Annotated in this window: 112 protein-coding genes, 2 tRNA genes and 1 pseudogene (2 of these 115 running past the window's edge); 43 read left to right on the top strand and 72 right to left on the bottom strand. The window is 71.6% G+C overall.

The features are described 5' to 3' along the window. The 4 genes in view from Csp2054_RS03695 to Csp2054_RS03680 are tightly spaced (at most 59 nt apart) and all read left to right on the top strand, a layout consistent with a single transcriptional unit that may run on beyond the window. Positions 1 to 308 carry the final stretch of an ABC transporter ATP-binding protein gene (locus Csp2054_RS03695; RefSeq protein ID WP_096897935.1) on the top strand. It extends 922 nt beyond the left edge of the window, so the window shows 308 of its 1,230 coding nt (coding positions 923-1,230); the start codon falls outside the window, past its left edge; it ends in the stop codon at positions 306 to 308. A gap of 47 nt (positions 309 to 355) precedes the next feature. Further along, on the top strand, positions 356 to 1,360 hold the full coding sequence (locus Csp2054_RS03690) for a glycosyltransferase family 2 protein (RefSeq protein ID WP_176491539.1): 1,005 nt from the start codon (positions 356 to 358) through the stop codon (positions 1,358 to 1,360). A 59-nt stretch (positions 1,361 to 1,419) separates the two neighbouring features. Beyond that, complete coding sequence (locus Csp2054_RS03685; RefSeq protein ID WP_217990859.1) at positions 1,420 to 2,577, top strand: glycosyltransferase family 4 protein; 1,158 nt, start codon at positions 1,420 to 1,422, stop codon at positions 2,575 to 2,577. Then, a complete protein-coding gene (locus tag Csp2054_RS03680; protein ID WP_096897932.1) occupies positions 2,574 to 3,434 on the top strand; it encodes a glycosyltransferase family 2 protein in 861 nt (286 codons plus the stop codon). The genes Csp2054_RS03685 and Csp2054_RS03680 overlap by 4 nt, the downstream gene beginning before the upstream one ends. 111 nt (positions 3,435 to 3,545) lie before the next feature. Here Csp2054_RS03680 and Csp2054_RS03675 read toward each other — a convergent pair whose 3' ends face one another. The 3 genes from Csp2054_RS03675 to Csp2054_RS03665 all read right to left on the bottom strand — a co-directional run bounded on the left by Csp2054_RS03675 (position 3,546) and on the right by Csp2054_RS03665 (position 6,848). Then, complete coding sequence (locus Csp2054_RS03675) at positions 3,546 to 5,246, bottom strand: glycosyltransferase (RefSeq protein WP_096897931.1); 1,701 nt, start codon at positions 5,244 to 5,246, stop codon at positions 3,546 to 3,548. Positions 5,247 to 5,355: 109 nt separating this feature from the next. Continuing rightward, on the bottom strand, positions 5,356 to 6,219 hold the full coding sequence (gene rfbA, locus Csp2054_RS03670; RefSeq protein ID WP_096897930.1) for a glucose-1-phosphate thymidylyltransferase RfbA: 864 nt from the start codon (positions 6,217 to 6,219) through the stop codon (positions 5,356 to 5,358). A gap of 20 nt (positions 6,220 to 6,239) precedes the next feature. Then, a complete protein-coding gene (locus tag Csp2054_RS03665) occupies positions 6,240 to 6,848 on the bottom strand; it encodes a dTDP-4-dehydrorhamnose 3,5-epimerase family protein (RefSeq protein WP_096898027.1) in 609 nt (202 codons plus the stop codon). A 118-nt stretch (positions 6,849 to 6,966) separates the two neighbouring features. Between Csp2054_RS03665 and Csp2054_RS03660 the strand changes: the two genes are divergently transcribed. From Csp2054_RS03660 to Csp2054_RS03640, 5 genes are read left to right on the top strand one after another with little or no spacing between them, the layout of a single operon-like run. Further along, a complete protein-coding gene (locus Csp2054_RS03660) occupies positions 6,967 to 7,908 on the top strand; it encodes a glycosyltransferase family 2 protein (RefSeq protein ID WP_096897929.1) in 942 nt (313 codons plus the stop codon). Next, entirely contained in the window at positions 7,898 to 9,523 is a 1,626-nt protein-coding gene (locus Csp2054_RS03655; RefSeq protein WP_096897928.1) for a DUF2142 domain-containing protein, read from the top strand. Before Csp2054_RS03660 ends, Csp2054_RS03655 begins: the two co-directional genes overlap by 11 nt. Then, positions 9,520 to 10,503 carry a dTDP-glucose 4,6-dehydratase gene (gene rfbB / locus Csp2054_RS03650; protein WP_096897927.1) on the top strand — a complete coding sequence of 328 codons (984 nt, stop codon included), beginning with the start codon at positions 9,520 to 9,522 and terminating at the stop codon, positions 10,501 to 10,503. The genes Csp2054_RS03655 and rfbB overlap by 4 nt, the downstream gene beginning before the upstream one ends. Beyond that, positions 10,500 to 11,351, top strand: coding sequence for a dTDP-4-dehydrorhamnose reductase (rfbD, locus tag Csp2054_RS03645; RefSeq protein ID WP_096897926.1), 852 nt, complete (start codon positions 10,500 to 10,502; stop codon positions 11,349 to 11,351). Before rfbB ends, rfbD begins: the two co-directional genes overlap by 4 nt. Next, the gene (locus Csp2054_RS03640) at positions 11,348 to 12,367 is read left to right on the top strand and encodes an NAD-dependent epimerase/dehydratase family protein (RefSeq protein ID WP_176491538.1); all 1,020 of its coding nucleotides are present in this window, start codon (positions 11,348 to 11,350) and stop codon (positions 12,365 to 12,367) included. Before rfbD ends, Csp2054_RS03640 begins: the two co-directional genes overlap by 4 nt. Before the next feature lie 151 nt (positions 12,368 to 12,518). Here the strand turns inward: Csp2054_RS03640 and Csp2054_RS03635 are convergent, their stop codons facing one another. Beyond that, the gene (locus tag Csp2054_RS03635) at positions 12,519 to 13,697 is read right to left on the bottom strand and encodes a glycosyltransferase family 4 protein (RefSeq protein WP_096897924.1); all 1,179 of its coding nucleotides are present in this window, start codon (positions 13,695 to 13,697) and stop codon (positions 12,519 to 12,521) included. Between the two features lie 29 nt (positions 13,698 to 13,726). Here Csp2054_RS03635 and Csp2054_RS03630 point away from each other — a divergent pair, with 29 nt between their 5' ends. Both Csp2054_RS03630 and Csp2054_RS03625 read left to right on the top strand, forming a co-directional pair. Continuing rightward, positions 13,727 to 14,782: a YbhN family protein gene (locus Csp2054_RS03630; RefSeq protein ID WP_096897923.1), complete on the top strand. Its 1,056-nt coding sequence runs from the start codon at positions 13,727 to 13,729 to the stop codon at positions 14,780 to 14,782. Positions 14,783 to 14,827: 45 nt separating this feature from the next. Beyond that, the gene (locus Csp2054_RS03625; RefSeq protein WP_096897922.1) at positions 14,828 to 15,970 is read left to right on the top strand and encodes a glycosyltransferase family 4 protein; all 1,143 of its coding nucleotides are present in this window, start codon (positions 14,828 to 14,830) and stop codon (positions 15,968 to 15,970) included. Between the two features lie 110 nt (positions 15,971 to 16,080). Here Csp2054_RS03625 and purE read toward each other — a convergent pair whose 3' ends face one another. The 4 genes from purE to Csp2054_RS03605 all read right to left on the bottom strand — a co-directional run bounded on the left by purE (position 16,081) and on the right by Csp2054_RS03605 (position 21,273). After that, positions 16,081 to 16,548 carry a 5-(carboxyamino)imidazole ribonucleotide mutase gene (gene purE / locus Csp2054_RS03620; RefSeq protein ID WP_096898026.1) on the bottom strand — a complete coding sequence of 156 codons (468 nt, stop codon included), beginning with the start codon at positions 16,546 to 16,548 and terminating at the stop codon, positions 16,081 to 16,083. Between the two features lie 54 nt (positions 16,549 to 16,602). After that, positions 16,603 to 17,730, bottom strand: coding sequence for a glycosyltransferase (locus Csp2054_RS03615; protein ID WP_096897921.1), 1,128 nt, complete (start codon positions 17,728 to 17,730; stop codon positions 16,603 to 16,605). A 79-nt stretch (positions 17,731 to 17,809) separates the two neighbouring features. After that, positions 17,810 to 19,780 carry a glycoside hydrolase family 6 protein gene (locus Csp2054_RS03610; RefSeq protein ID WP_096897920.1) on the bottom strand — a complete coding sequence of 657 codons (1,971 nt, stop codon included), beginning with the start codon at positions 19,778 to 19,780 and terminating at the stop codon, positions 17,810 to 17,812. A gap of 356 nt (positions 19,781 to 20,136) precedes the next feature. Beyond that, entirely contained in the window at positions 20,137 to 21,273 is a 1,137-nt protein-coding gene (locus tag Csp2054_RS03605; protein ID WP_096897919.1) for a 5-(carboxyamino)imidazole ribonucleotide synthase, read from the bottom strand. 116 nt (positions 21,274 to 21,389) lie between these two features. Here Csp2054_RS03605 and Csp2054_RS03600 point away from each other — a divergent pair, with 116 nt between their 5' ends. After that, entirely contained in the window at positions 21,390 to 21,887 is a 498-nt protein-coding gene (locus Csp2054_RS03600) for a GtrA family protein (protein WP_096897918.1), read from the top strand. A 31-nt stretch (positions 21,888 to 21,918) separates the two neighbouring features. Then, a complete protein-coding gene (locus Csp2054_RS03595) occupies positions 21,919 to 23,508 on the top strand; it encodes a DUF2142 domain-containing protein (protein WP_096897917.1) in 1,590 nt (529 codons plus the stop codon). 74 nt (positions 23,509 to 23,582) lie between these two features. On the opposite strand, the gene Csp2054_RS03590 is transcribed toward Csp2054_RS03595, so the two are convergent. Genes Csp2054_RS03590 through Csp2054_RS03575 form a run of 4 tightly spaced genes read right to left on the bottom strand, consistent with a single transcriptional unit; the run spans position 23,583 to position 28,252 of the window. Further along, the gene (locus Csp2054_RS03590) at positions 23,583 to 25,469 is read right to left on the bottom strand and encodes a hypothetical protein (protein ID WP_096897916.1); all 1,887 of its coding nucleotides are present in this window, start codon (positions 25,467 to 25,469) and stop codon (positions 23,583 to 23,585) included. A 37-nt stretch (positions 25,470 to 25,506) separates the two neighbouring features. Beyond that, positions 25,507 to 26,814: a UDP-glucose dehydrogenase family protein gene (locus Csp2054_RS03585; protein ID WP_096897915.1), complete on the bottom strand. Its 1,308-nt coding sequence runs from the start codon at positions 26,812 to 26,814 to the stop codon at positions 25,507 to 25,509. A 60-nt stretch (positions 26,815 to 26,874) separates the two neighbouring features. Then, on the bottom strand, positions 26,875 to 27,426 hold the full coding sequence (locus Csp2054_RS03580) for a PH domain-containing protein (RefSeq protein WP_176491537.1): 552 nt from the start codon (positions 27,424 to 27,426) through the stop codon (positions 26,875 to 26,877). Positions 27,427 to 27,430: 4 nt separating this feature from the next. After that, positions 27,431 to 28,252 (bottom strand): biotin--[acetyl-CoA-carboxylase] ligase, encoded by an 822-nt coding sequence (locus Csp2054_RS03575; RefSeq protein WP_096897913.1) that lies wholly within the window; start codon positions 28,250 to 28,252, stop codon positions 27,431 to 27,433. A gap of 74 nt (positions 28,253 to 28,326) precedes the next feature. On the opposite strand from Csp2054_RS03575, the gene Csp2054_RS03570 reads away from it, so the two are divergent. After that, complete coding sequence (locus tag Csp2054_RS03570) at positions 28,327 to 29,922, top strand: acyl-CoA carboxylase subunit beta (RefSeq protein ID WP_096897912.1); 1,596 nt, start codon at positions 28,327 to 28,329, stop codon at positions 29,920 to 29,922. Next, positions 29,919 to 30,287 (top strand): acyl-CoA carboxylase subunit epsilon, encoded by a 369-nt coding sequence (locus Csp2054_RS18465; protein WP_096897911.1) that lies wholly within the window; start codon positions 29,919 to 29,921, stop codon positions 30,285 to 30,287. The genes Csp2054_RS03570 and Csp2054_RS18465 overlap by 4 nt, the downstream gene beginning before the upstream one ends. 841 nt (positions 30,288 to 31,128) lie before the next feature. On the opposite strand, the gene Csp2054_RS03560 is transcribed toward Csp2054_RS18465, so the two are convergent. From Csp2054_RS03560 to Csp2054_RS03545, 4 genes are all read right to left on the bottom strand, one after another. Further along, on the bottom strand, positions 31,129 to 32,178 hold the full coding sequence (locus tag Csp2054_RS03560; RefSeq protein ID WP_096897910.1) for a hypothetical protein: 1,050 nt from the start codon (positions 32,176 to 32,178) through the stop codon (positions 31,129 to 31,131). Then, positions 32,175 to 33,422, bottom strand: coding sequence for a sensor histidine kinase (locus Csp2054_RS03555; RefSeq protein ID WP_096897909.1), 1,248 nt, complete (start codon positions 33,420 to 33,422; stop codon positions 32,175 to 32,177). Before Csp2054_RS03555 ends, Csp2054_RS03560 begins: the two co-directional genes overlap by 4 nt. 5 nt (positions 33,423 to 33,427) lie before the next feature. After that, positions 33,428 to 34,144 carry a response regulator transcription factor gene (locus tag Csp2054_RS03550; RefSeq protein ID WP_096897908.1) on the bottom strand — a complete coding sequence of 239 codons (717 nt, stop codon included), beginning with the start codon at positions 34,142 to 34,144 and terminating at the stop codon, positions 33,428 to 33,430. 242 nt (positions 34,145 to 34,386) lie between these two features. After that, on the bottom strand, positions 34,387 to 35,646 hold the full coding sequence (locus tag Csp2054_RS03545; RefSeq protein WP_096897907.1) for a class I SAM-dependent RNA methyltransferase: 1,260 nt from the start codon (positions 35,644 to 35,646) through the stop codon (positions 34,387 to 34,389). 14 nt (positions 35,647 to 35,660) lie between these two features. Here Csp2054_RS03545 and Csp2054_RS03540 point away from each other — a divergent pair, with 14 nt between their 5' ends. Together Csp2054_RS03540 and Csp2054_RS03535 are read left to right on the top strand one after the other, a co-directional pair. Continuing rightward, positions 35,661 to 36,452: a Maf family protein gene (locus Csp2054_RS03540; RefSeq protein ID WP_096897906.1), complete on the top strand. Its 792-nt coding sequence runs from the start codon at positions 35,661 to 35,663 to the stop codon at positions 36,450 to 36,452. Between the two features lie 79 nt (positions 36,453 to 36,531). After that, the gene (locus Csp2054_RS03535) at positions 36,532 to 38,310 is read left to right on the top strand and encodes an acetyl/propionyl/methylcrotonyl-CoA carboxylase subunit alpha (protein ID WP_096897905.1); all 1,779 of its coding nucleotides are present in this window, start codon (positions 36,532 to 36,534) and stop codon (positions 38,308 to 38,310) included. A gap of 92 nt (positions 38,311 to 38,402) precedes the next feature. Here the strand turns inward: Csp2054_RS03535 and Csp2054_RS03530 are convergent, their stop codons facing one another. The 13 genes from Csp2054_RS03530 to Csp2054_RS03470 form a co-directional block, all read right to left on the bottom strand. Beyond that, on the bottom strand, positions 38,403 to 39,077 hold the full coding sequence (locus Csp2054_RS03530; protein ID WP_141399105.1) for a hypothetical protein: 675 nt from the start codon (positions 39,075 to 39,077) through the stop codon (positions 38,403 to 38,405). Between the two features lie 451 nt (positions 39,078 to 39,528). Beyond that, the gene (locus tag Csp2054_RS03525) at positions 39,529 to 41,187 is read right to left on the bottom strand and encodes a phospho-sugar mutase (protein WP_096897903.1); all 1,659 of its coding nucleotides are present in this window, start codon (positions 41,185 to 41,187) and stop codon (positions 39,529 to 39,531) included. Next, positions 41,184 to 42,047 (bottom strand): purine-nucleoside phosphorylase, encoded by an 864-nt coding sequence (locus tag Csp2054_RS03520; RefSeq protein WP_096897902.1) that lies wholly within the window; start codon positions 42,045 to 42,047, stop codon positions 41,184 to 41,186. Before Csp2054_RS03520 ends, Csp2054_RS03525 begins: the two co-directional genes overlap by 4 nt. Before the next feature lie 119 nt (positions 42,048 to 42,166). After that, entirely contained in the window at positions 42,167 to 42,445 is a 279-nt protein-coding gene (locus tag Csp2054_RS03515) for a PTS sugar transporter subunit IIB (RefSeq protein ID WP_096897901.1), read from the bottom strand. Next, positions 42,442 to 42,951 carry a PTS sugar transporter subunit IIA gene (locus Csp2054_RS03510; protein WP_096897900.1) on the bottom strand — a complete coding sequence of 170 codons (510 nt, stop codon included), beginning with the start codon at positions 42,949 to 42,951 and terminating at the stop codon, positions 42,442 to 42,444. Before Csp2054_RS03510 ends, Csp2054_RS03515 begins: the two co-directional genes overlap by 4 nt. Positions 42,952 to 42,954: 3 nt before the next feature. Continuing rightward, positions 42,955 to 44,067 (bottom strand): adenosine deaminase, encoded by a 1,113-nt coding sequence (locus Csp2054_RS03505; protein WP_096898025.1) that lies wholly within the window; start codon positions 44,065 to 44,067, stop codon positions 42,955 to 42,957. A 122-nt stretch (positions 44,068 to 44,189) separates the two neighbouring features. Next, entirely contained in the window at positions 44,190 to 45,479 is a 1,290-nt protein-coding gene (locus tag Csp2054_RS03500; protein WP_096897899.1) for a thymidine phosphorylase, read from the bottom strand. Positions 45,480 to 45,483: 4 nt separating this feature from the next. Beyond that, on the bottom strand, positions 45,484 to 45,867 hold the full coding sequence (locus Csp2054_RS03495; RefSeq protein ID WP_058726734.1) for a cytidine deaminase: 384 nt from the start codon (positions 45,865 to 45,867) through the stop codon (positions 45,484 to 45,486). 211 nt (positions 45,868 to 46,078) lie between these two features. Next, the gene (locus tag Csp2054_RS03490; RefSeq protein WP_096898023.1) at positions 46,079 to 47,362 is read right to left on the bottom strand and encodes an ABC transporter permease; all 1,284 of its coding nucleotides are present in this window, start codon (positions 47,360 to 47,362) and stop codon (positions 46,079 to 46,081) included. Between the two features lie 5 nt (positions 47,363 to 47,367). Then, on the bottom strand, positions 47,368 to 48,699 hold the full coding sequence (locus Csp2054_RS03485) for an ABC transporter permease (RefSeq protein ID WP_176491535.1): 1,332 nt from the start codon (positions 48,697 to 48,699) through the stop codon (positions 47,368 to 47,370). Then, the gene (locus Csp2054_RS03480; RefSeq protein ID WP_096897898.1) at positions 48,696 to 50,216 is read right to left on the bottom strand and encodes an ABC transporter ATP-binding protein; all 1,521 of its coding nucleotides are present in this window, start codon (positions 50,214 to 50,216) and stop codon (positions 48,696 to 48,698) included. The genes Csp2054_RS03485 and Csp2054_RS03480 overlap by 4 nt, the downstream gene beginning before the upstream one ends. Before the next feature lie 73 nt (positions 50,217 to 50,289). Next, positions 50,290 to 51,363 carry a BMP family protein gene (locus Csp2054_RS03475; RefSeq protein WP_096897897.1) on the bottom strand — a complete coding sequence of 358 codons (1,074 nt, stop codon included), beginning with the start codon at positions 51,361 to 51,363 and terminating at the stop codon, positions 50,290 to 50,292. Between the two features lie 197 nt (positions 51,364 to 51,560). Beyond that, positions 51,561 to 52,676, bottom strand: a complete 1,116-nt coding sequence (locus Csp2054_RS03470) for a mannose-1-phosphate guanylyltransferase (RefSeq protein WP_096897896.1) — start codon at positions 52,674 to 52,676, stop codon at positions 51,561 to 51,563. A 163-nt stretch (positions 52,677 to 52,839) separates the two neighbouring features. Between Csp2054_RS03470 and Csp2054_RS03465 the strand changes: the two genes are divergently transcribed. From Csp2054_RS03465 to Csp2054_RS03440, 6 genes are all read left to right on the top strand, one after another. After that, the gene (locus Csp2054_RS03465; RefSeq protein ID WP_255252596.1) at positions 52,840 to 54,078 is read left to right on the top strand and encodes a glycosyltransferase family 4 protein; all 1,239 of its coding nucleotides are present in this window, start codon (positions 52,840 to 52,842) and stop codon (positions 54,076 to 54,078) included. Between the two features lie 75 nt (positions 54,079 to 54,153). Beyond that, positions 54,154 to 54,603 (top strand): succinate dehydrogenase, cytochrome b556 subunit, encoded by a 450-nt coding sequence (sdhC, locus tag Csp2054_RS03460; protein WP_096897894.1) that lies wholly within the window; start codon positions 54,154 to 54,156, stop codon positions 54,601 to 54,603. Positions 54,604 to 54,622: 19 nt separating this feature from the next. Further along, a complete protein-coding gene (gene sdhD, locus Csp2054_RS03455) occupies positions 54,623 to 55,069 on the top strand; it encodes a succinate dehydrogenase, hydrophobic membrane anchor protein (RefSeq protein WP_096897893.1) in 447 nt (148 codons plus the stop codon). A gap of 41 nt (positions 55,070 to 55,110) precedes the next feature. Next, positions 55,111 to 56,919 (top strand): succinate dehydrogenase flavoprotein subunit, encoded by a 1,809-nt coding sequence (sdhA, locus tag Csp2054_RS03450; protein ID WP_096897892.1) that lies wholly within the window; start codon positions 55,111 to 55,113, stop codon positions 56,917 to 56,919. Beyond that, positions 56,919 to 57,692 (top strand): succinate dehydrogenase iron-sulfur subunit, encoded by a 774-nt coding sequence (locus Csp2054_RS03445; protein ID WP_096897891.1) that lies wholly within the window; start codon positions 56,919 to 56,921, stop codon positions 57,690 to 57,692. Before sdhA ends, Csp2054_RS03445 begins: the two co-directional genes overlap by 1 nt. 22 nt (positions 57,693 to 57,714) lie before the next feature. After that, complete coding sequence (locus Csp2054_RS03440; RefSeq protein ID WP_096897890.1) at positions 57,715 to 58,356, top strand: TNT domain-containing protein; 642 nt, start codon at positions 57,715 to 57,717, stop codon at positions 58,354 to 58,356. Between the two features lie 93 nt (positions 58,357 to 58,449). Here Csp2054_RS03440 and Csp2054_RS03435 read toward each other — a convergent pair whose 3' ends face one another. From Csp2054_RS03435 to Csp2054_RS03415, 5 genes are all read right to left on the bottom strand, one after another. Then, a complete protein-coding gene (locus Csp2054_RS03435) occupies positions 58,450 to 59,049 on the bottom strand; it encodes a DUF805 domain-containing protein (RefSeq protein ID WP_096897889.1) in 600 nt (199 codons plus the stop codon). A 137-nt stretch (positions 59,050 to 59,186) separates the two neighbouring features. Then, positions 59,187 to 60,119: an NADP-dependent oxidoreductase gene (locus Csp2054_RS03430; protein WP_096898022.1), complete on the bottom strand. Its 933-nt coding sequence runs from the start codon at positions 60,117 to 60,119 to the stop codon at positions 59,187 to 59,189. Positions 60,120 to 60,487: 368 nt separating this feature from the next. Then, positions 60,488 to 61,114, bottom strand: a complete 627-nt coding sequence (locus Csp2054_RS18645) for a DUF805 domain-containing protein (RefSeq protein WP_176491534.1) — start codon at positions 61,112 to 61,114, stop codon at positions 60,488 to 60,490. A gap of 625 nt (positions 61,115 to 61,739) precedes the next feature. Next, the gene (locus Csp2054_RS03420; RefSeq protein WP_141399104.1) at positions 61,740 to 62,258 is read right to left on the bottom strand and encodes a hypothetical protein; all 519 of its coding nucleotides are present in this window, start codon (positions 62,256 to 62,258) and stop codon (positions 61,740 to 61,742) included. Between the two features lie 183 nt (positions 62,259 to 62,441). Beyond that, a complete protein-coding gene (locus Csp2054_RS03415; RefSeq protein ID WP_096897886.1) occupies positions 62,442 to 62,717 on the bottom strand; it encodes a hypothetical protein in 276 nt (91 codons plus the stop codon). A 53-nt stretch (positions 62,718 to 62,770) separates the two neighbouring features. On the opposite strand from Csp2054_RS03415, the gene Csp2054_RS18450 reads away from it, so the two are divergent. Then, a complete protein-coding gene (locus Csp2054_RS18450; protein ID WP_255252595.1) occupies positions 62,771 to 62,905 on the top strand; it encodes a hypothetical protein in 135 nt (44 codons plus the stop codon). A 63-nt stretch (positions 62,906 to 62,968) separates the two neighbouring features. Next, entirely contained in the window at positions 62,969 to 63,427 is a 459-nt protein-coding gene (locus Csp2054_RS03410; RefSeq protein ID WP_096897885.1) for a TNT domain-containing protein, read from the top strand. Between the two features lie 34 nt (positions 63,428 to 63,461). On the opposite strand, the gene Csp2054_RS03405 is transcribed toward Csp2054_RS03410, so the two are convergent. The 7 genes from Csp2054_RS03405 to Csp2054_RS03375 all read right to left on the bottom strand — a co-directional run bounded on the left by Csp2054_RS03405 (position 63,462) and on the right by Csp2054_RS03375 (position 66,440). Then, complete coding sequence (locus Csp2054_RS03405; protein WP_141399103.1) at positions 63,462 to 63,929, bottom strand: hypothetical protein; 468 nt, start codon at positions 63,927 to 63,929, stop codon at positions 63,462 to 63,464. Then, positions 63,926 to 64,303 (bottom strand): hypothetical protein, encoded by a 378-nt coding sequence (locus tag Csp2054_RS03400; protein ID WP_096897883.1) that lies wholly within the window; start codon positions 64,301 to 64,303, stop codon positions 63,926 to 63,928. The genes Csp2054_RS03405 and Csp2054_RS03400 overlap by 4 nt, the downstream gene beginning before the upstream one ends. 94 nt (positions 64,304 to 64,397) lie before the next feature. After that, positions 64,398 to 64,628 (bottom strand): hypothetical protein, encoded by a 231-nt coding sequence (locus Csp2054_RS03395; protein WP_096897882.1) that lies wholly within the window; start codon positions 64,626 to 64,628, stop codon positions 64,398 to 64,400. Positions 64,629 to 64,712: 84 nt separating this feature from the next. Further along, complete coding sequence (locus Csp2054_RS03390) at positions 64,713 to 65,009, bottom strand: hypothetical protein (RefSeq protein ID WP_096897881.1); 297 nt, start codon at positions 65,007 to 65,009, stop codon at positions 64,713 to 64,715. A gap of 11 nt (positions 65,010 to 65,020) precedes the next feature. Next, positions 65,021 to 65,650, bottom strand: a complete 630-nt coding sequence (locus Csp2054_RS03385; RefSeq protein ID WP_141399102.1) for a hypothetical protein — start codon at positions 65,648 to 65,650, stop codon at positions 65,021 to 65,023. Between the two features lie 5 nt (positions 65,651 to 65,655). Then, positions 65,656 to 66,072 (bottom strand): hypothetical protein, encoded by a 417-nt coding sequence (locus tag Csp2054_RS03380; RefSeq protein WP_096897879.1) that lies wholly within the window; start codon positions 66,070 to 66,072, stop codon positions 65,656 to 65,658. A 158-nt stretch (positions 66,073 to 66,230) separates the two neighbouring features. Continuing rightward, on the bottom strand, positions 66,231 to 66,440 hold the full coding sequence (locus tag Csp2054_RS03375) for a hypothetical protein (RefSeq protein WP_096897878.1): 210 nt from the start codon (positions 66,438 to 66,440) through the stop codon (positions 66,231 to 66,233). A gap of 329 nt (positions 66,441 to 66,769) precedes the next feature. Between Csp2054_RS03375 and Csp2054_RS03370 the strand changes: the two genes are divergently transcribed. Continuing rightward, entirely contained in the window at positions 66,770 to 67,411 is a 642-nt protein-coding gene (locus Csp2054_RS03370) for a TNT domain-containing protein (protein ID WP_176491533.1), read from the top strand. Positions 67,412 to 67,438: 27 nt separating this feature from the next. On the opposite strand, the gene Csp2054_RS03365 is transcribed toward Csp2054_RS03370, so the two are convergent. The 5 genes from Csp2054_RS03365 to Csp2054_RS03350 all read right to left on the bottom strand — a co-directional run bounded on the left by Csp2054_RS03365 (position 67,439) and on the right by Csp2054_RS03350 (position 71,203). Further along, on the bottom strand, positions 67,439 to 67,897 hold the full coding sequence (locus tag Csp2054_RS03365) for a hypothetical protein (RefSeq protein ID WP_141399101.1): 459 nt from the start codon (positions 67,895 to 67,897) through the stop codon (positions 67,439 to 67,441). A 71-nt stretch (positions 67,898 to 67,968) separates the two neighbouring features. Further along, a complete protein-coding gene (locus Csp2054_RS18445) occupies positions 67,969 to 68,364 on the bottom strand; it encodes a TNT domain-containing protein (RefSeq protein ID WP_255252602.1) in 396 nt (131 codons plus the stop codon). Beyond that, a complete protein-coding gene (locus Csp2054_RS17975; protein ID WP_176491531.1) occupies positions 68,256 to 68,525 on the bottom strand; it encodes a hypothetical protein in 270 nt (89 codons plus the stop codon). The genes Csp2054_RS18445 and Csp2054_RS17975 overlap by 109 nt, the downstream gene beginning before the upstream one ends. A 16-nt stretch (positions 68,526 to 68,541) precedes the next feature. Continuing rightward, complete coding sequence (locus Csp2054_RS03355) at positions 68,542 to 70,806, bottom strand: TNT domain-containing protein (protein WP_176491530.1); 2,265 nt, start codon at positions 70,804 to 70,806, stop codon at positions 68,542 to 68,544. A 19-nt stretch (positions 70,807 to 70,825) separates the two neighbouring features. Further along, positions 70,826 to 71,203, bottom strand: a complete 378-nt coding sequence (locus tag Csp2054_RS03350; RefSeq protein WP_176491529.1) for a DUF6507 family protein — start codon at positions 71,201 to 71,203, stop codon at positions 70,826 to 70,828. 11 nt (positions 71,204 to 71,214) lie between these two features. On the opposite strand from Csp2054_RS03350, the gene Csp2054_RS03345 reads away from it, so the two are divergent. From Csp2054_RS03345 to Csp2054_RS03335, 3 genes are read left to right on the top strand one after another with little or no spacing between them, the layout of a single operon-like run. Next, positions 71,215 to 71,412 carry a hypothetical protein gene (locus tag Csp2054_RS03345; protein ID WP_096897872.1) on the top strand — a complete coding sequence of 66 codons (198 nt, stop codon included), beginning with the start codon at positions 71,215 to 71,217 and terminating at the stop codon, positions 71,410 to 71,412. Continuing rightward, a complete protein-coding gene (locus Csp2054_RS03340; RefSeq protein ID WP_096897871.1) occupies positions 71,402 to 71,749 on the top strand; it encodes a hypothetical protein in 348 nt (115 codons plus the stop codon). Before Csp2054_RS03345 ends, Csp2054_RS03340 begins: the two co-directional genes overlap by 11 nt. Next, entirely contained in the window at positions 71,746 to 72,354 is a 609-nt protein-coding gene (locus tag Csp2054_RS03335; protein ID WP_096897870.1) for a hypothetical protein, read from the top strand. The genes Csp2054_RS03340 and Csp2054_RS03335 overlap by 4 nt, the downstream gene beginning before the upstream one ends. Before the next feature lie 82 nt (positions 72,355 to 72,436). Here Csp2054_RS03335 and Csp2054_RS03330 read toward each other — a convergent pair whose 3' ends face one another. The 4 genes from Csp2054_RS03330 to ptsP form a co-directional block, all read right to left on the bottom strand. Next, positions 72,437 to 73,594 carry a mannitol-1-phosphate 5-dehydrogenase gene (locus tag Csp2054_RS03330; protein ID WP_096897869.1) on the bottom strand — a complete coding sequence of 386 codons (1,158 nt, stop codon included), beginning with the start codon at positions 73,592 to 73,594 and terminating at the stop codon, positions 72,437 to 72,439. Continuing rightward, positions 73,591 to 74,028, bottom strand: a complete 438-nt coding sequence (locus Csp2054_RS03325; protein ID WP_096897868.1) for a PTS sugar transporter subunit IIA — start codon at positions 74,026 to 74,028, stop codon at positions 73,591 to 73,593. The genes Csp2054_RS03330 and Csp2054_RS03325 overlap by 4 nt, the downstream gene beginning before the upstream one ends. An 85-nt stretch (positions 74,029 to 74,113) precedes the next feature. Continuing rightward, a complete protein-coding gene (locus Csp2054_RS03320; protein ID WP_096897867.1) occupies positions 74,114 to 75,670 on the bottom strand; it encodes a PTS mannitol transporter subunit IICB in 1,557 nt (518 codons plus the stop codon). Positions 75,671 to 75,732: 62 nt separating this feature from the next. Beyond that, positions 75,733 to 77,388 carry a phosphoenolpyruvate--protein phosphotransferase gene (gene ptsP / locus Csp2054_RS03315; RefSeq protein WP_096897866.1) on the bottom strand — a complete coding sequence of 552 codons (1,656 nt, stop codon included), beginning with the start codon at positions 77,386 to 77,388 and terminating at the stop codon, positions 75,733 to 75,735. A 313-nt stretch (positions 77,389 to 77,701) separates the two neighbouring features. Here ptsP and Csp2054_RS03310 point away from each other — a divergent pair, with 313 nt between their 5' ends. Both Csp2054_RS03310 and Csp2054_RS03305 read left to right on the top strand, forming a co-directional pair. After that, entirely contained in the window at positions 77,702 to 78,472 is a 771-nt protein-coding gene (locus Csp2054_RS03310) for a DeoR/GlpR family DNA-binding transcription regulator (RefSeq protein WP_096897865.1), read from the top strand. Positions 78,473 to 78,543: 71 nt separating this feature from the next. Then, positions 78,544 to 78,816 (top strand): HPr family phosphocarrier protein, encoded by a 273-nt coding sequence (locus Csp2054_RS03305; protein ID WP_022904964.1) that lies wholly within the window; start codon positions 78,544 to 78,546, stop codon positions 78,814 to 78,816. A 287-nt stretch (positions 78,817 to 79,103) separates the two neighbouring features. On the opposite strand, the gene Csp2054_RS03300 is transcribed toward Csp2054_RS03305, so the two are convergent. Then, a complete protein-coding gene (locus Csp2054_RS03300) occupies positions 79,104 to 79,460 on the bottom strand; it encodes a hypothetical protein (protein WP_096897864.1) in 357 nt (118 codons plus the stop codon). A 53-nt stretch (positions 79,461 to 79,513) separates the two neighbouring features. On the opposite strand from Csp2054_RS03300, the gene Csp2054_RS03295 reads away from it, so the two are divergent. From Csp2054_RS03295 to Csp2054_RS03260, 8 genes and pseudogenes are all read left to right on the top strand, one after another. Further along, positions 79,514 to 80,356 carry an exodeoxyribonuclease III gene (locus tag Csp2054_RS03295; protein WP_096897863.1) on the top strand — a complete coding sequence of 281 codons (843 nt, stop codon included), beginning with the start codon at positions 79,514 to 79,516 and terminating at the stop codon, positions 80,354 to 80,356. 34 nt (positions 80,357 to 80,390) lie between these two features. Next, positions 80,391 to 81,401, top strand: a complete 1,011-nt coding sequence (trpS, locus tag Csp2054_RS03290) for a tryptophan--tRNA ligase (RefSeq protein ID WP_096897862.1) — start codon at positions 80,391 to 80,393, stop codon at positions 81,399 to 81,401. A gap of 7 nt (positions 81,402 to 81,408) precedes the next feature. Then, a complete protein-coding gene (locus tag Csp2054_RS03285) occupies positions 81,409 to 81,984 on the top strand; it encodes a GNAT family N-acetyltransferase (protein ID WP_176491528.1) in 576 nt (191 codons plus the stop codon). Positions 81,985 to 82,065: 81 nt separating this feature from the next. Beyond that, on the top strand, positions 82,066 to 83,100 hold the full coding sequence (gene ribD / locus Csp2054_RS03280; protein WP_096898021.1) for a bifunctional diaminohydroxyphosphoribosylaminopyrimidine deaminase/5-amino-6-(5-phosphoribosylamino)uracil reductase RibD: 1,035 nt from the start codon (positions 82,066 to 82,068) through the stop codon (positions 83,098 to 83,100). A gap of 23 nt (positions 83,101 to 83,123) precedes the next feature. Further along, positions 83,124 to 83,753, top strand: a pseudogene (gene ribA / locus Csp2054_RS03275) (GTP cyclohydrolase II); the annotation flags it as partial. A 300-nt stretch (positions 83,754 to 84,053) separates the two neighbouring features. After that, the gene (locus tag Csp2054_RS03270; protein ID WP_096897859.1) at positions 84,054 to 85,508 is read left to right on the top strand and encodes an MFS transporter; all 1,455 of its coding nucleotides are present in this window, start codon (positions 84,054 to 84,056) and stop codon (positions 85,506 to 85,508) included. Between the two features lie 283 nt (positions 85,509 to 85,791). Next, a complete protein-coding gene (locus tag Csp2054_RS03265) occupies positions 85,792 to 86,007 on the top strand; it encodes a hypothetical protein (RefSeq protein ID WP_096897858.1) in 216 nt (71 codons plus the stop codon). 7 nt (positions 86,008 to 86,014) lie between these two features. Further along, positions 86,015 to 87,853, top strand: coding sequence for an ABC transporter ATP-binding protein (locus Csp2054_RS03260; RefSeq protein WP_096897857.1), 1,839 nt, complete (start codon positions 86,015 to 86,017; stop codon positions 87,851 to 87,853). Between the two features lie 42 nt (positions 87,854 to 87,895). Here Csp2054_RS03260 and Csp2054_RS03255 read toward each other — a convergent pair whose 3' ends face one another. The 13 genes from Csp2054_RS03255 to Csp2054_RS03195 form a co-directional block, all read right to left on the bottom strand. After that, positions 87,896 to 89,383, bottom strand: a complete 1,488-nt coding sequence (locus Csp2054_RS03255; protein WP_096897856.1) for an NAD-dependent succinate-semialdehyde dehydrogenase — start codon at positions 89,381 to 89,383, stop codon at positions 87,896 to 87,898. Further along, the gene (locus Csp2054_RS03250; protein ID WP_096897855.1) at positions 89,380 to 90,000 is read right to left on the bottom strand and encodes an isochorismatase family protein; all 621 of its coding nucleotides are present in this window, start codon (positions 89,998 to 90,000) and stop codon (positions 89,380 to 89,382) included. Before Csp2054_RS03250 ends, Csp2054_RS03255 begins: the two co-directional genes overlap by 4 nt. A gap of 23 nt (positions 90,001 to 90,023) precedes the next feature. Beyond that, positions 90,024 to 91,517 (bottom strand): D-alanyl-D-alanine carboxypeptidase/D-alanyl-D-alanine-endopeptidase, encoded by a 1,494-nt coding sequence (gene dacB, locus Csp2054_RS03245; RefSeq protein WP_096897854.1) that lies wholly within the window; start codon positions 91,515 to 91,517, stop codon positions 90,024 to 90,026. Between the two features lie 72 nt (positions 91,518 to 91,589). Beyond that, positions 91,590 to 92,585 (bottom strand): Gfo/Idh/MocA family protein, encoded by a 996-nt coding sequence (locus Csp2054_RS03240; protein WP_096897853.1) that lies wholly within the window; start codon positions 92,583 to 92,585, stop codon positions 91,590 to 91,592. Between the two features lie 111 nt (positions 92,586 to 92,696). Next, positions 92,697 to 92,769, bottom strand: a tRNA-Thr gene (locus Csp2054_RS03235). Positions 92,770 to 92,834: 65 nt separating this feature from the next. After that, a complete protein-coding gene (locus tag Csp2054_RS03230) occupies positions 92,835 to 93,458 on the bottom strand; it encodes a TetR family transcriptional regulator (RefSeq protein ID WP_096897852.1) in 624 nt (207 codons plus the stop codon). 154 nt (positions 93,459 to 93,612) lie between these two features. Further along, positions 93,613 to 94,755 (bottom strand): DNA polymerase III subunit delta', encoded by a 1,143-nt coding sequence (locus Csp2054_RS03225; RefSeq protein ID WP_096897851.1) that lies wholly within the window; start codon positions 94,753 to 94,755, stop codon positions 93,613 to 93,615. A gap of 25 nt (positions 94,756 to 94,780) precedes the next feature. Beyond that, positions 94,781 to 95,416 (bottom strand): dTMP kinase, encoded by a 636-nt coding sequence (gene tmk, locus Csp2054_RS03220; protein ID WP_096897850.1) that lies wholly within the window; start codon positions 95,414 to 95,416, stop codon positions 94,781 to 94,783. Beyond that, positions 95,413 to 98,211 (bottom strand): type I DNA topoisomerase, encoded by a 2,799-nt coding sequence (gene topA / locus Csp2054_RS03215; RefSeq protein ID WP_096898020.1) that lies wholly within the window; start codon positions 98,209 to 98,211, stop codon positions 95,413 to 95,415. The genes tmk and topA overlap by 4 nt, the downstream gene beginning before the upstream one ends. Before the next feature lie 497 nt (positions 98,212 to 98,708). After that, entirely contained in the window at positions 98,709 to 99,008 is a 300-nt protein-coding gene (locus tag Csp2054_RS03210; protein ID WP_096897849.1) for a hypothetical protein, read from the bottom strand. Between the two features lie 16 nt (positions 99,009 to 99,024). Next, positions 99,025 to 99,315, bottom strand: coding sequence for a DUF4244 domain-containing protein (locus Csp2054_RS18665; protein WP_317951513.1), 291 nt, complete (start codon positions 99,313 to 99,315; stop codon positions 99,025 to 99,027). 106 nt (positions 99,316 to 99,421) lie between these two features. After that, positions 99,422 to 100,429 carry a type II secretion system F family protein gene (locus tag Csp2054_RS03200; RefSeq protein WP_141399099.1) on the bottom strand — a complete coding sequence of 336 codons (1,008 nt, stop codon included), beginning with the start codon at positions 100,427 to 100,429 and terminating at the stop codon, positions 99,422 to 99,424. Next, entirely contained in the window at positions 100,426 to 101,493 is a 1,068-nt protein-coding gene (locus Csp2054_RS03195; protein WP_096897847.1) for a CpaF family protein, read from the bottom strand. The genes Csp2054_RS03200 and Csp2054_RS03195 overlap by 4 nt, the downstream gene beginning before the upstream one ends. A gap of 545 nt (positions 101,494 to 102,038) precedes the next feature. On the opposite strand from Csp2054_RS03195, the gene acs reads away from it, so the two are divergent. Further along, a complete protein-coding gene (acs, locus tag Csp2054_RS03190) occupies positions 102,039 to 104,009 on the top strand; it encodes an acetate--CoA ligase (protein ID WP_096897846.1) in 1,971 nt (656 codons plus the stop codon). A gap of 78 nt (positions 104,010 to 104,087) precedes the next feature. Here the strand turns inward: acs and Csp2054_RS03185 are convergent, their stop codons facing one another. Together Csp2054_RS03185 and Csp2054_RS17970 are read right to left on the bottom strand one after the other, a co-directional pair. Beyond that, positions 104,088 to 104,549 carry a RidA family protein gene (locus Csp2054_RS03185; RefSeq protein WP_096897845.1) on the bottom strand — a complete coding sequence of 154 codons (462 nt, stop codon included), beginning with the start codon at positions 104,547 to 104,549 and terminating at the stop codon, positions 104,088 to 104,090. After that, complete coding sequence (locus Csp2054_RS17970) at positions 104,546 to 104,704, bottom strand: hypothetical protein (RefSeq protein WP_022907077.1); 159 nt, start codon at positions 104,702 to 104,704, stop codon at positions 104,546 to 104,548. Before Csp2054_RS17970 ends, Csp2054_RS03185 begins: the two co-directional genes overlap by 4 nt. Before the next feature lie 50 nt (positions 104,705 to 104,754). On the opposite strand from Csp2054_RS17970, the gene Csp2054_RS03180 reads away from it, so the two are divergent. The 3 genes from Csp2054_RS03180 to Csp2054_RS03170 all read left to right on the top strand — a co-directional run bounded on the left by Csp2054_RS03180 (position 104,755) and on the right by Csp2054_RS03170 (position 108,448). Then, positions 104,755 to 107,316 carry a transglycosylase domain-containing protein gene (locus tag Csp2054_RS03180; RefSeq protein ID WP_096897844.1) on the top strand — a complete coding sequence of 854 codons (2,562 nt, stop codon included), beginning with the start codon at positions 104,755 to 104,757 and terminating at the stop codon, positions 107,314 to 107,316. Beyond that, entirely contained in the window at positions 107,313 to 108,272 is a 960-nt protein-coding gene (locus Csp2054_RS03175; protein ID WP_096897843.1) for a metallophosphoesterase, read from the top strand. Before Csp2054_RS03180 ends, Csp2054_RS03175 begins: the two co-directional genes overlap by 4 nt. A 102-nt stretch (positions 108,273 to 108,374) precedes the next feature. Continuing rightward, positions 108,375 to 108,448 (top strand) — tRNA-Pro (locus Csp2054_RS03170). Between the two features lie 474 nt (positions 108,449 to 108,922). Here the strand turns inward: Csp2054_RS03170 and Csp2054_RS03165 are convergent. From Csp2054_RS03165 to Csp2054_RS03140, 6 genes are all read right to left on the bottom strand, one after another. Next, positions 108,923 to 109,963, bottom strand: coding sequence for an LLM class flavin-dependent oxidoreductase (locus Csp2054_RS03165; protein ID WP_096897842.1), 1,041 nt, complete (start codon positions 109,961 to 109,963; stop codon positions 108,923 to 108,925). Positions 109,964 to 110,014: 51 nt separating this feature from the next. Beyond that, a complete protein-coding gene (locus Csp2054_RS03160; protein WP_096897841.1) occupies positions 110,015 to 110,641 on the bottom strand; it encodes a thymidine kinase in 627 nt (208 codons plus the stop codon). After that, positions 110,641 to 111,342: a response regulator gene (locus tag Csp2054_RS03155; RefSeq protein WP_255252593.1), complete on the bottom strand. Its 702-nt coding sequence runs from the start codon at positions 111,340 to 111,342 to the stop codon at positions 110,641 to 110,643. The genes Csp2054_RS03160 and Csp2054_RS03155 overlap by 1 nt, the downstream gene beginning before the upstream one ends. Then, the gene (locus Csp2054_RS03150; RefSeq protein WP_096897839.1) at positions 111,329 to 112,540 is read right to left on the bottom strand and encodes a hypothetical protein; all 1,212 of its coding nucleotides are present in this window, start codon (positions 112,538 to 112,540) and stop codon (positions 111,329 to 111,331) included. Before Csp2054_RS03150 ends, Csp2054_RS03155 begins: the two co-directional genes overlap by 14 nt. Further along, entirely contained in the window at positions 112,537 to 113,778 is a 1,242-nt protein-coding gene (locus tag Csp2054_RS03145; protein WP_096897838.1) for a sensor histidine kinase, read from the bottom strand. Before Csp2054_RS03145 ends, Csp2054_RS03150 begins: the two co-directional genes overlap by 4 nt. 128 nt (positions 113,779 to 113,906) lie before the next feature. Then, positions 113,907 to 114,028, bottom strand: partial view of an Rv2578c family radical SAM protein gene (locus Csp2054_RS03140; RefSeq protein ID WP_096897837.1) — the 3' end only. The gene runs 961 nt beyond the window's last position; only the last 122 of its 1,083 coding nucleotides appear in the window; its start codon lies off the right edge, out of view; it ends in the stop codon at positions 113,907 to 113,909.

Below are 114,028 nucleotides of genomic sequence, written 5' to 3'. Positions count from 1 at the left end.
ACCTCGACGGCGTCGCCGACTGGGAGGCCGCGGTCCAGATCAACAACACCGCCGGACAGGTCGTCTACGGCACCACGACCGGCATCATGGGCGTCCACCTCGAACCCCTGCACGGCCGGCGGAAGCTCCGCCTCCGGATCACCGACACGAACTTCGGCACCGGCAAGTACTTCATCAACGTGTCGATGATGGACTCCGCGGGACGGCACCTCCACGACCTGCCGGAGTGCGACTCGTTCGAGGTGCCCTCGTTCGGCGACGCGGTGGGCACCGTCTACGCGAAGCCCTCGATCGAGGAGCTCGACTGAGCACGTCCCGACCGGGTGCAGCGGGCGAGGCCGGTCGCACCGCGGTCGTGATCGTCAACTGGGAGCGCGCGGACCTCACCGTCCGCGCCGCCCGGGCCGTGCTCGACGACCCGAGCGCGGGCGCCGAGGTGGTCGTCGTCGACAACGGGTCCGGCGACGACTCGGTCGTCGTCCTGCGCGCCGCACTGCCGGACGCCACCGTGCTCACCCGGGAGCGCAACGGCGGCTTCGCGGCCGGCGCCAACACGGGCATCCGGCACACGGACGCCGAGGTCGTCGTGCTCCTCAACAACGACGCCGAACCCGCCCCGGGGTTCGTCGGCGCCCTCCGCGACCACCTGGCGCGGGCGGCACCGGAGACGGCGGCCGTGACGGGCCGCATCGTGCTCGCCGGACGCTGGACGCGCCTCCCGGCCGGCACCGGGCCGACCGCCGGCCAGCGCGTGCTGCGCGACCACGACGGACGCTGGTGGACGCCGTCGGACGACGGCGACGTCCGTCTGAACTCGACGGGCGTGCGGGTCGACCGCGACGGCAACGGCATGGACCGCGACTGGTTCGCGCCGGGCGACCAGGCGGCCGAGGTCGACGTGTTCGGCTTCTCCGGGGGCGCCTGCGCGCTCCGGCGCGCCGCGCTCGACGACGTCGGCCTCCTCGACGAGTCGCTCTTCATGTACTACGAGGACACCGAGCTCGCGTGGCGCATGCGCCGTCGCGGGTGGCGGGTCGAGCACGCGGTGGACGCCGCGGTCGAGCACGACCACTCGGCGTCCTCCGGCGTGCGCAGCGACCTCTTCGTGTTCCGGAACGCCCGCAACCGCCTGGTCGTGGCCCTCTGGCACGCGCCGTGGTCGACGGTCGCGCGCGCCGCGGCGCGGACCCTGGTGCGCGGCCTGCGCGGGCTCGCCTCCGGCCGCGACCGCCGGGAGGCACGGCTCGTCCTGGCAGCGCTGGCCGACGTCGCAGCGCACCTCCCCCGGCACCTGGCGCGGCGGTTCGCGGAGGACCGGCGCGCGAGCGTGCCGCGCCGCGCGGTGGACCCGGGCGCATGAGCGACGAGCGCTATCCTGGTCGCTCCCCCGTCGACGGCTCCGGCCGGAAGGATCCTCGCGTGCCGCACACCACCGTCCTGATCGACGGGACGGCCGTACCGCGGAACCTCGGCGGCGTCGGACGCTACGTCGAGGGCGTCGTCTCGCACCTCGTGGACCACCAGCGGTCGGGCCCGCAGCTCGACGTGCACCTCGTCGTCCGCCCCGCGCACGTCGCGCACTTCCGCTCGATCGCCCCCGACGTCACCGTCCACGCCGCCCCCGGCTGGACCGACTCCGTGCCGCTGCGCTTCGTCTGGGAGCAGACCGGACTGCCGGCGCTCGCGCGACGCCTGCACGCCGACGTCCTGCACTCGCCGCACTACACCTACCCGTTCGCCTGGCGGGGCGGTTCTGTGGTGACGTTGCACGACGCGACCTTCTTCTCGAACCCGGAGTGGCACTCGCGCACGAAGCGGACGTTCTTCACCTGGTGGAGCCGTCGTTCCCTGCGCTCGCGTCCGGTCGTGCTCGTCCCGAGCGCGGCGACGGCGACCGAGGCCGCACGGGTCGTCCGGCAGATCCGCGCCGACGTCCGGGTCGCGCCGCTCGGGGTCGACCGTGCGGTCTTCCACGAGCCCTCGACGGCCGAGGTCGAGGACGCCCGGATCGCTGCGACCCTCCCGGAGGATGCCCCGTGGATCGCCTTCCTCGGCACGATCGAGCCGCGGAAGAACGTCACCGTGCTCCTCGACGCCTACGCCGCCGTGCGCGCCGCCCGCGACGCCACCGGGTCCGTCACGCCGTGGCTGGTGCTCTCCGGTGCCCGGGGGTGGGACACCGCGGCGATCGAGCGCCTCGACGCCCTGCGGGACACCGACCACGTGGTCGAGGCGGGCTACCTGCCGCTCGAGGACCTCTCCGGCTTCCTCGGCGGGGCGGACTTCGTCGTGTACCCGTCGCTCGGCGAGGGCTTCGGGCTCCCGGTCGTCGAGGCGATGGCCGCGGGGGCCTGCGTCGTCACCACCCGGCGGCTGTCCCTCCCGGAGGTCGGCGGGGACGCAGCCGTGTACGCCGAGCCGACGGTCGACGACCTCGCGGCAGTGATGGCGCGTCTGCTCGACGACCCCGACCTGGTGGCACGCCACCGCACGGCGTCGCTGGAGCGGGCGGACGACTTCACGTGGGAGGCCACGGCGGCCGTCCACGCCGACGCCTACCGGCAGGTGGCCCGGTGAGCGCGCCGAGGGTCGCCGTCCTCACCGTGACCTACAACACCGGCGAGACGATCCGGCCGTTCCTCGCGAGCATCGCCGGGGCCTCGTCCGGACCGGTCGCCGTGGTCGTGGCGGACAACGGCTCGACGGAACTCGACGCCCTCCGTGCGATCGGCGAGTCCTACGGCGCCACCGTCGTGTCGTCGGGCGGCAACCGGGGGTACGGCGGTGGGATCGACGCGGCGCTGGCGGCGCTCGACGACGTCCTGCCCGACGTCGACCCGGAGTTCCTGCTCGTCACGAACCCCGACGTCGTGCTCGCCCCCGGGTCGATCGACGAGCTCGTCCGCGCCGCCGACCGGCTGCCGTCCGCCGGTGCGTTCGGGCCGAGGATCCTCGACGAGCAGGGCGAGACCTACCCGTCCGCGCGTCGACTGCCCTCGCTCCGGACCGGTCTCGGTCACGCGGCGTTCTCGCGGCTGTGGCCCGGGAACCCCTGGAGCCAGCGGTACTGGTCGACGACGCAGGTCGTCGAGCGCGAGGCCGGCTGGCTCTCCGGCGCGTGCTTCCTCATCCGGACGTCGCTGTTCCGGGAGCTCGGCGGGTTCGACGAGTCCTACTTCATGTACTTCGAGGACGTCGACCTCGGGCAGCGCGTCGGCCAGTCGGGCTCCGCGAACGTGTACGTGCCGTCCGCCGTCGTGACGCACACCGGTGCCCACTCGACCTCGTCGAACCGTCGCCGCATGGAGATCGAGCACCACCGGAGCGCCTACCGCTACCTGTCGCGGAAGTACCGGGCGTGGTGGTTGTGGCCCCTCCGCGTCGTGCTGCGCGCCGGGCTGTCGATCCGCGCCCGCTGGGTGACGCGCAAGTAGCGCGCCCCCCTGTCCGCGGAACCAGGTTCCGGACACAGCACCGGAGAAGAGCGCGGTTCCGTGTCCGGAGCGTGGTGCCCCGGAGCGCGTCAGCGCCGCGTCAGCGCCGCGTCAGCGCCGCAGCCGCGCGCGCTCCGCCCGCGCGGCGTCGAGCAGCACGCGCGCGCGAGCATCGAACGAGTGCTCGGCGGCGACGCGCGCAGCCACCTCGGCGCGCACGGCCGCCGACGGCCACGGGTACGCCGGGTCGAGGAGGACCGCGAGCTCCTCCCGCGAGTGCGCCACCGCGAGCGTCGGGACGTCGAGGAGATCCGCGAGCCCGGCGACCGGGTCGGTCACGACGACACCTCCGGACGCGAGGACGTCGAACACCCGGTTCGACACGAACCCGCCGGCCGCCATGTCCGGCCAGTGGTCGTTCAGCACGACCCTCGCGCCCGCGTACGCGCCGGCGACCTCGGATCGGTCGAGGGACGCGGCGCCGCGCATCGACGAGGGCACGACGTCCTCCCATCCGGGGCCGTGCACGCGCAGGTCGGCCCCGAGCGCGACGGCGTCCGCGACCACCGGACGGGCAGCGCCACGTGTCGAGCCGACGAACACGGCTCGGCCCACGTCCGGACCGGCTGCGGCGCCGGGGTGGAACACGGTCGGGTCCGTCGCCTGCAGCAGCGGGTCGACTCGCACCCCCGCCCGGGCCGAGGCGTCGGCAGCCCACGCCGGACCGGCAGCGAACGCCCGGTCGAACGCGCGGAGCTCGGTGTCGGCGACGTCGTCGGGGTGGCTGATCACCCAGAGCAGGTTCACGGACGCCGGGTTCGGGGGCACCCGGTCCAGCCCACGGACCGCCAGGGTGACGTCGTCGTCGCCGTCGTCGTCACGGACGTGGGCGTCACGGCGGTCGATGCGGACCCGCTGCCCGAGTCGCTCCAACGCCCCGGCGAGCTCCGCGGCGAAGTGCACGTCACCCCAGCCGTCGCCCTCGGGTCCGGCGGGCGCGGCGATCTTGACCGCCCAGGTCAGGTGCTCGTCGTCGGAGCGGATCCGCTCCGTCGGGGTCACCGGTCGGAGTCCCCACGGCGGCAGCGGCGGACCGGCGACCACGGCGCCGTCCCTGTCCGGCGTCCGGTCGCGCCACGACGCGACGACGTCGGCGACCGACGCATCGACGGTGCGCCCCGGCTCGACCGTGCGGCGCACGGCACCGACGTCACGCGTGCGCACGGCGGTCGAGGTGGTCGCCGCCGCCAGGGCCGTCCAGGCCGTCACCGTGGTGCGCTCGTCCGGGAGGCACGGCGCGGCCACCAGCGCGGCCTGCGGCATCGAGACGACCGGCTGGTCCGCCCCGAACACGATGTCGTCGTTCGGCGCGGACCGGTCGTCCGACCACGGCAGCGCGCCCGGCCGGAGCAGCCGGGCCCCGTTCCGCCAGACGCCGTCGGCCGTGCGGACCCGAGCCTGCGTCGGTCGTCCGACGTCGTGGCCGAGCGCCACCAACGCGCTTGCGTCGAGCTCGACCGACGTGTCGACGACGACCAGCGTCCGACCGACCCCGGCCAGGACCCCGGCGTTGATCGCCGAACCGATGCCGTCCAGCGGGTCGCGGCGCACCCACGGCAGGTCGGGGGCGAACGGATCGCGCGGCGAGGCGTCCGCGACGTAGGACACCGCGCGGACGTCGACCTCGGCGCCGAACGCGTGGCGCGCCACCGCGATGAGCCGCGGGACCTCCGCGTGCCGGTCGGACCGGGTCGTGAGGACCACCGTCACCGGCACGTCGAGCAGTGGTGGCGGGGTGTCCCACCCGGCCACCCGCTCGACGTCGGTTCCTGCTGCGGGGGTGGGTCGAGCCTCCTGGCCGGCGCCGGGACCTGCCGTGTCTGCGCGGCGACGTGCCCGGCGGAAGAGACCCACGGGTGGATCAGGCGTCGAGCAGACGCTGCAGGTACACGCCGTACCCGCCCTTGACGAGCGGCGCGGCGAGCTCGGCGAGCTGCGCGTCGTCGATCCAACCGTTGCGCCAGGCGATCTCCTCGATGCAGCCGATCTTGAAGCCCTGCCGGTCCTCGATGACCTTGACGTACTCGGAGGCCTGCATCATCGACTCGAACGTGCCGGTGTCGAGCCAGGCGGTGCCGCGGTCGAGGACCTGGACACCGAGCTCGCCGGCCTCGAGGTAGCGCTCGTTGACGGTCGAGATCTCGAGCTCGCCGCGCGCGCTCGGCTCGATGGTCTTCGCGATCTCGATGACCTTGTTGTCGTAGAAGTACAGGCCGGGCACCGCGTAGTTCGACTTCGGCTGCGTCGGCTTCTCCTCGATGGAGACCGCGGTGAAGTCGTCGTCGAACTCGACCACGCCGTAGGCCGTCGGGTCGGCGACGTGGTACGCGAAGATCGTCGCCCCCTGCACGTCGGTGTTCTTCCGGAGGTTCGTGCCGAGGCCGGTGCCGTGGAAGATGTTGTCGCCGAGGACGAGCGCGACGCTGTCGTCGCCGATGAACTCCTCGCCGATGACGAACGCCTGCGCGAGGCCGTCCGGGCTCGGCTGCACGGCGTACTGGATGTCCATGCCGAGCGCCGAGCCGTCGCCGAGCAGGGCCTTGAACTGGTCGTTGTACTCCGGCGTCGTGATGACGAGGACCTCGCGGATGCCGGCCATCATGAGCGTCGACAGCGGGTAGTACACCATCGGCTTGTCGTAGATCGGCATGAGCTGCTTGCTGATGCCCTTGGTGATCGGCCAGAGGCGCGTGCCGGAACCCCCGGCGAGGATGATGCCCTTCATCGGGGACGTCCTTTGCTTCGTTACTTGCTCGTGCGGAGGGACTCGGTGAACGCCACGCACTCCTCGTACGTCGGCAGGAGTCCCTGTTCGGCGGCCTGCTCGAGCGTGGGCGCGGTGGTGTCCTTCTCGGAGAGCACCGGCTCGCCGAGCCCCTCGGGCAGCTCGAGCCCGACCGTCGGGTCGAGGATCGTGATGCCCTTCTCGCGCTGCGGGTCGTAGTGCGCGCTGACCAGGTAGTTGACGGTCGACCGGTCCTCGAGCGCGACGATCGCGTGCCCCAGACCCTCGGACAGGTAGACGGCACGGCGGTCGACGTCGTCGATCCGGACGGAGTCCCACTGCCCGAACGTCGGCGAGCCGACCCGGATGTCGACGATGTAGTCGATGAACGCCCCGCGGACGGCGGTGACGTACTTCGCCTGGCTCGGCGGCACGAGGGCGTAGTGGATGCCGCGGGCGACGCCGGCCGCGGACACCGACATGTTCACCTGGCGGAGGTCGAGGGCGTGCCCGACGGTCTCCTCGAGCACGTCCGCCCGGTACGCCTCGAGGAAGGCCCCTCGCGCATCGCCGTGCTGCACGGGCGTGAACTCCCACGCGCCGGGGATCTTGAGTTCTCGGATCTGCACCACGGCAGCCTAGCAAGGCGCCTGGTACACCACGTTCCGCGACGCGGCCACCGGTTCCCGTTAGGCTGTGCTCGCCTCGCGCAACCGCCTTGATCACGAAACGAGACCCAGCAGCCCCGTGAAGCTATTCGTCCAGATCCCCTGCCTCAACGAGGAGCACACCCTCGCCAGCGTCATCGACTCGATCCCCAGGGAGATCGACGGGATCGACGAGATCGAGATCCTGGTCATCGACGACGGCAGCACCGACCGCACCGTCGAGGTGGCCAAGGAGCACGGCGTCAAGCACTTCGTGCACCACACGACGAACATGGGCCTCGCCCGCTCCTTCCGCGACGGCGTCGACTACGCCCTGCTGCACGGCGCCGACATCGTGGTGAACACCGACGGCGACAACCAGTACCCGCAGGCACAGATCGCCGAGCTCGTGCAGCCGATCCTCCGGAAGGAGGCGGAGATCGTCATCGGCGACCGCCAGACCCGGACGATCGAGCACTTCTCCGGCTTCAAGAAGCTCATGCAGCGCTTCGGCTCCTGGGTCGCCTCGCGCGCCGCGGGGCTCGACCTGCCCGACGCCGCGTCCGGCTTCCGCGCGTACTCGAAGTACTCGCTCATCCGGCTGAACATCGTCACGCGGTTCAGCTACTGCATGGAGACGATCGTGCAGGCCGGCTACAAGCGGCTCGCGATCGCCTCGGTCCCGATCACGACCAACCCGAAGACGCGGGAGTCGCGGCTGTTCAGCAACATCTGGCAGCACATGTTCCAGTCCGGCTCGGCGATCGCCCGCGTGTACCTCATGTACCGCCCGATGGCGCTGTTCGCCTGGGTGGCGGCCATCATCGGCGTGCTCGGTGCCTGGCCGCTCGTGCGCTACCTCGTGCTGCTGGCGATGCACACCGGCGGCAACCACCTGCAGTCGATCATCCTCGGGGTGGTCCTGCTCATCACCGCGGTCCTCGCGATGGTGATCGGTGTGGTGGCCGACCTCACACGGCTCAACCGCACCCTCGCCGAGGAGCAGCTCGACCTGCAGAAGCTCCAGCGGTATGGGGACTGACGGCCACGGCGACCACCCCGTGACGGGCGGGTCGGTCGCCGCACCCGTCGCGGCACCCGTCGTCTCGCGGGGCGAGCGGCGCACCGTCCTGGCGCTGACCGCGGCGTTCGCGCTGCTGCTCACGCTCTGGGCCGTCCTCACACCGATGTTCGCCGCCCCGGACGAGGCCGCGCACTTCGACGCCGCTGAGCAGATCGCGCTCGGCAACGGCTGGCCGGCTCCGGGGAAGATGGACCTGCTCGCCGTCACCTACGCCGAGCAGCAGCAGACGACCTCGGTCGCGGCCCCGAACCGGCAGACGGTCGCCGAACTCGTCGCGGAGAACCCCGGGAACCACGACTTCGTCAACCAGATGACGCAGCACCCGCCGACCTACTACGCGATCGGTGCCGCGGTGCTCAAGGGCATCCGGTTCTTCCACCTGCGCTGGGACGTCGGCGTCACGGCGCTCCGGCTGCTCGACGTCCTGATGCTCGTGCCGCTGCCGTTCCTGGTGTGGAGCACGCTCCGCCGGGTGACACGCTCGCCCCGGACGGCCGTGGTCGGCGTGCTCGCCCTGTTCGCGGTGCCGCAGCTCGCCCAGATCGGCTCGTCGGTGACCAACGACGCGCCCGTGATCGTGCTCGGCGCCGTCATCGCCTGGTTGTCGGCGCGCGCCCTCACCGGCGACGACCGCTGGCGCACCGTCGTCTGGCTCGCTGTCGCGGTGGCGGCGGTCTGCTCCGTGAAGGGCACCGGCCTGCCGACGGTCCCGTTCGTCGCCGTCGTGCTGCTCGTCGCCGGACGCGGACGGCTCTCGTGGGGGCGTCGGATCGCCCGCACGGCGGTCGCCGGGGCCGTGGTGGCCGCACTCGGGTCGTGGTGGTGGATCCGGAACCTCGTGCTCTTCCACACGCTCCAGCCGGACGGCGTGGGCGGCATCCGGCGCGACCGGCCCTGGGGGGACCAGACGAGCGCGAACGTCGGCGAGTTCCTCAACGTCGAGTGGGACCGTCTGACCTCGTCGTTCTGGGGCCAGTTCGGGGCGCTGCAGTTCCCGATGACGCCGATCCTCACCGACACCATGACGGTGCTCGCGCTCGCGGTCGTCGTCGGCTGGGCCTACCGCCGCTCCCCCGTCCGGGACGTCGCGGTCGTGATGACGATCGTCCCGGCGATCACCGTGCTCAGCCAGCTGCAGAACAACTTCGCGTCCTACGACGACACGCAGCTCATCGCGGGTGCACAGGGCCGGTACCTCTTCATCGCGCTCGTCCCGCTCCTGGTCGTCAGCGCCATCGCCTGGCGCAACCTGCTGCGCGATGCGGCCGACCGCGCCCGGTTCGGTCGGATCGCGCTCTGGGCGTTCCCGGTGATCGGCCTCTACGGCTTCACCGTCGCCTACCGCGGGTTCTACGAGCACTTCCACCTGCAGGCGACGATCGCCGGACTCGGCCGGCTCGCGAACCTGACGCCGGTCGGTCGGACCGGCTTCGCGCTGCTCCTCGTCCTGACCGCCGCAGCGGCCGTCTGGGCGCTCGTCGAGGCACGGCGGAGGCTGACCCGCGACGACCTGCCGGTAGTATCGCCAATCGATCCAACGCCAACGACTCCGCAAAGGAACCAGACCACGTGAAGATCCTCGTCACCGGCGGAGCCGGCTTCATCGGCTCGAACTTCGTCCGTCGCACCCTGCAGGACGCCTACCCGGGCCTCGAGGGCGCCGAGGTGGTCGTCTACGACGCCCTGACGTACTCGGGCAACCTCGAGAACCTCGCGCCGGTCGCGGACTCCCCCCGCTACACCTTCATGCAGGGCGACATCCGCGACGCCGAGAAGCTCGACGAGGTCATCCCCGGCATCGACGCGATCGTCCACTTCGCCGCGGAGTCCCACGTCGACCGCTCTGTCCGCGACTCGGGCATCTTCGTCGAGACGAACGTCGTCGGCACCCAGCGCCTCCTCGACGCGGCGCTCCGGCACGGCACCGAGCGGTTCGTGCACGTCTCGACCGACGAGGTCTACGGCTCGATCAGCGAGGGCTCGTGGGCCGAGGACCGCCCGCTCGAGCCGAACTCCCCGTACTCGGCGTCGAAGGCCGGCAGCGACCTGCTCGCCCGCAGCTACCACCGCACGCACGGGCTGAACCTCTCGATCACGCGCTGCTCGAACAACTACGGGCCGTACCACTTCCCCGAGAAGGTCATCCCGCTCTTCGTCACGAACCTCATCGACGACCGGCACGTGCCGCTCTACGGCGAGGGCAACAACGTCCGCGACTGGCTGCACGTCGACGACCACACGCGCGGCATCGCCCTGGTGCTCACCAAGGGCCGCGCGGGCGAGATCTACAACATCGGCGGTGGCACCGAGCTCACGAACAAGGAGCTCACCCAGCTGCTCCTCGACGCCACGGGCAAGGACTGGTCCTACGTCGACCGCGTCGCCGACCGCCTCGGCCACGACCTCCGCTACTCGGTCGACATCTCGAAGATCCAGGCGGAGCTCGGCTACGAGCCGCAGGTGCCGTTCGAGCAGGGCCTCGCCGACGTCGTCCAGTGGTACCGCGACAACCGGTCGTGGTGGGAGCCGCTGAAGGACCGCGCAGCGCTGTGACCCGGTTCCTCGTCACCGGCGCCGCCGGCATGCTCGGACAGGACCTGCAGCGGGCCCTGTCCGGGCGTGACGTCACCGCGCTCGGCCGTGCCGACCTCGACATCACCGACCCGGACGCGGTCGACGCCGCCGTCGCCGGGCACGACGTCGTCGTCAACTCCGCCGCCTACACCAAGGTCGACGACGCGGAGACCCACGAGGACGACGCCTACGCCGTGAACGCGACCGGTCCGCGCCTCCTCGCCGAGGCCGCGGTCCGGCACGGCGCGAAGCTCGTCACGATCTCGACCGACTACGTCTTCGACGGCCACGGCACCGCGCCCTACGCCGAGGACGCCCCGACGGACCCGATCAACGCGTACGGCCGCACGAAGGCCGCGGGCGAGGCGTTCGTGCGGCGGACCGCGCCGGACTCCTCGTACGTGCTCCGCACGGCCTGGATCTACGGCGCGCACGGCCCGAACTTCGCCGCCACGATGCTCCGGCTCGCGGCGACCCACGACACCGTGTCGGTCGTGACCGACCAGGTGGGGCAGCCGACCTGGACGGGTGACCTCGCCGCGCGGATCGTCGAGCTCGTCGACGCCGACGCCCCCGCCGGCACCTACCACGCCACGAACGCCGGCCAGGGTTCCTGGTTCGACTTCACCCGGGCGATCTTCGCCGAGAACGGCCTCGACCCCGAGCGCGTGCTGGCGACCGACAGCACCGCGTTCGTGCGTCCCGCCGCGCGCCCCGCGTACAGCGTGCTCGGGCACGACGGCTGGTCGCGTGCCGGTCTCGCGCCGATGCGCGACTGGCGCGAGGCGCTCCACGCGGCGACCGCGGCCGGGATCTTCACGGCGTGACCCCGGATCCCCACGGCGCGCGCCCCGATCCCCACGGAGCGCGTGACGAACTGCACCGCGAGGGCCGGGCCGACACGAGCGGACCGGTCCCGCCCCGCACCCTCGTCGTCGGCGCCGGGGGCTTCCTCGGCGGGGCGGTGCACCGGGCCGTCGAGGCGTCCGGTGGCGACGTCCGTGCCGCGACCGTTCCGTGGTCGGACCCGTCGGCCGCGGAGCAGGTCCTCGTCGACGCCGTGCGCGGCATCCGCGACTCCGCGGACGGGCAGCCGTGGCGCATCGTCTGGTGCGCGGGGACCGGTGTCGTCGCGACCGGCGAGGACGTCTTCGCCGCGGAGCAGACGCTGCTCGGCCGGGTGCTGGACGCCACGGCGGACGACGCCGCAGCGGGCGAGGGCACGCTCTTCTTCGCGTCGTCGGCCGGTGCCGTGTACGCGGGCTGTGCGGACGCTCCGTTCGACGAGTCGACCCCACCCGCACCGCTCGCACCGTACGGTCGGGCGAAGCTCGCGGTCGAGGCCCGCTTCCGGCAGTGGGCTGAGTCGACGGGCGCCCGGCTGCTGGTCGGTCGCATCTCGAACCTGTACGGCCCCGGTGCGAACCTCGGCAAGGCCCAGGGACTGGTGTCGCAGCTCGCCCTCGCGCACCTCGAGGGCCGCCACTCGTCGATCTACGTCCCCATGACCACCACGCGCGACTACCTCTACATCGAGGACGCTGCCGCGATGGTGCTCGACGCCCTCGACGCCGTCGATGGGCTCGCCACCGGCAGCACCGTGACGAAGATCCTCGCCTCCGGGCAGCCCGCCACGATCACCGAGGTGGTCGACGCCGTGCAGGACGCCTTCGGCGAGCCGCTCGACGTCCGGGACGGCGCCGACCCCTCCGCGACCTTCCAGGGCCTCGACCTGCGCTTCCGCTCGACGGTGCTGCCGCAGGTGGACGACCGTGCGTTCCTGCCGTTCCGCGAGGGCGTCGCCCGCACCGTGGAGGCGCTGCGCGCCGCGCACGGCGCCTGACCGCGACCCACGACCGCCACCACGGCCACGGCCACGGCCGCGGCCACGCCGACCGCGGACGCGCGCCGACCGCCGGTCGCGCCCCGTGCCTCCCGTCCGGTCCGCCCCGTCCGTTCTGGAGGCACGGCCCCCGTCGACAGGTCGGCCTGCGTCAGCGACGCGCGTCGGCGAGCAGGACGCGGTAGCGGTCGCCGACCGCGGCGACCGTGTGCGCGGCCGCGGTCTCGGCTGCCGCGGCACCGAGCCGCTCGGCCAGCGCCGGGTCGGCGAGCAGCCGGTCGACCGCGGCGGCGAGCGCGTCCGGGTCGCCGGGCTCGACGAGCAGCCCGTTCACACCGTCCTCGACGACGTCCACGATGCCGGGCACCGCCGAAGCGACGACGGCACACCCGGCGGACATGGCCTCCAGCAGTGCCACCGGCAGGCCGTCACGGTCGCCGTTCGCCGCCGGCACCGACGGGTAGAGCGCGATCGATGCCTTGGCGTACTCGGCGGCCAGCGCCTCCTTGCCGCGGGCGCCGAGGAAGACGACGTCCGAGCCGGCACGGGCCTCGAGCTGCCCCCGGAGCGGCCCGTCGCCGACGACGACGACCTCGGCGGGCCGTCCCGTCATCCGGTCGAGCGCGTCGAGGAGGACGACCGCACCCTTCTTCTCGACGAGCCGGCCGACGAACAGCACCCGCCCGGGCACCCGGGTCTCGCGCTCGACCGCCCGGGTGATCGGGTCGAGGTCGACGCCCATCGGCACGACGTGCACCTGGTCCGCGCGCGCGCCGAGCTTGCCGAGTTCCCGCGCCATGTCCGTGCTCATGCAGGTCACGGCGGCGGCGCTCGCGATCACGGAGCGCTTGACGTTCTGGAGGACCGGGTGGCGGAGCGCGTACAGGTCGCCGCCCAGCGTGGTCACCACGCGCGGCAGGTCGCCGAGCACGAGCCCGCCGACGGCACCCTGCGGGATGATCCAGTGCAGCAGCGCGACGTCCGGGCGGGAGCGGCGGCGTTCGCGGCGGAGCGCGGCGGCCATCGCGACGAAGAAGAACGGGACCTGCAGCCACCGGGACCGCTTCGCACGGAGGTTGTCGACGATCGCGCCGTCGGCGAGGTCGCGCCAGCGCGCCGGGAAGTAGCGGTAGCGCCGGACCTCGACGTCGCCGATGCGCTGGTGGGCACGAGCGCCCTTGGTCATCGGCGCGACCACGACGACGCGGTACTCGTCCGACAGCGCGGTGGCGAGGTCGAGCACGAACCCGGGGGTGCCGTCACCGGCCTCGGCCGGGAAGGTCGACGCGGCGACGAGGAGGGTCGGACGGGCGTCGGCATCGGGTCGCATCCAGCGCGCTCCCTTAGAGTTGTCGGTCGATGGACGCTCACCAGCCTACGGGGTCGCCGACGCCGGACCCGGACCGGATCGAGGCCCCGACGGGCTCGGTCGACGCCGTCGTGCCGAAGCGCGGACGCCGCGCCACCGTGCTCACGGTGGTGAAGTGGCTGGCGGCCGTCGTCGCGGTCGTCTTCCTCGTCCGCAGCGTCGCCCGGCAGTGGCCGGACATCGTCCGCGACTTCGCGAGCCTCGATGCCCTGACCGTCACGGTCGGGGTCGCGGCGACGGTGGCCGCACTGGTCGCGAACATGCTGTCGTGGCGGGCGATGATGGCGGCGAGCGGCTTCCGCCTGCGGCTCGGCGCCGCCTCGTCGATCTTCTTCGTGGGGCAGCTCGGCAAGTACATCCCCGGCGGGGTGTGGTCGATCGCCGCCCAGGCCGAGCTCGGTCGTGCGCACGGCCTGCAGCGGACGAGCAGCGCGGTCGCGGCCCTCGCCTCGATGCTGGTCAGCATGGTGACGGCGGCCCTCGTCGGCATCGTCGCGGTCCTGCTCGGCACGCCCGACGGCCTCGCGACGTTCTGGTGGCTGATCCCGTTCGTGCTGCTCGGGCTCGTGTCGCTGACGCCGCCGGTGCTCGGTCGGCTCATCCGGATCGCGTTCCGGGTGCTGCGGCGTCCGGCGCAGGACACGAGCCTCTCCTGGCCCGGCACGGTCATGTCGCTGGTGTGGTCGCTCGCCATGTGGGTGGCGTACGGCGTCCAGGCGACGGTCGTCCTCCGCGCGTTCGGGGCGGACTCCCCCGTGCTCTTCCCGGTGGCCGTCGGAGCGTACGCGGTGGCGTGGCTCGTCGGCTTCCTCGTGGTCATCGCGCCCGCCGGGATCGGTCCGCGCGAGGCCGTGCTCGTGCTGCTCCTCGGGGCGGTCGCCGGCGGGTCCGCACCCCTCGCCCTTGCCGTGATCAGCCGCGCGTTCATGACCCTCGGCGACGTCGTCCTCGCGGGGGTCGGGGCGGTCCTCGCGGCCCGTCACCGCCGGGTGTCGGCCCGGTCGGGCGGCGCCGCCGGGGTCACGGGGACTCCCCGTGCGGGCTGATATGGTCGGCATCCGAGCCCGCGGCACCACGAGGAGCACCACCCGATGACCACCCTGCACGTCCTCGTCGACCAGGTCGTCGCACCGGTCCCGGGCGGCATCGGACGGTACGCCGAGGAGCTGACGCGGCACCTCATCGCGACCGCGCCGGAGGGGTGCGACGTCGCCGCGGTGGTCTCGGCCGTCGGGTCGGAGGACCTGCGCCGCCTCGAGACCCTGTTCCCGGGTCTGTCCGAGCTCCAGCGTCTCCCCCTGCCCCGCCGCGAGCTGTCGTTCGCCTGGCAGGGCGGCATCGTCGGCTCCGTCGCCAAGGAGATGGTGCACGCGCCGAGCGTCCTCGCGCCGCTCGTCAAGCACGACCGCTCCCGCGACCCGGGGCGACAGACCGTGGTGACGGTGCACGACACGGTCCCCTGGACGCACCCGGAGACGCTCACGCCGCGTGGGGTGCACTTCCACCGGGCGATGGTGAAGCGTGCGTGGAAGCACGCCGACGCCGTCGTCGTCCCGACGCACGCCGTCGCCGCGGCGCTCAACGAGATCCACCGCTTCGACGACCGGCTCCGGGTGATCGGCGGCGCGCCGAGCGGGCGGCTCCGCATCCCCGTCGACGCCGACCTCCGCGCCGAGCGGCTCGGCCTGCCGGAGCGCTACGTGCTGGCCGTCGGCACGCTCGAGCCGCGGAAGGGCCTCGTGCACCTGATCGAGGCGATGGCGCACCCGGACGCACCGTCCGACGTCCCGCTCGTGATCGCCGGGCCGGACGGGTGGGGCGACGTGGACGTCTACGGCTGCGCCGAACGCGCGGGGCTCGCCCGCGACCGCGTCAAGGTGCTGGGTCGTGTGGACGACGCCGACCTCGCGGTGGCCTACGACCGTGCCACGGTGTTCGTGTTCCCGAGCCTCGCCGAGGGGTTCGGGCTGCCGGTGATCGAGGCGATGAGCTTCGGCACGCCCGTGATCCACTCCGACGACGCCGCGGTCAGCGAGGTCGCGTCGGACGCCGGGGTCACGGTGGCGAGGAACCCGCTCGAGTCCTACCCCGAGCGGCTCGCGCAGGCCGTGTTCCAGGTCGTCAACGACCCGCTGCTCGCCGGGCAGCTCGCGGTCGCCGGGCCGGACCGTGCGCGCATGTTCGACTGGAACGACTCGGCCATGGAGACCTGGCAGCTGCACGCCGACCTCTGATCGGTTCGGCTCTGACCGGTTCGGCTCCGACCGGTTCGGCTCTGACCGGTTCGGCGGGGCGCGTCGTGTCGCCCCGTTGCACGACCGACCAGTGATCGGGGCAGCCCCGCTCAGAGCGTGTCGCGTAGGCGCGCGGCCTTCTCCTCGACCAGCTGCTCGAGCCCCGCGGCGTACTCGGTGAGGCGCGCGGCGACCGCGGCGTCCGTCGCGCCGATGATCCGCGCCGCGAAGAGCCCCGCGTTGGCGGCGCCGTTGATCGCCATCGTCGCCACCGGGATGCCCGCAGGCATCTGCACGATCGACAGGAGCGAGTCGAGGCCGTCGAGGCGAGCGAGCTGCACCGGCACGCCGATCACGGGGAGGGTCGTCATCGAGGCGACCATCCCCGGCAGGTGCGCGGCCCCACCGGCGCCCGCGATGACGACACGGACCCCACGGTCGGCGGCACCACGCGCGAACCGCGTCATCTTGTCCGGGGTGCGGTGCGCCGAGACGACGTCGGCCTCGAACGACACGCCGAGCTCGGTGAGGATGTCCGCCGCACCGCGCATCGTGGGCCAGTCGGAGTCGGATCCCATGATGATCGAGACGAGCGGCTGGTCCGGGGCTGCGGTGTCGGTCACGTGACGAGCCTAGCCGAGGAGCACCCGTCGCCAGGCGTCGCCGTCACGGCCGATCGTCCGCTCCTCGGCGACCCAGCGGACCGCCTCGGCGTCGGGCGATCCGGCGGCGATCACGGCACGGAGGGCCCGTCGCCACGCCTCGGCGTCGTCCGGGACCGCGACCGCGCCGTGTGCCCGGGCGACGGCGTACGAGGGTCGGTCCGAGACCACCGACGGCAGGCCGAGGGCCGTGTACTCGAGGAACTTCAGGTCGCTCTTGGCGCGGTTGAACTCCTCGTCGCGCAGCGGTGCGACGCCGGCGTCCCACCGGGAGCGGTGCTCCACGAGCCAGCGCACGAACCCCGGGTAGTGGCCGTCCGGCACCTCGACGCGTCGGTACCAGTCGGCGCCCGTGTCCTCGGTGACGCCGATCACCTCGAGGCGGACGGGCAGGCCGTCGTCGGCGACGAGGTCCGTCACCGCGTCGCGGAGCAGTTCGAGGTCGGCGGCGTGGGTCAGGGTCCCCATGTAGAGCACGCGGTGCTCGTCGCGGTCCGGTGCCGGTTCGCCCGCGGACGGTTCGTCGGCCCCCGATCCGCCCGTCGTGCGCCACAGCACCGGGTCGAGCGCGTTCGGCACGACGACGACCCGGCGGGCGACGGGCCGCACGACCTCGGCGAGCTCAGGCGTGCTCACGACGGTGACGTCGGCACCCCGGACGAGGGCGTCGATCGACGCGAGCCGGTCGGGGTCGTACTCGGCGCGGGCGAGTCGGGCACGGCCGGACGCGGTGAAGAAGTCGTCGTCGACCTCCGCGACGACCCGGACGCCTCGTGCGGCGGCGGCTCCGAGGAGCGGCGCCACCAGGTCGACCGGCAGGATGTCGCGCTGGACGAGGAGCACCGCGGGGTCCGGCCCGTCCGTGCCCTCGACGAAGGCCGTGGGCTCGACCTGGCGGACCTCGGCGACGCCGGACGCCGCGAGGTGCTCGGTGCGCCGGACGACCCGGACGTGCGCGGACGCCGGGTGGGCGCCGTTGCCGCCGGCGACGACGTACCCGACCAACGGCAGCGGCGCGGGGGCGTCCGGCTCGACGATCGATCGTGTGGTCAGGCGGCGGAGCCGGCCGACGATCCGGCGGGCCAGGTCAGGTGCCATGCGCCCATCCTCCCGCACCGGACGGCAACGGACCCCACCGGACCGCACCGGACGCCCTCGGACCGCCGCGGACGGCCGTTCAGCGCACCGACACGGCCGTGCACCCGAGCGCGGTGTCCCCGCCCCGGCCGACACCCACCGCGGTCAGGCAGACCCGGTGCTGCCCCCGACGGGCCGACACGCTGCCGGTGAACCCGTGCCGGGGCCCGGCGGCGTGCACCCGGTCGACGTCGGCACGCGAGGCGTTCGCGGTGAGGGTCCCCGCGGTCCGACCGTCGACCGACACCCGGACGGGGAGCGCCCGACCCACGTCGTCGCGGTCGAACGCCCAGCCGCGGACCGACACGGTCCCGGCGGAGGAGGACGCGACGCGGTCACGGTGGCCGACGGGCGCGGCGACCGGCACGGTCACCGCGCGGCACGGCGTCGATCGGACGTCGCTCCCCGCACCGGTGTTCCGTGCGACGGCGCAGACGGTGTGCTTCCCCGGACTGCTCGGCACGACGCCGGCGAAACCGTGCCGAGCGCCGGCACCCCAGGTGCGGTCGACGTCCGGACGGGCCTGGTCCGCCGTGAAGGACCGGACCGTCCTGCCGTCGACCGTGATCGCCGTGGTGACGGCGTCCGAGACCGCGTCGCCGTCGAACGCCCACCCCGTGACGGCGATCCCCGCCGGCGCCACCGTGGCACGCTCCAGCGCCACGGCGGGGTCGTGGGAGTAGGCGCGGACCGACACGCACCCCAGGGAGGTGTCCGAACCGGCACCGACGTTCACTGCCGTGACACAGACACGACGGACCCCGGCCGCGGTCGGCACGGTCCCGGCGAACCCGTGCGCCGCCCCTGCGCCGGTCGAGCGGTCGACGTCCGGTCGGTCGTCCGAGGCCGCGACGGTCGCCGCGACGGTGCCGTCGACCGTGACCCGGACCGTCACCGGCTGCGACGGGTCGTCCTCGTCGACGGCCCAGCCGCGGAGCGCCACACCGCCGCCCGTGCCCGTCGCGGACTCGAGGGCACCACGCGGTGCCGTGGCGGGGACGGGGACGCCGAGCTGGGCCTTCGCCACCAGGGTCTGCGCGAACGACGAGTACCACCTGCCCGCGGCGGGCCCGCCGTTGCAGGTCCCGTCGCTCGCGCCGGGCGTCTTCACCCAGAGCAGGGCATCGAGCGCCGAGCCGTCGCTGACGACGCGCGGGGTCGTCCCGAGCCCGGCCCCGGGTCCGTTGCACCACGTGCCGCGCCAGCCCTGACCGTTCCGCGAGGTGTCGATGACGTAGTGCGAGCCACCGGTCGCGGCAGACACCTTCTGGGCGTAGGCCTGCTCCTGCGAGGTCGGGTAGTAGTTCGCGACGTTCGTGGAGAACCCGCGGGCGTTCCGCACCCCGGCCTGCTCGAGTCGAGCCGCCATCACCGTCGGCGGCACCCAGTTCGAGTTCCCGCCGTCGAGGTACGACGGCACGCCCGCCGCCGTGAAGCCGGCGACGGTGCGCGAGAGGATCCGGTAGCGCTGCGCGTCGAGGGTCTCGTCGCACGCGGCGTTGCTGAGCATCGCGAGCGAGTCCGGCTCCACGACGACCGCGGCCCGGTGCCCCGACAGCCGTGCCGCGATCCGGTCGATCCAGGCGTCGTAGGTGGTCTCGTCGAACCCACCGGCCGAGTACCCGCCGCAGTCGCGGTCCGGGATCGCGTAGGTCACGAAGACCGGCGTCGTGCCGCTCTGCTCGGCTCCGGCGACGGCCTGGTCGAGCGTGCGGTCGAGCGTCGTCCCCTGCGTCCATTCGCCGAGCCAGGTCGCGACCGGGTACCGCGCGATCGTGTCGGCGGCGGCGGCTCCGGCACGGTCGTTCGTCGCGAGCGCGGTCGCGGCCTTCGCGGCCTCACTGGTGGGCGACCGGTACGGCCCGGCGCCGAAGAGCGACGAGGACGTGGCCGAACGGACGGTGGCGGCGCTCGTGGCCGCGGTCGCCGGCGCCGTGACCGCGGCGGCCGCGAGGACGCTGCAGACGGTGGCGACGGCGAGCAGGACGAGGCGGCGCTTCTGGCGGCGCATGGTTGGCTGACTCCCTGGACGTGGACCCCTGACCGCACCATGGGACCACAGGGAGCGGCTCCGCCACAGGTGCCAGAACGGGTGCCACCCGCGGGGGTGTCGGCACTTCTGCGGACCGCCGGCACGACGGACGGGGGCCCACCAGCCGGTTCCGGCGCACCGCGCCAGCGGTGTGCCGGCCGACACGGGAGGTGGGCCCCACCAGCCGGTACCGGCGCACCGCGCCAGCGGGGTGCCGGCCGTGACTGGAGGGACGGTGCGGGCCCGCACCGCGCCTCCCGTCCGCTCCGGCGTCAGCCCGACGGACCGGCAACGTGCGCCGTCGTCGCCTCCGTTCGTCCGCGCGTCGGGGCGGGTCAGTCGTCGAAGTGCGCGGCCGCTGCGCGGGCGCGGTAGACGACGTCGTCGACGTCGTCACCGACGACGGTGACGTGTCCGATCTTCCGACCCGGCCGCGGTGCCTTGCCGTAGAAGTGGAACTTCGCCTCCGGGAACGCGGCGAGTGCACCCGGGTAGCGCGCGGCCAGGTCCCCGTCGGCCGGGCCGCCGAGGACGTTGATCATCACGGCGGACGGCGCGTGCATGCCGGTGGTGCCGAGCGGCAGGTCGAGGACGGCACGCAGGTGCTGTTCGAACTGGCTCGTCGTCGAGCCGTCGATCGACCAGTGGCCGGTGTTGTGCGGGCGCATCGCGAGCTCGTTGATCAGGATGCGGTCGTCGGCGGTCTGGAAGAGCTCGACGGCGAGCACGCCCGTCACACCGAGCTCCTCCGCGATGCGCACCGCGATCGACTCGGTCATGTCGGCGATGCGGCCCGCGGTGTCCGCGGCCGGCGCGAAGACCTCCGCGCACACGCCGTCCTGCTGCACGGTCTCGACCAGCGGCCAGGCGACGACCTCGCCCGAGGGTCGACGGGCGACGGACTGTGCGAGCTCCCGGGTGAACGGGACGAGTTCCTCGACGAGGAGCGCCTGCCCGCCGCCGGTCTCGGCGACGGCGATGAACCAGTCCTCGACCTCGGCCGGGTCGGACACGACGCGCACGCCCTTGCCGTCGTAGCCCCCGCGCGGGGTCTTGACGACGGCGCGACCGCCGTGGTCGTCGAGGAAGGCGCGGAGTTCGTCGGGGTCGTGCACGGCGGCCCAGTCCGGCACGGGGAGCCCGAGTTCGCTGAGCCGCCGGCGCATGGTGATCTTGTCCTGGGCGACGGCGAGCGGCTCCGGGCCCGGACGGACCGCGACCCCGGCGTCGACGAGGGCGCGGAGGACGTCCTGCGGGACGTGCTCGTGGTCGAACGTCACCACGTCGACCTCGCGGGCGAACGCGAGCACCGTCTCGGCGTCGTGGTAGTCGCCCTCGGCCGTCGCCGCGATGGCCGCGGACATGCCGGGACCCTCCGCGAGCACCCGGATGTCGATGCCCAGCTCGACCGCGGCCGGCACCATCATCCGTGCCAGCTGTCCTCCACCGATGACCCCGACGCGCAACGCCATGCTGTGTGTTCCTTCCGTCGTTCACACCGGACGGTGGGAACGCGCTGTCTAGAATCGCTGTTCTGGTCCCGCGGAGCGCGAGGGCCCGGGACAACTCTACGGATCCAGGAGACACCGTGCGCCGACTGATCGCCCAACTGGCCCGCTTCGGTGTGGTCGGTGCCGTCGGCTTCGTCGTCGACACGGCGGTGTTCAACCTGCTGCGCGGGACCGTCCTGAACCCGGACGAGATCCACTCCGGCCCGTTCTGGGCGAAGGTCGTCTCGACGATCGTCGCGATCTTCGTCAACTGGATGGGCAACCGGTACTGGACGTTCCGCGACCAGCGCCGGGCCGTCGCCGCGCGCGAGGGCGTCGAGTTCGTCGTGGTCTCGCTGGGCGGCATGGTGATCGCGCTCGCGGTCCTCGGTGTCTCGCACTACGCGATGGGGCTGACCTCGGTGGTCGCCGACAACGTGGCGAACATCGTCGGGCTCGGCCTCGGCACCGTCTTCCGGTTCTGGCTCTACAAGGTGTGGGTGTACCACCCGGAGCGGGCCCAGCGCACCGCCGAGCCGGTCGTCGAGCGTCCGGCCGACCAGGTCGTCGCCGGACCGGAGGTCGCCGGTCGGTAGGCCCGCTGCCGCCGGTCAGTAGGATCGCCGGGTGACCTCCGCGAGCGCGCCGACCCACCGTGCCGCGCCGGACCCCCATCGCACCGTGTCGACCCGTGCGGAGCGCTGGACCATCGCCGTCCTGACCGTCGCGTTCGGTCTGTGGCTCGCGCTGTGGGCCGTGCTCGTGCCGGCGTTCCAGGCCCCCGACGAGGTCGCCCACCTCGACGCAGCGATCCAGCTCGCCACCGGTGCGGGCTGGCCGGCGCCGGGGTCGATGCACGTGACGAACGCCGTGCTCGCGGCCGTGCAGGAGCAGGCGACCCGACCGGCGTCCGGGTGGTCGACCGTGACCGCCCTGCTGTCGGCGCACCCGGGGGTGTCGACGACGGTCAACCAGATGTCGCAGCACCCGCCCACGGCGTACCTCGTCGACGCCGGGCTGCTCCGGGTCCTGCACTTCGGCTCGCTCCGCTGGGACCACGCCCTGGTCGCGCTCCGGCTCGCGGACGCGCTCGCGGTCACCCCGCTGGCGCTCCTGGCCTGGGCGTCGGTCCGGCGGGTCACCCGGTCGCCGCGAGCCGGGCTGCTCGGTGCGGTCGCCCTGTTCGCGGTCCCGCAGCTCGCGTCGATCGCGGCGTCGGTGACGAACGACGCGCCGGTGCTGCTGCTCGGCGGGGTCGTGGTGTGGCTCACGGTACGGCTGCTCACGGGCGACATGCGACGACGGGTCCTGGCCGGGCTGGCTGTCGCCCTCGGGCTGCTCGTCAGTGTCAAGGGCACCGGCCTGCCCGCGGTGCCGTTCGTCGGTCTGGCGGTCCTCGTGGCCGGTGCGGACCGCTCCCGGCTCGGCGTGCGGGCACTGCGCACGGTAGCGGTGCTCGCAGTGGCGGCGGTCATCGGTGGGTGGTGGTGGGTGCGGAACGTCGTGCGCTACGGCACGGTGCAACCCGACGGGTACGCCGGGATCCGTCCCGACCAGCCGTTCCCGGACGGGTCCGGGCCGTCCCTCGCCCACTTCGTCGACGTGTCGTGGGGCACCCTCGCGCGCACGTTCTGGGGCAGCTTCGGCGGCCGGGCACAGGTGAGCATCGGGGACACGGCGACGGCGCTGTTGACGGTCCTCGCGCTGGTCGTCGTCGTCGGCTGGGCCTTCCGGCGTCGCACGGCGCGCGGTCCGGGCGTGCACCGGTCCGCGCTCGACCGCAGCGGGCTCGTCGTCCTCGCGGTGTTCCCGGCGCTCCTCGTGGCGCTGCAGACGGCGAGCAGTTGGCGCGCCTACCTCCACACGACGCAGGTGGCCGGCACCCAGGGACGGTACTTCTTCCCGGCGTTCGTCGCCCTAGTCGTGCTCGGTGCCGTGGCGTGGCGGCGCCTCGCCGGGTCCGACGGCGGCCGGCGGGTGGTGGGGACGGTCCTCGGTGTGGGCGGTCCGGTCGTCGGGCTCGTCGGGCTCGGCATCGCGGCGAGCTGGTTCTGGAACGGTGCACGGGGACCGCTGACGGCGGCAGGTGTCGAGCGCTACCAGGCGTCCGGGTCGGCGCCGTTCGAGATCGTCGTCGTGCTCGGGGTCGCCGTCGCCGTGACGCTCACGGTCGGCGTGCTCCGGGCAGCCCGGACCCCGTCCGACCCGCTCGACTGACGACGGCCGGGCCCGGCACGCGCGCGCCGTGCCCCGGCGCGGCACCACCCCGGTGCAGCCCCGGGCCCGCCGTGTCAGCTGGGCTCGACCTCCACGACGTCCACCGTGCAGGGCTGGACCGGGGCCGACTTGATGTCCTGGCAGGTCTGGTCGACGGTGAACGACCCGACGACCCGTCCGATGGCGGAGTAGTCGCGGTCGCGCGGGATGAGGGCGTTCGTGTAGTTCAGGAAGTACTGCACGCCGGACTCCCGCAGCAGGCCGACGAACGCGGGGTCCTCGTAGTCGTACTGCTGCCCGGTCTCGCCGTAGGCGTGCAGGCCGAGCCGGAAGGCCACCCGCACGGTGTCACGCGCGTTCGTCCCGAGGATGCGGCTGTCCTCCGGGATGGTCCGGGCGGCGTCCAATGCGTCGACCAACGGCTCGTTCGGCGTGATCACCCCGCCGAGCACCTGGCCCTTCGGGAACCCGGACGGGCTCGTCGACAGGACCGAGAACGGTGCACGGACCCCGTTGACGTTCTGGCTGTACGCGGCGACGACCACCGCCAGGCACGCCACGACCGCCAGACCCCGACGGACCCAGGTGCCTCGGCGTGCGGCACGCCAGATCGTCGGGAGCAGGGCGCCGGCGACGAGGACCGAACCGGTGAACAGCGGCAGGTAGTACCGCGAGTTGCCACCGAGCGTGTCGACGGTGGCGATCCCGGCGTAGCCGAGCAGGTACACCCCCGACGCGAGCGCGACGATGCTCGCGAACACGAACCGGCGGTAGTGGACGACCCCGGCCGCGAGGGCCGCCACGAACGCTGCGCCGATCGGGAGCGCGAAGGCGGCGAACGACCCGATGCGGGTGAAGTAGAAGGGCAGGGCCTCGAGGCGCTGCTGCACGTAGTAGCCCAGCTTGCCGGCGAGCGTCGTGGTGTGGCTGGACGTCGGTGCGGCGGACTCGCCCGGCACCGGGTCGGCGGGGACCGTGCGGTCCGCGGTGCGCACGCCTGCGTCGTAGAGCGACGGCGTGCGGTCCTCGTTCGGCGACACCGCCAGCGCGTTCGGCGGGGACGCGATCCGGTACTGCTGCGCGTCGGTTCCACTCGTGTCGGAGAACTTGCCCGACACGTTCACGGTCAGGGACGACCCCAGCTCGACACCGCCGAACTTGACGGACAGGGCGATCACCCACGGCGCCGAGAAGACCACGACGGCCGCGAGCGCCACCGCCGGCAGCAGCAGCGATCGGCGCTCCCGCTGCCCGCGCCGGTCCTGGTACCAGCGGATGAGCGCCCACAGCGGCACGACCACGAGGAAGACCGGGACGAGGAACGCCTTCGTGCAGTACCCGATCGCGCACACGAGCCCGAGCAGGACCCCGATCCGGACGATCCGCCGGACCGACCCGTGCCAAGCGCGGTCCGCCGCGAGCAGGGCCCACACGAACACCAGGCTCCACAGGAGCACGAGCACGTCGGGCGTCTGCAGGCTGACGTCCGCGATGAGGAGCGGGGTCACTGCGACCGTGTACCAGGCCGCCGTCCAGCCGTTGCCGGTGGTGCGGAGCAGCAGCCACGCCCCGACGCCGGCGATCGCGACGCACGCGAGCAGGTTGACGATCCCGAACGAGGTCGTCGGGCCGAGGCCGATCCCGATGAGCGGCGCCATGAGCCACGACACCATCGGCGACCAGTACCCGTTCACGGCGTCGGCCCAGTGCCAGGACGCGTACTGCTCGGCGATCGACATGTACGAGACGCCGTCGATGTTCGTGACGAGGATGCGCGTCCGGTAGGTGACGACCGCGAGGAGCACGGCGACGGCGAGCACGAGCACCGCGTTGAGCACCACCGAACGGGTCGACGGGTGCCGTCCCTCGTGGAACCGGCCCGGCAGGCGTCGTCGGGCACCGTCAGCGCGCACGCGCGGTCCGATCGGTCGGTCGGTGACGGTCGTGCTCGCGATCGTCATGCGTCTCCCGTCGTGCGTCGTGCTGGCGGGACCGGGGTCAGCGGCCCATGCCCCGGTAGGTGAAGCCGGCGGCGGTCCACGCGTCGCGGTCGAGGCAGTTGCGGCCGTCGATCACGGACGGCGTGGCCACGAGCGCGGCGACCTCGGTCGGGTCGAGCTCTCGGAACTCGGTCCACTCGGTGAGTACGAGGACCAGGTCGGCGCCCGTCACCGCCGCGGTGACGCCGTCGACGTAGTCGAGCTCGGGGTGCACCCGGCCGGCGGTCCCGACGGCCTCGGGGTCGTACGCGGCGACGTGCGCGCCGAGCTCGTGCAGCCGACCGGCGATGTCGAGCGACGGGGAGTCGCGCACGTCGTCCGAGTTCGGCTTGAACGCCAGCCCGAGCACGGCGACGCGCTTGCCGGCGACGTCGCCGCCGAGCGCCTCCTGCGCCATGGTGACGACCCGCTCGCGACGACGGAGGTTGATCGCGTCGACGTCGGCCAGGAACGCCAGCGACTCGGGCACGCCGAGCTCGTCGGCGCGCGCCTGGAACGCACGGATGTCCTTCGGCAGGCAGCCGCCGCCGAACCCGAGCCCGGCGTTGAGGAACTTCCGGCCGATGCGGGCGTCGTGGCCGATGGCGTCCGCCAGGGCGGTCACGTCCGCCCCGACGACCTCGGCGATCTCGGCCATGGCGTTGATGAAGGAGATCTTCGTCGCCAGGAACGCGTTCGCGCTGACCTTGACCAGCTCGGCCGTGGGCAGGTCGACCACGAGCCGTGGCGTGCCCTCGGCGAGCGCCGACGCGTACACCTCGTCGAGGGCCGCTGTGGCCGCCTCGCCCCGCTCCCCCGCCGGCACGCCGTAGACCAGCCGGTCCGGCGAGATGGTGTCCTGCACCGCGAAGCCCTCGCGCAGGAACTCCGGGTTCCAGACGAGCGTCGCGCCCGGCACCGCCTGCTCGACCTCGCCCGCCAGCCGCGCGGCCGTGCCGACGGGGACGGTGGACTTGCCGACGACGAACTCGCCCGCCGACAGGTGCGGGGTCAGCGCGGCGACGGCGGCGTCGACGTAGGTCAGGTCGGCGGCGCCGGTCGGTCCCTGCGGGGTGCCGACCGCGAGGAAGTGCACGTCCGCGCCGGCGACCTCGGCCATGTCGGTCGTGAAGCGGATGCGGCCCGAGGCGAGCGCCTCGGCCAGGATCTCGGGCAGGCCGGGCTCGAAGAACGGCGCCTCGCCCGCGGCGAGCCGGTCGATCTTGACGGGGTCGACGTCCACCGCGACGACGTCGTGTCCGAGCTTTGCCATGGAGGCGGCGTGCACGGCACCGAGGTAGCCGCAGCCGATCACAGAGATACGCACGCAACGACGGTACAGGGTCCGGGACGATCTTCCACCGAGTGCGAGCACCACGGCAGGGCGTCAGCCGCGGACGTCGCCCCACGGCGGCCGGTCCTGACCCCCGCCGACGATCTCGTCCCAGTCGGGCTCCCGGTGCCGTCGCCGTGCCTCGTACGACTCCACGAGGTCGTGGAGGACCGCGACCACGAGGTCCGCGTGCGGCACGTCGGCGAGCACGAGCGCCGGGTCGTCACCCGGGAACACGAGGACGTCCCCGGACCGGAACACCCCCTGCAGGCCTCGGCGCCGCACCGTCACGTCGTACCCCCGGGAGTGCAGCAGCTCCCGCCGGGTCCGGGTACCGAGCCCCTGGACCACCACCAGCCGCCGTGTGGTGACCACGTACCGCTGCGACATCCAGCGCACGAGCGGGACGACCCCGCCCACCACGAGCAGCACCAGCACGAGTCCGGCGACGACCGCGTTGAGCCACACGAGCTGCGCCCGGAAGACGCCGAAGCCGAACCCGCCCGCGACCGTCACGAGCACGACCGTCACCGCGGGACGGACGAGTCGTCGCGCGTGCGGCCGGAGCCGGGCGACGACCCGTTCCGGCGGCGGCTCGGCGGTCATGCCCTCATGCATACCGCAGGTGCGTGACGTCGCCGACCGCGACGGGCCTGGTCGCGCCGTCCTGGTCCCGGATCGTGATGCAGCCCTCGTCGTCGACGCCGACGGCGTCGGCCTCGAGCACGCTGCCGTCGGGCAGCTCCAGGCGGATGCGGCGACCGATCGTGCCGCACGCGGCGCGGACGTCGGACCGGACCGCGTCGGCTGCGGCACCGCCCGCGGCCAGGGCGACCACGGCCTCCAGGAGGTGGGTCCGGAAGTCCGCCAGCACCGCGTCGGCGAGGTCCGCCGCCTCTCCCGGCACGCCCGCGACGGCCAACGAGGTCGACGTGGGCGTGGGCAGTGCGTCGGCCGGGACGGTCAGGTTGACGCCGGCGCCGACGACGACGCTGCCGTCGGCGGCGACCTGGCAGAGGATGCCGCACAGCTTGCGGCCGTCGACGAGCACGTCGTTCGGCCACTTCACCTCGACCGTCGGCCGGGAGGCGCGGGTCGCCTCCGCCGCGTCGCCCCAGCGGGCAACGGCCGCGTCGCGCATCGCGCGTCCGGCGACGAGCGGCAGCCAGCCGCGGCTGCGGTCGTCGAGGGGGGCGCGCACGAGCACGCTCGCGGCGAGCGTCTGCCCGGTGGGGGCGCTCCACCGCCGGTCCAGGCGTCCGCGGCCCGCGGTCTGGTCGAGGGTCGCGACGACGCTGCCGTGCGGGTGCTCGGCCGCCGCGGCGAGCAGGTCCGCGTTCGTCGAACCGGTGGTCGTCGGCGTGACGAGGTCGGCGCCGTCCGCCTCGACGAGGGCGCGGGTGGTCGGGAACGACGGCGCGGGTGTGGACATGCACGCAATCTACGGGCAGGAACCCGTGGACGACCTCCAACCGTGGTCGTCGGGGCCGCCGGTATGGTGAGCGGGTGACTCAAGGTGACACCCCCGATCTCTCGACGACCGCCGGTCGGCTCGCCGACCTCCGCGACCGGTACCACGAGGCCGTGACCGCCGCGGGCGAGGCCGCCATCGCGAAGCAGCACGCGAAGGGCAAGGGCACGGCGCGCGAGCGGATCGAGCAGCTCCTCGACGACAACTCGTTCGTCGAGTTCGACGAGTTCGTCCGCCACCGCACGACCGCGTTCGGCATGGACGCCAAGCGCCCCTACGGCGACGCCGTCGTCACCGGCGTGGGCACGATCCACGGCCGGACGGTGGCGATCTACGCGCAGGACTTCACGGTCTTCGGCGGCTCCCTCGGCGAGGTCGCGGGCGAGAAGATCATCAAGGTGATGGAGCACGCGCTGAAGACGGGCGTCCCGATCATCGGGATCCTCGACTCCGGCGGCGCGCGCATCCAGGAGGGCGTGGTCGCGCTCGGCAAGTACGGCGAGATCTTCCGCCTGAACACCGCGGCGTCGGGCGTCATCCCGCAGATCTCGATCGTGATGGGTCCGGCGGCCGGCGGGGCCGTGTACTCCCCCGCGCTCACCGACTTCGTGATCATGGTCGACAAGACCAGCCACATGTTCGTCACCGGGCCCGACGTGATCAAGACCGTCACCGGCGAGGACGTCGGCTTCGAGGAGCTCGGCGGCGCGCACACGCACAACGCGGTGTCCGGTGTCGCGCACTACCTCGCCGAGGACGAGACCGACGCGCTCGACTACGCCCGGTCGCTCATCGGCTTCCTGCCGGACAACAACCTGTCCGACGCACCCGCCTACGACGTCGCCCCCGAGCTCGAGACCACCGACGCCGACCACGAGCTCGACACCGTGATCCCGGACTCGACGAACCAGCCGTACGACGTCACCACGATCATCGAGCACGTCGTCGACGACGGCGAGTTCCTCGAGGTGCAGCCGCTCTTCGCACCGAACATCCTCGTCGGCTTCGGCCGCGTCGAGGGGCGCACGGTCGGCATCATCGCGAACCAGCCGCAGGCGATGGCCGGCACGCTGAACATCGACGCCGGCGAGAAGGCCGCGCGGTTCGTGCGGTTCTGCGACGCGTTCGGCATCCCGATCCTGACGCTCGTCGACGTCCCCGGCTACCTGCCCGGCACCGACCAGGAGTGGACCGGCGTCATCCGCCGCGGCGCGAAGCTCCTGTACGCCTACGCCGAGGCCACCGTGCCGCTCGTCACCGTCATCACCCGCAAGGCCTACGGCGGCGCCTACATCGTCATGGGGTCGAAGCAGCTCGGCGCCGACATCAACCTGGCGTGGCCGACGGCCGAGATCGCCGTGATGGGCGGGCAGGGCGCCGTGAACATCCTGTACCGCGCGGAGATCAAGCGAGCGGAGGAGGCGGGCGAGGACGTCGCCGCCGTCCGGACGAAGCTCGCGAACGAGTACACCTACAACGTCGCGTCGCCGTACCTGGCGGCCGAGCGCGGTGAGCTCGACGGGATCATCCAGCCGCACGCGACCCGTGTCGCGGTCGTCAAGGCGCTCCGGGCGCTCCGGGGCAAGCGGGCCTCGCTGCCGCCGAAGAAGCACGGGAACATCCCGCTGTGACGGACGCGGTCGACCCGTCGGGCACGGGATCATCACACTCGCGTCGGGTGACCGGCGTCGCGGTCGAGGGGACGACGGGGGCGGACGCCGTGCCGCCCCGTCGCTCCGGCGCGGGCAAGCACGTCGCCGTCGTGCCGACCGAGGCGCCCGCCCCCGTCGCCGACGTCCAGGTGGTGTCCGGTGACCCGACGCCCGAGGAGCTCGCGGCCGTCATCGCCGTCCTCCAGCGGCAGGCCGACGAGGTCGCGGCGGCGGGCCGTGCGGAGGTCACGGTGTCCCCTCGGGCCGGCTGGGACGCATCGGCGCGGGGGCTGCGGCAGCCGATCGAGCACGGTCGGGGCGCGTGGAGTCGGTCGCTGCGCTGAGGCTTGTGCGGACGAGGGGCAACGCGCGACCATGTACCCCTGGGTGTCCTTCGTCCCCCGTTGCTGCCGGGCACACTTCCCGGTCCGTCTCCCCTCGTGTGGGGGACAGGGTTGCTGCACGGGGACGGAAAACGCGCAATTTGTCCCCCATAATGACGACTGACACGGGCTTCCGCAGTCGGCATCATTACTTGTGTTCGGTGTCCTTCTACGAAGAACATCGCAGGTCGGTGGCCGACTAGGGTACGAAGCCACCGCCCGCTGCGAGTCAGGGCGATATTCGGGTTGTCGCTCAGACTCGGGTCGTGAACGGGCCGGTCGGATTCCGACCGGCCCGTTCCCCGTTTCCGGCGTGCCGCCAGTGCCGGCGTGCCGAGTCGTGTGCCGTCGTGCCCCGCCGCGTCGTGCGCCGCCGTGCGGTTCCGTGTTGTGCGCCGCGTGCCGCCGTGCTGCGCCGTGCGGGCCCGTGTTGTGCGCCGCCGTGCCGAATCGCTCGTAGGTGACCGTTCCGCTCATGCTCGACGGAACCGCTCGTAGGAAGTCATCCGGAACGACCTCCTACGAGCGGAACGGCAACCCATCGCGAACGTGATGGGCTGGAACGCGCACGCGCCACGACTGCTCGAGCACAGGCCTCCCCGCAACTTCCCGGTGTGTGCCAAATCGCTCGTAGGTGACCGTTCCGCTCATGCTCGACGGAGCCGCTCGTAGGAAGACATCCGGAACGACCTCCTACGAGCGGAACGGCAACCCATAGCGCACAGGATGGGCTGGAACGCGCACCGCCGCTCCGAGCTCACGCACCGCGGACCCGGTACGCCGCCACGGGTGTGCGCACGCGTCAGACGCCCACGTGCCGCGGGATCTCCAACCAGAGGGCGACCGAGTCGTCCTCGTCCCCGTCCTCGTCGTCATGTCCGGCTCCGAGGGCGGCCGACTCGCTCGCGGCCGTGTCGAGCCGCAGCCCCACCACGGTCACCGCGGTGTCCGCCCCCTCCCCCACGGTCCGGACGATGACGTTGTCGGCTCCCCGTGCGCGCCGGAGCGCATCCGCCACCTGGGCGTGGATGCGTCGGATGTCGTCGGCCTCGAGGTCGTCGAGCCCGCCGTCGTCGTGGAGCTGCACGGTGGCCCCCGACCGGCGGAGGCGCATGACCTCGCTCCGGACGTCGTCGGACAGGAGCGACCGCCCGCGGATCTCGTCGCGGATGGCCTGCTCGAGGTGCAGGCACTCGGCGCGCTCGTCGTCGGTCAGGTCCCCGCCGGCGTCGATGATCCGCTGGAGCATCGGGAGGGCCATCCGGGTGGTCTGGCTCAGCCGGAACTGCCGCTCGAACACGTGCGCGTCCTGCGCGGCCTGCCAGTCGACGGTCTCCTGCTCGGCGCGGACGAAGTCTCGGGTGACCCGGGTCGCCCGGTTCATCGCCACCGCGAACACCGTCGCGATCGCCACCCACGCCACACTCCCGAGCACGCCGAGCGACCCGAGCGCCCCCGGTCCGGCCCACAGCACGGTCTGCACGGCGAGGAAGACGACACCGAACCACGCGAACGGCCCGCGACCCCGGACGACGAGGATCACCATGAGCGTGCCGACGGCCGCGATCCACCAGGTGTCGTAGCCGGGTCCGGTGCGGAGCTCCACGGCGGGTGCGGCGACGAGCGGCATGACGACGGCGGTGGCCAGGGAGAAGCACGCTGCCCACACCGGCAGTGTGCGTCCGGGCACGAAGAGCGCTGCCCCGGTCGCTGCGGCGTACAGGACCATGCACGCGATGATCGGGCCGATGTCGTGGACCTTCGGCAGGGTCGTCGCGGCGAGCACGAGGTGGTAGACGGAGAAGAGCGCCGCGAGCCCGATCGCCACGCCGGCCGGGATGGACACCTTCACGACGCCGCTCCCGGTGCCCAGTCGAGTCGGATGCGCGTCCCCGCCCCCGGTGCCGTCTCGATGTCCGCCCGGCCGTCGACCGCGACGACCCGCTCGATGATCGACCGCCGCACTCCGAGGCGCTCGGCCGGGATGCCGCGCACGTCGAAGCCGGCTCCGTCGTCGCCCACCTCCACGTGGACGCCGCCGTCGCGCTGCTCGACGACCACCCAGCGGTCCACCTCGGCGCCACCGGCGTGCTGCACCGAGTTGACCGCCGCCTGCAGCGCCGCGGACGCGACGGCGTCGGCGACCACCGCCGGCACGCGCACGTCACCGAGCCGCGACTCGACGACCCGGACCGGCGCGGCGAGGGCGCACACGGCGCTCGCGATCCGTGTCCGGAGTGCCGTGAGGGAGACCGGCGCGGCCGAGCCCGGCGTGTCTGCGGCAGCAGCCTCGAGGTGGTCGATCGCGTTGCGGGCCATGCGGGCAGCGAGTGCCTCGGCCTCGGGCGTGTCCGCCCGCGCCGCGGACAGCAGGGTCGTCAGGACGCTGTCGTGCACGATGGCGTCGACCTGCACGCGCTCGACCTCGGTGGCGTGCTCGCGGATGGCTGCGGAGTAGCGGCGCACGGCGGTCGCCTGGGCTGCGTCGACTGCGGTGGCGGCCCGGCGGAGCACGACGGCGATCACCAGGACGGCGCCGCTGAGGATCGCCGTGTACACCCCGTCGAGCAGGGCACGGGTGACCCCGGCGTGGCCGCCGATCGGCAGGAGCCGGATGACGACGTACACCGCCGGGGCGAGCGCCGTGTAGAGCGTCGCGCGCCACGGGGCGAACCCCATGGCCGCCGCCGTCGACCCGACCGTGATGAACCACCACGGCCACGGCACCTGCGTCGCCGGGATCGGCTCACGGACCGTGAACGGCCACGAGACCAGCGCAGCGAGGAACAGCACGGCGCAGATGATCTGCGCGGGCTGTGCCAGACGCGGCACGAAGGCCGCGATCCCGACCAACACGAACGAGAGACCCAGCGCGACGGCGAGCACCGGCCCGCAGACGGGGTCGAGGTAGCGCAGCTGCCCCACCACGTTCGGGACGTTCACCGCACCGAGGCCGACCGCGGCCATGGCGAGGAGGATCGTGAAGGCCCGTTCGACGGAGGCCTGCGTGATCGCCGCCCGGACGCTCCGGGACGGGTCGGCGCCGAAGGGCGCGAGACCGCTCGGCGACGGTGCCGGTCCGGCCGCGGACGTCATCGTGCTCAGCGACCGTCGCCGTCGGGGTCGATCCCCGAGTCCAGCCCGGGGAGGATGCCGTCCTCGACCGCTCGCCGGAGCAGGTCGACCTTCGTCGGCGCCGGACGGCCGACCTCGACGTACTTCACCCGGATCCGGTCGAGGTACTCACGAGCGGTGGAGTACCCGATGCCGAGCTGCTGGGCGGCGAGCTTGAGCGGCAGCCCGGACGCGTACAGGTGCAGGATCTCGCGCTCACGGCGTCCGAGCTGGGCCTTCGCGAAGTCCCGGTCCGCGTCGATGGCGCTCGCCCACTCGAGGTTGTTGAGCACGTCGCCGCGGGCGACGGTCGCGACGGCCGCCATGACGGTCTTGGTCGCCGAGGACTTCGGGATGACGCCGGCCGCCCCCGCGGCGAGCGCCTCGCGCACGTTCGCGACGCGGTCGGCGATCGAGTGCACGAGCACGGCGGCTCCGGTCCCCTGGACGCCCTTGACGTTCTCCGTGACCGTCGACCCGTCACCGAGGGACAGGTCGAGCACGACCACGTCCACCTCGCGTCCGCCGAGCTGCGCGATGTACTCCGGCACGCTGGCCGCGGTCAGCACGACCTCGAAGCCCTCGTTCTGGCACGCGGCCTGGATGCCGAGCCGCACGGACTCGTGGTCGTCGACGACGGCGACGCGGACCGGCTTGGTCTGCACGCCGGTCGTCCCGGTGGTGGTGGTCGTCTCTGCTGCCACGGTGGCCTCTCGTTCCGATGCCCGACCCGGCCCCTGATCGCCGAGTTGCCATCAGCGTCCCAGGATACCCAGGTCCGACCCAGGTTCGCGGCCGGACGCCCGGGACGCGCCGGTCCGGCGGCCGTTCCGTGACGGTCCGTGACGGAATGCCGGTCCGCCGGACGGACGCCACGGGCCCGGCGACCACGGGCCCGGCGACCACCGGCCGAGCCGCCGACACCCAGGCGACCACCCGCCCGACGTCAGGCGACCGGCACCAGGCGCGCCACGGCCTCCAGGTGGTGGGTGTGCGGGAACAGGTCGAACGCGCGCAGTGCCTCCAGGCGGTAGCCGAGGTCCGCGAACGTCGAGACGTCACGCGCCAACGCGACCGGGTCGCACGCGACGTAGACGACCTGCGCGGGCTGCAGCGCCGCGACCTGCACGGCGACCTCCCGTCCCGCACCCGACCGCGGCGGGTCGAGGACGACCGTGCCGGCCCGCAGCCGGGCGCGCTCCGGCTGCGACGCCATCGCCGCCGTGCGCGCGAGCCACCGGTCGACGCGTCCGGTCTCGGCACGGGCACCGACCCACTCGGCGAGGTTCTCCTGGGCGTGCTCGGTGGCACGCTCGGACCCCTCCACGCTCGTGACCTTCGCGCGCGGGCCGACGAGGTCGCCCAGTGCCGCCGCGAGCAGCCCGACGCCGCCGTAGAGGTCGAGGTGCTGCCCGTCCGGGTCGAGCCGGTCGCGGTCGACGAGGTCCTGCACGGCCGCGGTCAGGACGGCGGGCGCCTGTCGGTGCACCTGCCAGAAGCCGGTGTCGTCCACCGCGAAGGTGCGCTCCCCCACGGTCTCGGTGACGACGGTCGGCGACTGCGCGTCGATGACGAGCCGGGCACCCTCGGACCCCGACGGGGCGAGGACGTCCACGACGGACGCACCCGGCATCGCGCCACGGCCGAGCGGCGCACCGTCCTGCACGCGTGCGCTGGCGAGCGGGAGCGACGACACCGGTACGACGCTGTGCGAGCGGGCGGCGAAGGGTCCGGCGGTGCCGTCCTGGTCGACGTGCAACCGGACGCGGGTGCGCCAGCCGGTGCCGTTCACCTCGTCGTCGCCGGGCACGGCCTCCACCACGACGTCGTGGCCGAGCGTCGCGGCGAGGTCGGTGCGGGCGAACCGGGAGAAGGCGTCCACGAGGACGTCGCGCTTGAGCTCGCGCTGGTGGGCGAGGGCCATGTGGCCGAACTCGGCACCGCCGGCACGGACCGCCGGGTCGCGGTCGAGGGCGGCCTCCGGCCAGACGTGCTCCACGCGGTGCTCGCTCGGCTGCACGACGGACACGGTGTCGGCACGCCAGAACGACTTCTTGCGGTCCTCGGTCACCCGGGCGACGACGCGCTCGCCCGGGATCGCGTCCGAGACGAACACCACACGTCCGTCGTGCCGTGCCACCGAGATACCGCCGTGGGCGATCCCGGTGACGTCGAGTTCGAGCAGCGTTCCGACGGATTCACCCATGGTTCGATGTTCCCATGCGTCTGTACCTCGCGAGTACCTCCCCCGCCCGCCGCGCCCTGCTCGCCCAGACCGGCATCGAGCCCGTGCTGGTGGCACCGGGGGTCGACGAGGACGCCGCCGTCGCCCGGCGCGAGGCCGAGCTGGGGCGGTCCCTGACCGGCCCGGAGCTCGTGTCGCTGCTCGCCGTCGCGAAGGCGTCCGCCGTCGCCGACGCCGAGGTCGCCGGGCGAACGGTCGACGGCTTCGTGTTCGGCGGCGACTCCGCCTTCGAGGTCGACGGACGCCTGTACGGCAAGCCGCACGACCCGGAGGTCGCGCGGCAGCGCTGGCGCGAGATGCTCGCGGTCGGCGGCGGGACGCTGTGGAGCGGGCACTGCGTGCTCGACCGGCGCGCGGACCGGTCGGGCGCCGTGGCGGCGACCCCGTCGCAGCCGGGAGGCGCGGTGCGGGCCGACACCGTGCCTCCCGTCCGTCCGCTGCCTGCGTCCACGGCGGGCGACGGGGTGATCGCGGACGTCACGCCCGGCGGTTCCGCGATGGTCGCCGACGGCGACCGCGTCGTCGCCGTCGACAGCGCGGTCCTGACCTTCGCGGCCGACGTGTCGGCGGACGAGATCGACGCCTACGTCGCGAGCGGCGAGCCGCTCGAGGTCGCCGGGGCGTTCACCATCGACGGGCGCGCAGCGGCGTACATCACGCGGATCGACGGCGCTCCCTCGGCCGTCGTCGGCCTGTCGTTGCCGATGCTGCGCTCGATGCTGCTGCGTGGTTTCGGCGCGACGTGGCACGAACTCTGGGCACTGTAGACATCCACACTGGTTCGCCCTGGTTCTTTGTGGGTGCCAGTCAATTCGCGCCGCCGCCGCACGAATACGCTGACGTACCATGCCCCGTATCAGCAAGGTCCTCATCGCGAACCGCGGCGAGATCGCCGTCCGCATCATCCGCGCGGCCCGCGACGCAGGCAAGGCATCGGTCGCGGTCTACGCCGACCAGGACCGTGACGCCCTCCACGCCCGCCTCGCCGACGAGGCCTACGCGCTGAACGGCACCACGAGCGCCGAGACCTACCTCGTCATCGACAAGATCATCTCCGTCGCCCGCCGCTCCGGCGCGGACGCGGTGCACCCGGGGTACGGCTTCCTCGCCGAGAACGCCGATTTCGCCCGCGCCGTCATCGACGCCGGGCTGACCTGGATCGGCCCGTCGCCGGAGTCGATCGAGCGCCTCGGCGACAAGGTCTCCGCGCGTCACGTCGCCGAGAAGGTCGGCGCGCCGCTCGCGCCCGGGACCATCGAGCCCGTCGCGGACGCCTCCGAGGTCATCGCGTTCGCGGACGAGGTGGGCCTGCCGGTCGCCATCAAGGCGGCGTTCGGCGGCGGCGGCCGCGGTCTGAAGGTCGCCCGCACGCGGGAAGAGGTGGCCGCGCAGTTCGAGTCGGCGACGCGCGAGGCGATCGCCGCGTTCGGTCGCGGTGAGTGCTTCGTCGAGAAGTACCTCGACAAGCCGCGGCACGTCGAGACCCAGTGCCTCGCGGACGAGCACGGCAACGTCGTCATCGTCTCGACGCGTGACTGCTCGCTGCAGCGCCGCCACCAGAAGCTGGTGGAGGAGGCTCCGGCGCCGTACCTGACCGATGCCCAGCAGGAGCGTCTGTACGAGTCGTCGAAGGCCATCCTGCGCGAGGTCGGCTACGTCGGTGCGGGTACGTGCGAGTTCCTCATCGGTGCCGACGGCACGGTGTCGTTCCTCGAGGTGAACACGCGTCTGCAGGTGGAGCACTGCGTGTCGGAGGAGGTCACCGGCATCGACCTCGTGCGCGAGCAGTTCCGCATCGCCGAGGGTGGCGTGCTCGACTACGACGACCCGGCGCCGAAGGGCCACTCGTTCGAGTTCCGCATCAACGGTGAGGACGCCGGCCGCAACTTCTTCCCCGCGCCCGGCCCCGTGCACGCGTTCAACGCGCCGTCCGGCCCGGGCGTCCGGGTGGACTCGGGCGTCGTGTCCGGCGACGTCGTGTCCGGCTCGTTCGACTCGATGCTCGCGAAGCTCATCGTCACGGGGGCCACGCGGGAGGAGGCGCTCGAGCGGTCGCGCCGTGCCCTCGCCGAGTTCGAGGTGACGGGGCTGCCGACCGTGCTGCCGTTCCACCGCGCCGTCGTGTCGGACCCGGCGTTCGCGACCGACGACGAGACCCCGTTCTCCGTCTACACGCAGTGGATCGAGACCGACTTCGTCAACGAGATCCCGGCCTGGAGCGGTGCGACCGAGGAGCTCCCCGCCCCGGCGTCGCGAGACACCGTCGTGGTCGAGGTGCAGGGCAAGCGCATCGAGGTCACCATGCCGTCGATCGTCGGCGGTGGTGCTGCCGGGGCCGCCGGTCGTCGTCCTGCGGGTCCGTCCGCTCCCCCGAAGCGTCGTTCCTCCGGCGTCCGCGGTGGGCTGGCGTCGTCCGGCTCGGTGACGTCGCCGATGCAGGCCACCGTGGTGAAGGTCGCCGTCGCCGAGGGTGACACCGTCGTGAAGGGCGACCTGCTCGTCGTGCTCGAGGCCATGAAGATGGAACAGCCGGTGCAGGCGAGCCGCGACGGTGTCGTGAAGGCGCTGAACGCCCCCGTCGGCCAGACGATCTCGTCCGGCCACGTGCTGCTCGAGCTCGCGTAGCGCGCGGCGGCCCGGGCGCGCCTTACCCCCGGAACCAGGTTCCGGACACAGCACCGCGGTCTTCCGCGGTGCTGTGTCCGTTCGGCGGTGCATCACCACGGAGGGGTCCGTCGGACGGCGTGCGACACGGGCAATCCGGCCCGCCGCAACTCGGTCGGTGCGCTCCCGCCGGGCAACACATCGCGCCAGGTGACCCGAGCGACTCCCTCCACGCCAGGGATCGCCCGCACGGCGTCTTCGCGGAGCTTCTCGTCAACGACGACGTCCTCAGCCGAGCGACCGCCACGCATCGAGCGGTCACGGTACTTGAAGAGTCCGTCGAACTCGACGACGACGCCTTGGTCGGGGAACCAGAAGTCGACCCGGGCGACGACGCCGCCATGAGCGCGGAACTCCTGTTGCAGGATCGGCGCCGGGAGGCCGAGGTCGTGGAAGAGCAAGTTCGTCAGGCTCTCCCCCGGCGACTCGGTCCGTGCGTCTGCGATGCCGATGAGCCGAGCCGCACGAGCAGCTCCGCGCCGGGTTGGGCGTCTCTCCAGTTCGGCGATCAGGTCCTCTCGCCGTGCTCCGCGACGCAACACAGCGTCCAAGACGACGATCGCGTGACCCCGATCGCTGCGCAGAGCGATGTCGACGGCGGTCGTGACGAGATCCGTCGTCGCGATCCCGTCGATCTCGACGGTCGGGACAGAACGACCCCGGGCTGGCACCTTGTCGGCGAACCGCAAGCGCTGCGAGCGCTCGCGGGTCGGGTCGGTGAGGACCACCCGATCGGGGAGCGGACCGAACCACGGCAGGTCGTGCATCACGACGGCTGACTCGTGCGACACGATGAGCCCGGCACGCGACCTGCTGAGGACCGCGTCCACCTTTGCACGGTGCCTGGACGCCTCGGACGCCTCCTCGAAGTCGACCGCGGTGGTCACGACCCCGTACCCGAGGCGCACGAGCTCCCCGCTCGCGCGTCGACGTCGGAACTCACGAGCCTCGCTTGCGTCTGTGGGAACACGGAACAGCGGGAGTCGATCCATCGTCACAGCGTGGAGCAACTTCGCCGGACCGAGCGGCGTCGCAGGCCCAAGTGGAGAACGGCGAGTCCGCTCCGCGCTGTGCAGGAGTGGCGACGAGCGGCTCATCGCACCTCCGAACGGACACAGCACCGTGAAAAACCACGGTGCTGTGTCCGGAACCTGGTTCCGGCGCGCCCCGCGCCGCGTGCTACGACACGAGGGGACGCACGGCGTCGGCGAGGGCGTCGACGAGCGCCTGGGCATCGGCCGGGGTCGCCGCGACGGTGTCGATGTACACCTTGACCTTCGGCTCGGTGCCGCTCGGACGGACGATCACGCGGGCGTCACCCTCGAGGTCGTACCGCAGGATGTCCGACGGCGGGAACCCGGCGACGCCCTCGGCGTAGTCGGTCACCGAGCGGACGGCGACCGGCCCGAGCGACGTCGGCTGGTCGGACCGGAGCGCCGCCATGATCTCCCCGATGCGGGACAGGTCGTCGACGCGGGTGGCCACCTGCCCGGACGCGAACGCACCGAACTCCGCGGCGAAGGCTTCGAGGCGGTCGGCGATCGTCTGTCCGGACGCGGCGAGCGTCGTGGCGAGGTCGAGCAGGGCGAGGGCGGCCGAGATGCCGTCCTTGTCCCGCACGACGGCGGGGTCGACGAGGTAGCCGAGGGCCTCCTCGTACCCGAACACCAGGTCCGGCACGCGCGACACCCACTTGAAGCCGGTGAGCGTGTCCCGGTAGGCCAGACCGTGGCGCTCCGCGACGCGGGCGAGCGCGGGCGACGAGACGATCGACGCCGCGAGGGTGCCGCCCCGTCCGTCCGAGACGGAACGTGCCGCTGCCTGCCAACCGAGCAGCCAGCCGACCTCGTTGCCGGAGAGACGCCGGAAGGACCCGGAGCCGTCCGGGATCGCGAGCGCCAGCCGGTCGGCATCCGGATCGTTCGCGATCACCAGGTCCGCCCCCGCCGCGACACCCCTGGCGACGGCGAGGTCCATCGCGCCCGGCTCCTCGGGGTTCGGGAACGCGACCGTCGGGAACGCCCCGTCGGGCTCGATCTGCTCCGGCACGGTCGTCGGGACGGCGTACCCGGCGCGTTCGAACACCGCACGGGCGGTCTCCCACCCGACGCCGTGCATGGCCGTGTAGACCACGGTCGGCTGCTCCTCGGCCGGGAGCGCGGGCACCGGCACGGTCGCCGCCGTCGCTTCGACGTACGCGTCGAGCAGCGAGCCGTCGGCGACGATGTAGTCCGTGGCCCGCTCGAGTTCGATGATGGACCCGGCGGCCACGTCGTCGATCGCGGCGGCGATGGTCGCGTCGACCGGCGGGACGATCTGCGATCCTTCGTCACCCTCGCCGAGGTACACCTTGTAGCCGTTGTCGCGGGGCGGGTTGTGGCTCGCCGTGACCATGACGCCGGCACCCACCGCGAGGTGCCGGACGGCGAACGCCAGGACCGGTGTGGGCAGAGCCGAGGGCAGGAGCGTGACCTCGAGCCCGAGGCCGCGCAAGACCTCGGCCGAGTCACGGGCGAAGACGTCCGAGTTGACGCGGCCGTCGTAACCGATGACGACGCTGCGCGAACGGCCGGAGTCGATGAGGAACTTCGCCAGCCCGGCGGCCGCCTGGGTCACCACGACGCGGTTCATCCGAAGGGGCCCGTAGCCGAGCTCGGCACGGAGCCCGGCGGTGCCGAACGCCAGGCGGCCCGCGAACCGGTCGGCGAGTTCCTGGACCGCGTGCTCGTCACCGCCCGCTGCGGCCTCGACGACCGCGTCGAGCTCGGCGCGGGTCTGCTCGTCCGGGTCCTGCGCGGACCACGCGCGTGCGGCGGCGACCACGCCGTCGACCGTCACTGCGCGGACCCGTCGGTGGCTGCGGGCGACGAACCGATGGCGGCGACCACGCGGGCGAGCAGGTCGGCGATGCGCGGTTCGGCCTCCCGTCCGGCCTCGAGCACCTCGGCGTGCGACAGCGGGGTCGTCTGGATGCCGGCAGCGAGGTTGGTGATGAGCGAGAAGCCGAGGACCTCCATGCCCGCCTGGCGCGCCGCGATGGCTTCGAGCGCCGTCGACATGCCGACGATGTGGCCGCCGATCGTCTTGGCCATCTGCACCTCGGCCGGGGTCTCGTAGTGGGGCCCGCGGAACTGCGTGTAGACGCCCTCGTCCAGCGACGGGTCCACGCTGCGGGCGACGGCACGCAGCCGCGCCGAGTACAGGTCGGTGAGGTCGACGAACGTCGCACCCTCGAGCGGGCTGTCCGCCGTCAGGTTGATGTGGTCGCTGATCAGGACGGGGGTGCCGGGCGTCCAGTGCTCCTTGATCCCGCCGGCGCCGTTCGTGAGGATCATCACCGACGCGCCGGTCGCCGCTGCGGTGCGGACGCTGTGCACGACGCGGCGGACCCCGTGGCCCTCGTAGTAGTGGGTCCGGGCGCCGATGACCAGGGCGTGCCGGCCGTCCGGCAGCGCGATCGAGCGCACCGTGCCGGAGTGCCCGGGCACGGCCGACGCGCTGAAGCCGGGGACCTCCGACGCCGGGATCTCGGAGACCGTCTCACCGATGATGTCGGCAGCCTTGCCCCATCCGGATCCGAGGGTCAGGGCGATGTCGTGCCGTGCGATCCCCGACTTCGACGCGATGACGTCTGCGGCGGCGCGTGCGACCTCGAACGGGTCGGCGGCGGGGTCGGTCAGCGGGTTGTCCGTGCTCATGCACCGATCCTAGGGCGCGCCACCGGCCGACCCGCCGCGCACACGCGCCCGCGCCACAGCCCGCCCCCGTCCGCGCCACAGCCCGCCCCCGTCCGCGCCGCAGCGCGTCTCGCCCCGGGTCAGTGCTCCCCGAGCGCCCGGTCCACCGCCGCGGTGATCTCGTCCTGGTCGAAGTGGTTGCGGATGACGATGACCTCCGCGTAGGTGTCGCCGATCGCCTCGACGAACTCCTGGCTCGTGAGGATCACGTTCGCGTCGTCCGCCACCCGCCGCACCGAGGCGACATCCGCCGCGACGACCGAGGCGGTCAGCCCGAGCGACTCGAGCGCCTTCTCCGCGTTCACCTTGAGGATCCCGCTCGACCCGATGCCGGCGCCGCAGATCGTCACGATCTTCACGACGCACCGCCCGCGTCGCGCTCAGCCGGTTTCCCGGCCACGGCGCCGCCCGCACCACGCGCGGCCGACACGCCCAGGACGGCCCGGACCTCGTCCGCCGTGGTGGCGTCCGCCAACCGTGCGGTCACGCCGGGGTCGTTGAAGACGTTCGCGATCTCGCCGATCGACTCGAGGTGCGTGCCGATCTCGGCCACGGCGAGCCCGAGCACCACCCGCACGGGGTCGTTGTGCGGGTGCCCGAACACGACCGGCGACGCGAGCGTGACGATCGCGAGGCCGTCCCGGAGCACGGACGAACCCGGCCGGGCGTGGGCGAACGCGAGCCCCGGCGAGATGACGATGTACGGACCGTGCTCCTCCACCATGTCGATCATGGCGTCGGTGTACGGGTCCGTCGCGGCCCCGGAGGCGACGAGCGCCCCGCCCGCGATCCGGAGCGCCTCGCGCCACGACGACGCGGACGCCCCGAGCACGACGGCTTCGTCCGGCAGCGGTGGGAGCGACACGGTCTAGGCCTCCTGGTACCCGGCGGTGATGGTGGCGATGATCTCCTCGCGGTCCTCGAGCGGCAGGAAGGACCCGAGCGCCGCGTTGATCTGGAACGCGGCGAGGTCGTCGAGGTCGTAGCCGAACGTGCCGGCGAGCAGCGCGAGCTCCCGAGACAGCGACGTGCCGCTCATCAGGCGGTTGTCGGTGTTGACGGTGACGCGGAAGCCGAGCTGGTACAGCACGTCGAACGGGTGGTCCGCGAGGTCGTCGCCCCAGGCCGCGACCGCGCCCGTCTGCAGGTTCGACGACGGCGAGACCTCGAGCGGGATCTCCCGGTCGCGCACCCACGAGGCGACCTCGCCCAGGGTGGCGAGGGTCGACCCGTCCCCGGCGTCGGACAGCGTGACGTCCTCGAAGATCCGGACGCCGTGGCCGAGCCGGAGCGCGCGGCCGTCGACCAACGCGGACCGGATCGAGGCGAGACCGTCTGCCTCGCCCGCGTGGACGGTCACCGGGAAGAGCTGGGCGGCGAGGTACTCGAACGCCGCACGGTGCCCCGAGGGCGGGAACCCGGCCTCGGCCCCGGCGATGTCGAAGCCGACGACGCCGTGGTCGCGGTGCCGGACGGCGAGCTCGGCGATCTCGAGCGAGCGGTCGGCGTGCCGCATGGCCGTGACGAGCTGCCCCACCCGGATCGACCCGCCGGCCGCGTCGACGGCTTCCTCGATGCCCGCCTGGACGGCCTCGACCGTCTGGTCGAGCGTGAGCCCGCCGCCCAGGTGCTGCTCGGGCGCCCACCGCACCTCGCCGTAGACGACGCCGTCGGCGACGAGGTCCTCCACGAACTCCCGCGCGACGCGCTGCAGCTGCGGAGCGGTCTGCATCACCGAGGTGGTGACGTCGAACGTCTTGAGGTACTCCACGAGCGAGCCGGAGTCCGACTGGTCGGCGAACCACTGCCCGAGCGCGTCGGGGTCGGTGGTGGGCAGCGCGACGCCCGCGTCCTCTGCCAGCTCGACGATCGTCGCCGGCCGGAGGCCGCCGTCGAGGTGGTCGTGCAGCGACACCTTCGGCAGGTCGTCGATGACCGCTCCGGCGTCGGGCAGGCGGTAGGTCGTGGCGTCGGCGCTCATGCCCACCAGGCTATCGGTGGTCACCGACCTCGCGCAGGCACCTGTGCACAACAGACGCGCGGACCGACTGGAGGCTCCCCACACCACGGGTGGGGAGCCTCCTGTCGGTCAGGTGGTCGCGATCAGCCCGCGATGCGCTCGCGCACGATCGGCCCGCGCTCCGGAGCCGACGACCCGATCGCCCACGCGCCGTCGAGCGACTCGAGCGCCCGCTCGAAGCGCTCCGGCTCGTCGGTGTGGAGGGTCCACAACGGCTGCCCGGCGGTCACGGTGTCGCCCGGCTTGACGTGCAGCTCGATGCCGGCCCCGGCCTGCACCGGGTCCTGCGCCCGGGCACGTCCGGCACCGAGGCGCCAGGCCGACACCCCGAACGTCAGCGCGTCCTGCTGGACGAGCACGCCCGAGGACGGTGCGTTGACGACGTGCTGCTCACGGGCGATGGGCAAGGCCGCGGCGGGGTCGCCGCCCTGCGCCCCGATCATCCGCCGCCACGTGTCCATCGCGCGGCCGTCGGCGAGTGCGGCAGCCGGGTCCGCGTCGGGCAGCCCGGCGAGCGTGAGCATCTCGGTCGCCAGTGCGACGGTCAGTTCCACCACGTCGGCCGGCCCGCCGCCCGCGAGCACCTCGACCGACTCGCGGACCTCGAGCGCGTTGCCGATCGTGAGTCCGAGCGGCACCTCCATGTCGGTCAGGAGCGCCGAGGTCGCGACCCCGGCGTCGTTCCCGAGGTCGACCATCGTCCGCGCGAGCTCGCGCGACGCCTCGTACGACGGCATGAACGCGCCGGACCCGAACTTCACGTCGAGCACGAGCGCACCCGTGCCCTCGGCGATCTTCTTCGACATGATGCTCGACGCGATGAGCGGGATGCACTCGACGGTCCCGGTGATGTCGCGGAGCGCGTAGAGCTTCTTGTCGGCGGGCGCCAGGCCGGAGCCCGCGGCGCAGATGACGGCGCCGACGTCCGAGAGGATCTCCATCATGCGGTCGTTCGACAGCGACGCCTGCCACCCCGGGACCGACTCGAGCTTGTCGAGCGTCCCGCCGGTGTGACCGAGCCCGCGCCCGGACAGCTGCGGCACCGCGACGCCGAACGACGCGACGAGCGGAGCGAGCGGCAGCGTGATCTTGTCGCCGACCCCGCCCGTCGAGTGCTTGTCGACGGTCGTCTTGCCGAGCGCGTCGAACGACATCCGCTCCCCCGACGCGATCATCGCGAGCGTGAGGTCCTTGATCTCACGCCGCTCCATCCCGTTGAGGAAGATCGCCATCGCGAGCGCCGCCATCTGCGGGTCCTCGACGTACCCACGGGTGTAGGCGTCGACGAGCCAGTCGATCTCGGCGGTGCCGAGGGCGTCGCCGGAGCGCTTGGTGCGGATGAGGTCGACGGTGTCGAAGGGTTCCACGGCCATGCGGTCAGTGCTCCTGCTGGTAGGTGACGAGGGTGCGGGGCCCGAAGGCGTCCGGCAGGACCTCGTCGATGGTGCGGATGCCCGAGACGGTCTCGAGCAGCATGCCCTCCGCCGAGTGTTCGAACAGCAGCTGCCGGCACCGGCCGCACGGCATCAGGGTCGCCCCGTCGCCGTCGACGCACGTGAACGCGACGAGCTTGCCGCCGCCGGTCATGTGCAGCTGCGAGACGAGGGAGCACTCGGCGCAGAGGGTCACGCCGTAGGACGCGTTCTCGACGTTGCAGCCCGACACGACGCGCCCGTCGTCGGTCAGCGCCGCGGCACCCACCGGGAACGACGAGTACGGCGCGTACGCGTGGCGCATCGCGGCCGTGGCCGCGTCCCGCAGGACGCTCCAGTCGACGTCGGCGGACGCCGGGTCGGCCGGGAGGCTCGTGGTGGCGTCCGCCCCGTCGGCCGCGGCGCCGCCGTCGGTCGCGCGGAGGGCCGCGGCCGGGTCCGCCCAGCCGGCCGCGGCCGCGTCGGCGGCCGCGTGTGCGGGACGCGACCCCGAGCCGGGCGTGGGTTCCGTGTCGGTCATGTGCCGTGCCTCCAGTCCGTCAGCTCTTGATGTAGGGCTTGCCCGCCGCGGCGGGACCGCGGACCTGCCCGACCAGGCCGGCGACCGCGAGGATCGTGACCACGTACGGCAGCATGAGCAGGAACTCACTCGGGACGGGCGAGCCCTGCACGACGCTCAGCGCGTTCTGCAGGTTCGACGCGAAGCCGAACAGCAGCGCGGCGAGGGTGGCGCGGATCGGGTCCCAGCGACCGAAGATGACGGCGGCGAGGGCGATGTAGCCGGCACCCGCGGTCATGTCCTTCGTGAACCCGCCGACGGCGTCGAGCGTGAAGTACGCGCCGCCGAGACCGGCGATGGCACCGGCGAGCGACACGTTCCAGAAGCGGGTGCGCGCGACGTTGATGCCGACCGTGTCCGCCGCCTGCGGGTGCTCGCCGACCGAACGGAGCCGCAGGCCCCAGCGGGTCTTGAACAGGCAGAACGTGACGACCGCCACCGCGATGTACGCCAGGTACACGACGATGCTCTGCTCGAAGAAGATCGGGCCGATGACCGGGATCTGGTGGAGCAGCGGGATGTCGATCTTCGCGAAGCGCAGGCCGGAGTTGAGCGTCGACTCGTTCGGCGAGAGCACCTGCGAGTACAGGAAGCCGGTGAGGCCCGAGATGAACGCGTTGATGACGACGCCGACGATCACCTGGTCGACGAGGTACTTGATGCTGAACGCGGCGAGGATGAAGGACACCAGGGTGCCCGCGACGACCGCACCGACCAGACCGGCCCACGGGGTGCCGGTGATCGACGCGACGAGTGCCGAGGTGAACGCGCCCGCGAGGAACTGGCCCTCGATGGCGATGTTCACCACGCCGACCCGCTCGGAGATGACGCCGCCGAGCGCGCCGAACACGAGCGGGACGCTCAGGCCGAGGGCGCCGACGAGCATGCCGGGGATGGTGATCGAGTCGCCCGCGACGGCCCAGGCCAGGAAGCCCACGACGAAGACGATCGCGAACAGCGCGGTCACCCACAGGCGGACGCGCCGGTTCGCTCGCGTCTCGACGACCGCGTACACGGTGGCGAGGGCGAGCAGGACGATGACGACCACGCCCGTCGCGGTGGCGGGCAGCGGCAGGTTGGGCAGGGCGAAGAAGTCGCCCTTCGAGGCGAGCCGGAACGTCGCGGTGCCCGGTCGGTGCGCGACGCCGAACAGCAGGATCGCGATGACCGTGAACACGCCGTAGCCGATCGCGGTCTTCCAGCTGCGCGTGGTCTCGACACCGGCGGTGGCGAGGGGCGCCGCTGCCGGCGCGGTGGGGGCCATGGTGCTCACGCGGCGACCGCCTTCTTGCTCTGCTTGGTGCGGGTGCGACGACGGGCGCCCGGCTGCGGGATCCGGAAGATCGCGCGGACGAGCGGCGGTGCCGCGATGAACAGGACGATGAGTGCCTGGATGACGCCGACGATGTCGATCGGGATGCCGTTCGCGGCCTGCATGGCGTAGCCGCCGTTCTTCAGCACGCCGAACAGGATCGCCGCCCAGAACACGCCCCACGGCTTCGAGCGGCCGAGGAGCGCGACCGTGATGGCGTCGAAGCCGATGCCGGCGTCGATGTTCGCGGTGAAGCCGCTCGTGACCGCGCCCTGCACCTGGTACGCCCCGGCGATGCCGACGAGGGCGCCCGAGATGAGCATCACCCAGATGGTGAGGGAGGGCACGCTCATGCCGGCCACGCGCGCGGCACGGGGGTTCTCGCCGATGGTGCGGAACCGGAAGCCGAGCGACGACTTGTTGAGCAGCCACCAAACCACGACGACCGCGATGAGCGCCACGACGAACCCGAGGTCGATGCCGTAGCGCGGGCCGAACAGCTGCGGGAGCACCGCGCTGTCGTCCATGGCGGGCGAGATCGGGTTCGGGCTGCCCTTGGCCTGCAGCAGCCCCGGGGTGCGGAGCATGTAGCTGAGGAGGTAGAGCCCGACGTAGTTGAGCATGATCGTCAGCACGACCTCGTTGGCTCCGGTGCGGGCCTTGAGGACGCCGACGATGCCGCCCCAGACCGCACCGCCGACGATGCCGGCGAGGATCGTGAGGGGGATGTGCACGACCGCGGGCAGGTCGAACGAGAACCCGACCCAGCCGGCCGCCGCGGCGCCCATGAGGATCTGGCCCTGGCCGCCGATGTTGAACAGGCCGGCGCGGAACGAGACCGCGATGCCGAGGCCCGCGGCGATGAGCGGCACGGCGTAGTCGACCGAGCGCGTGATCGGCACGATCGCCTGCGCGAACGAGCTCGCGCCGAAGTTGACCACCGACCCCTGGAACAGCGAGGCGTACGCCCCGCCGACCGCGGTCCCGATCGCCTGGAACGTGTCCGACGGACGGGCGAAGAAGTAGCCCGCCGCCGTGCGGACGTTCTCGTCGGTGACGGCGATGAGGATGCCGCACGCCACGAGCGCGAGCACGACGGCGAGCACCGTGACGAGCACGGAGCCGTTGACGATGCTCTGCAGGGCGGTGCTCCAGCGGTCGCCGCCGCCGGCCCGCCGCTCGGAGTCGACGGCGGTGTCCGTGGTGAGGCCGGCGGTCGTGCCGTCCTCCTGCACGCGGTCGTCGGTGACCGGTGCGGGGGTCGCGTTCTGGGGGTCCTGCGCGTTCACGCGGCCAGCTCCGTTCCTTCGGGGAGCTCCCCGGCCATCATGAGGCCGAGGACGTCTCGGGGGGTGTCCGCGGGGACGATGCCGACGATGGCGCCGCGGTACATCACGGCGATCCGGTCGGCGAGGGCGACGACCTCGTCGAGCTCCGTGGAGACGACGATGACCGGTACGCCGGTGTCGCGGGTGGCGACGATGCGCTTGTGCACGAACTCGATCGAGCCGACGTCGATGCCGCGCGTGGGCTGGGCGGCGACGAACAGCCGGAGGTCGCGGCTGAGCTCCCGGGCGAGCACGATCTTCTGCTGGTTGCCGCCTGACAGCCGACCGGCCGCGGTGGCCCGGGACGGCGTGCGGATGTCGAACTCGGCGATCTTCTCGTCGGCGAAGGCGTCCCGCTCGGCACCGCGGATCGTGCCGGCACGGACGAACTCGGCGTGGTCGGCACGGTCGAGCATGAGGTTCTCGGCGATGGTGAACTCGCCGACCAGGCCGTCCTCCTTGCGGTCCTCGGGCACGAACCCGACCCCTGCGTCGAGGATCTGCTTGACGCTGCGCCCGGTGAGCTCGGCACCGTCGAGCGTGACGCGGCCGGACCGCACCGGCTCGAGGCCGAGGAGCGCCTCGGTGAGCTCGGTCTGGCCGTTGCCCTGCACGCCGGCGATCGCGAGGACCTCGCCGCGGCGCACCGTGAACGAGACGTCGTCGACCGTGACGACGCCGTTCGGGTCGGTGACCGTGAGGTGATCGACGACGAGCGCGTCCTCGCCCCCGGTCGCCGGGGTCTTGTCGACCACGAGCGAGACGGCGCGGCCGACCATCAGTGCCGCGAGCTCGTTGTTGGTCGCGGTCGGCGACGCCTCGCCGACGACCTTGCCGAGCCGGATCACGGTGATGCGGTCGGCGACCTCCCGGACCTCGCGGAGCTTGTGCGTGATGAAGACGATCGCGGTGCCGGCCTCGCGGAGCTGCCGCATGATCGCCATCAGCTCGTCGGTCTCCTGCGGCGTGAGCACGGCGGTCGGCTCGTCGAAGACGAGGACCTTCGCGTCGCGCGAGAGCGCCTTGATGATCTCGACGCGCTGCTGGACGCCGACGGGCAGGTCCTCGACGCGGGCGTCGGGATCGACGTCGAACCCGAACCGGTCGGAGATCTCCCGGACCCGCGCGCGGGCGCCGGCGAGGTCGAGTCGTCCGCCGAAGGTGGTCTGCTCCTGACCGAGCATGACGTTCTCGGCGACGGTGAACACGGGCACGAGCATGAAGTGCTGGTGCACCATGCCGATGCCGGCGCGCATCGCGTCGCCGGGTCCGTCGAAGTCCTGGACGACGTCGTCCAGGAGGATCTCGCCCTCCTCCGCCTGGTACAGGCCGTAGAGGACGTTCATCAGGGTGGACTTGCCCGCGCCGTTCTCACCGAGGAGGCAGTGGACCTCTCCCGGCTCGACGGTGAGTGAGATGTGGTCGTTGGCGACCAGCGAACCGAACCGCTTGGTGATGCCGCGGAGTTCGAGCTTCATGTGCTGCGCTGTTCCTCGTGTCGGGGCACGGGAATGCGGGCGGAGGACTGCTCCCCCGCCCGCATCCGTGGTGTTACTTGACGGTCGCTTCGGTCTTGACCGTGATCGAGCCGTCGATGATGCCGGACTTGATCGTGTCGAGCTCGCTCTGCAGGTCCTTGTCGACCTTCGAGGCGTAGTCGTGGAACGGCGCGATGCCGACGCCGTCGTTCTTCAGCGTGCCGACGTACGGCGTGTTCGAGTAGTCGTCCTTCGCGGCCTCGAGCACGACGGCCTTGGTCGCCGGGCGCATGCCCTTCTCGACGGACGTGAACGCGATGTCCTTGTAGCGGGGGTCGGCCTCGTAGAGGTCGCTGTCCGCGCCGATGAGGACGGAGCCGTTGTCGGCGTCCTTGATCGCCTCGGCGGCCGACTGGTAGATCGGGCCACCGACGGGGAGGATGACGTCGGCCTTCTGGTCGAGGAGCGTCTGTGCGACGGCCTTGGCCTGCGTGCCGGCCTCGAAGCCGCCCGTGAAGGAGCCCTTCTGGGTCGACTCGTCCCAGCCGACGACCTTGACGTCCTTGCCCTTCTTCTCGTTGTAGTACTTCACGCCGTCCGCGAAGCCGTCCATGAAGATGGTGACGGTCGGGATCTGCATGCCGCCGAAGGTGCCGACGACGCCGGACTTCGAGTACGACGCGGCCGCGTAGCCGGCGAGGAACGCCGCCTGCGAGGTGTCGAACGTGATCGGCTTGACGTTGTCCGCCTTGATCGAGTTGTCGTCGATGATGGCGAAGTCGGTGTCGGGGTTCGCGGCGGCCTGCTTCTTGGTGGCGTCGGCGAGGTTGAAGCCGACCGTGACGATCAGCTTGCAGTTCTGGTTGATGAGCTGCTCGATGTTCGAGTCGTAGACCGTGGAGTCCTTCGACTCGGCCGACTTGTACGTGGCGCCGATCTCCTTGGCGGCGTCCTGCAGCCCCTCGAAGCCGAGCTGGTTGAAGGACTTGTCGTCGAAGCCGCCGGAGTCGGAGACCATGCAGGGACGGAAGTCGGTCTTCTTGGCCGTGGCGGTGTCGGACGGGGCGGCGGAGCAGCCGGCGAGGACGGCGACGGTGCCGACGAGTGCGAGGCCGCTGAGCGCGATCTTTCGGGTGCGGGATGACACTTGGGTGATTCCTCCGGGGGCGTTGGCCCGGAGCTGTGGTTCCGGGCGATCGTGGTGACAGTACACGACAGTCCGACCGGTACAGAACCCCCTGCTGACGGCTCCGCGATCGGTTACCGGATCGCGACCAGGAGGAAACGTGCCCGTAACGCGCGCCCAGTGTTCCCGGGCCGTCAAGCGCTTTTCGTGGTGGAGCGCTACAGCACGTCCCCACGACCGCTGATCTTCAGTGCGTCCACCACACCCTTGACCCGCTGGGCGTTCGCGCTGGTGGTCACGAGGAGGGCGTCCGGGGTGTCCACCACGACGATGTCCTCGACCCCGATGAGCGAGATCAGCCGCTGGCTGTGCGACACGACGATGCCGCTCGACGAGTCGGCGAGGATGCGGGCTCCGTCGCCGAGCACGGCGAGGTTGTTCGCCCGGCCACCCGACTGCAGCTTCGCGAGCGACGCGAAGTCGCCCACGTCGTCCCAGTCGAAGTCGCCGGGCACGACGGCCATGCGTCCGGCTGCCGCGGCGGGCTCCGCGACGGTGTAGTCGATCGCGATCTTCTCGAGCCCCGGCCAGACGGCGTCGACGACCGCCCCGCGCGACGAGGTGTCCCACGCGTCGGCCAGTTCCTCGAGCCCGGCGAGCAGCTCGGGCTTCGTCCGCCCGATCTCGGCGAGCAGCACGTCGGCGCGCGCGATGAACATGCCCGCGTTCCAGAGGTAGGTGCCCTGCTCCAGGTACGAGCGGGCGGTGTCGAGGTCGGGCTTCTCGACGAAGGACCGGACGGCGTGCGCGGTCGGGGCGCCCGCGATCCCCATGGTGTCGCCGTGCGCGTGGATGTACCCGAAGCCGATCGCCGGCTCCGTGGGCGTGATGCCGATGGTGGTGACGTAGCCGGCCCGGGCGGCCGCGACGGCCTCGCGCACCGAGCGTCGGAAGCCGCGGGCATCACCGATGACGTGGTCGGCGGCGAACGACCCGATCACGACGTCCGGCTCGCGGCGGCGGAGGATCGCGGCGGCCAGGCCGATCGCGGCCGTGGAGTCCTTCGGCTCGCTCTCGAGCACGACGTTGTGGTCCGCGACGCCCGGCAGCTGCGCCTCGACCGCGGCTCGGTGCGCCCGCCCGGTCACGACCATGATCCGTTGGTCGCCGGCGAGCGGCGCCAGTCGGTCCCACGTCTGTCGCAGCAGCGACGTCCCCGACCCGGTCAGGTCGTGCAGGAACTTCGGTGCGTCGGCTCGGGACAGCGGCCACAGCCGTGAGCCGATGCCACCGGCGGGGATGATCGCGTAGAAGTCTCGGAGCTCGTCTGCCACCCGCTCACCGTACCGGTCACGGCGGGTGCGACCTGGGCGCCGCCCGCAGGTTTCCCGCATGCGGGCTCCCGCAACCGCGCACGACCTGTTCACCCCGTCCGTGCCCGCCGTTCACGCGGCCTCCCCTGCCCGGTCACGCCGCCCGCGGAGCATGGGACGCACCATGAGCGCACGCAGCGTGGAGCGCGGCACGTCCCAGCGGACCGTGGCCGTCGTCACCGAGAGCTTCCTGCCCACCCTCAACGGCGTGACCACGAGCGTCATCGCGGTCCTGGACCACCTGCGACTCCGCGGCCACCGCGCCGTCGTGATCGCGCCGGACACCCCGGGCATCGCCCAGCTCCGGCCGAAGGACCACGTCGAGCGCTTCAACGGCTACGACGTCCACCGCGTCCCCGCGGTCGCCTACCGGCAGTTCCCGGTCGCGCTCCCCCACCCGGTCCTGGACACGATCCTCGCCGCCTCCGGCGCCGACGTGCTGCACGCCGCGAGTCCGTTCCTGCTCGGCGGTCGCGCGATCGCGGCGGCCGGGAGGCTCGGCATCCCCTCCGTCGCCGTCTTCCAGACCGACGTGGCCGGGTTCGCCCGCCGCAACGGCCTGACCGCGACCGTCCCGCTGGTGCGCCGGATCCTGGGGCGCATCCACGCCGGGGCATCGCTGACGCTCGCCCCGTCGAGCGCGACCGCGGCGATGCTCGCCGAGGACGGCGTCCCGCGCGTCGCGCGGTGGGGACGCGGGGTCGACACGGCGCTGTTCCGCCCGGAGCGCCGCGACGCGGCGCACGTCCGCGCGCTCCGCCGCCGGCTCGCGCCGGACGGCGAGACCATCGTCGGCTACGTCGGTCGGCTCGCACCGGAGAAGGAGGTCGAACGGCTCGCCGAGCTGGGCGGCATCCCCGGGATCCGGGTCGTGGTCGCAGGAGGGGGTCCCTCCCGGCCGCTGCTGGAGCGTCGGCTCCGCCACCTGGACGTGCACTTCACCGGCCCGCTGCGCGGCGACGCGCTCGCCGACGCGTACGCGGCGCTCGACGTGTTCGTGCACACCGGACCCGCCGAGACCTTCGGCCAGACCCTGCAGGAGGCGCACGCGAGCGGCCTGCCGGTCGTGGCACCCGCCTCCGGCGGCCCCGTCGACCTCGTCGCGCCGGGGCTCGACGGCGACCTCTACGACCCCGACGCGCCGCAGGCGCTCCGCCAGGCCGTGCTGCGGCTGCACCACGACCGCGCGCTCGCGGCGCGGATGGGCTCGGCCGGGCGGCTCCGGGTGGAGGGCACCACGTGGGAAGCCGTGGGCGACCAGCTGCTCGCCCACCACGACACCGCCAGGACCATCGGTGCGCCGCCGAGCGCCACGCGAGCGGTGCGTGCACGTTGGCACGAGAGTGTCAGCGCGCGAGCATAGGATGGACGTGTTCCACAGAACACGAACGGCAAGGGCTCGCCGATCGGCGAGCCCGTCCTATGGGAGGACTCGCTCATGGCCGAGCAGACCGCAGGGGGTACGGCGACCGCCGGACCCCAGGTGACGATCGAGGCGCCACGCGCTTCTCGGACGCCGCAGGGGACCCTGTACCGGGGTTCGACCGGCATGTGGTCCTGGGTCCTGCACCGCATCACCGGTGTCGCGATCTACTTCTTCCTGCTCGTGCACATCCTCGACACGGCGCTCGTGCGGGTCTCGCCCGAGGCCTACAACGCGGTGATCGGCACGTACAAGACGCCGATCATGAACCTCGGCGAGATCGCGCTCGTCATGGCCATCGTGTTCCACGCGCTCAACGGCCTCCGCATCATCCTGGTCGACTTCTGGTCGAAGGGCCCGAAGTACCAGCGCGCGATGTTCTGGATCGTGCTGGTCGTCTGGGCGATCCTCATCGCAGGCTTCCTGCCGCGCCAGCTCATGAACCTCGTCGCGGACTTCAACTGAGGCCGGAAGGAGCCACACGATGACCACGCAGACCATCGAACCGCCCCGCTCGGCCGGCGCAGCCCGCCGCACCACCAACTGGGAGAAGTGGGGCTGGATCTACATGCGCGCGTCGGGCGTCCTGCTCGTCGTGCTGATCTTCGGCCACCTGTTCGTCAACATGGTGGCGGGCGAGGGCGTCAAGCAGATCGACTTCGCGTTCGTCGCCGGCAAGTGGGCGAACCCGTTCTGGCAGGTGTGGGACTCGCTCATGCTGGTGCTGGCGCTCGTCCACGGTTCGAACGGCATGCGGACGATCGTCAACGACTACGTGGCGAAGCCGGGGATCCGGAAGACGCTGCTCGTCGCGATCCTCATCGCCTGCGTCGTCCTGATCGTGCTCGGCCTGCTCGTCTGCTGGACCTTCGACCCGTGCCCCGCCGGCGCCTCCGCCGCGGACCTGCCGTCGTTCTGCCCGGCACGCTGACCGCCCCGCACGCCCGCCCGACCCCCTAGCGAAAGACCCCAGTGGCACTGAACACCCCGACCGACACCACGGTCCACCACCACCAGTTCGACGTCGTCATCATCGGCGCGGGCGGCGCGGGCATGCGCGCGGCCATCGAGGCCGGGCCGAAGGCCAAGACCGCCGTCATCTCGAAGCTCTACCCGACGCGGTCCCACACGGGCGCGGCGCAGGGCGGCATGGCCGCGGCGCTCGCGAACGTCGAAGAGGACTCGTGGGAGTGGCACACCTTCGACACGATCAAGGGCGGCGACTACCTGGTCGACCAGGACGCGGCCGAGATCCTCGCGAAGGAGGCGATCGACGCCGTCATCGACCTCGAGAACATGGGTCTGCCGTTCAACCGCACGCCCGAGGGCAAGATCGACCAGCGACGCTTCGGCGGCCACACGCGCGACCACGGCAAGTCCCCGGTTCGCCGGGCCTGCTACGCGGCTGACCGCACGGGTCACATGATCCTGCAGACGCTCTTCCAGAACTGCGTCAAGCTCGGCGTGAACTTCTTCAACGAGTTCTACGCGCTCGACCTCATCATGGTCGACGTCACCGGCGACGACGGCGTCACGCGCAAGCAGCCCGCCGGTGTCGTGGCGTACGAGCTCGCGACCGGTGAACTGCACGTCTTCCACGCCAAGGCGATGATCTTCGCCACGGGCGGCTTCGGCAAGATGTTCAAGACCACCTCGAACGCGCACACCCTGACCGGCGACGGCGTCGGCATCGTGTGGCGGACCGGCCTGCCGCTCGAGGACATGGAGTTCTTCCAGTTCCACCCGACCGGGCTCGCCGGGCTCGGCATCCTCCTGACCGAGGGTGCCCGCGGCGAGGGCGCGATCCTCCGCAACGCGTCCGGTGAGCGGTTCATGGAGCGCTACGCCCCGACCATCAAGGACCTCGCCCCCCGCGACATCGTCGCCCGGTGCATGGTGCAGGAGGTCGCCGAAGGGCGCGGTGCCGGACCGAACAAGGACTACGTGCTGCTCGACTGCACGCACCTCGGCGCCGAGGTCCTCGAGACGAAGCTGCCGGACATCACCGAGTTCGCCCGCACCTACCTCGGGGTCGACCCGGTCGTGGAGCCGGTCCCGGTGATGCCGACCGCCCACTACGCCATGGGCGGCATCCCCACCAACGTCAAGGCCGAGGTGCTGTACGACAACACCACGGTCGTGCCCGGCCTCTACGCCGCCGGCGAGTGCGCCTGCGTGTCCGTGCACGGGTCGAACCGACTCGGCACGAACTCGCTCCTCGACATCAACGTGTTCGGCAAGCGCTCCGGCAACAACGCCGCCGAGTGGGTCCAGACCGCCGAGTTCCTCCCCCTGCCGGAACACCCGGAGCAGGGCGTCAAGGACATGCTCGACCAGCTCCGGGCCTCCACCGGGACCGAGCGGGTCGCCGCCCTCCGCAAGGAGCTCCAGGAGGAGATGGACCGGAACGCCCAGGTGTTCCGGACCGACGAGTCCCTGGCGAAGGTCACCGAGACGATCCACGAGCTCCGGAACCGGTTCCTGCAGGTGTCCGTGCAGGACAAGGGCAAGCGGTTCAACACCGACCTGCTCGAGGCGGTCGAGCTGGGCTTCCTGCTCGACCTCGCCGAGGTCGTCGTCTACTCCGCGCGCAACCGCAAGGAGAGCCGCGGTGGCCACATGCGCGACGACTACCCGAAGCGCGACGACGAGAACTACATGCAGCACACCATGGCGTACCTGACGGGCGACCCGCACTCGTCACTCGCCGACGACCACATCACGCTCGACTGGAAGCCCGTCGTGGTGACGCGCTACGAGCCGATGGAGAGGAAGTACTGATGACCGACACCCTGGTCTCCGACGCCCCCCGCACCAAGACCGTGCAGGACGCCCCTCCCGGCTCGTTCCCCGTCACGATCATCGTCCGCCGCTTCGACCCGGACGTCGACGACGAGCCGCGCTGGCAGGACTTCGACGTCATGATGCTGCCGACCGACCGCATCCTCGACGCCCTGCACCAGATCAAGTGGGAGCAGGACGGCTCGCTCACGTTCCGCCGCTCCTGCGCGCACGGGGTGTGCGGGTCCGACGCGATGCGCATCAACGGGCGCAACCGGCTGGCGTGCAAGACGCTCATCAAGGACCTCGACGTCTCGAAGCCGATCTACGTCGAGGCGATCAAGGGCCTGCCGCTCGAGAAGGACCTGGTCGTCGACATGGAGCCGTTCTTCGCCTCCTACCGCGAGGTCCAGCCGTTCCTCCAGGCCTCGACGGCTCCGGAGAAGGGCAAGGAGCGTGTCCAGTCCGTCGCCGACCGTGCACGGTTCGACGACACCACGAAGTGCATCCTCTGCGCCGCGTGCACCTCGTCGTGCCCGGTGTTCTGGACGGACGGCCAGTACTTCGGCCCCGCGGCGATCGTCAACGCGCACCGCTTCATCTTCGACTCGCGCGACGACGCGGCGAACGTGCGCCTCGACATCCTCAACGACAAGGAGGGCGTGTGGCGCTGCCGCACGACCTTCAACTGCACCGACGCCTGCCCGCGCGGCATCCAGGTCACCAAGGCGATCTCGGAGGTCAAGCAGGCGATCATGCGGGGAAAGGCATAGGTCGGGCCGCTAGGCTCCCGCCATGACGTTCGCGGACACCCGCCCCATCCTCGACCAGCTCGGCTACACGGTCCGCTACGTGCAGCTCCCCGGTGAGACCCTGCACGAGCCGCCGGTCGAGGGCGCACTCCGCATCGCACAGTCCGGGGCGGACGAGTACGCCCTCGAGGTCGTCGACTACGGCACCGCACGCCGCCTGGCGACGGCTCGGGGCGAGGAAGACGCGGTCGAGATGCTCCGCCGGTTCCTCAACCGTCCGTTCCCGGCGCCGCGCGACATCCCGCGCCACGAGCTCGACGGGCTCCGCGACCGCGCGGCGACCACGTACCCGCAGCTCGCGCAGCAGGTGGCGCAGGCCGGCGAGCGCGGTCTGACGATCCAGGTGCCGGCGGGCGTCCCCGTCGACCGCATCGGCGGGCCGGACGGCTACCTGCTCCACCCGCTCGACACCCCGCTGCACCAGCGTTCCCTGCCGCCGCACGTCGCGCAGGCACCCGAGACGCACCGGTACCTCGTGGAGCGGCCGTTCCTGGTGACGGTCCGGTTCGTGCAGCCCTGGTTCGACCAGCCAGGAGGCGCACTCCGCTTCGAGACGGCGGACCCGTCCGTCACGGTGCGCGACCTCGTCGTCGACGGTTCGCTCGCCCGGCTCCGCGTGGTCTGAGCGAGTCGACACGCGCTGAGACCAAGCAGGACGGCCCTCCCCGATCGGCTCTCGCCGACCAGGGAGGGCCGTCCTGCGTGGTGACGAGTCCGGTCAGCCGCGGTGGGGCTGGTCGAACCGCGCACCCTCGGGCTTGGAGGGGAGCAGGTAGAGGACGAGCAGGATGATGCCGCCCACCACCGGGATGAGCCCGAGGAAGATGAAAGGCCCGGCGAAGTTGCCGTCGTGCAGACGCCGCCACGCCAGCGCGAGGTTCGGGATGATCGTCGCGAGTCCCCAGATGCCGAGCAGGATGCCGCCGATGATGAACAGCGGGGACGGCGAGGTCATCGCGGAGGTCGAACCGTACGTCGTCGAGACCGTCTGGTACTGCGACGTCGCCGCACCGATGCCGTAGATCGCGTAGAGGACCGCGACCACGATCACGTTCGCGAGGTACCACCACCAGAACTCGCTCCGGCTCGCTCGACCGTCGAACCGGACGTACTTCTTGAAGAAGCGCTTCACGGCGTTCGGGAACGAGATGCCGTACCACGGTGCCCACAGCGGCGGCTCGCCGTTCGGGCCGGTCGGCGCGGGCTGGCCGTACTGCGGCTGCCCGTGCGGCTGCTGGCCGTACTGCGGCTGCTGGCCGTACGGGTTCTGCGCGGGCTGCTGTCCGTACGGGTTCTGCGGCGGGTACTGGTCACTCATCAGGAATCCCCCTGCTGGATGTGGACGGGTCGGTGTGATCGGGTCGGCCGCGGATGGCCCGCGACGAACTGACGGGGTCAGCGACACCGATCCAACCAGGAAATGTTCAGTTTCGCTCGCCCGGCGCTGCACCCGGTTCAGGGGACGAGCGCGAGCTTCCCACCCGGGTGCTGCGACTCGAGCAGCTCTGCAGCCGCCTTCGCCTCGGACAGCGGGAACGTGCGCGCGACCGGCACACGGAGGTCACCCGCACCGGCGAGGTCGATCAACCGCTGCCGCACCGAGTCCCGGAACGCCTTGCTCTCGGGCTGCGCACCACCGACGGCCCGGATGCCGTCGTCCTGCGCGCGCCCGAACGCCGCGATCGTGACGATGCGGGAGCGATCCGCGACCAACGCGAGCGAGACGTCAACGGCCTCGTCGGTCCCGACGCAGTCCAGTGCCACGTCGATGCTGGACGTTGCGCGTTCCCGGACCCGTGCCTCCAGGCCGTCGCCGTAGGCGACCCACTCGCCACCGAAGTTTCGGACCGTGTCGGCGTTGCGCTCCGAACTCGTCCCGATGACCCGCGCGCCGAGGAGCCGCAACTGCTGGAGCAGGCTGACCCCGACGGCTCCGGACGCGCCGTGCACGAGCACGGTGTCGTTGCCCGATGCGCGCGTGACGCGGAGCATGTCGGCCGCGGTGGTCCCGGCGAGCAGCAGGTTCGCGGCTTCGGGGAAGTCGAGCGAGGCCGGCTTCGCGAAGACGTCGGGAGCGGGGACGGTGATCCGCTCGGCCCATCCGCCCGCCACACGGAAAGCCAGGACCTCGTCACCGACCGCTCCCCCGCCGGACGCGATCGTGGTGTCCGGGCCGATGGCACTGAGGACACCGGCGACCTCGTACCCGATCGCGATCGGCAGGTCGGACGGGTCGCCCTGCCGCGTGTGCTTCGTGTCCGCGGGGTTCATCCCGGCGGCACGGACGTCGATCGTGACCTCGCCCGGGCCCGGTGCCGGGACCTCCACGTCGACGTACTCGAGGACTTCGCTGCCGCCAAACCGCGGGGCCACCCAGTGCTTCGTCATGGGGTGGACGCTACGCCGCGGTGCCCCGAGGAGCGCTTCCCGGAGTTCCCTGTACCGCACGAACCCCCGCACGCGGCTCACGAAGTCGTCGATGGCCGCAGCGCGATCCGCGTGGTCGGTGACGGATTCCTCGGTGCACCGTTCCTTCGTCGTGGAGACCCGCCATCCGTCTGCTGTCTCGTAGATGCACGGCGTGTCCACGTCGTTCGACGGCCGCCGCATCCAGCAGAAGGGGATGCCCGCGGACTCGGCCGAGGCGAGTTCGCGCACCGCGTCGACGTAATCAATGAGTTCGTCCTGTTCTCGGTGCTGGGAGGTCGTCCTCGTCCCCCGCGGTGAGGAGGTGCGAGACGGACGAGCGAGGAGCCTCAGCCCCGATCAGGCCGGTCGTACCGCTGGCCCCGGGGAACGGTGCCGATCAGGCCGACGATCAGCGAGAAGATGACCCCGATCGGCGGGACGATGAAGAACAGTGCGAAGTACCCGCTGAGGTTCACGTCGTGCAGGCGCCGCACCGTGAGCGCGATGAACCCGAGGATCGTCGCGAGCGCCCACAGGCCCTGCACGCTGTTCGACCCATCATCGGACCGGAAGCCCAGCGCGCTCCCGATGAGGCTCGCCGCGACGTTGCCGATGACCCACCAGAGTGCCCAGAACCAGTACTCGCTCTTGCTCGCGCGACCGTCGAACCGGACGTACTTCTTCCAGAAGCGGACGAACGCGTGGGGGAACGGGATCCCATACCAGGGCGCCCACAACGGCGGCTGACCCTGCTGCTGCCCGTTCGGCGTCGGAGGGCCGTAGGGGTTCTGCGCGCCGTACGGCTGCTGACCGTGCGGGTTCTGGGCCCCGTAGGGCTGCTGACCGTACGGGTTCTGCGTGCCGTACGGCTGCTGACCGTACGGGTCCCGCGTGCCGTACGGCTGCTGCCCCTGCGGCTGCTGACCGTACGGGTCGTGGTCCTGGCCGTACGGCGGCGGGTACTGGCTGCTCACGAGTTCGTTCCTTCCGGCTGCCTGTCGGCGCTCACGCTGTCGGTGCACACAGATTCAAGCAGACCGTGACGCCGCATGCGTCACCCGAACGGACGACTCCGGTCGATCGAGGCATGACCGCGAGCGACAGGCGGACCGCGTCGTCGGTTCGCTCGCCTCCGCGCCGAGACGCTGCCGGTGTCCCCTCCAGCGCGGTGCCCCACCGTGTTGCGTCCTGGGCGCGCGTGATCGCGAACATGGCGGCAGTCGTGCCTGACGAGGATGGCGCCTGTGACATTCTCCGGTCGTTCCTCAGGCGTCCGGTCGCGCCGCTGCGTTCTGTCCCCGCTGCAGAGCCGAAGCGTTTCCGGGATTCGTCCGAGGCGTACCTGCCCGAACTCGCCCAGCAGAACCACGCCGGCCACGGGAGCATGCTCAAGTCAAGGCCGGCGCCCCGACAACACCTTCCGCCCGTCGACCGCACACCGGTACGTGACTGAGCGAAAAGTCCTCGTGCACGCTCAACTCACGCTGGTGTGGTTCCCTCAGTCCGATGGCGCGCTCCGCTTCTCGATCGCCGGTGACTCGCTGACCATCCGTGACCTGCTCACGAGCGGTGAGCTCCGAAGGATCGCCACAGGGGTCTTCAGCTCGGTGACGCAACGGCGAAGGCCGCTAGGGAGTCGGACTCGAGCGCGCACGACTCGATCCGGTGGAGCGGCACGCGAGCGACCGTGGCGAACTGCACGGCCGGCGCGACGAAGCGTCCGCCGCCGAACCACGCTCGGTGGCCGACCCCATCGACCTCCCAAACGAGGAGATTCTTGCCCTTCTGGATGGTGAGGGTCATTCCCTCGGGGAGTTCTTCGGGACGATTGCGCAGCCAGTTCGCGCGCCGGAGACCGGCCTGGTCCCGGAGCACACCCGCTGCAGACGTCGCGATCCACCGAGCCGCATCCTCCGGGTCCTCGAACACGACTCCGGTCCAGTCCCCAGCCCCGCGGTCACCCCGCCAACCGGCGACTCCGTCATCGCGAACCACCCATCGCTCGAGAGTCTCGAAGTTCCCGAACTCGACGACCCTGGACTCGACCGCAACACGCTCATGCCCGGCGCGGTGCAGGAGATCCAAGAGCAGGTCCCGGTGCGGGATCACCAGTTCCAACCGCTCACGAGAGGATCCCGAGGTTTCGGAGATCGGTTGCCGACGAGAACCCCATGGGCGGCCCCGGCTTCATGAACCGGACTCGCAGCCCACCATCAGGGTGACCGAAAGCTGGCGCGCCCTCGCTCGAGCACACAGCCCTTCGCAGCTGGTGTGCAATCACCCCGCTTCGCGCTGTCCCGGTCAGCAACCGACGCCGCTCGCGATCAGTTCCTTCAGGTCTCTGAGCAGCGTGATGAACGGCTCCAGTGCTTCGGATTCGTCCTGGAAGTCCCTCGGGCCGATCTCGACCGCTCGCTCGTCCGTGGACACGACCCGGTAGCCGTCGCTCGTTTCGAAGACCGCGACGGCATCCGGCTTGCCAGCAGGTACCTGGAACCACACGGCCCGCTCGAGACCCTCGGCAGCGATGATCTCCTCGGCAGTTGCGCGATCCATGCTCTCCTCCTTGTGCTGCAACGCAGTCGTCAGAGCCCTCGATGAGCGCGAGACGCTGTTGCTACGCTCGTCGGGTGACGTTCCAGCAGTTGCGCGCCGATCTCGATCTCCGTGGCTTCGGTCCGGAGACTATCGCGCTCCCGGGGGATCCCCCGACCGGGCCCATGCTCGAGGGTGCGCTCCATGTCATCGCGCGGGACAACGGCTAGCAGCTGCAGTGTGTCGACTACGGACGGCCTCGCGGCATCGCCTCAGCCTCCGACATCGCCGGTGTGTCCGCGACCCTGCTCGCCTTCCTCGACCGACCCATCCCGAGTCCCCTGACGATGGCACGGGCCGAAGTGGACGCCATCGAGTCGAGACTGGCTCCGTACTACCCGGAGCTCCGCCAGCAGATCGCGGCGCGGGGCGGAATCAGCTTGATCCAACTTCCCCCGGGCGTGCTCGTCGATCGCATCGGCGCGATGGACGGCTGGCTCCTGAACCAGCTCAACTCGTCGTTCGAGTCACGGTCACTCCCGCCGACGGCGCTCCGCCGACCATCCGGCGTGCACCAGTTCGTCACCGAGGCGACGGTGCTCGTCCAGGCTTCGATCGTGCAGCCGTGGTTCGGGCAACCGGGTGGCGCGATCAGGTACACCATCGCGGACGAGTCGCTGACCGTTCGTGACCTCCTCGTCGAGGGATCGCTCCGACGCATCGCCGCGCCCGTCCGCGCTGCCGAGATGTAGGCCGACTGGATCACCGAACGACTAGAAATCCCCGTCAGGTCCGAGCGGCCCGCGCCAGCAGCACCTCGATCGGGGTGTCCCGGGACCAGGCGGCCAAGCAGAGGTTCTTTCGTTCGCCGAGGGCGGTCGTGGCCATCCGATGCGTCCCGTCGTCCGAGTCCCACGAGACGTTGAGCTTCGTATCGTCGACGACGACGTCGTCCGGCCAGGTGTACCGAACGTGCGCGTCATCCCACGGTTCCGGAACGATCTCTGGTCGAGCCGAGATCAACAAGTACCGTTCGGCGTCGGCCTCATGTGTGAAGGTCGTCACGATCCGCGACGATCCCCGCTGCCGCTCGAACACGGCGAGCGGCTCCGCCTGGATGCCGAGCTGCGTTTCCAGGTCGCCGAACTGCACCAGGACGTTCGGCTCCCGTGGGATGCCGCTCAGACTGGCCGGGTCGGGTTGTGGATTGCCGAGGACCGCTCCGATCGCTCTCGCGCGTGAGGTGGACATCATCGGATGAACGCCTCTCGTGTCATCAGCGCCGATCTCCCGGAAGCTGGATCGGCCTCGACAAGGTCACGCACCCGAACGGCGTTGCCATCCGGACCGAACACGTGTACTTGAAGTCCACCGCCCGGTTGCGCGAGAGCGGGGTCGATCCTACTGATCTCGATCGAGTATCCGTGCTCCTTGATGTACCGTTCGACGAACTCGGCGCGGCTCATTGCCGACCCGTCGGGATGGTGACCGTGGAACCCGTCGGGGCGGGCACTGCTCGTGACCAAGTGCCCATCGCCGAACCCCACGCGTGCGAGTAGGTGGCGCAGCACGGCGAGTGTTCGATCACTGAAGGCGCGCTCGTGGGGCAGACTGGTGCGAAGCGTCACGACGGATCCGTGGATGTCGTCCGAGAGAGCGCCGTCACTTCGTTGGCCAGCAGGGTGACCGCGAGCTTGGTGGCACCGGGGTCTGCGCCGACGATCACGACGAACCGGGCTCGATCGTCGCCGCGATGCGGTGCGCCAGGTCCTCGTCGATGACGTGCGGGTAGTTCGAGCCGTACTCCCACCAGGAGGAACAGACACCACACCGGTAGAGGTCACACTGGTAATCGAGGCTGACGCCGATCAACTTCGGCTGGTCAGAGGTCGAGATCCAGAACTCACGACAGAATCTGCACCCCTGATCGTGGAACGGGATCGTCTCGGCCATCCGCTGCGCTGGCCCGTCAGCTGTTTCGCGGCGCACTGGCCACGATCGACTCGACGACCTCGGGGTCGAATCGCAGTTGGTGATTCAACGCCAGTCCCAGGAGAACTTCCACTCGAGCGCATCGATCGCTGCCGAGTCGAGCTCGGGGTGGAGTCGCGAGAAATTATCCTTGAACAGGTCCATTCCACGGATCAAGTCGTTGTCGACGGTCGCCCAGTCGATCTGCGACAGGGTCTTGTAGTCGCGCATGATCTCCTCGAGATCCCGTCGGACGGAGTCGGAGGTCGGTGCCACCGCGCCCCACGACTCACCCGGGGTCGCACTGCGCCCCTTTCCGATGAGTTGCACCACGGCCTGACTGAGGGCGGCATCGACGACCAACTGGTTTCCTTTCACTCGGGCCAGATCACCCGGGTGTACCCGGATGCCGGATCGACCTGCACGATCTTCGTGATGGCAGGGTTGTTCTTCAGGGCCTCGAATTCACGCGTCACCCAGATACTGGTGGGTCTGATCCCTGTTCCACCAATCAGGTGTACCTCACCGCTTGCTCCTTCGGCGAACTTCTCCGAGACGGTTCTCCACGCTTCCACCGTCCGCGGCTTGCGGGCGTCGTACTCGGGCATGGTGGTGTCGAGTTGCCTGGCACGTCTTCTCCCTGTTGCTCTCGCGGATCGCCCATAGATGAGGATGGGGTCCCAGTGACCGCCGTCGAGGAGCTTGAACACGACGGAGCCGGCTGGCATCGGGATGCCGCCCTCGACGACGAACTCGCGGGTCTCGTTGATGCAGAACTCGCCACCGATCTTGACCGCGGTGTGTCCGCCCGGGACGAAACGCCCCCACCCGCCGACGTCGGCGAACGTCAGGAGTCGCGCGGCAAGACCATCGACCGGCACGACGACGCCGAACATGTCGCCGCCGGTGTGCCATGCCTTCATCGCCGACGGGACCATGCCCGACTCGATGCTGGCGCTCAGCGCATCCGTCACCTTGGCGGCATCCGCCTCGAGCATCATCAACACAGCTAGCGCAGCAGCCCGTGCTCCCTCAGCCGATCCATCGGCGACTGCGCAGTCACTACGTCCATGACCTGGTCGAATGGAAGCGTACGTACCCAGCAAAGCCGGTACGCCGCACTCGCTTGCGGAACGCCGTATGCCCAGACCGCGTGTTCATCTGCGCCGTCCACCCAGGAGAAGGAGTACGCGCCGCCCTCAGTTCTCACCTCGACGTCGTCAGGAGCCGTCGCGCGATCCTGAAACCATCGCCCAGCCGAACGATTGCGCCCGCCCCGGATCGCGATGAAACGCTCGGCGTCCTCGAGATGCGTGAATTCCGCACCTTTCTCCTCGCGCGCTCGATCACGATCCACGAGGACGTACCGAGCTTCGCTTCGCTCGATCCGGCTCGACGTCTCGATGTCTCCGTATTCGAAGATCACACCGGCGCCCCGGTTCAGGTTCGGAATGCCCGGCCAATACGGAGGCACTTTCCCGACGAAGGCGCCGAGTTCGACTGTATGAGGCAGGGTGGCAGGGAGGCGCGGTTGCCGGACCGGATTGGGTGACCCGTCACGCTGCCAAGGGTCCGCTCGGTCGTTCAACGCCAGTCCCAGTAGAACTTCCACTCGAGCGCATCGATCGCTGCCGGGTTGAGCTCGGGGTGGAGTCGCGAGAAGTTCGCTTTGAACACGTCCATTCCACGGATCAAGTCGTTGTCGACGGACGCCCAGTCGATCTGCGACAGGGTGTTGTAGTCGCGCATGATCTCTTCGAGATCCCGTCGGACGGTGCCGGAGGTCGGTGCCACCGCAGCCCAGGACTCATCCGGGGTCGCACTGCGCTCCTTTCCGATGAGTTGAACGACTGCTCGACTGAGGGGGACGTCGACAACCAACGGATCTCCGATCACGCTTGCCAGAGTATCCGGGTGTACCCGGATCGACCTACACGATCCATGTGGATGCTGTTTGAGCAACAGCTGTAGCAGCGTCGACTCTCCCTACTCAGTCGCAAGGAGGAGCTAGAACACCACTGATCCAAATGGCGCGCAGACGACCAACTTGCGCGATAGTCATGAACAGAGTCTCACTTGCACGATTGCTTCTTCTGCGCTTCGGGGTCCGGTGTCCTAAAGCCGTGACCTTCGCATCGCTCCGCGCAGACCTCGACCGCTCCGGATTCACGTCGCAGTTTGTCGGACTTCCGGGTGACGTTGTGGACCGTCCGCCTCTCGAGGGTGCGCTCCGCGTCGAGCAATCAGCCCTTGGGTTCGAGTTGCAGTCCGTCGATTATGGCCAGGCGAGGACAGTCGCCCGCGCAACGGACGAGGAAGAAGCGTCGGAACTCGTCCGTTCAGATCTGCGCCGGCCGATCTCAGAACCGCGGTCGATCACTACAGAAGAACTCACCGAGCTGCGCCGCTCGTCGGAACGATACTTGCCAGAGCTCGCCGACCGGATCCGCTCATCGGGCGGCCAGGTGCTCATTCAGCTGCCCCCTGCGATCCCGGTCGACCGTGTAGGCGGCCCAGACGGATGGCTCCTCAACCCCTTCGGCGCGCCGTTTGAATCAAGGTCGCTCCCACCGAGCGCTCTGTCGCTGCCGTCCACGGTGCATCCGTACGTGACCGAAGGTGATGTGCTTGTGCATGCACAGATCACGCTTCCGTGGTTCGGACAGCCGGGCGGGGCACTTCGATTCTCCATCGCCGACGAGTCCGTGACGATCCGGGACCTGCTCGTCAGCGGCGCACTCCGGCGAATCACCGTCGGACGATGACAGCCGTCGACCCTTTCCGGACGATCGCTAGCGTTCGGAGGCCTCAGCCGCGAACGCGGCTCGAGAGTCAGGCTGCACGGCACACGCCTCGATCCGGTCGATCGGCACCTGCGCCACGGTCGAGAACTGCACCGCGGACATCCTCGGCAGCGCGCCACCGAAGCGGGCCTTGTGTTCTGTGCCCGACAAAACCCAGCTGAGAACAACCCCGTCGCCGTCCGCGCAGAGCGTGAAGCCCTGAGGAAGCTCTTGCTCACGATCATGAAGCCAGTGCGCTCTGCGCAGACCTCTGGCATCCCGAAAGAATCCGCACGCCTTCGTGATGATCCAGGTTTCCGCATCCGCCGCCGACTCGAACCGCGTGCCTGTCTCAGCGCCCGTCCCCCGACTCCCGCGCCATTCGATCACCGAGTCTCCGGTCAGTGCGAACCGTTGCAGGGTTTCCAAGTCGCCGTATTCGATCTTCTGTGGCTCGACGACCACCAAGTCGTTTCCCGCTCGCAGCAGAACGTTTTCGAGGAGTTCCCGGTGTTGGAACTCACGGGAGGTACGCCGACTCACGAAAGAATTCCCATATCTCTCAAATCCGTGACGGAGATGAACTTGGGCGGGACACAGGGCTCGAAGTGGCGCACCTGCAGGCCGCCACCCGGATGGCCGAACGCCGGCGCGATCTCGCTGACCTCGATCTTCAACCCTTTACCCTCGAAGGCAGCGGCATCGAAGTCGAACGTCGAGTACTGAGCGCTGAGGTTCGACGGAGGCAACGCCCGCTCCTCGAACGACCTCCACCTGCGTTGTCCGCGACCACGACGGGAAGGGCATTGAGCGAACCCGTTTCGCGTTAGTGCCCGAGGAGCTTCTTGCGGAGCTCCTTGTACCGGACGGCACCCTGAACACGGCTTACGAAGTCTTGCACCGCAGCCGCGCGATCGGAGTAGTCGCTGACAGATTCCTCCGACGCCCGCTCGTCCGTCGTCGAGACGCGCCATCCGTCCTCGATCTCATAGATACACGGCGTGTTCACGTCGTTCGACGGTCGCTGCATCCAGCAGAACGGCACGCCGGCGGCTTCGGCCAGGGCGAGCTCACGCGTCGCGTCGATGTCATCCATTAGTACGTCCCGTCGTTCAGGGCAGTTCTCGGAGCACGCCGAGGACCTTGAGTATCTCGACCGGCAGTGGGAGTTGGACCTGCACGCCACCGCCAGGTGATCCAAAGCGGTCGACCGCGGCGATGTCGCCACGGAAGGTCCCGAGTGAAGCGAGGTCCGCTGGTGACTTGCCGCGGTTCTTGAGCAAGGCGTCGACAAGGTCCTTGTATTCGCCGTCCAGAGCATCGTAGGCGCCGCGGAGATCGCCTACATCGCGCACGACCTCGTATCGGTGGTATTGGTGCGGGTCTTCGAGGTAGGGCAGTCCTCGCTCGTCGTACGGGTACGGCCCGCTTTCCGGAACCGGCGAGGTGAAGCGTCCGTCGGGCGGACCGTACCGGTCGAGAACGGATCCGACGGGCGGGTCGTAGGGCGTCCGATCGACCGTCCCGTCGGGTCGAGACGCGAAGCCCTCGTTGTCGACGCCGTCCCAGTTGATCTTCCCGTCAGCCGTGAGGACCTCCGGTCCCTTCGGGATCTGCACATCGTGCGGCCACACTCCTGTGGATTCGAACTGCCGCGCCAACGCTCCATCACGGGGCCATTGCGACTGGAGGTAGTCGTGCAGTTGGGACGGTGAGAGCCCACTGTCCGCAACGAGGTGACCAACGTCGTTCCCAGCGGAATCGACCGAGACGTGTGAGTAGGCGGGTGGAGCTGCGCCGTCGCTCAGAGGCCGGTCCCCGGTCGCGTCAGAGGACTGGCCCCCGGTGGGATCTCCTTGTTTGTCCCCGCCGTCCGGCTCGCTCCTGGTTCCCGTTGCGTCATCCGCACCGTCGCGTCCGCCGACCCCGTGATCCGCGTCGGCACCGTGGCCCGAGCCGCTGTGCCCGGCCCCACCGGTCGACCCCGACTCCGAACCACCGCCGTGCGTCGTCGTCGTGCTCTCCCCGTGCCCTCCGGCCCCGACGAGCTCCGGCTCCCGCACCGGCGGCGCCTCGACCGTCGAACCACCGGCGTGCGCATTCGCGTTCGCGTCGACCCCCGCCTCGGACCGCACCGGCGGGACGTCGACGTCGCCACCGTGGTGTCCGTGCAGGAAGTCCCCGAGCCCGGTCTTGAAGTCGGCGATCTTGCCCGAGAAGCCGTGCAGCGCGTCACCGAGTCCGGCCGAGATGATGTTCTTGAGGTCCCCGAGCTTCGGGAGCACCGCCGTCAGTCCCTTCGACGCCCACGCACCGGCATCGACCAGGTCGAGCACCTTGCCCGCCTTGCCGACGACCCCGGCGACCTCGCCGACCTTGCCGGCCGCGCCGACCTTGCCCGCCTCACCCGCGACCGGGATGACGATCGAACCGATCCCCCACAGCGCCTGTCCGAACGCGCGACCGGGGTCCTTGCCCCACTCGTCCCAGCCGACGGTCGCCTTGAGGAGCTCGGTCCACGCCTTCTGCTGGAGCTCGGGATCCTTCCGCCCGGTCTTCGTGTCGAGGCCGGTCAGCGCGAGGATGCCGCTCCACGAAGCTGCGGCGGTGTCCCAGTGGAAGCCTGTTCCGTCGAGACCGACGAGCGTGCCGAGCCCCTTCAGGGTGCCCCAGACGCCGTCGACGAGAACGCCCTTGACCATGTTCGGCAGGAAGTCGACGGTCTTCTCGGAGCAGGACTCCTTCCGGTCCGACGCCGCCCCCCACGGCAGCTTCGTCCCGGCGGGCAGCGCGTCGTAGCCGTACCCGAGCCCGTCGTCCTTGCCGTCGGCGCTGATCGAATGCAGCGGCGGCAGGCCGGACAGCCCGCGGATGGTGTTCGCGCAGGTCCGTTCCGCCGCCTGGTACGCGACGACCTGGGCGGCGACGCCGTTGATGATCGCGTTGTTCTCGTCGTTGAGCGTCTCGTCCTGGTCCCAGGACTCGGTGGTCGCCGCGTTGCCGTACTGGGTCGTCGTCTGCTTCGGTGTGAAGGCCGCGACGTCCCGGTGCAGCTGGTTGCCACGCGTGACGTACGACTTGAGCTTCGCGATGATCGGCGTGACCTCGGTCACGAAGTCGTCCAGCGCCTTCGCCGCGGTGTCCAGGTTGTCCCCGAACGAGGTGCCGTGCGGCCCGATGGGCGTCATCACGGCGTACAGCTGCTCGTCCGCCGGCCCGGAGTACACCCCCGAGATCGGTTGCCACGCCGTCACGACGTCGGCGGTGCCGTCCCGCACCGCGCTCGCGACCGTCCGGAGCTCCCGCGCCCCGGAGGTGATGCCGGTGAGGTCGACGTCGGTGTACGGGATCTCCCCGACCTTGACGAGTCCGCTCATCGCTCCGTTTCCCCCGTCGTCAGTTCCCCGGTGCGCCGTCGAACGCGGAGAAGTTCCCGTTGCCGGCCGCCACGACGGCGGCGGCCTGCGTCTTCGACGCCATCTCAGCATCGCCGTGGTCGATCGCACGGGTCGCCCCGGCAGCGCCGAGCAGCGAGGCCTGGATGCGGTTCTGGATGCCGGTCAGGGTCGGTTGCTGGTGCTCGAAGAACTCCGCGAGCGCCTCGCCGATCACCTGCGACTGCGCCGCGGTCGCCGCAGACTGCACGGTCGCGGCCACCCCAGGCTTGCTGCCGTCGGCAGTTCCTCCGAGCGCGTCGGTCACCGCTGTCGCCTTCGTCGCGACGGCGGTGAGGACGCGTTCGACCCCTGCGGGGTCGACCCGCCAGCCGTCCACCACGTCAGCCGATGTTCCCACCAGGACGCGGACGGCTCGTCCGCCGCGGGACGGCCGCCCGCATCGTGCAGGTGGCGCACTTCGCCGCCGCCCCGACGACGCGGCCCGTCCGAGCCGACGCTGCGGGACAGACCACCGTCCTCGACCCGGCCACCGCCGTCGACCCGACCACCGTCCTCGACCCGGAGGGAGCCGTCGATGCCCCGTGAGGTGCTGATCCTGTCCGCGCGGGCGCCCGGCCTCGCGGACTTCGTCGACGCGGGTGCGGGCATCGCCCCGGACCTCCGCGTCCGCACGCTCGAAGGCGGCGCCGTGACCGAGGTCGTCGACCGCCGTGGCAACGCGGTGCTCAGCGTCCAGGTGCCCGAGTACGTCGAGAACACCGCGGAGTCCGCGCGACTGGCACCCTGGGCCGCCGTCGACGGCCCGGTGTGGTGGACCGAGGCATGGGCGCCGTGGGGGCCTGCCGGTGAGGTCGGCATCGCGATCGCCCGGTCGTTCGCGGCGACGCTCGGCGCACAGGTGCTGGTGGAGGACGGCTCGTGACCGGTCTGCCCCCGACCTCGGCGCCGCTCCCCCCGATGCCCGGTCCGCGTCGTGCCGCGCTGCACCGTGCCCGGACCGTACTGGTCTCCGGGACGGCGGGCGGCACCGGGACGACGACGGTCGCGGCGTTGCTGACGGACGCCATCGGTGGGCGGCTCGGCGTGGTCGTGCAGGCGACCGACCACTCCGGCGGTGAGCTCGCCGCTCGTCTGCCCGTCCTCGAACCCGCGACCTCACGGGTGACCGTGCACGACATGGGGGCGCACGTCGGACCGGCGGCTGCGCTGGCCGCGACGCCCGAGAACTGCGTCGTCGTGGTGGGTCGCGCCACGGTCGACGGGATCGCGGACGTGCAGACGGCGCTCGCATCGATCGCGCACGGCACCGATCCCACACTGCTCGGCCGGTCCGTCGCGGTGCTCGTGGACCGTGCGGCAAAGCCGGCCACGGTCGACACGGGGCCGGTACGCGACACCGGCGTGGCCGGGATGGTCGTGCTCCGCGCCGACCGCGCGCTGGCCCGTCCCGGCCGCATCGTGGTCGCTGACCTCGCCCGCGCCACCGCCACCGCGACGGACGAGCTCCTCAGCGCACTCGGCTGGTGAGGCGACGCCGCCGCCGACCACACGACGGACGGGAGGCACGGTGCCAGCCGGCACCGTGCCTCCCGTCAGTCAGGTGGTCGCGTCAGGCGCGCGCTGCGCGCACCCGCTCCGCGAAGGCGGCGTGCAACGGGTGCTGCTCGTCGAGCCCGGTGATCTCCGTCGCGACGTCCGCGTCGGACCGGTCCGAGCGCAGCAGCTGCTGCAGCTCGACGCTCTGCTCGTCGTCAGCGACGTCGAACCGGAGCGCCGCGCCCATCGCGTCGAGGAGCGCGGTCGGTTCGGTGCCGTCCTCGGCGAGGGCGGCGGCCGGCGACACGAAGCGCTCGTCCCGCGAGAGCTTGCGGAGCGGCTGCCGTCCCACCCGGGTCACGGTGTCCGGCAGGTGCGGGTTCTCGAACCGGGCGATGATCGCTTCGACGTAGGCCCGGTGCACCTCGGGGTCGAGCTCGTGGCGGCGGACGAGCAGGTCGCTCGTCTCGGCGAGCACCGACTCGAGCTCGGAGCGCACGGCCGGGATGGCGATCGCGTCAGCGATCTTGTCCGCCCCGGCGACGTAGCCGTGGTACGCGACGGTGGCGTGCCCCGTGTTCACGGTGAAGAGCTTCCGCTCGATCGAGGCCGCGAGCCCGTCGACGTAGTGGGCGCCGGGGATCTCCGGCTCGTTCCCGCCGAACGGTGTGCGGTCGATCGCCCACTCGTAGTAGGTCTCCACCGTGACGTCGAGCCCCGCACCGTCCGGCTGTGCGGGGACGATGCGGTCGACCGCCGTGTTCGCGAAGACGGCCTTGGCGAGCACCTCGTCGCGCTCCTCGGCCGGGATCGCCTCGACGACGAACTCGCGCAGGCGGTCGGTCGCGTTGATGGCGTTCTCGCAGGCCATCACGGCGAGCGGGGCGGCACCGGCGTCGCGCTTCCGGAGCCCGTCGGCGATGACCGGCGCGATGAACTTGAGCACGGTGGGCCCGACGGCACACGTCACGACGTCGGCGGCGGCGACCTCGTCGACGACCCCGGCCTCGTCCTGCGCGCTGTTCACCGCGCGGAAGGCGGTGACCTCGTGGTCCTGCGCACCGGCGCCGACCTCGTGCACGGTGTACGAGTCGGCGGCGGCGAGGGCGTCGATCAGCGGCGCGGCGACGTCGGCGAAGACGACCTCGTACCCGGCTTCGTGCAGGAGCAGCCCGACGAAGCCGCGGCCGATGTTGCCGGCGCCGAAGTGGACGGCGGTGCGGTCGCTCACTCGTTGACCTCGCCGAGGATCGACAGGATCGCCGCGGTGTCCGGGGCGTCGGTCAGCTTCTGGACCTCGTCCTCGTCGGAGAACACGATCGCGATCTTCGAGAGGATGTCGAGGTGCTCGTTGTTGACTCCGGCGATGCCGACGACGAAGCGCACGGGGTTGCCGTCCCAGTCGATCGGCGTGGCGTAGCGGATGAACGACAGGGCGGAAGCCTTGATGGCGTCCTTCGCGTCGTTGGTGCCGTGCGGGATCGCGAGGAAGTTGCCCATGTAGGTCGAGACGCTCTTCTCACGCTCGAGCATCGCCGGGTAGTAGTCCGCGGTGACCGCGCCCGCAGCCTCGAGGATCTCGGCGGCCTCCTTCATCGCCTCCGACTTCGTCGGTGCGGTGTCCTCGGTGTGGATCCGGATCTGGCTCTCCTGCAGGACGGGCATCGGGGTTCTCCTTGCTTCGTGACGTGGCGTCGTGGACGTGTGGAGGGGACGAGCCGTGGCCCGTCCCCTCCGATACTGCACTTGGTTACTGGTTCTTGAGTTGCTCGACGACCTGGTCGTACTGCGGCGCGTTCATGAAGTTGCCGACGGACACGTGCTGCGCCCCCGGGTTCTTCTGCCGTGCGCGGTCGGTGAGTTCCTCCTGGGTGATGATCAGGTCCTCGGTGCCGTCGAGGTTCGCGATCGCCTTGTTCACGACCGTGACGCCCTCGATGCCGGCCTTCTTGACCTTGTTGCGGAGGACGCTCGCGCCCATCGCACTCGAGCCCATGCCCGCGTCGCAGGCGAAGACGACGTTCTCGACGCGCGTGGCGGTCGCGGTGGTCGCCGACCCGACGCCGCCGAGCGAGGCCTCGGCCTCCTCCTCGTTCGCCGGGCTGTTGTTGCCGAGCAGGCCCGAGGTCGCGGCGTTGACGTCACGGCCCTTGTTGGCCTGGAGCTTCGCCATCGCGGCGCTCATGTCGCCGCCGCCGTTCGCCAGGTCGCGCTTGCGGGTGGCGATGAGGAAGAACGACGCGACCGCGAATGAGACCGCTGCGGAGAGGACGACCGAGAGGATGACGCCGACGAAGCTGTCCTTCGCCGTCGAGCCGATCACGGCGAAGATCGACCCCGGGGACGCCGGGGCGACGAGGCCGGAGTGGAACGCCACGTTGGTCGCGACGCCCGTGGCACCACCGAGGATGACGGCGATGAACAGGACCGGCTTCTGCAGCACGTACGGGAAGTAGATCTCGTGGATGCCGCCGAGGAACTGGATGATGATCGCGCCGGGCGCGGTCGAGCGGGCGATCCCGACACCGAAGAAGGTGAAGGCGAGCAGGATGCCGAGGCCGGGGCCGGGGTTCGCCTCGAGCAGGAACAGGATGCTCTTGCCGGACTCCTTCACCTGCGCCGCGCCGAGCTGGTCGAGCACGCCGTGGTTGATGGCGTTGTTGAGGAAGAACACCTTGGCCGGCTCGATGATGACGCTGGCGAGCGGCAGGAGGGAGTGGTTGATGAGGAACTCGACCGCGGCGCCGAGGCCGTTCGCGATCGCCTTGAAGATCGGGGCGAGCCAGAAGAACCCGATCATCGCCAGCACGAAGCCGAGGATGCCGGCCGCGTAGTTGTTGACGAGCATCTCGAAGCCGGGCTTGATCTTGCCGTCCCAGATCTTGTCGACCTGCTTGATGAGGTACGCACCGAGCGGGCCGCAGATCATCGCGCCGAGGATCATCACGGTGCCGTTCGCGCCGAGGATGACACCCATCGCGAAGATCGAGCCGACGACCGCGCCGCGGGTCTCGTAGATCATCCGGCCGCCCTGGATCGCGATCGCGAGCGGGATGAGGTAGGTCAGGATCGGGCCGACGACACCGGGGTTGGCGACGCCGTCGGTCTCACCGAACCCACCGAGGATGCCGACGGGGGTCCAGCCGGTCTCGATGAAGAACGCGGTGATGATGCCCCACGCGATGAAGATCGCGATGTTGGGCATGACCATGCCGGAGAGGAAGGTGCCGAACTTCTGCACGGCGACGCGTGCGCCGCCCCGCGACTTCGCGGGAGCGTCGGGCGCTGCAACGGACGACGTTGTCATGTGCCTGGCTTTCTGTGATGGGTGCTGCGTGGTGGAGGGACGGGTGCTGTGTGGTGCTGGGGCTAGACGGCGTGCGCGGCCGCCGCGGCGGACTTGGCAGCCGCTGCGGTGGACGCGGCGAGGGCCGCCTTCGCCATCTCGCGGGCCTCGTCGAGGGTGTGCTTGCCGAGCTCGGCGCGCACGTCGGCGAGGGCCGCGGGGGTCATGGACAGGGTGGTGGCGCCCAGGCCGACGAGGACGACGGCGAGGAGCGGGTCCGCGGCGGCCTCGCCGCAGATGCCGACGGCCTTGCCCGCGTCCGCACCGGCGGCGCCGAGCTGTGCGACGAGCCGGAGGACGGCGGGGTGCCACGGGTCCTGGTACGACGCGACGGTCCCGAGCATGCGGTCGGCGGCCATCGTGTACTGGGTCAGGTCGTTCGTGCCGATCGACACGAAGTCGGCGGACGAGAAGACCTGCTCGGCCATGAGCGCGAGCGACGGCACCTCGGCCATCACGCCCGCGGTGCGGATGCCGAGCTCGCGCGCGAGGGTCACGAAGTACTCGGTCTCCTCCGCGTCGGCGACCATCGGCGCCATCACCCAGAGGTCGGCCTCGGTCTCGGCGTCGGCCTGCGCGAGGGCGGTGAGCTGGTCACGCAGCACCTCCTCGTGGTTCCGGAGGGCACGGAGACCGCGACGGCCGAGGGCCGGGTTCTCCTCGTCCTTGTCGGTGAGGAACGGCAGGGGCTTGTCGGCACCGGCGTCGAGCGCGCGGACGACGACCTTCTTCCCCGGGAACGCCTCGAGCAGACGCCGGTATGACTCCTGCTGCTCGGCCACGGTCGGGGCCTTCGGCGAGTCGAGGAAGAGGAACTCGGTGCGGAAGAGCCCCACGCCCTCCGCACCGAGAGCGACGGCGCCCGCGGCGTCGGCGGGGCTGCCGAGGTTCGCGAGCAGGGGCACGGCGTGCCCGTCGGCCAGGGCACCGGCGGTGAGCGGGGCCTCGGCGGCGGCGAGTCGGTCGGCGATGCGCTGCTCGACCTCGGCGACGAGTTCGGCGGACGGCTCGGTGACGACGGTGCCGGCGGCGGCGTCGACGACGACCTCGGTGCCGTCGGTCAGCGCGTCCGCTCCGGTCACGCCGACGATCGCGGTGATGCCCTTCGCACGGGCGAGGATCGCCGTGTGCGAGGTCGGCCCACCGTCCCGCGTGACGAGCGCCTGCACCTTGTCGAGGTCGAGGAGCGCGGTGTCGGCCGGCGCGAGGTCACGGGCGACGAGCACGAACGGGCTGTCCGACTCGGGGACGCCCGGCGCGGGCACGCCGCGGAGCTTGGCGATGATGCGCTGGGCGACGTCGTCGAGGTCCGCCGCGCGCTCCCCCATGTAGCCGCCCATCTGGACGAGGAGGTCGCGGAACTGCCCGAACGCCTCGAAGACGGCGCGCTCGGCGTTGGTGCCGCCGTCGATGCGGGCGTGCACGTCGTCGAGGAGCGTCGGGTCCTGCGCCATGAGCGCCTGCGCCTCGAGCACGGCCTGGGCGTCACCGCCGGCGAGCTGCCCGCGCTTGTTGAGGTCCTCCGCCACCGCGGCGAGCGCCGACGCGACGGCCTGCTTGGCATCGTCCGCCGAACCGGTCAGCGCGTCCCGCGACGGTTCGCCGAGCGGGTCGGCCATCCGCAGGACCGGGCCGTGGGCGACGCCACGGCCGACGCCGGTGCCGAGCAGTTCGGACATTGGAGACTCCTTCATCTCACGCGCGATGGGCGGTGCGGTGCGGTGGTGCGGTGGTGGTGCGGTGCGTGCGGTGGTTCGTGCACGTCGTCCCGGTCGTGCAACCCGTGCACGTCGTCGCGACTGGGAGCACACTACATCGATCCGCGTTGACAAACAAACACATCCGGGGATAAAAATGCAGAAACAGATGTCCGATTGCGTCTGCTGACCCAACCGAACCGGACGGATGCGGCACCGGAGTGCCCGAGCCTGCCCGTTCTGTTCCGACCCACCCGCTCGCCGACGCGCGAGCACGACCCGACCGAGGCCGAGGATGTACGCACCGGAGCGCCACCAGCGCATCGTGGAACGGGCCCGCGCCCAGGGCCGGGTCGACGTGAAGGACCTCGCCGAGCTGCTCGAGGTCACCCCGGAGACGATCCGCCGCGACCTCACCTCGCTCGAACGGCGCGGTCTCGTCCGTCGGGCCCACGGCGGCGCGATCCCGGTCGAGCGGATCACCCTGCACCCCGGGGTCGGCGACCGCGGCGGCATCAACCAGGCCGAGAAGATGGTCATCGCGCAGGCCGCGCTCGAGGAACTGCCCGAGAACGGCTCGATCATGATCGACGCCGGGACCTCGACGATCTGCCTGGCCGAGATGCTCCCGACCGACCGCGGCCTGACCGTCGTGACGCACTCGCTCCCGGTCGCCATGGCGGTCGCCAACCGGCAGGGCCTCGACCTCCACCTGCTCGGCGGGAACATCCGGAGCGACTCGCTCGCCGGCGTCGGGACGTGGACCCACCAGCTCATCGGGATGGTCAGCGTCGACGTCGCCTTCATCAGCATCAACGGCATCACGCCCGAGCGCGGCCTGACCACCCACAACATGGCCGAGGCCGCCGTCAAGTCCGCCATGATCAAGTCGGCCCGTCGGAGCATCCTGCTCGCCGACCACACCAAGTTCGGCCGCGAGGAGTTCGGCCGCGTCGCCCCCCTCGCCGCGATCGACACGATCATCACCGACCCCGCCGTGAACGCCGACCTCGTCCGCGAGGTGGAGGCCGCCGGCACCGAGGTGTTCTGGCCCGGTCGGTCCTGAGTCCGACCAGCACCGTCCCACCCGGCGCTCGCTACCATGAGCGCCACCACCCATCGACAGGAGTCCATTCGATGTCCGAAGCCACCCGCACCGTCACCGTCGCCAGCGCGTCCGGCCTGCACGCCCGCCCCGCGTCCCTGTTCGTCCAGACCGTGACGGCGTCCGGCCACCAGGTCACGATCGCGAAGGGCGACAAGTCCGGCAACGCTGGCAGCATCCTCGCCCTCCTCGGCCTGGGCATCGAGAACGGCGACGAGGTCACGCTGACCGTCTCCGGCGACGACGCCGAGAAGACCGCCGACGACCTCGTCGAGTTCCTGCAGACGGACCACGACGCGGCCTGACCGCGCCCGTCGCGTCCGCGACGCGACCACCAGACGGACGGGAGGCACGGTGCCAGCTGGCACCGTGCCTCCCGTCCGTCACCCGGTCACACCGGTCCTCCGCCCCGCCCGGCTCCGCCCCGCCCCGCCCAGCCGGGTCCCGCTCCAGGTTCCAGAATTTCGGCACCGCCGGGCCTGGAGCCGTCAGCTGGCGGAACCTCGGTGAACCGCGGGAGGCGAGTCGTGGAACCTGGGCACAGCGCCACAGCCCGTCGTCTGCGGCCGGGCTCCGGTGAACCGTGGCGCGCTCATGTCACCGGATGCTCCGGAGCAGCGGACGGGATCGATGGGATCGGCCGCAGCTCTCCCCACGCGAAGCTGCTCTCCGCGATGAAGTCCTGCAGGTCGTCGGCCAGGCCGTACAGGAGCTCCGGCAGCTCCTGGAGCTCGACACCGAGGCCCCTGGTCGCTCCCCGGTTGCCCATGATCTTCCACGCGACGCTCATCGACTCGTCGATGATCTCGTCGTCGTCGTGGTCGAGCTCCCAGTCGCCGTGCGGGCTCACCCAGAACCGCGCGCGCCGGAACTCGTCCGGGCGCAGCATCTGCTCGGCGACGGGACGGAACGCGGTGAGCAGCTCGGCGACGGTCATCACGACGGTCATGCGGTGAGCGTACGGCGGGTGGGGCTGTCCGTGGCCGCCGGTAGGCTGGTGACATGACACGCCTGCGCCTCGCATCCGTCAACGTGAACGGCATCCGTGCCGCGTTCCGGAAGGGCATGGGCGACTGGCTCGCCACGCGCGACGTCGACGTCCTCGCCCTGCAGGAGGTCCGCGCGTCGAGCGACGACCTCGCCGGGCTCCTCGGCGACGAGTGGGACATCGTGCACGACCCCGCCACGGCGAAGGGTCGCGCGGGCGTCGCGATCGCGAGCCGGCACCGCGCGCAGATCCACCGGGTGGCGCTCGGCGCGGAGGAGTTCGACTCCGCCGGTCGTTGGCTCGAAGCGGACTACGAGATCGGCGGCACCACGGTCACGGTCGTGTCGACGTACGTCCACTCGGGCGAGGCCGACACCCCGAAGCAGGACGAGAAGTGGAAGTTCCTCGACGCGATGACCGAGCGGCTGCCGGGACTCCGTGCACACAACCCGCTCGCGGTCGTCGTCGGCGACCTCAACGTCGGGCACGACCAGCGCGACATCAAGAACTGGAAGGGCAACGTCAAGCGGGCCGGGTTCCTCCCCCGCGAGCGCGCGTACTTCTCGCGGTTCTTCGGTGCCGAGGGCGAACCGGTCGAGGGTGCCGACGGATCGACGGGTCCCGGCCTCGGGTGGGTCGACGTCGGGCGGGCCCAGGCCGGTGACGTCGACGGTCCGTACACCTGGTGGTCGTGGCGTGGCCAGGCGTTCGACAACGACACCGGCTGGCGCATCGACTACCACGTCGCCACCCCCGAACTCGCCGAGAAGGTCTCGAGCTACACGGTCGACCGCGCCGCCGCGTACGACCAGCGATGGTCCGACCACGCCCCCGTGGTCGTCGACTACGAGCTCTGACCGACTCCGCACACACCAGCTACAGGACACCAGCATGACCAAGACCCGCATCTTCTCGGGCATCCAGCCGTCGGCCGGATCGCTCCACCTCGGCAACTACATCGGCGCGCTCATGCAGTGGAGGACCCTCCTCGACGACCACGACGCCATCTACTGCGTCGTCGACATGCACGCCATCACGACGCCGCAGGACCCGGCCGAGCTCCGCGCGAACACCCGGGCGACGGCCGCGCAGTACATCGCCTCCGGCATCGACCCGACCAGGGCGACGCTCTTCGTGCAGTCGCACGTGCCCGCGCACGCCGAACTCGCCTGGGTGCTGAACACCCTGACGGGCTTCGGCGAGGCGAGCCGGATGACCCAGTTCAAGGACAAGTCCGCGAAGCAGGGTGCCGAGGCCGCGTCGGTGGGGCTCTTCACCTACCCGGTGCTCATGGCCGCCGACATCCTGCTGTACGACACGAAGGTCGTGCCCGTCGGCGACGACCAGCGGCAGCACGTGGAGCTGACGCGCGACCTCGCCGGTCGCTTCAACTCGCGGTTCGGCGACACGTTCGTCGTGCCCGAGGCCCGGATCCTCACCGACACCGCGCGCATCTACGACCTGCAGGACCCGACCAGCAAGATGAGCAAGTCGGCGGCGTCCGACAGCGGCCTCATCCGGCTGCTCGACGACCCGAAGCGCGCGGCCAAGAAGATCCGGTCGGCGGTCACCGACACCGAGCGCGAGATCCGTGCCGACCGGCAGGCCAAGCCCGGCGTGACGAACCTGCTGACGATCCTGTCGGCCTTCACGGGCACCCCGGTGGCCGAGCTCGAGGCGTCCTTCCAGGGGAAGGGGTACGGCGACCTGAAGGGCGAGGTGGCCGACGCCGTGGTCGCGGAACTCGAACCGGTGCGTGCGCGGACCCTCGAGCTGCTCGACGACCCGGCCGAACTCGACCGCCTGCTGGCCGTCGGAGCCGACCGTGCCGAGTCGATCGCGCGTGAGACCCTCACGCGGGTGTACGACCGCATCGGCTTCGTGCCGCGCGTCCGGGGCTGAGCGCGACGTGATCCCGGTCGTCCTCGAGTCCGCACGGGTGCGCCTCGACGTGCCCACCCGCGCGGACACGGCTGCGATCGTCGCCGGCTGCCAGGACCCCGACGTCGCCCGGTGGACCACGGTCCCGCAGCCGTACGGCGCCGAGCACGCACGCTCGTTCGTCGACGCCCTCGTCGGGCCGGGCTGGGCCTCCGACCGGGAGTACACCTGGGCCGTCCGACGGAGCGGGTCCGCCCTGCTCGAAGGCGTCATCGGCTACCGGACCGAACGGCGCGACGTCGGGTTCTGGCTCGCGCCGTCCGCCCGCGGGGCCGGCCTGGCGCACGAGGCGCTCGAGCTCGTCGTGGCCTGGGCCTTCGAGCAGGGCGCGCCGGACGTGGCATGGGAGTGCTACGAGGGCAACACCGCGTCGGCGGCGGTGGCCCGGGCCGCCGGCTTCTCGTTCACGGGCAACGGCCCGGCGGTGAACCCCGGGCGGGACGGTGGGCCCACCCCGGCCTGGCACGCACGACGCCGGGCCGACGGGACGGCCGCGTCGGACCTGTCATGGCCCTCAGCGTCGTTCGCCCACAGCGTCCCCTGAGATGACACGTCACCGACTTCCGGTCGGTAGTGTCGATCCGTGACCAGTTCCCCGACCGCGACCCCGGACGAGATCCGCGCGATGCGCCGCGGCTTCGAGCTCGCCGCGCTCGGTCCGGCCGTGGGCGACCACGCCCGGGTCGGCGCAGTGATCCTCTCCCCCGCCGGCGACGTCCTCGCCGAGGGATGGCACAAGGGCGCCGGCACCCCGCACGCCGAGGTCGACGCCATGACCAAGGTCGACCCGGCACTGCTCCGCGGCGCGACCGCCGTCGTGACCCTCGAGCCGTGCAACCACACCGGCCGCACCGGCCCCTGCGCCCTCGCGCTGATCGAGGCGGGTGTCGGCCGGGTCGTGTACGCGATCGACGACCCGGGCGTGCACGTCCACGGCGGCGCCGACCGACTCCGTGCCGCGGGCGTCGAGGTCGTGTCCGGGGTCCTCGCCGACGAGGCCGAGGCGTTCCTCGAACGCTGGCTCCTTTCGGTCCGGCTCGGTCGGCCGTGGGTCACCGCGAAGTGGGCGTCGAGCCTCGACGGCCGCGCCGCCGCAGCCGACGGGACGAGCCAGTGGATCACCGGCACCGCCGCACGGCAGCACGTGCACGAACAGCGCGCCGCGCACGACGCGATCCTCGTCGGCACCGGCACGGTGCTCGCGGACGACCCGTCGCTGACCGCGCGTGGTGACGCCGGAGAGCTGCTCGCCGATCAGCCGCTCCCGGTCGTGTTCGGCGACCGTCCGGTCCCCGAGGGCGCTGCCCTGCACCGACACCCGCGCGGACTCGTCACCATGCCGGGGCACGACCTCGCCGCCTCCCTCGCGGCGCTGCGCGACCACGGGGTGCACTCCGTGTTCGTCGAGGGCGGCCCCACCCTGACCTCCGCGCTCATCGCGGCCGGCCTCGTCGACGAGTACCTCGTCTACGTCGCCCCCGTGCTGCTCGGCGGACCCCGTGTCGCGGTCGACGACCTCGGCGTGGGAAGCATGACCGACCGCCTGCGGTTGGACGTGACATCGACCACCAGCCTGGGCCCGGACCTGCTCGTCCGGGCGCGGCCACACCGTGCCGTGCACCCTGGAGCGGCACCCCAGAACGACCGGAGCACACCATGACCGACGCACTCACCTCCCCCACCCCCGGGAGCCCGGTCCAGTTCGAGGTCGCGACGAACGTCCCGACCACCCACGGCACGTTCGAGATGCGCGCCTACCGCGACCTCGTCACCGGCGCCGAGCACGTCGCGATCATCGGCACGCTGCCGGACGGGTCGGTCCCGGGCGACGGCGCGCTCGTCCGCGTGCACTCCGAGTGCCTGACCGGCGAGGCCTTCGGGTCGCTGAAGTGCGAGTGCGGCCCGCAGCTCGACGCCGCACTCGACACCATCGCTGCGGAGGGCGGCGTGGTCGTCTACCTCCGTGGGCAGGAGGGCCGCGGTATCGGCCTGACGAACAAGCTCAAGGCCTACCGTCTGCAGGAGGACGGGCTGGACACGCTCGACGCGAACCTCGCGCTGGGCTTGCCGGCCGACTCCCGCGAGTACGGCGGCGCGGCCGGGATCCTCGCGGACCTCGGCATCACGAGCGTGCGGCTCCTGTCGAACAACCCGGAGAAGCGGCGCCAGCTCGAGGAGCACGGCATCGCCATCGAAGCGCTCGTCCCGCTCGTCGTCGGCATCTCCGCGCAGAACGCCGGCTACCTCGACACGAAGCGCGACCGCATGGGCCACCAGCTCCCCGCCCACCTGGAGGCCGGCGCCGCCAGCTGAGTCCCGAGCGCGCCAGCGCCGCCGACAGCGCGGCAGCCAACGCACCAACGCACCAGCGCGGCCACCCGCCGGGAGGCGCGGTGCACGGACGACGTGCACCGCGCCTCCCGGCCGTCCGTCCTCTGCGGATTCGCAGGAAAGCGACATCTGTCGTAGGCTGTGAGCCCCGTCACGAGCGGTCCACCACCCACCGAACGCACCCGATCGGCGACGCGCCACCTGCGCGAACCGACCGGTGTCCGCCGTCCGGAACACCGCTGCACCCCTCCCGGGTGCTCCCCTCGGAGTCCTCACACACGCATGTCAGCCGCACCGGCACCCAGCACGACCACCCCGACCGCCGCAGGCAACCCGCGCTCCCGCGTCGTCATCGCCAGCCTCGTCGGCACCTCCATCGAGTTCTACGACTTCTACGTCTACGCGACCGCGGCCGTCCTCGTCTTCCCGACGCTCTTCTTCCCCAACGAGGACCCGACCGCGTCGCAGCTGTCGTCGTTCGTGACGTTCGCCCTCGCGTTCTTCGCGCGGCCCGTCGGCTCGATCATCTTCGGCCACTTCGGTGACCGCATCGGCCGCAAGGCCACCCTCGTGGCGTCGCTGCTCGTGATGGGCACGGCGACGTTCCTCATCGGGTGCCTGCCGACGTTCGACGCGATCGGCGTGTGGGCGCCCGTGCTCCTCGCCGTGATGCGCTTCGCCCAGGGCGTCGGCCTCGGCGGCGAGTGGTCCGGTGCGGCACTCCTCGCGACCGAGAACGCGCCGAAGGGCAAGCGCGGCGTGTTCGGTTCGCTCCCCCAGCTCGGCGCGCCGATCGGGTTCCTGCTCGCCAACGGCCTGTTCATCGGGATCAACGCCGCCATGCCCGCAGGGGCCGACGGGACGGCGAACCCCGACTTCCAGGCGTGGGGCTGGCGCATCCCGTTCCTGCTCTCCGCCGTGCTCGTCGTCGTCGGCCTCTACGTGCGGGTGAAGCTCGTCGAGTCGACCGTGTTCCGCGGTGTGCAGCAGTCCGGCACGGTCGCGAAGGTGCCGCTGGCGCGCGTGTTCCGTACCTCGTGGAAGCCGCTCATCGTCGGGACCTTCGGCATGGTGGCCACCTACGTGCTCTTCTACTTCATGACGACGTTCACGCTGACGTACGGCACGACGGGTGCCACGGCCGGCCCGCTCGTCCCGAAGGTCGGCCTCGGCTACCCCCGCGGCGAGTTCCTCTCCCTGCTGATGATCGGCGTCGTGTTCTTCGGCATCCTCACCCCGATCGCCGGGCTGCTCGCCGACCGCTTCGGCCGCCGCTCCACCCTCATCTGGACCACCGTCGGCATCGCGCTGTTCGGACTCACGTTCCAGATCTGGTTCGCCGCGTCGCAGGGCCCGCTCTCGGTCGCGACCTTCCTCGTGGTCGGACTGTCGCTGATGGGACTCACGTTCGGCCCGATGGGCGCGCTGCTGCCGGAGCTCTTCCCGACGAACGTGCGCTACACGGGCTCCGCGGTGGCGTACAACGTCGCGTCGATCCTCGGCGCCTCGCTCGCCCCCACCGTGGCGGTCGCGCTGTGGAAGGCCGACGGGAACATCTTCCTCGTCGGGCTCTACCTGACCATCGCCGCCGTGGTGACCCTCGTCGCGCTGCTGTTCGTCAAGGAGACCAAGCACGCCGACTTCGGCGAGGCCGACGCGGCACGCGTGCTCGGCGTGCCAGCCGACGCGAGCGTCGGCGACGAGCACGCGCGGACGTCGGGGAGCCTCGCCCCGTAACGCACCCGCGTCCGCGGCGGACGGGAGGCGCGGTGCCGGCTGGCACCGCGCCTCCCGTCCGTCGTGTGGGCGCGTGGCGCCGGGCCGCGGGACGCGCGGGTTCCGACGTGTCGCGCGTCGATCGACGCGTGTCTCGTCGCCCGATGCACGCGCATCGAATGCGCGAGTATGGAGCGACGAGACACCTCGTGATCGACGCGCGCAACGTCGCACCTGGACCGCGCCGGCCCGCCGGCGTCAACCCAGGTTGACACCGCCACGCCGCGACGGTACGGTGACGCCCGTGGACCGACCGACCATCACCGCCCTCGCCTCGGACGCGGCGGGCGACGACCCCTTCGCCGCGCTGGCGTCGGTGCGCGAACTCCGCCGGGCCCTCGACCGCACCGAGGAACTGGCAGCGCGCCGTGCCCGGAACGCCGGGGCCTCGTGGCAGGAGATCGCGACGCTCCTCGGTGTGAGCCGCCAGGCAGTGCACAAGAAGTACGGCAGAAACTAGGAACACGATGAGCTCCCCCTTCGCCCGCCCCAAGAAGACCGACGGTCCCCGCGCCTCCTTCGGCCGCCTCCTCAGCTACCTCTTCGAGAACAAGCCTGCGATGGCGGTGATCATCGTCCTCAGCGTCCTCGGGGCCGGTGCCTCGCTCGCGCAGCCGCTGCTCGTGAACCAGGTGGTCACGGCCGTGCAGCACGGGCACACGCTGTCGATGCTCGTCTGGGCCCTGGTCGTCCTCGTGATCGTGTCGGGCCTGCTGAACGGCGTGCAGCACTTCCTCCTCCAGCGTGCCGGCGAGGGCGTCGTGCTCTCCACCCGGCGCAAGCTCATCGCCCGGATCCTCAACCTGCCGATCTCGGAGTTCGACACCCGTCGCACGGGCGACCTCGTCTCGCGCGTCGGCAGCGACACCACGCTCCTCCGAGCCGTCCTGACGCAGGGCCTCATCGAGTCGATCGGCGGAGCGCTCACCTTCATCGGGGCGATCATCGCGATGGCGATCATCGATCCCCTGCTCCTCAGCATCACGGTCGTCATCGTGCTCATCGCGATCGTCGTCGTCGGCGGGCTCAGCCGACGCATCCGCATCGCGTCGAAGAAGGCGCAGGAGAAGGTCGGCGACCTCACCGCCGCGGTCGAACGGGGCATCGGCGCCGTCCGCACCATCCGGGCCGCGGGCGCCACCGAACGCGAGGTCCGCGAGGTCGACGGCCACGCCACGGAGGCCTACCGGCGCGGCCTCGACATCGCCCGGATGTCCGCCTTCGTGGTGCCCGTCGCCAGCATCGTGATGCAGGTCGCGTTCATCGCGGTCCTCGGCGTCGGCGGCGCCCAGGTGGCCGCCGGGACCATCACGATCGCGACGCTCATCACGTTCATCCTGCTGCTCTTCATGATGATCATGCCGCTCGGCCAGGCGATGGGTGCGGCGGTGGCCGTCGCGCAGGCGCTCGGCGCCCTCGGCCGGATCGAGGAGATCCTGCACCTGCCGACAGAGGACCAGGACGACGGCGCGGTCCGCGTGGCGGCCGCGATCGAGACCGACGACGCGATCGCGTTCGAGCACGTGTCGTTCCGGTACGCCCAGAGCGCGCAGGCGTCGGGTCCCGACGGGGCCACGGACCGGCCGGGAGGCGCGGATCGCCTGGACGACGACGGCCCGGTCGACGACGTGGTGCTGCACGACGTCTCCTTCCGCGTCCCCCGCGGCGCTCGGGTCGCCCTCGTGGGCCCCTCCGGTGCGGGCAAGTCGACGACCCTGGCCCTCATCGAGCGGTTCTACGACCCGACCGGCGGGGTGATCCGCCTGGGCGGGGTGGACATCCGCGGGCTCGACCGCGACGAGCTCCGCGCGCAGATCGGGTACGTCGAGCAGGACGCCCCGGTGCTGGCCGGCACGATCCGCGCGAACCTGCTGCTCGGGTCACCGGACGCCTCCGAGGACGACTGCGTCCGCGTGCTCGAGGCCGTCAACCTCGGAGACGTGCTCCACCGGGACCCGCGCGGTCTCGACGCTCAGGTGGGCGAGGACGGCGTGATGCTGTCGGGCGGCGAGCGTCAACGGCTCGCGATCGCCCGGGCGCTCCTGGCGGCTCCCCCGATCCTGCTCCTCGACGAGTCGACGTCGTCGCTCGACGGGGTGAACGAGCAGAAGATGCGGCTGGCGATCGACGCCGTGGCCGAGGACCGCACGCTCCTCGTGATCGCCCACCGCCTGTCGACCGTGGTGGACTCCGACGTCATCATCGTGCTCGAACACGGCCGGGTCGTCGGGGTCGGGACGCACTCCGAGCTCGTCGAGTCGACGCCGCTCTACCGGGACCTGGCGAAGCACCAGCTGCTCGTCTGAGCAGCAGTCGCCCGGACCCGAGCGGCCCGGGCACGTGCCGGATCAGCCCGCGAACGGGTCCGGGGTCAGCACGTACACGGACTCGAGGTACTCCTCGATGCCCTCGTGCGACCCCTCGCGTCCGAGGCCGGATGCCTTGACGCCGCCGAACGGGAACGCCGCGTTCGAGACCACGCCCGTGTTCAGGCCGAGCATGCCGGTCTCGAGCCGCTCGGCCAGCCGTTGTCCGCGGGCGAAGTCCGACGTGTAGGCGTAGGCGATCAGGCCGAACTCGGTGTCGTTCGCCATCCGGATGCCCTCGTCCTCGGTGGCGAACCGCGTGATGGACACCACGGGGCCGAAGATCTCCGTCGAGAGGATGTCGGACCCGGGCTGCACGTCGTCGAGCACCGTGGCCGCGTAGTAGGTGCCCGGACGGTCGATCCGGTGCCCGCCGGTGACGAGTCGCGCGCCGCGTTCGACCGCGTCGTCCACGAGCCGGGCGGCCTTGTCGACGGCTCGCTCGTCGATGAGCGGCCCGAGCGTCGTCCCGTCCTCGGTGCCGCGTCCGATGCGCAGCTCCTCGACCCGTGCCGTGAGCGCCGCGGAGAACGCGTCCGCGATGCCCTCCTGCACGAAGAAGCGGTTCGCCGCCGTGCACGCCTCGCCGACGTTGCGGAACTTCGCGAGCATCGCCGCGTCGACCGCCCGGTCCAGGTCGGCGTCGTCGAACACCAGGAGCGGGGCGTTGCCGCCGAGCTCCATGCTCGTCTTGAGGACGTTGTCCGCCGCCTGCTTGAGGAGCGCCGAGCCGACGGGCGTCGACCCCGTGAAGGTGAGCTTCCGCAGCCGCGGGTCGGCGAGGACCGGTTCGGAGACCGCCTTCGCGTCGGTGGTGGTGACCACGTTGAGGACCCCGTGCGGGAGCCCGGCACGGCGGAACAGCTCGGCGAGGAACAGGGTCGTCAGCGGGGTGAGGTCTGCGGGCTTCACGACGACGGTGCACCCGGCCGCGAGCGCCGGCCCGATCTTGCGGGTCGCCATCGCGAGCGGGAAGTTCCACGGCGTGATCGCGTACACCGGGCCGACGGGCCGTTTCAGGACGATCGCGCGCCCCGTCCCCTCGGGGTTCGTGCGGTAGTCGCCCCCGATCCGCACGGCCTCCTCGGAGAACCAGCGGAGGAACTCGGCGCCGTAGACCACCTCACCGCGCGACTCGGCGAGCGGCTTGCCCATCTCGAGCGTCATGAGCGCGGCCAGGTCGTCGGCGTGCTCGTGGACGAGGTCGAAGGTCCGCCGGAGCAGGTCGTACCGGGTGCGCGGCGGGGTCGCCGCCCAGTCGTCCTGCGCGGCGACGGCCGCGTCGAGGGCCGCCATCGCGTCGTCGGCCGTGGCGTCCGCGACCTCGGCGATCACCGTGCCCGTGGAGGGGTCTCGGACCGGGAAGGTGCCGCCGCCGGACGCCTGCCGCCAGTCGCCGTCGACGAACAGTCCGGTCGGGACCCCGTCGACGGTGACGACACCGTCCGAGACCGTCGTGGTGTCGCTCACAGTCGTGCTCCTCCCGGGCGGTGCAGCCCGTCGTCGGTGTCGCTCCGGTCGACCACGCCGCCGGCGGCCCGGACCTCGGCGAGCGCCGCGGCGCTGCGGTCGGGGTCGACGCCGACCACGAGGTCCTCGTAGACGGTGACGGCCGCCCCGCCGTCGAGGGCGTCGAGCGCCGACGCACGGACGCAGTGGTCGGTCGCGATGCCGACGACGTCGACCTCGCGCACGTCCCGCTCCTCGAAGAGCGTCCCGAGCGTCGTGCCCTCGGGCGTGGTGCCCTCGAACGCCGAGTAGGCGGGGACGCCCTGCCCCTTCCGGACGTGGACGTCGACCGACGCGGTGTCGAAGTCGGGATGGTACTCGGCGCCCGGGGTGTCGGCCACGCAGTGCACCGGCCACGTGTCGACGAAGTCCGGTCCGGTACTGCCCGCGAAGTGTCCGCCGTTGTCGTCGTCGCCGTGGTGCCAGTCGCGCGACGCCACGATGAGGTCGTACTCCGCAGCGTGCTCGTGGAGGAAGACGGTGATCCGACGGGCGACTTCGGCACCGCCGGTCACCGCGAGCGCACCGCCCTCGGTGAAGTCGTTCTGGACGTCGACGACGAGCAGTGCCCTGGCCATGTCCCCATCCAACACCGCGTCGGTCAGGAGTCGGTGAGTTCGGCTCCGCACGAGTACGTCGCGGCCGTCACCGCGTCGAGTGCGGGCAGCGCGGCCGCCCTCGACGACCCGATCGCGTAGAAGGCGAAGGTCAGCCGACTGCCGTCCGCGGCGTCGATGTAGCCGCCGAGGGTGTTCGCGCTGTCGATCCACCCCGTCTTCGCGTGCACCTTGCCGCGCGCCACGGCGTTCGCTCCGGTGAACCGGCTGGCGAGCGTCCCCGACACCCCCGACACCGGCAGCACCTGCGCCAGGGTGCCGAGGCCCTTCGCGCCCGCCTGCACCTGCACCATCAGCCGGGCGACGAAGAGCGGCGACACTGCGTTCGCGGCGCTCTCGCCCGATCCGTCCTTGATCACGATGCCGGACGGGTCGACGCCGTACGACTTCAGCGCTGCCTGGTACACGCCCGTCAGGGACGCGGCCGACCCGTCCGCGCCGGACTCCTTCGAGGAGATCCGGGCGAGCATCTCGGCGAGGGTGTTGTCCGAGTTCGGGATCATCTGGCCGATCAGGGTGGACACCGGCTGCGAGGAGACCGAGGCGATCGTGTCGGTGGACGTCGTGGCGCGCTTCACGATCTGCGCGTTCGCGGCCCCGGCGACGCCGGCGTTCGCGAGGGCGGTCCGGAACAGGGCCCCGGCGCGTCCGACCGGATCAGTGGAACGGGGCGAGGTCGCGGCGCCCGGGTTCGCGCGGTCGCCGTCGACCATGAGCGCCGTGACCTCCGGCTGGTAGCCGATGGTGCGTTCGGACACCGGCCAGGTGGGGTCCCAGGCGTCGGCGTCGTTCCAGTAGGTGTCGTCGGTCACGATCGTCGTGACCGGGGTGCTGCCGAGCTTCGCCTTCACCTGCTGCGCGAGCTGCGCCAGGGTCGGCGCCCCCGGGTACACGGTCGCGCCGCCGGCGGAGAGGGTCGCGTCGCCGTGGCCGACGAGGGCGATCGCGCCGCCGGACTCCTTCGTGACGGTGGTCGGGATGCGGTGGTCGCCCCCGAGGACCGCGAGGGCGGTCGCGGTCGTCAGGGTCTTCATCACGCTGCCGGTCTGCGCGGCCCTCTCGCCGTCGTGCGAGTACAGCACCTCCCCGGTCTTCGCGTCGAGCACGGCGCCCTCGAACGAACCGAGGCCGGCGGCGGACGCCTGCGACGCGATCGAGCACGTCCGGAGCGCCTCCGGACCCTGGACCTGGGCCGGGACCGCGCGACCGGTCGGTGTCGGCGTCGACGCCGGGGTGCTCGCCGCCGAACGCGACGGCGTCGGCGTGGACGCCGCGGCGGTCGTCCGGGTCGGTGCCGGTGCCCCGGGGGTGGTGGCGGCGGCGATCGCCACGGCGCCACCGGAGCCGAGCACCAGGACGGCCGCGAGGCCGCCCGCGATCCACGGGACGGGACGCCGCGCGACCACGCGGCGCAGCGCGGTCGTCCGCGCGCGGACGCGCTCGGCGAAGGTCGAGGGTGGGGGCTGCTGGTCTGCCATCGCGGACGATCCTACGGAACCCCGCCACGAGCCTCCAGGCCGTCGGTTCGATCTGTGGAGACCGTCGCGTCGTCAGCCCGCTGTGGAGGGATCGTCGGCCGCGTAGCGGACGCCGACCTGGCGACGGAGTTCGTCGAGGAGCGCCATGATCCCGACCGACTCCTCGGGGTCCATCGGGCCGCCCTCGTGCTCGCCGGAGGTCACCATGCGCTCGAACGCCCGTGCTTCGTGCGCGTAGCCGGTCAGGCGCTCCCGGCTGTCGAACTCCTCGGCGACCGCGCCGTCGCGGTCGCGCAGCCGCCACGTGGTCGGTGTGAAGAACGTGGAGTCGAGGTCGATCCGTCCCGCTTCGCCGATGATCGAGGCCCCGTTGGGACTCGCGAGGTCGAGCCCGAAGTGCAGCACCGACTGGGTGCCGGCGGGGTGGTTCAGCACCACGCCCATCTGCGTGTCGACGCCCTGCTCGCTGAGGGTGCCCGCCGCGACGGCAGACTCCGGCAGGCCGAGCAGGTCGACGGCGAACGAGATCGGGTAGATGCCGAGGTCGAGCAGCGCTCCCCCGCCGAGCGCCGGGTCGTTCAACCGGTGCCGCGGATCGGTCGGCAGGGCCTGGTGGTGCGTCGCCTCGACGACCCGGGGCCGCCCGATCCGTCCCTCGGCCACGATCTCGCGGATCATCGCCATCTGCGGCAGGAACCGCGTCCACATCGCCTCCATCACGGCGACGTCCGCGCGGCGGGCCGCATCGACCACGGATCGCGCTTCGGCCGCGGTGATCGTGAAGGCCTTCTCGACGAGGACGTGCTTGCCGCCCGCGATCCCGAGGAGCGCGTCCTCGGCGTGTCGGGAGTGCGGTGTCGCGACGTAGACCGCGTCGACCTCGGGGTCGGCGACCAGCTCCTCGTACGATCCGTGCGCCCGATGGATGCCGAACTCGGCGGCGAACGCGTCCGCGCTCGACTGCGAACGGCTCCCGACCGCGACGAACTCCACCCCGGCCGCCGCGCAGTCGCGCACGAACGACCGGGCGATCCCACCTGTGCCGATGACTCCCCAGCGAACCGTCATGCAGCCTGTCTACCAGTCGCGTGGTCCGGAACGGCAGAACCCCCGCCGATCCGTGGATCTGCGGGGGTTCTGGACCGGCTTGCGAGCCGTGGCCGGTGGCCATGCTGGACGAGCCGCCTGTCGGAATCGAACCGACGACCTATTCATTACGAGTGAATCGCTCTGCCGACTGAGCTAAGGCGGCGGACACCCGGTGAGGGGCGTCGTGCACTCCGTCGCCGGAGCGGCACGAGCAATGACTATACAGGTTCAGACCAGCGAACGCGAAACCAGCGCGCCGAGGTCGGCGAAGGACTGCTCGAGCTCGTCCACCAGCCGGGTCTCGCCGTCCTGCTCGGACCACTCCCACCAGGCGTGGCGGAGGGCGCCGAGCGCGACGATCGACGCCAGACGGGCCTGGCGCCGGCGGACCTCGGGGTCCGGCTCCCCCGCTTCGAGCCGGCGTGCCACGGCCGTCTCGATCTCGTGCTGGAACTCCTTCATCGAGGCCATCCGGCGCGAGAACAGCTCGGGGTTGGCGCGGAGGACCTCCTGCCGTTCGGAGATGAGTCCGCGCTCGTCGATGAGCGCCTGGGTGGAGTGCACGAGGAGCACACCGACGTCGCGGAGCAGGTCGCCGCTCGGCCCGCCGCCGACGAAGACGTCGAGCTGCTCGTCCGCCGGCAGTGTCGGGTCGTCACCGAGGAGGGCCTGCTCCTTGCTCGGGAAGTAGTTGAAGAAGGTGCGCGGCGAGATGTCGGCTCGTCGCGAGATCTCGTCGACCGTCACGGCGCCCAGCCCGTCGGAGGCGGCGATGGCGAGCGCGGCCTGCTGGATGGCGAGCCGGGTGGCGAGGCGCTTCCGCTCGCGCAGGCCGGGTTCTGCGTCGGACATGCGGCGATTGTCCCACGACGGGTCGGACGGGAGGCTGTGGGTTGCGTCAGGCGTCCTGCCGGCGGGCGGCGGGTGGCCGGGACGGGAGGCCAAGGGTTGCGTCACGCGCCCTACCGGCGCGCGGCGCGTGGCCGGTCCGTCCGCTGCGCGGTCGTCAGCGGACGGCGCGGGCGACCGTGACGAGGAGAGCCTCGAGCGCGAGGAGCGCGGCGACGTTGGCCGCGATCCGGTTCCTGGCGGTCGTCACCGCGTCGAGCACCTCGAGCGCGGCAGCCGGCGGGACCGACGGCAGGGCCTGCTCGAGCTGGTCCCGCATCGACAGGTTGACGGGTTCGGCCGGTGCACCGAGGCCGAGCAACAGCAGGTCGCGGTACAGCGAGGAGACGTCGACCAGGATGCGGTCGAGGCCGTCGCGGAGTGACCGGGTCGCGCGCCGCTTCTGGTCTTCCTCGAGCGCGCGGAGCTGCGAGCGCAGGGCGGGTGGGATCGTGCCGCCCGGCTCCACGCCGAGCGATCGGAGGGCGGCGTCACGCTCCTCGACGTCACGCTCCTGCGTGATGGCCTTCGCGTCCTCGTCGGCCACGGCGAGCAGTTCCGCCGCGGCCATGACGGCGTCGCCGACACTCCGGACCCGCAGCACCGTGGTGAGCGTGCGCCGTCGACGGTCGCGAGCGTCCTCGCTGGTCGCCAGACGCTGCGCCATGCCGATGTGGCTCTGCGCCTGACGGGCCGCGTCCATCGCCAGACCGCGGTCGACGCCGGTGCGCGCCACGATGAGGTCGGCCACGGACTCGATGCCCGGCACCCGCAGCCGCACCGAGCGGACCCGGGAGCGGATGGTCGGGAGCAGGTCGGCCTCGCTCGGGGCGCAGAGGATCCACACGGTCCGCTCGGGTGGCTCCTCGAGCGCCTTGAGCAGCAGGTTCGAGGTGCGCTCGGTCATGCGGTCGGCGTCCTCGATGATGACGATGCGGTAGCGCCCGACCGAGGGTGCGTAGTACGACGACGTGACGAGCTGCCGGATCTCGTCGATGGTGATGATGACCCGCTGGGTCGTCAGGACCGAGACGTCCGGGTACGTCCTCGCCGTGATCTGGCGGAGGGTGTGGTCGTCGTCCGGCCCGTCGCCGACGAGCGCCGCCGCGAACGCCGAGGCGACGTTCGAGCGCCCCGAGCCGGGCGGCCCCGTGATGAGCCACGAGTGCGTCATGGCACCGGTCTCCGGTCCGGACTCGGCCGCGTGCCGGAGCGCCGAGACCGCTTCTTCCTGTCCGGTCAGGCCGTCCCACACGCTCACGGTGCCATCCTCGCAGGGACCACCGTCACGGGACGTCGATCCCGACGAGGGGTGCGACCGCGGCGCGGACGACCTGCTGGACGGCGTCCGCCGGCGCCGCGGCGTCGACGACCAGGAACCGCTCCGGCTCGGCGCGGGCCATGTCGAGGAACGCCCGGCGGACGGATTCGTGGAACGCCGCCGCCTGCGACTCGAGTCGGTCGAAGGTGTCTCCCCGCGCGGACGCGACCCGCGCACGTCCCTCCGTGACGTCGAGGTCGAGGAGCACGGTGAGGTCCGGGGTCAGCCCGTCGGTCGCCCACTCCGACACCGAGCGGATCTGCGCGGCACCGAGGCCGCGCGCGACGCCCTGGTACGCCACCGACGAGTCGGTGTAGCGGTCCTGCAGGACGACGTCGCCACGTGCAACCGCGGGCCGGACGACCGTCTCCACGTGGTGTGCACGGTCGGCCGCGTAGAGGAGCGCCTCGGCACGCGGCGCGACGTGCCCGCGTTCGTGCAGCACGATCTCGCGGATGCGCACGCCGAGGTCGGTGCCGCCCGGTTCGCGGGTCCGCACGACCGACCGGCCGTTCGCCTCGAGCCACGCCGTGAGCAGTTCGGCCTGCGTGGTCTTGCCGGCGCCGTCACCGCCTTCGAGCGTGATGAACCGACCGGTCACTTCTTCTTGGCCGCCGTCCGCCGGGCCGGAGCCTTCTTCTTCGCCGGGCCCTTCGCACGCTTGTCGGCGAGCAGCTGGACGGCGCGCTCGAAGTCGACGGCCTCGACGTCCTCGCCGCGCGGGATCGTCGCGTTCGTCTCACCGTCGGTGACGTACGGACCGAACCGACCGTCCTTCACCTTGATCGGCTTGCCCGACACCGGGTCCGCGTCGAACTCCTTGAGCGCGGCCGTGGCGGATCGACGGGCACCGTACTTCGGCTGCGCGAAGAGCTCGAGTGCGCCCGGCAGGTCGATGTCGAAGATGGCGTCCTCGCTCGGCAGGGTCCGCGTGTCCGTCCCCTTCTTGAGGTAGGGGCCGTAGCGACCGTTCTGCGCGGTGATGTCCTCGCCGGACTCCGGATCCTGGCCGACCGTCCGCGGCAGGTCGAGCAGCTTGAGCGCCGTCTCGAGGTCGACCGTCTGCGGGTCCATCGACTTGAAGAGGGACGCCGTCCGCTCCTTCGGTGCCGCGGCCTTCTTCGCGGGGGCCTTCTTCGCCGCCGTCGTCCCCGCCGGGGCCTTCTTCCCCGCTGCCGTCTTCGCGGCGGCCTTCTCCGCGGATGCCTCCTCGGCAGGTGCAGCCTCGGTGACCTCTCCCGTGGCGGGGTCGACGGTCGGTTCCGGCTCGGGCGTGCGCTCGGTCACGTACGGACCGAACCGACCGTCCTTCGCGAGGACCTCCTTGCCCGTCTGGGGGTTGATGCCCACGACCCGGTCGCCGACGACCGGTGCCTCGACGAGCTCGCGTGCCTTCTCGGCGGTGAGCTCGTCCGGTGCGAGGTCCTCCGGCACGTTCACCCGGCGTGGCTTCTCGGGGTCGTCGCTCGGCACCTCGATGTACGGGCCGTAGCGACCGATCCGGAGCGTCAGGCCCGGGGCCAGTTCGACCGAGTTGATGTCGCGTGCGTCGATCTCACCGAGGTTGTCGATGACGGTCCGCAGACCGCGCTGGTCGCCGCCGCCGAAGTAGAACTCCTTGAGCCAGTCGACGCGGTCCTCGTCGCCGCTGGCGATGCGGTCGAGGTCGTCCTCCATCGACGCCGTGAAGTCGTACTGCACGAGGTCGCCGAAGTAGTCCTCGAGGAGCCGCACCACGCTGAACGCGATCCAGTTCGGCACGAGCGCGCTGCCCCGCTGCGTCACGTACCCGCGGTCGATGATCGTCGAGATGATCGCGGCGTAGGTCGACGGGCGGCCGATGCCGAGCTCCTCGAGCGTCTTCACGAGGCTCGCCTCCGTGTAGCGCGGCGGGGCGGAGGTGTCGTGCCCCTTCGCCTCGACGTCGGACACGGCGAGCGCGTCACCCTCGGCCATCTGCGGCAGCTTGGCGTCGTCGCCGTCGGCCTTGGCCTCGTGGCGCTCCTCGTCGCGGCCTTCCTCGTACGCGTTGAGGAAGCCCCGGAAGGTGATCACGGTGCCGGACGCGGTGAACTCGGCGTCGGTGCCGTTCGCGGTCGCGGCGACCCCCTCGACCGACTCGGTCGAGGTGACGCCGAGGACGACGGACGCCGTGGAGCCCTTCGCGTCGGCCATCTGCGAGGCGACCGTGCGCTTCCAGATGAGGTCGTAGAGCTTCCAGTCGTTGCCGCGGAGGACGCCCTCCATCTGGGACGGCGTGCGGAAGGTGTCGCCGGCGGGACGGATGGCCTCGTGCGCCTCCTGCGCGTTCTTGCTCTTGCCGGCGTAGCTGCGCGGCTTGTCCGGGACCGTCTCCGGTCCGTAGAGCGAGGCGGCCTGCTTCCGGGCTGCGGCGACGGCCTGCTGCGACAGCGACGACGAGTCGGTGCGCATGTAGGTGATGTGGCCGTTCTCGTACAGGGACTGCGCGACGCTCATCGTCTGCCGTGCCGAGAAGCGCAGCTTGCGGGCCGCCTCCTGCTGCAGGGTCGACGTCGTGAACGGGGCGGCCGGACGACGGGTGTACGGCTTCGAGTCGACCGAGCGCACGACGGCGTCCCCGGCGCGCTCGAGGACGGTCGTGAGCGCCGCAGCCGAGGCCTCGTCGAGCCGGACGACGTCGCCGGAGATCGCCCCGCGGTCGTCGAAGTCGCGGCCGGAGGCCACCCGGGTGCCCTGGAGGCGCGCGAGCTTCGCGGTGAACGCGGTGTCGCCGGGCTTCTCGAACCGTGCCGTGAGGTCCCAGTAGTTCGCGGAGACGAACGCCAGCCGCTCGCGCTCGCGGTCCACGACCAGGCGGGTCGCCGCGGACTGCACCCGGCCGGCGGAGAGACCCGGACCGACCTTGCGCCAGAGCACCGGCGAGACCTCGTACCCGTAGAGCCGGTCGAGGATGCGCCGGGTCTCCTGCGCGTCGACGAGCGCCGTGTCGAGCTCACGGGTCGCTTCCTGCGCGCGCTGGATCGCTTCCTTGGTGATCTCGTGGAACACCATGCGCTTGACCGGCACCTTGGGCTTGAGCACCTGCAGGAGGTGCCACGCGATGGCTTCGCCCTCGCGGTCCTCATCTGTTGCGAGGTAGAGCTCGTCGGCGTCCTTGAGCGCACGCTTGAGCTCGGAGACCGTCTTCTTCTTGGCGTCGGAGACGACGTAGTACGGCTCGAAGCCGTTGTCGACGTCCACCGAGAACTTCCCCATCGGGCCCTTCTTGAGCTCCGCCGGGAGGTTCTTGGGCTCGACGAGGTCGCGGATGTGGCCCACGGACGCCTGGACCTCGTATCCGTCACCGAGGTATTGCGCGATCGTCTTCGCCTTCGCGGGGCTCTCGACGATCACGAGCTTCTTCGTGCCTGGCACGTGTCTCCTTGATCGATGGTGCGCGTCGGCCCTGGACCGCGAACTCGCCGTGTGACTCGCCGTCCGGGTCGACCGGGACATCGATGACCGGGGGCCGACAGGCACACCATACACACTGTGTTCGCGCGCTCCGAGTGCCGGACCGGCGACGGCGACGGCCGTGGCGGCGACGGGACCGGTACCGGCGACGACCCGGACCCGGGCGGTCGCGTCGATGGTGGAGCAGTCGCTCAGGACGGCACCACCCGCCTCGGCGACCCCGCGGGCGGCGCGGCACGGGTCCTCGCCGCCGAGCCCGACCACCGACGCCGCAGCCGCGAGGGCGGATGCGTCGGCGGCACCCTGGGCGCGCACGACGAGGACGCGGTGCGACGCCGCGGCGAGCGCGACGGACGCGAGTGTCGTCCCCAGCCCGAGGACCACGGCGAGCACGACCGTGACGGAACCGCGCTCCGACCGACGGGCGCCGCGCGGCCCGTCCGGGCCCGCGAGCGTGGTCACCGGCCGTCCTCGGCGGCGCACCCCGTGGCCCGGAGCGGCACGGCGGCGAACGGACCGCCCGGACGCCGTTGCACGTCGACGCAGACCATGCCGTCGGTGTGTCGGTAGGACGCGGTCGCCCCGGGGCCGAGGCCCGCGATGACCGCGGCTGCGGCGGCGGCGTCACCCCGACCGGCCGCGCGGGAGGCCGTCGCCGCGGCGACCTGCAGCGCACCGCGGCGGTCGACGAGCACGACCGCGGCGACGAGCACCGTGAGGACGAGCGCGACCGCGGGCAGGACCACCGCGAACTCCACCGTCGCCGACCCGCGGTCAGAGCGAGAGCGCACCGCGGACGAGTCCGGTCAGGATCGACTGGACCTCGCCCGAGCGCATCACGGCCACGAGGACCCCGGCGAAGGCGACGGCAGCGAGGATGACGACCGCGTACTCGGCGGTCGCGGATCCCCGGTCGTCCCTGACCCTGCCGGCGGGGGTCCGGCCGGCGAGGGTCCTGCCGGCCCCCGCTCCGTCCGGTCCGACGTCGTGCGCTCCGCCCGCGGTACGCGCGGAGCGGTCGTGGTCGTGCTGGTCGTGCTGGTCGTGCTGGTGCTGTCGGTCCATGTCGGTTCCTCCTTCTCCTGCCGGCCCGGTGACCGGGTCGGTGTCGGGTCCAGCCTCCCGGGCGTCGGGACGTCTCCGGGCGTCCCGACGGGGACCTGTGGAGAGGTCACCGGCCGGGCACGGCCGTGGAGGACAGGACACCGATCACGACCGGGACGACGCCGACCAGGACGAACGCGGGCAGCACGCAGACCCCGAGGGGCAGCACGAGCCGGACCGCGAGTCCCTCCGCGGCGGCGAGTCCGGCGGCGGCCGCGTCGTCGCGGACGTCCTCAGCGGCGGCGCGGAGCAACTCGGCCGCGGGCACCCCGGCCCGTCCGGCGAGCGCCAGTGTCTCGGCGACCCGCCTCCGTTCTTCCGCGTGCCGCCCTCGTGGTTCCTCGTCGGCCACCCGGGCGAACGCCTCGTCGACCGCCTCCCCCGCGCCGGACCAGGGCCCGCCGCCGGAGACCGCGACCGCCCAGGCGTCGAGGAGGACGCCCGGTACCCGCCCGTCCGGCGTCGCGCGGCGCACGAGCCGGGCCGTCCACGACCGCCCGACGGCCACCAGCAGTCCGGCGAGCGCCACGCAGGTCCAGCCGGCTGCCGTCGTGAGGAGCACCTCGACCGCACCCGCACCCCAGGTCGACGCGAGGACGAGCCCGAGCACCGGCAGGGCGAGGACGGTCCGGGCGCTGGTGCGGGGTCCGGCGAGCGCCACCCGGACGGCGCGGTCCGATGCCGCCGACCGCCGGAGCGCACGGGCGAGCGCGCGGAGTGCACCGGCGGACGGCGCTCCGGTCCGGGTGGCGACCCGGAGCACGGCCTCGACGTCGAGCCAGGCAGGGGCGTCGTCCGTCGGGAGACCGCCGACGAGCTCCCATGCGCGCGGTGGCGGCACGCCGGCGGACACGAGCGTGGCGACGCGGTCGAGCCGACGCGCGGCAGCCGCGGCGTCGAACCGGCGTGCTGCGAGGGAGGACCGACGCGCAGCAGCGCCGGAGCGAACCGCGACACCGCCGCACCGACCGGCAGCAGCACCAGACCGACGCCCAACAGCGCCGGACCGACCCGCAACACCGCACCGACCCGCAGCAGCGGGGCACCGGCGCCTCCCCGCCGGTCCGACGCTCACCGCAGCCGCTCCGTGGGACGCACCTCGAGCCTCCCGTCCGGCCCGGTGACCGGTCGTCCGACCGCGACGACCCTGCGCGCCCCACCGGACCGCTCGACGTGGAGCACCAGGTCGACCGCGCTCACCGCCTGCCGTGCCAGCGCCTCGGGCGTGAGCCCGGCGAGCGCGCCGAGCGCCTCGAGCCGCGCCGGCACGTCGGCCAGGCTCCTGGCGTGCACCGTCCCCGCGCCGCCGTCGTGCCCGGTCCCGAGCGCCGACAGGAGTTCCCGGACCTCGGCCCCGCGGCACTCCCCGACGACGAGCCGGTCCGGCCGCATCCGGAGGGCCTCGCGCACGAGCCGTCCGAGGTCGATCTCGCCCGCGCCCTCCGCGTTCGCCTGTCGTGCCTCGAGCGCGACCACGTGCGGGTGCTCGATCCGCAGCTCGGCGACGTCCTCGACCGTCACGATCCGTTCGTCGGGCGGGACCGCGGCGAGGGCCGCCGCGAGGAGGGTCGTCTTGCCGCTCCCGGTCGCGCCGGACACGAGCAGGTTCCGGCGCTCGGCGACCGCCCGTTCCACGGTCCGTCGCGGGACCACCGAGAACGTCCCGCTACGCTCGAGCCGGTCGAGCGTCGGGTGCCAGGGGCGCGGCAGGCGGATGGACAGCGCCGTGCCGCCCACCGCGACGGGGGCGAGGACCACGTGCACCCGGACGCCGTCCCCGTGCCGGACGTCGGCCATCGGACTGGTCTCGTCGACGTGTCGTCCGCCGCGGGCCACGAGCGCGGTCCCGAGTTCGCGGGCGCGCCGCTCGGACAGGACGGGGCTCACCGGTTCGAGCCCGGTACCGCGGTCGACCCACGTGCCCCGGCCGCCGACGACGAGCAGGTCCGTGACGGAGGCGTCGTCGACGAGCACGGCGAGCTCCTCGAACACGGCGGCGTCGAGGCCACGGCGTGTCGCGGGCGGCCGGACCCCGGGCAGGAACGGGGGTGCGGACGGCCGCGGTGTCCGGACCGACCCGGACGACCGAGGCGGACCGGGAGCGGGTGCGGCAGGGGTGACCGCTGCGTGTCGGTGCATGGTCGGCGACGGTACGAGGACGAATCGGCGAGCACCTCCGGACACCGTCTGCTGTGCAGAACGGTCAGAAGTCCCCACCAACGGACAAATTTGTCCCCCGAACCGCAACGCCGTACCCCACGCACCGTCGTGTCCACCGGACGCGGAGCGGGAGCCGCCGGTGCGGAGTTCCGCGGGAGAGCACGACCACGTGTCCGCGCGTTGGACAACACATGTCGATTCCACGACATGGACCGGTCTGTCCACTCTTCCGCGCAGTGCTGCGGATCGACGGCCGCTCCGGACGCGAAGCGAGGAGCGGCGCACGACCGACTCCGGAAAACAGAAGAGGCGGCACCAGTTGGGGGGAACGGGTGCCGCCTGGACATCGGCGGATTGGGGGGAATCACGGCCGATGCCACCGGAAACGAGTCCGGCGATGAACACTGTACCCCACGAACACCCCTCCGGAGCAACTCCCGACACGCGATCGCGCGAGAACGGGACAGGGGTAGTCTCCGGGTGCGGCCCGCGCCCGGCCAGCAGCACGATGCGAAAGGACACCGATGTCCCCGACCTCCCCCGACACGACCTCGCCCGACACCGAGCCCCGTGAGGACGGTCCGACCTTCCCGCCGTCGCCCGAGTTCGTCGCCGACGCCGTCGCGAACGCGGGCCTGCACGACGCCGCAGCGGCCGACCGCGAGGCGTTCTGGGCAGACCAGGCCCGCAGCCTGCTCGACTGGCGGACGCCGTTCACGCAGACGCTCGACTGGTCCGACGCACCCTTCGCGCGGTGGTTCGCCGACGGGGAGCTCAACGTCGCCGAGAACTGCCTCGACCGCCACGTCCGGGCGGGGAACGGAGAACGGGTCGCGATCCACTTCGAGGGCGCCCGCGGCGACACGCGCCGGATCACGTACGCCGAGCTCACCGCCGACGTGCAGCGAGCGGCGAACATGCTCACCGACCTCGGCGTCGGACCGGGCGACCGGGTGGTCGTCTACCTCCCGCTCATCCCCGAGGCCGTCGTCACGATGCTGGCCGTCGCCCGCATCGGCGCGGTCCACTCCGTCGTGTTCGGCGGGTTCAGCGCCGAGAGCCTGCGCGCGCGCATCGAGGACGCCGGCGCGAAGCTCGTCGTCACCGCGGACGGCGGCTGGCGGCGTGGCACGGTGTCCCCGCTCAAGCCGGCGGTCGACGAGGCCCTGACCGGCGAGGGCACGGACACCGTCGAGCACGTGCTCGTCGTCCGCCGCGGCGAGAACGACGTGGAGTGGAACGACGACCGCGACCGCTGGTGGCACGACGAGTTCACCAAGGCAGCCCCGGAGCACGAGGCGCAGGCGTTCCCCGCCGAGACGCCGCTGTTCATCCTGTACACGTCGGGCACGACCGGGAAGCCGAAGGGCATCGTCCACACCTCCGGCGGGTACCTCACGCAGGCCGCGTACACACACCGGAACGTCTTCGACATGCACCCGGAGAAGGACGTCTACTGGTGCACGGCGGACATCGGCTGGATCACCGGGCACTCCTACGTCGTCTACGGCCCGCTCGCGAACGGCGTCACGCAGGTGCTCTACGAGGGGACCCCGGACGAGCCGCAGCCCGGCCGCTGGTGGGACATCGTCGACTCCTACGGCGTGACCGTCCTCTACACGGCGCCGACGGCCGTCCGGGCGGCCATGAAGGCCGGCCGGCAGATCCCCGAGGCGCGCAGTCTCGAGACCCTGCGCCTGCTCGGCAGCGTCGGCGAACCGATCAACCCCGAGGCGTGGCAGTGGTACCGCCAGGTCATCGGGCACGACCGCACGCCGATCGTCGACACGTGGTGGCAGACCGAGACCGGCGCGATCATGATCTCGGCGCTCCCCGGCGTCACCAAGCTCAAGCCGGGGGCCGCGCAGACGCCACTGCCCGGCATCACGGCCGAGATCGTCGACGACGACGGCCGACGGGTCGACCCCGGCGAGGGCGGCTACCTGACGATCGCCGACCCCTGGCCGTCGATGGCCCGCGGGATCTGGAACGACCCGGACCGCTTCGTCGAGACGTACTGGTCGCGTTTCCCCGGTCGGTACTTCGCCGGGGACGGCGCACGGCTCGACGGGCAGGGCGACATCTGGGTGCAGGGTCGGGTGGACGACGTGATGAACGTCTCCGGTCACCGGCTCTCGACGGCCGAGATCGAGTCGGCGCTGGTCGGACACGAGGGCGTCGCGGAGGCCGCGGTCGTCGGTGCCGCCGACGAGACGACCGGCCAGGCGGTCGTCGCGTTCGTGATCCTCACCGCCGAGGCCGCCGAGGGCGTCGACCGCGAGGCCACCGCGAAGGAGCTCCGTGACTGGGTCGGCAAGCGCATCGGCGCGATCGCGAAGCCCCGTCAGGTCGTGATCGTGCCCGAGCTGCCGAAGACGCGCTCCGGCAAGATCATGCGCCGGCTGCTGCGCGACGCGGCCGAGGGCCGCCGCATCGGCGACACGACCACGCTGGCCGACCCGACGATCATGGCGACCATCGCGGATCTCATGTAGTCCCGCACACGTGAGCAGGGCCTCCCGTCCGCTCGGACTGGAGGCCCTGCTCACGTGTGACAGGCGGCTGACGGTCCGTCAGTCGGTCAGCTCCACCACCAGCTCGACCTCGACGGGCGCGTCCAGCGGCAGGACGGCGACACCCACCGCGCTCCGCGCGTGGACGCCGACGTCGCCGAAGACGTCGCCGACGAGCGTGGAGGCGCCGTTCGCGACCGCGGGCTGCCCGGTGAAGGACGGGTCGGACGCGACGAAGACCGTCACCTTGACGACCCGGGCGACGCGGTCGAGCGAGCCGGCGACGGACTGGACGGCGGCGAGGGCGTTGAGCGCCGCGGTGCGTGCCTCGCCGGCCGCGGTCTCGGCGTCGACCCCGGCGCCGACCTTGCCGGTCACGGGCAGCGCGCCGTCGACGAACGGCAGCTGCCCGGCCGTGTAGACGTACCGGCCCGTGACGACCGCAGGGACGTAGGCGGCGACCGGGGCCGCGACGGCGGGGATCGTCAGACCGAGCTCCGCGAGGCGGTCCGCGACGCTCACGCGTCTGCCTTCGGGCGCTTGAGGTAGGCGACGAGTCCGCCCTCCGGTCCGGTGACGACCTGGACCAGTTCCCAGCCCTCGTCGCCGAAGTTGTTGAGGATCGCCGTGGTGTTGTGGATGATCAACGGGGTGGTGAGGTATTCCCAGCGAGTCATGCGGTTCCTTGCCAGCCTTTCAGTCGGCGGTGTCGTTTAGGCTGCATCCTATGTCTGCCCAGAAGACGTCTGCCTCGCGGACCAAACCCGTCTCCGCAGTCGGTGCCTTCGTCGGATTCGTCGGCTTCAGCGTGCTCGCCGGCCTCCTCGTGACGATCGGCGTGACCCCGGCCATCGCGGTCGCCGGTGTGACCACGACCTCGACGATCGGCGTCTTCGAGTCCCTGCCGGAGTACATCGAGATCGGTGACCTCCCGCAGCGCAACGAGCTGTACGCGTACCAGGGCGGCAAGAGCGTGCACTTCGCGACGGTCTACGACCAGAACCGCGAGGAACTCAAGTTCGACCAGATCAGCGACAACCTCAAGAACGCCGCGATCGACGGCGAGGACAAGCGCTTCTACGAGCACGGCGGCGTCGACATGACCTCGCTCGTCCGCGCCGGCGTCGGCAGCCTGGCCGGCGGGCTCGGCGAGTCCGGCGGCGGTTCGACGCTGACGATGCAGCTCGTCCGCAACATCAAGATGCAGCAGGCCCTCGAGCTCCCCACCGAGCAGGAGCGGCTCAAGGCGTACAACGCGGCGACCGAGACCTCCATCCCGCGCAAGCTCGAGGAGATGAAGCTCGCGATCGGCCTGGCGAAGAAGTACTCCAAGAAGGAGATCCTCACCGGGTACCTCAACATCGCCTACTTCGGCGACCAGACGTACGGCGTGCAGGCCGCGGCGCAGCACTACTTCAACAAGAGCGCGACCGACCTCACCCCGGCCGAGGCGGCGTCGATCCTCGCGATCGTGCAGTCCCCGAACACCCGCAACCTGGCGTCGCCGAAGAACTACGACGCCAACGTGGCCCGACGCAACGTCATCCTCAAGTCGATGCTCGCGCAGAAGCACATCTCGCAGGCCGACTACGACAAGGCCGTCGCGTCGAAGCCCGCCGACTACGTGCGCCTGACCGAACCGACCCAGGGCTGCAAGGCCTCGGTCGGCGACGGTTCGCAGTTCTTCTGCGACTACGCCGTGCAGGTCGTCAAGGAGATGTCGCAGCTCGGCTCCACGCAGAAGGAGCGCGACACCGCCTGGCGCAACGGCGGCTACACGATCCAGACGACGCTCGACATCGACGCGAACGCCGCGCAGAAGCAGGTGCTCAACACCTACGACAACAAGGCGGAGACGGCCCTGAAGCTCGGTGCCGCGCTCGACTCGGTCGAGGTGGGCACCGGCCGGATCCTGACCATGGCGCAGAACAAGGACTACAGCCAGGCGCTGCAGTCGCCGCCGACGTCGACGGGCCTCAACTACAGCGTCGACAAGAAGTACGGGGGCGGCATCGGGTTCCAGGTGGGGTCGACGTACAAGGTCTTCACCCTCCTCGACTGGCTCAAGGCCGGTCACGGGCTCAACGAGACCGTCAACGGCACGCCGCACAACACGTCGACGTGGCAGCACTGCGGCGAGCCCATGTACTCGAACTGGGCACCGAAGAACGACTCGCCGGGCGAGCGCGGGAACTACACCGTCGCCCGGGCGACCGCGCTCTCGGTCAACGCCGCCTTCGCGTCGATGGCCGCCCAGCTCGACCTGTGCGACATCAAGTCCACCGCGGAGAGCCTCGGCGTGCACTCCGGTGACGACAAGACCGAGCTCAACTCGTACCCGTCGTCGATCCTCGGCACGAACAACATCGCGCCGCTGACCATGGCCGCCGCGTACGCGGGCATCGCCAACAACGGCACGTTCTGCGAGCCGATCGCGATCGACCAGGTCACGAACGCCGCGGGCAAGAAGCTCGGTGGTCAGCCGAAGCAGTGCAAGCAGGTCCTCGACCCCTCGGTGGCGCAGACGGCGATCTACGCCATGAAGCAGACGATCTCGAGCGGTACCGCCGTGGGTGCCCAGACCGCTGACGGCACGCAGCTGTTCGGCAAGACGGGCACCACCGACGACGCCGACCAGATCTGGCTCGTCGGGTCGAGCTCCCGCGTCGCCACCGCCTACTGGCAGGGCAACACCGACGGCGGCAAGAACAACCTCCGCCACTACAGCAACGGTGTCAACGGCACCTACGCCGGTGCCCGCGCCGGAGTGTGGCGGCAGGCACAGACGCCGATGAACGCCGCCTACCCGGCCGGTCCGTTCACCGACCCGTCGTCGAGCGCGCTCCGTGGCAACTCGGCGCAGGTGCCCGACGTCTCGGGCAAGAGTGCCGCCGACGCGAAGGCCGCGCTCGCGGCGTCCGGCTTCACCTACGTCGACGGCGGCACGCAGCCGGGTGGCGGTCAGGCCGGCACCGTGTCGTCCACCTCGCCGGCGGCGGGCTCGTACGTCTCCCGTGGCGGCAGCGTCACCGTGTACACGTCCGACGGCAGCCAGGCGACGATCCCGAAGGTGTTCGGCAAGGACATCGGTGCCGCACGCTCGGAGATCGAGGACGCCGGGTTCACGAACATCGCGATCTCGGACCAGTACGAGAAGGGCGGCGGCTCCAAGGAGTGCAAGGTCGCCTCGACCGACCCCGCGATCACGTCGACCGTGAGCAAGGACTCCCCCGTCACGATCAAGCTCTTCGGCACCGAGGACGGCAAGGCGCCGAAGGACTGCAAGTGAGTCGCGGCCGCGCCACGCTCGGGGTCCTCGCAGCGGGCGCGGCCGTCGGCGTCGCGAGCGCTGCGTGGGGCTCCCTCGTCGAGCGGCGCCGGTTCGGGATCCGTTGGGAGACCGTGCCGGTGCTCGCTCCGGGCTCGCGTGACATCACGGTGCTCCACCTGTCGGACATCCACATGGCGCCGTGGCAGGCGGACAAGCAGCAGTGGCTCCGTGACCTCAGCCTGGTCGAACCCGACTTCGTGGTGAACACCGGCGACAACCTCGGTCACGTCACGGCGAACGCGGCGGTCGAGTACGCGCTCGAGCCGTTCCGGGGCGTGCCGGGCGCGTTCGCGTTCGGGTCCAACGACTTCTACGGCCCCACGCCGCGCAACCCGCTCAAGTACTTCGCGGGCCCGAGCGGCCACGGCGGGGGCGGTGCCCGTCCCGTCGAGCTCGACGTGGACCGGCAGACGGCCTTCTTCGAGTCGCTCGGCTGGCTCGACGTGAACGACCAGGCACACGCGATCGAACTCCGTGGGTCGCGGCTCGAGCTCTTCGGGACCTCGGACGCCCACCGCGACTGGGACCGGCTCGACCTCCTGCCGACCAACGTCGACGAGATGCGCAGCGACGTGCCGTGGTCCGAGGACGAGGACGGCCCCGCGCCGGTGTCGATCGGCATCACGCACGCGCCCTACCGCCGGGTCCTCGACGCCTTCGTCACGCAGGGCGCCGACGTCATCTTCGCCGGGCACACCCACGGCGGCCAGGTGCAGGTGCCGGGCGTCGGTGCGCTCGTCACGAACTGCGACCTCCCCCGCCGCTACGTGAGCGGCCTGCACCAGTGGCAGCACCGCAACCACTGGTCGTGGCTCGAGGTGTCGGCGGGTCTGGGGACGTCGATCTACGCTCCCGTCCGGTTCGCCTGCCGGCCCGAGGCGGTCGTCGTCACGCTCACGGCCCGCACCGACTGAGCCGAGGCCGACGACGCGCCCGGGTGGCGCGCAGATGGTCGTGAGCACCCTCGATCATCCGGTAGACTTCTGGGGTTGCTCCGGTTCGGAGTGATCACACCGCGGGGTGTGGCGCAGCTTGGTAGCGCGCCTCGTTCGGGACGAGGAGGTCGCAGGTTCAAATCCTGTCACCCCGACAGCACGGCCCCGGTCCAGACGGACCGGGGCCTTCTGCGTTGCCCGACGCATTGCACGGCGTCGTGTCGTGCTCGCTCGTCGCGTCCTGTCCCGTCGTGTCGCGCTCGCTCGTCAACCGATCCCGCGCCGCCCGCTGCACTTGGTCGCACAACACGCCGTGCGTACCTCGCGTTGGTCGCACGACGTGTCGTCCAGAGCGCACCGAGCCGACACTTCATGCGACCAACCAAGCCGCCACCGAGTACGCCGCCGCCACCGAGCACGCCGCCGCCACCGAGCACGCCGCGGCCACCGGGCTGCACGCCTCCGGCGCACCCGCGTCACCGGACCGAGGTTCCACGACTCGCCGGACGGCTTCCGTCGAGGTTCCACACGAGACCACGAAGCCCGTCGAGACTCCAGAATTCTGGAACCTCGACGGGCATCGACGGGCATCGACCGGCGCGAGCGGACGTCCGGCACACCGGCGCGGGTCAGGCGACCGCGGCCCCCGCGCGCACGAGCCGCCCCTCGCCGTGCAGCCGCGCCACGACGTCGAGCGCCTGGTGCCGGTACTGCGCCTGCGCAGCTCCGGGAGCGACGATCACGCCGTTCGCGCCCGTCGACGCCACGAGCGCGTTGATCTTCGCCGCGACCTCGTCCGCGGTGCCGTACGCCTGCCGAGCGGTGCGGGCCTCGATGAAGCGCCGCTCGAGGTCGGAGAACTCGTACGCCCGCGCCTCGTCCATCGACACCGGCTCGGGCTTCGCCCCCTGTCGCATCCGGATGAACGAGATCATGCCCGGAGCAGACTGCTCGGCGACCACGGCCGGGTCCTCGTCGGTCACGACCTGCACCCCGATGAGGGCGTTCGGCTCCGACCGGAAGCGCGAGGGGCGGAAGGAGTCCCGGTACAGCGCGAGTGCCGCCTCGGTGTTGTCCGACGCGAAGTGGTGCGCGAACGCGAACGACACCCCGAGGGCACCGGCGACCTGGGCGCTGTACCCGGACGACCCGAGCAGCCAGAACTCGGGCACGTCGCCGTAGCCGGGGACCGCCTGGATGCGGGCGAGCGGGTTCGCCGGGTCCATCCCGGTGAAGAAGCCGATCAGGTCGGCGAGCTGCTGCGGGAAGTCGTCGACGTCGAGCCGGTCGGTGCGCCGCAGCGCCATCGCGGTCGCCCCGTCGGTACCCGGCGCACGCCCGATGCCGAGGTCGACCCGGTCGCCGTACAGCGCACGGAGCGTCCCGAACTGCTCGGCGACGACGAGGGGCGCGTGGTTCGGCAGCATCACACCTCCGGAGCCGATCCGGATGGTGCTCGTCGCGGCCCCCACGGCACTCAGGAGCACCGCCGGCGCCGACGAGGTGATCCCGGGCATCCCGTGGTGCTCCGCCACCCAGAAGCGCTCGTAGCCGAGCCGCTCCGCGTGCACCGCCATGTCGATCGACCCCTGCAGTGCGTCGGTGTTCGACTGCCCGTACTCACGGGTGGCGAGGTCGAGGACGGACAGGTGCACGGATGCGTCGCTCATGTGGTCGCCAACGCCGGCCGTCAGGTGGGAACCGGGCGCCGGAGGCGACCGTCAGTCGCCGTCGAGGTGCCCGCCGGACTCCGTCAGGTAGCAGTTGGCGCAGAGCGACTCGTAGGTGACGTCCTCGCCGTCGATCGCGACCTGCGATCCGTCGAACACGAACCGCCCGTCGATGAGCCGCGCGTTGAAGACCGCCTTGCGACCGCAGCGGCAGATGGTCTTGAGCTCCTCGAGCGAGTGCGCGATCTCCAGGAGCCGGGCACTGCCGGGGAAGGCCTCGGTCCGGAAGTCGGTGCGGATGCCGTAGGCGAGCACGGGGATGCCGTCGAGGACCGCGATGCGCAGCAGGTCGTCGACCTGCACCGGCGTGAGGAACTGGGCTTCGTCGACGAGGACGCAGCTGACCGGTCGGACCATGCCGTCGAGTCGTGCGGACTCGGGGTCGACCGCGCCGGCGGCACCCACGGCGGCACGGACGTCGTCCGCGGGCGCGAACACGACGTCGACCGGACGGGTGACCCCGAGCCGGGACACGATCTCGTGGTCGCCCTTGGTGTCGACCGCCGGCTTCGCGAGGAGGACCCGCTGCCCGCGCTCCTCGTAGTTGTAGGCGGCCTGCAGGAGCCCCGTGCTCTTGCCGCTGTTCATCGCGCCGTAGCGGAAGTACAGCTTGGCCACTAGGCGAGGAACCCGTCCTCCGCCGCGCGACGGATCAGGTCGGACTTCTTCGACGCCGGACGACCGACCTTGCTGTACTTCTCCCGCACCCGGCGCAGGTAGGTCTTCGCGGTCTCGTACTGCACGTTCATCTGTGCGGCGACCTCGTTCGTCGAGTAGCCCGACACGTACAACCGGAGCGCTTCTTCCTCGCCGTGGCTGAGCTTCGGCCGCTGGTGGGCCGCGGCGCCGGTCGGCAGCGGCCGCCACTCACGCTGCGGCGGGGTCTCGCGGGCGACGCCCATGACCTCGCGCGCGACGTCCATCACCTCGCGCATCGGCAGCGACTTCGACAGGAACGCGGCGGCGCCGGCGGCGAGCGCACGGTCGCGCGACTCCCGGCTGTCGACGCTCGACAGCACGATGACCTTGGCACCGGCGGCCCGGCACGTCCGCACGCGGGCTTCGATCGACACGGGTTCCTTGAGCTGGAAGTCGAGGAACACGAGGTCGGTCGGGAAGCTGTCGCTGTGCACCATCTCGAGCCACGTGTGTGCGGTGAGTGCCAGGTCGAAGTCGAAGGCGTTCACCGCGATCCAGCTGGACAGGGAGTCGAGCAGGACCTCGTGGTCGTCGAGGATGGCCAGCCGCACCCTGCGGGTCCCCGGGGTCGGGAGGGTGGGTCCGCCCTCCGTGAGCCTGTTCGGGTCAGTGCTGGTCATACGAGAACCTTAGTGCGAGGGACGACGGGCGGACGGAGACCTCGAGGTCGGGGAACGTCACGCGGAGGACGGCGAGGTAGGGGTCGAACGTCCGGTGGATGCCGACGTCGGAGTCGGCCACGACGAGGTCGATCGCGATCACGACCCGGTTCCCCGTCCCCCGGTCGGCCGCGTCGACACCGGCCCGGTCGCCGGTGCCGTCCACGCCCTCGACGTTCCCGCTCCGGGCACGCACCCGGATCCCCGCCGGATCCACCGCCGGGGCGCGGAGTGCGGCCCGGACGAACGTGCGGACGACGGTGCGCTGGTCGGTGTCGAGCGTCGCGAGCAGTCCGTCCGGGTCGTCGATCGTCGCCGCGGACCCGCCCTCGGTGACGACGGCGTACTCGAACCAGGTGCGGTCGGCCGCTGCGACCATGCTGGTGCGGATGCCGTCCGCGATGGACCGGGCGCGGGCACGGTCGGCGTCCGTGATGGCGTCCCGCGTGCGGAGCTCGGCGAAGAACGGCGCCACCTCGTCCGCCAGGATCCGGGACCGGTCCCGCTGCACGCGCTCGGCGATGCCGTCCCGCTCGGCGCGCTCGACCGAGTACGACCCCGCGCGGATCTGCACGCGCTCGGCGAGCCCGGCGAACGTCCACGCGAACACCGCGGACGCCGCCGTGAGCACGAGCGTGGGCGCACTCGCCAGGAACGCGGCGACGACCGGTGGGACCTGGAACGGGAACGTCGCGGCGGCCGCACCCCAGGCCGCGGCGTCGACCGCGGCGAGCACGACCCCGCCGACCACGAGGTCTGGCCACGGCCGGTACGGCGCCACCATGACGATCCCGGTGGCGGTGAGCAGGCTCATGTAGTCGTTGACGGCGTCCCGGTCCGGCCCCCACTGGGCGGCGACGCTCGCGACGACGGCCGCGGCGAGGAGCGCCACGTGGGTGGTGTACGCCCACCGCGGGAACGGCGCGCGGAACGGGCTGGACGCCGTGAACACCACCGCCGCCGACGCGGCGACGAGGAGGACGCTGAGGGCGCTGAGACCGGGGCTCCCGGCCACGTCGCGGTTGAACACCGAGACCACGAGCGCCCACACGGTCCCGGCGGCACCGATCACGATCGCCAGGGGCCGCGACCGCATCGCGCCGAGCGGGTCGTACTGCTGGGCGGTGCGTCGCTGCGGGCCGCTCGTCGGGGCCGTCACCGGAGCCGTCCCTCGTCCGTCACGACGGGGTCGCTCCGGTCCGGCATGCGGTCCGTCGGGTGCTCGCGGGAGGCCGCGGCCGTCGGCACGGTCATCATCACGCTCGTCCCGGAACCCGGCGACGACCAGATCTGCACACTGCCGCCGACGCGCTCGATCCGCTGCCGGACCGATGCCCGGAGCCCCATGCGGTCGGCACCCGTCTCGGCCTCGTCGAAGCCGCGCCCGTCGTCGACCACCATCACCGTGCACGACGCGCCGTCGTCGAAGACGCTCACCTCGGCGGCGTCCACCCCCGCGTGCTTGCGGACGTTCGCCAGGCACTGCCCGACGGCACGCACCAGGGCGTCGAGGGTGCGTTCGTCGAGTCCGGCGAGCGAGGACGGCTCCCCCGTGGACGCGATCCGGAGCCCCTGGGCGCGCTCGTCGGCGAGCATCCGCTCGAACGAGGCCGCCGCTGCGCCGGGCGAGCGCGACTCCTGCGGTTCGAGCCAGCCCTGGCCGGTCAGCGTCGCGATGTCCGCGTCGACGGTCCGGGCGAGCTGCGCGTCCATCGGGCCGTCCGGGGCCAGGGCGATGGCGCCGAGGTGGTTGAGGACGGTGTCGTGCAGGATCGCGGCGGCCTCGGCCTCGACCCCGGCGCGGTACGCCGAGACGTGCTCCTCGCGCGCCGCCCGGAGCAGCTCGGGCTGGACCCGCTCCGACCGGACGGACGACCGGCTCGTGAAGAGCACGAGCGCCACCACGAAGGCGAGCGTGACCCAGGCGAGGAGGAAGGCGTGTGCCGTCCCGTCCGTCTGCACCAGGGCGACGAGGGCTGCGGAGCGGCCGACGACGAAACCGGCGACCGACCAGGCGATGACCCGGCTCGGCACCGCCCCCGCACCGCCGACGAGGATCAGGGGGATCACGACGAGTGACAGCAGGTACGACGCGACCCAGCCCACGGGGACCTCGCGCTGCACGATCGTGGCGAACCACCACGTGCACACGGCCCCGACCACCAGGAAGGCGACCGCGGACCGCCACGTCCCGAACTGCACGTGCACCGCGATCATCACCAGCATCGGCAGCAGCGCCAGGACGGCCCCCGCGACCCGCACGTCGGGATCGGCGAACCGGTACAGCAGGAGCGCGATGGCCGTGACCGCGATCGACCCGATCGCCGCCGCGTGGAAGGCGCGCACGGTCGACCAGGCATTCACGCGGGGCGCGAGGTGCGTGGGGATGCCGAGCACGAGCGGTTCGTCCTTCCGGGGAGCGGTGACGGTAACGACCCTGTACCCCGAAACGGAACGGGAACAGCGACTCGCACGATGATACCGGGCCACTCTGCGTTCGAGTGTCCCCCGAACGCGCTGATCGGTCAGAACAACGTCGGAGCCGTCCGCGCCACGGTACGCCGCTCCGTGAAGTCCGGTGCCGCGCGCTTGAGCGGCCGGACACGCGACGTGTCGACACTGTGCCCCATGGATCCGGTCGCCGGGT

It is taken from the genome of Curtobacterium sp. 'Ferrero' (genome assembly GCF_002412165.1).
Lineage (GTDB): Bacteria > Actinomycetota > Actinomycetes > Actinomycetales > Microbacteriaceae > Curtobacterium.
Note: the sequence above shows the minus strand (reverse complement) of the source record. Positions and strands in the feature narration are given on the sequence as shown.

Coding starts and splice junctions, on each gene's coding strand:
- acs (WP_096897846.1), top strand. CDS start 102,039: ATGTCCCCGACCTCCCCCGACACGACCTCGCCCGACACCGAGCCCCGT.
- Csp2054_RS03610 (WP_096897920.1), bottom strand. CDS start 19,780: ATGCGCCGCCAGAAGCGCCGCCTCGTCCTGCTCGCCGTCGCCACCGTC.
- Csp2054_RS03445 (WP_096897891.1), top strand. CDS start 56,919: ATGACCGACACCCTGGTCTCCGACGCCCCCCGCACCAAGACCGTGCAG.
- purE (WP_096898026.1), bottom strand. CDS start 16,548: ATGGGATCCGACTCCGACTGGCCCACGATGCGCGGTGCGGCGGACATC.
- Csp2054_RS03555 (WP_096897909.1), bottom strand. CDS start 33,422: ATGACGTCCGCGGCCGGACCGGCACCGTCGCCGAGCGGTCTCGCGCCC.
- Csp2054_RS03300 (WP_096897864.1), bottom strand. CDS start 79,460: ATGACCGTCGTGATGACCGTCGCCGAGCTGCTCACCGCGTTCCGTCCC.
- Csp2054_RS03435 (WP_096897889.1), bottom strand. CDS start 59,049: ATGAGTGACCAGTACCCGCCGCAGAACCCGTACGGACAGCAGCCCGCG.
- trpS (WP_096897862.1), top strand. CDS start 80,391: ATGACCAAGACCCGCATCTTCTCGGGCATCCAGCCGTCGGCCGGATCG.
- Csp2054_RS03655 (WP_096897928.1), top strand. CDS start 7,898: ATGGGGACTGACGGCCACGGCGACCACCCCGTGACGGGCGGGTCGGTC.
- Csp2054_RS03260 (WP_096897857.1), top strand. CDS start 86,015: ATGAGCTCCCCCTTCGCCCGCCCCAAGAAGACCGACGGTCCCCGCGCC.
- Csp2054_RS03320 (WP_096897867.1), bottom strand. CDS start 75,670: ATGACAACGTCGTCCGTTGCAGCGCCCGACGCTCCCGCGAAGTCGCGG.
- Csp2054_RS03580 (WP_176491537.1), bottom strand. CDS start 27,426: ATGACCGCCGAGCCGCCGCCGGAACGGGTCGTCGCCCGGCTCCGGCCG.
- Csp2054_RS03295 (WP_096897863.1), top strand. CDS start 79,514: ATGACACGCCTGCGCCTCGCATCCGTCAACGTGAACGGCATCCGTGCC.
- Csp2054_RS03490 (WP_096898023.1), bottom strand. CDS start 47,362: ATGGCCCCCACCGCGCCGGCAGCGGCGCCCCTCGCCACCGCCGGTGTC.
- Csp2054_RS03250 (WP_096897855.1), bottom strand. CDS start 90,000: ATGGCCAGGGCACTGCTCGTCGTCGACGTCCAGAACGACTTCACCGAG.
- Csp2054_RS03545 (WP_096897907.1), bottom strand. CDS start 35,646: ATGGGTGAATCCGTCGGAACGCTGCTCGAACTCGACGTCACCGGGATC.
- Csp2054_RS03310 (WP_096897865.1), top strand. CDS start 77,702: ATGTACGCACCGGAGCGCCACCAGCGCATCGTGGAACGGGCCCGCGCC.
- Csp2054_RS03540 (WP_096897906.1), top strand. CDS start 35,661: ATGCGTCTGTACCTCGCGAGTACCTCCCCCGCCCGCCGCGCCCTGCTC.
- Csp2054_RS17975 (WP_176491531.1), bottom strand. CDS start 68,525: ATGGATGACATCGACGCGACGCGTGAGCTCGCCCTGGCCGAAGCCGCC.
- Csp2054_RS03535 (WP_096897905.1), top strand. CDS start 36,532: ATGCCCCGTATCAGCAAGGTCCTCATCGCGAACCGCGGCGAGATCGCC.
- Csp2054_RS03630 (WP_096897923.1), top strand. CDS start 13,727: ATGGACGCTCACCAGCCTACGGGGTCGCCGACGCCGGACCCGGACCGG.
- Csp2054_RS03270 (WP_096897859.1), top strand. CDS start 84,054: ATGTCAGCCGCACCGGCACCCAGCACGACCACCCCGACCGCCGCAGGC.
- Csp2054_RS03615 (WP_096897921.1), bottom strand. CDS start 17,730: ATGGCACCTGACCTGGCCCGCCGGATCGTCGGCCGGCTCCGCCGCCTG.
- Csp2054_RS03355 (WP_176491530.1), bottom strand. CDS start 70,806: ATGAGCGGACTCGTCAAGGTCGGGGAGATCCCGTACACCGACGTCGAC.
- sdhC (WP_096897894.1), top strand. CDS start 54,154: ATGGCCGAGCAGACCGCAGGGGGTACGGCGACCGCCGGACCCCAGGTG.
- rfbA (WP_096897930.1), bottom strand. CDS start 6,219: ATGAAGGGCATCATCCTCGCCGGGGGTTCCGGCACGCGCCTCTGGCCG.
- Csp2054_RS03305 (WP_022904964.1), top strand. CDS start 78,544: ATGTCCGAAGCCACCCGCACCGTCACCGTCGCCAGCGCGTCCGGCCTG.
- Csp2054_RS03240 (WP_096897853.1), bottom strand. CDS start 92,585: ATGACGGTTCGCTGGGGAGTCATCGGCACAGGTGGGATCGCCCGGTCG.
- Csp2054_RS03345 (WP_096897872.1), top strand. CDS start 71,215: ATGTTCCCACCAGGACGCGGACGGCTCGTCCGCCGCGGGACGGCCGCC.
- Csp2054_RS17970 (WP_022907077.1), bottom strand. CDS start 104,704: ATGACTCGCTGGGAATACCTCACCACCCCGTTGATCATCCACAACACC.
- Csp2054_RS03465 (WP_255252596.1), top strand. CDS start 52,840: ATGAGCGCACGCAGCGTGGAGCGCGGCACGTCCCAGCGGACCGTGGCC.
- Csp2054_RS03340 (WP_096897871.1), top strand. CDS start 71,402: ATGCCCCGTGAGGTGCTGATCCTGTCCGCGCGGGCGCCCGGCCTCGCG.
- Csp2054_RS03195 (WP_096897847.1), bottom strand. CDS start 101,493: ATGCACCGACACGCAGCGGTCACCCCTGCCGCACCCGCTCCCGGTCCG.
- Csp2054_RS03575 (WP_096897913.1), bottom strand. CDS start 28,252: ATGTCCACACCCGCGCCGTCGTTCCCGACCACCCGCGCCCTCGTCGAG.
- Csp2054_RS03325 (WP_096897868.1), bottom strand. CDS start 74,028: ATGCCCGTCCTGCAGGAGAGCCAGATCCGGATCCACACCGAGGACACC.
- Csp2054_RS03405 (WP_141399103.1), bottom strand. CDS start 63,929: ATGATGTCCACCTCACGCGCGAGAGCGATCGGAGCGGTCCTCGGCAAT.
- Csp2054_RS03165 (WP_096897842.1), bottom strand. CDS start 109,963: ATGAGCGACGCATCCGTGCACCTGTCCGTCCTCGACCTCGCCACCCGT.
- Csp2054_RS03230 (WP_096897852.1), bottom strand. CDS start 93,458: ATGTCCGACGCAGAACCCGGCCTGCGCGAGCGGAAGCGCCTCGCCACC.
- ribD (WP_096898021.1), top strand. CDS start 82,066: ATGCGCCGCGGCTTCGAGCTCGCCGCGCTCGGTCCGGCCGTGGGCGAC.
- Csp2054_RS03500 (WP_096897899.1), bottom strand. CDS start 45,479: ATGGCCGTGGAACCCTTCGACACCGTCGACCTCATCCGCACCAAGCGC.
- Csp2054_RS03520 (WP_096897902.1), bottom strand. CDS start 42,047: ATGAGCACGGACAACCCGCTGACCGACCCCGCCGCCGACCCGTTCGAG.
- Csp2054_RS03505 (WP_096898025.1), bottom strand. CDS start 44,067: ATGAGCGCCGACGCCACGACCTACCGCCTGCCCGACGCCGGAGCGGTC.
- Csp2054_RS03180 (WP_096897844.1), top strand. CDS start 104,755: ATGTCTGCCCAGAAGACGTCTGCCTCGCGGACCAAACCCGTCTCCGCA.
- Csp2054_RS03480 (WP_096897898.1), bottom strand. CDS start 50,216: ATGAAGCTCGAACTCCGCGGCATCACCAAGCGGTTCGGTTCGCTGGTC.
- dacB (WP_096897854.1), bottom strand. CDS start 91,517: ATGGCAGACCAGCAGCCCCCACCCTCGACCTTCGCCGAGCGCGTCCGC.
- Csp2054_RS03635 (WP_096897924.1), bottom strand. CDS start 13,697: ATGCGACCCGATGCCGACGCCCGTCCGACCCTCCTCGTCGCCGCGTCG.
- Csp2054_RS18665 (WP_317951513.1), bottom strand. CDS start 99,315: ATGGACCGACAGCACCAGCACGACCAGCACGACCAGCACGACCACGAC.
- ptsP (WP_096897866.1), bottom strand. CDS start 77,388: ATGTCCGAACTGCTCGGCACCGGCGTCGGCCGTGGCGTCGCCCACGGC.
- Csp2054_RS03625 (WP_096897922.1), top strand. CDS start 14,828: ATGACCACCCTGCACGTCCTCGTCGACCAGGTCGTCGCACCGGTCCCG.
- Csp2054_RS03440 (WP_096897890.1), top strand. CDS start 57,715: ATGACGTTCGCGGACACCCGCCCCATCCTCGACCAGCTCGGCTACACG.
- Csp2054_RS03430 (WP_096898022.1), bottom strand. CDS start 60,119: ATGACGAAGCACTGGGTGGCCCCGCGGTTTGGCGGCAGCGAAGTCCTC.
- sdhD (WP_096897893.1), top strand. CDS start 54,623: ATGACCACGCAGACCATCGAACCGCCCCGCTCGGCCGGCGCAGCCCGC.
- Csp2054_RS03590 (WP_096897916.1), bottom strand. CDS start 25,469: ATGACGATCGCGAGCACGACCGTCACCGACCGACCGATCGGACCGCGC.
- Csp2054_RS03155 (WP_255252593.1), bottom strand. CDS start 111,342: ATGACCAGCACTGACCCGAACAGGCTCACGGAGGGCGGACCCACCCTC.
- Csp2054_RS03605 (WP_096897919.1), bottom strand. CDS start 21,273: ATGGCGTTGCGCGTCGGGGTCATCGGTGGAGGACAGCTGGCACGGATG.
- Csp2054_RS03395 (WP_096897882.1), bottom strand. CDS start 64,628: ATGGCCGAGACGATCCCGTTCCACGATCAGGGGTGCAGATTCTGTCGT.